Origin of the sequence: Luteibacter jiangsuensis (assembly GCF_011742555.1) — a bacterium.
GTDB lineage: Bacteria > Pseudomonadota > Gammaproteobacteria > Xanthomonadales > Rhodanobacteraceae > Luteibacter > Luteibacter jiangsuensis.
Map to the genome: position 1 here is coordinate 56,586 of NZ_JAAQQR010000001.1, position 115,343 is coordinate 171,928.

Annotated in this window: 90 protein-coding genes (2 of these 90 cut by a window edge); 32 read left to right on the top strand and 58 right to left on the bottom strand. The window is 66.2% G+C overall.

Annotated features, from left to right (window positions below; genetic code table 11):
• The 17 genes in view from HBF26_RS00270 to tssB are tightly spaced (at most 36 nt apart) and all read right to left on the bottom strand, a layout consistent with a single transcriptional unit that may run on beyond the window.
• Window positions 1-394 carry the 5' portion of a bifunctional serine/threonine-protein kinase/formylglycine-generating enzyme family protein gene (locus HBF26_RS00270; RefSeq protein ID WP_167121933.1) on the bottom strand. 2,528 nt of this gene lie to the left of the window's left edge, so only the first 394 of its 2,922 coding nucleotides appear in the window; it begins with the start codon at window positions 392-394; its stop codon lies off the left edge, out of view.
• 3 nt (window positions 395-397) lie between these two features.
• On the bottom strand, window positions 398-1,120 hold the full coding sequence (locus HBF26_RS00275) for a PP2C family protein-serine/threonine phosphatase (protein WP_167121935.1): 723 nt from the start codon (window positions 1,118-1,120) through the stop codon (window positions 398-400).
• Window positions 1,117-1,692: a type VI secretion system-associated protein TagF gene (gene tagF, locus HBF26_RS00280; protein ID WP_167121936.1), complete on the bottom strand. Its 576-nt coding sequence runs from the start codon at window positions 1,690-1,692 to the stop codon at window positions 1,117-1,119. The genes HBF26_RS00275 and tagF overlap by 4 nt, the downstream gene beginning before the upstream one ends.
• On the bottom strand, window positions 1,689-5,069 hold the full coding sequence (gene tssM, locus HBF26_RS00285) for a type VI secretion system membrane subunit TssM (protein WP_167121937.1): 3,381 nt from the start codon (window positions 5,067-5,069) through the stop codon (window positions 1,689-1,691). Before tssM ends, tagF begins: the two co-directional genes overlap by 4 nt.
• Entirely contained in the window at window positions 5,066-6,355 is a 1,290-nt protein-coding gene (gene icmH / locus HBF26_RS00290; RefSeq protein WP_167121938.1) for a type IVB secretion system protein IcmH/DotU, read from the bottom strand. The genes tssM and icmH overlap by 4 nt, the downstream gene beginning before the upstream one ends.
• Window positions 6,356-6,358: 3 nt before the next feature.
• Window positions 6,359-7,699, bottom strand: coding sequence for a type VI secretion system baseplate subunit TssK (gene tssK / locus HBF26_RS00295; RefSeq protein WP_167121939.1), 1,341 nt, complete (start codon window positions 7,697-7,699; stop codon window positions 6,359-6,361).
• Window positions 7,696-9,054: a type VI secretion system-associated FHA domain protein TagH gene (gene tagH / locus HBF26_RS00300; protein WP_167121940.1), complete on the bottom strand. Its 1,359-nt coding sequence runs from the start codon at window positions 9,052-9,054 to the stop codon at window positions 7,696-7,698. The genes tssK and tagH overlap by 4 nt, the downstream gene beginning before the upstream one ends.
• Window positions 9,054-9,590 (bottom strand): DUF6931 family protein, encoded by a 537-nt coding sequence (locus HBF26_RS00305; protein WP_167121941.1) that lies wholly within the window; start codon window positions 9,588-9,590, stop codon window positions 9,054-9,056. The genes tagH and HBF26_RS00305 overlap by 1 nt, the downstream gene beginning before the upstream one ends.
• Window positions 9,587-11,551, bottom strand: coding sequence for a type VI secretion system tip protein TssI/VgrG (tssI, locus tag HBF26_RS00310; RefSeq protein WP_167121942.1), 1,965 nt, complete (start codon window positions 11,549-11,551; stop codon window positions 9,587-9,589). The genes HBF26_RS00305 and tssI overlap by 4 nt, the downstream gene beginning before the upstream one ends.
• A complete protein-coding gene (locus tag HBF26_RS00315) occupies window positions 11,548-12,570 on the bottom strand; it encodes a hypothetical protein (protein ID WP_167121943.1) in 1,023 nt (340 codons plus the stop codon). The genes tssI and HBF26_RS00315 overlap by 4 nt, the downstream gene beginning before the upstream one ends.
• On the bottom strand, window positions 12,567-15,266 hold the full coding sequence (gene tssH, locus HBF26_RS00320; protein WP_167121945.1) for a type VI secretion system ATPase TssH: 2,700 nt from the start codon (window positions 15,264-15,266) through the stop codon (window positions 12,567-12,569). The genes HBF26_RS00315 and tssH overlap by 4 nt, the downstream gene beginning before the upstream one ends.
• Window positions 15,263-16,297 carry a type VI secretion system baseplate subunit TssG gene (gene tssG, locus HBF26_RS00325; RefSeq protein WP_167121947.1) on the bottom strand — a complete coding sequence of 345 codons (1,035 nt, stop codon included), beginning with the start codon at window positions 16,295-16,297 and terminating at the stop codon, window positions 15,263-15,265. Before tssG ends, tssH begins: the two co-directional genes overlap by 4 nt.
• A complete protein-coding gene (gene tssF / locus HBF26_RS00330; RefSeq protein ID WP_167121949.1) occupies window positions 16,261-18,126 on the bottom strand; it encodes a type VI secretion system baseplate subunit TssF in 1,866 nt (621 codons plus the stop codon). The genes tssG and tssF overlap by 37 nt, the downstream gene beginning before the upstream one ends.
• Window positions 18,127-18,132: 6 nt before the next feature.
• Window positions 18,133-18,633 carry a type VI secretion system baseplate subunit TssE gene (tssE, locus tag HBF26_RS00335; RefSeq protein ID WP_167121951.1) on the bottom strand — a complete coding sequence of 167 codons (501 nt, stop codon included), beginning with the start codon at window positions 18,631-18,633 and terminating at the stop codon, window positions 18,133-18,135.
• Between the two features lie 10 nt (window positions 18,634-18,643).
• The gene (locus tag HBF26_RS00340) at window positions 18,644-19,147 is read right to left on the bottom strand and encodes an Hcp family type VI secretion system effector (protein ID WP_167121953.1); all 504 of its coding nucleotides are present in this window, start codon (window positions 19,145-19,147) and stop codon (window positions 18,644-18,646) included.
• Window positions 19,148-19,183: 36 nt separating this feature from the next.
• On the bottom strand, window positions 19,184-20,677 hold the full coding sequence (tssC, locus tag HBF26_RS00345; protein ID WP_167121955.1) for a type VI secretion system contractile sheath large subunit: 1,494 nt from the start codon (window positions 20,675-20,677) through the stop codon (window positions 19,184-19,186).
• 3 nt (window positions 20,678-20,680) lie between these two features.
• Window positions 20,681-21,196 (bottom strand): type VI secretion system contractile sheath small subunit, encoded by a 516-nt coding sequence (tssB, locus tag HBF26_RS00350; RefSeq protein ID WP_167121957.1) that lies wholly within the window; start codon window positions 21,194-21,196, stop codon window positions 20,681-20,683.
• 401 nt (window positions 21,197-21,597) lie between these two features.
• On the opposite strand from tssB, the gene HBF26_RS00355 reads away from it, so the two are divergent.
• Window positions 21,598-24,429 (top strand): TonB-dependent receptor plug domain-containing protein, encoded by a 2,832-nt coding sequence (locus tag HBF26_RS00355; RefSeq protein ID WP_167121960.1) that lies wholly within the window; start codon window positions 21,598-21,600, stop codon window positions 24,427-24,429.
• A gap of 60 nt (window positions 24,430-24,489) precedes the next feature.
• Here the strand turns inward: HBF26_RS00355 and HBF26_RS00360 are convergent, their stop codons facing one another.
• The 10 genes from HBF26_RS00360 to HBF26_RS00405 all read right to left on the bottom strand — a co-directional run bounded on the left by HBF26_RS00360 (window position 24,490) and on the right by HBF26_RS00405 (window position 40,010).
• Window positions 24,490-29,064, bottom strand: coding sequence for an autotransporter domain-containing protein (locus HBF26_RS00360; RefSeq protein ID WP_167121962.1), 4,575 nt, complete (start codon window positions 29,062-29,064; stop codon window positions 24,490-24,492).
• Between the two features lie 77 nt (window positions 29,065-29,141).
• Window positions 29,142-32,126, bottom strand: coding sequence for a sensor histidine kinase (locus tag HBF26_RS00365; RefSeq protein WP_167121965.1), 2,985 nt, complete (start codon window positions 32,124-32,126; stop codon window positions 29,142-29,144).
• 92 nt (window positions 32,127-32,218) lie between these two features.
• A complete protein-coding gene (locus HBF26_RS00370) occupies window positions 32,219-33,640 on the bottom strand; it encodes an alginate export family protein (RefSeq protein ID WP_205287569.1) in 1,422 nt (473 codons plus the stop codon).
• Window positions 33,637-34,509, bottom strand: coding sequence for a VOC family protein (locus HBF26_RS00375; RefSeq protein ID WP_167121967.1), 873 nt, complete (start codon window positions 34,507-34,509; stop codon window positions 33,637-33,639). The genes HBF26_RS00370 and HBF26_RS00375 overlap by 4 nt, the downstream gene beginning before the upstream one ends.
• Before the next feature lie 17 nt (window positions 34,510-34,526).
• Window positions 34,527-36,146 carry an MFS transporter gene (locus HBF26_RS00380; protein WP_167121969.1) on the bottom strand — a complete coding sequence of 540 codons (1,620 nt, stop codon included), beginning with the start codon at window positions 36,144-36,146 and terminating at the stop codon, window positions 34,527-34,529.
• The gene (locus tag HBF26_RS00385; protein ID WP_205287570.1) at window positions 36,136-36,558 is read right to left on the bottom strand and encodes a DoxX family membrane protein; all 423 of its coding nucleotides are present in this window, start codon (window positions 36,556-36,558) and stop codon (window positions 36,136-36,138) included. The genes HBF26_RS00380 and HBF26_RS00385 overlap by 11 nt, the downstream gene beginning before the upstream one ends.
• The gene (locus HBF26_RS00390) at window positions 36,543-38,429 is read right to left on the bottom strand and encodes an amidohydrolase (protein ID WP_167121971.1); all 1,887 of its coding nucleotides are present in this window, start codon (window positions 38,427-38,429) and stop codon (window positions 36,543-36,545) included. The genes HBF26_RS00385 and HBF26_RS00390 overlap by 16 nt, the downstream gene beginning before the upstream one ends.
• Before the next feature lie 16 nt (window positions 38,430-38,445).
• Window positions 38,446-38,688 carry a DUF1427 family protein gene (locus HBF26_RS00395; RefSeq protein ID WP_167121973.1) on the bottom strand — a complete coding sequence of 81 codons (243 nt, stop codon included), beginning with the start codon at window positions 38,686-38,688 and terminating at the stop codon, window positions 38,446-38,448.
• Between the two features lie 4 nt (window positions 38,689-38,692).
• Complete coding sequence (locus tag HBF26_RS00400) at window positions 38,693-39,334, bottom strand: hydrolase (protein WP_167121975.1); 642 nt, start codon at window positions 39,332-39,334, stop codon at window positions 38,693-38,695.
• A gap of 142 nt (window positions 39,335-39,476) precedes the next feature.
• Complete coding sequence (locus tag HBF26_RS00405; protein ID WP_167121978.1) at window positions 39,477-40,010, bottom strand: helix-turn-helix domain-containing protein; 534 nt, start codon at window positions 40,008-40,010, stop codon at window positions 39,477-39,479.
• A 149-nt stretch (window positions 40,011-40,159) separates the two neighbouring features.
• On the opposite strand from HBF26_RS00405, the gene HBF26_RS00410 reads away from it, so the two are divergent.
• The gene (locus HBF26_RS00410; RefSeq protein ID WP_167121980.1) at window positions 40,160-40,783 is read left to right on the top strand and encodes a response regulator; all 624 of its coding nucleotides are present in this window, start codon (window positions 40,160-40,162) and stop codon (window positions 40,781-40,783) included.
• 39 nt (window positions 40,784-40,822) lie between these two features.
• Here the strand turns inward: HBF26_RS00410 and HBF26_RS00415 are convergent, their stop codons facing one another.
• Window positions 40,823-41,686 (bottom strand): alpha/beta fold hydrolase, encoded by an 864-nt coding sequence (locus HBF26_RS00415; protein ID WP_167121982.1) that lies wholly within the window; start codon window positions 41,684-41,686, stop codon window positions 40,823-40,825.
• A gap of 211 nt (window positions 41,687-41,897) precedes the next feature.
• On the opposite strand from HBF26_RS00415, the gene HBF26_RS00420 reads away from it, so the two are divergent.
• Window positions 41,898-42,605 carry an alpha/beta hydrolase gene (locus HBF26_RS00420; protein ID WP_167121984.1) on the top strand — a complete coding sequence of 236 codons (708 nt, stop codon included), beginning with the start codon at window positions 41,898-41,900 and terminating at the stop codon, window positions 42,603-42,605.
• A gap of 725 nt (window positions 42,606-43,330) precedes the next feature.
• Here HBF26_RS00420 and HBF26_RS00425 read toward each other — a convergent pair.
• Window positions 43,331-44,281, bottom strand: coding sequence for an MBL fold metallo-hydrolase (locus tag HBF26_RS00425; protein ID WP_167121986.1), 951 nt, complete (start codon window positions 44,279-44,281; stop codon window positions 43,331-43,333).
• A gap of 205 nt (window positions 44,282-44,486) precedes the next feature.
• On the opposite strand from HBF26_RS00425, the gene HBF26_RS00430 reads away from it, so the two are divergent.
• Window positions 44,487-45,011, top strand: coding sequence for a LuxR C-terminal-related transcriptional regulator (locus HBF26_RS00430; RefSeq protein WP_167121988.1), 525 nt, complete (start codon window positions 44,487-44,489; stop codon window positions 45,009-45,011).
• Between the two features lie 41 nt (window positions 45,012-45,052).
• On the opposite strand, the gene HBF26_RS00435 is transcribed toward HBF26_RS00430, so the two are convergent.
• From HBF26_RS00435 to HBF26_RS00460, 6 genes are all read right to left on the bottom strand, one after another.
• Window positions 45,053-45,670: a phosphatase PAP2 family protein gene (locus HBF26_RS00435; RefSeq protein WP_167121990.1), complete on the bottom strand. Its 618-nt coding sequence runs from the start codon at window positions 45,668-45,670 to the stop codon at window positions 45,053-45,055.
• Between the two features lie 146 nt (window positions 45,671-45,816).
• Entirely contained in the window at window positions 45,817-46,389 is a 573-nt protein-coding gene (locus tag HBF26_RS00440) for an OmpA family protein (protein WP_338039607.1), read from the bottom strand.
• Window positions 46,390-46,658: 269 nt separating this feature from the next.
• Window positions 46,659-47,936: an erythromycin esterase family protein gene (locus HBF26_RS00445; RefSeq protein WP_167121994.1), complete on the bottom strand. Its 1,278-nt coding sequence runs from the start codon at window positions 47,934-47,936 to the stop codon at window positions 46,659-46,661.
• 66 nt (window positions 47,937-48,002) lie between these two features.
• Window positions 48,003-48,449 (bottom strand): Hsp20/alpha crystallin family protein, encoded by a 447-nt coding sequence (locus HBF26_RS00450; RefSeq protein WP_167121997.1) that lies wholly within the window; start codon window positions 48,447-48,449, stop codon window positions 48,003-48,005.
• A 96-nt stretch (window positions 48,450-48,545) separates the two neighbouring features.
• On the bottom strand, window positions 48,546-49,964 hold the full coding sequence (locus tag HBF26_RS00455; RefSeq protein ID WP_240151146.1) for a phosphoribosyltransferase family protein: 1,419 nt from the start codon (window positions 49,962-49,964) through the stop codon (window positions 48,546-48,548).
• A gap of 6 nt (window positions 49,965-49,970) precedes the next feature.
• The gene (locus HBF26_RS00460) at window positions 49,971-50,501 is read right to left on the bottom strand and encodes a DUF308 domain-containing protein (protein ID WP_167121999.1); all 531 of its coding nucleotides are present in this window, start codon (window positions 50,499-50,501) and stop codon (window positions 49,971-49,973) included.
• Between the two features lie 128 nt (window positions 50,502-50,629).
• Here HBF26_RS00460 and HBF26_RS00465 point away from each other — a divergent pair, with 128 nt between their 5' ends.
• Window positions 50,630-51,223, top strand: a complete 594-nt coding sequence (locus HBF26_RS00465) for a TetR/AcrR family transcriptional regulator (protein ID WP_167122001.1) — start codon at window positions 50,630-50,632, stop codon at window positions 51,221-51,223.
• 137 nt (window positions 51,224-51,360) lie between these two features.
• Complete coding sequence (locus HBF26_RS00470) at window positions 51,361-51,846, top strand: SH3 domain-containing protein (protein ID WP_167122003.1); 486 nt, start codon at window positions 51,361-51,363, stop codon at window positions 51,844-51,846.
• Window positions 51,847-51,890: 44 nt separating this feature from the next.
• On the opposite strand, the gene HBF26_RS00475 is transcribed toward HBF26_RS00470, so the two are convergent.
• From HBF26_RS00475 to HBF26_RS00485, 3 genes are all read right to left on the bottom strand, one after another.
• On the bottom strand, window positions 51,891-52,688 hold the full coding sequence (locus tag HBF26_RS00475; RefSeq protein ID WP_167122005.1) for a MipA/OmpV family protein: 798 nt from the start codon (window positions 52,686-52,688) through the stop codon (window positions 51,891-51,893).
• Window positions 52,689-52,987: 299 nt separating this feature from the next.
• Complete coding sequence (locus HBF26_RS00480; RefSeq protein ID WP_167122007.1) at window positions 52,988-54,295, bottom strand: ATP-binding protein; 1,308 nt, start codon at window positions 54,293-54,295, stop codon at window positions 52,988-52,990.
• Window positions 54,288-55,010, bottom strand: coding sequence for a response regulator (locus HBF26_RS00485; RefSeq protein ID WP_275690544.1), 723 nt, complete (start codon window positions 55,008-55,010; stop codon window positions 54,288-54,290). The genes HBF26_RS00480 and HBF26_RS00485 overlap by 8 nt, the downstream gene beginning before the upstream one ends.
• A 193-nt stretch (window positions 55,011-55,203) precedes the next feature.
• Here HBF26_RS00485 and HBF26_RS00490 point away from each other — a divergent pair, with 193 nt between their 5' ends.
• Genes HBF26_RS00490 through HBF26_RS00505 form a run of 4 tightly spaced genes read left to right on the top strand, consistent with a single transcriptional unit; the run spans window position 55,204 to window position 63,918 of the window.
• Window positions 55,204-56,331, top strand: coding sequence for an efflux RND transporter periplasmic adaptor subunit (locus HBF26_RS00490; protein WP_167122011.1), 1,128 nt, complete (start codon window positions 55,204-55,206; stop codon window positions 56,329-56,331).
• Window positions 56,328-59,378, top strand: a complete 3,051-nt coding sequence (locus HBF26_RS00495) for an efflux RND transporter permease subunit (RefSeq protein ID WP_167122013.1) — start codon at window positions 56,328-56,330, stop codon at window positions 59,376-59,378. The genes HBF26_RS00490 and HBF26_RS00495 overlap by 4 nt, the downstream gene beginning before the upstream one ends.
• A gap of 2 nt (window positions 59,379-59,380) precedes the next feature.
• Entirely contained in the window at window positions 59,381-62,449 is a 3,069-nt protein-coding gene (locus tag HBF26_RS00500; RefSeq protein WP_167122015.1) for an efflux RND transporter permease subunit, read from the top strand.
• Window positions 62,446-63,918 (top strand): efflux transporter outer membrane subunit, encoded by a 1,473-nt coding sequence (locus HBF26_RS00505; protein ID WP_167122017.1) that lies wholly within the window; start codon window positions 62,446-62,448, stop codon window positions 63,916-63,918. The genes HBF26_RS00500 and HBF26_RS00505 overlap by 4 nt, the downstream gene beginning before the upstream one ends.
• Here the strand turns inward: HBF26_RS00505 and HBF26_RS00510 are convergent.
• On the bottom strand, window positions 63,869-65,539 hold the full coding sequence (locus tag HBF26_RS00510; RefSeq protein WP_167122019.1) for a cyclic peptide export ABC transporter: 1,671 nt from the start codon (window positions 65,537-65,539) through the stop codon (window positions 63,869-63,871). The genes HBF26_RS00505 and HBF26_RS00510 overlap by 50 nt on opposite strands.
• 219 nt (window positions 65,540-65,758) lie before the next feature.
• Between HBF26_RS00510 and HBF26_RS00515 the strand changes: the two genes are divergently transcribed.
• The 7 genes from HBF26_RS00515 to HBF26_RS00545 all read left to right on the top strand — a co-directional run bounded on the left by HBF26_RS00515 (window position 65,759) and on the right by HBF26_RS00545 (window position 74,043).
• Window positions 65,759-65,947, top strand: coding sequence for a DUF6229 family protein (locus HBF26_RS00515; protein WP_167027432.1), 189 nt, complete (start codon window positions 65,759-65,761; stop codon window positions 65,945-65,947).
• 89 nt (window positions 65,948-66,036) lie between these two features.
• Window positions 66,037-68,907: a type 2 lanthipeptide synthetase LanM family protein gene (locus HBF26_RS00520; RefSeq protein ID WP_167122021.1), complete on the top strand. Its 2,871-nt coding sequence runs from the start codon at window positions 66,037-66,039 to the stop codon at window positions 68,905-68,907.
• A gap of 165 nt (window positions 68,908-69,072) precedes the next feature.
• Window positions 69,073-70,548, top strand: coding sequence for a serine hydrolase domain-containing protein (locus tag HBF26_RS00525; RefSeq protein ID WP_167122023.1), 1,476 nt, complete (start codon window positions 69,073-69,075; stop codon window positions 70,546-70,548).
• An 85-nt stretch (window positions 70,549-70,633) separates the two neighbouring features.
• Window positions 70,634-71,527, top strand: coding sequence for a putative universal stress family protein (locus HBF26_RS00530; RefSeq protein ID WP_167122025.1), 894 nt, complete (start codon window positions 70,634-70,636; stop codon window positions 71,525-71,527).
• 17 nt (window positions 71,528-71,544) lie between these two features.
• Window positions 71,545-72,024, top strand: a complete 480-nt coding sequence (locus HBF26_RS00535) for a host attachment protein (RefSeq protein WP_167122027.1) — start codon at window positions 71,545-71,547, stop codon at window positions 72,022-72,024.
• Window positions 72,025-72,122: 98 nt separating this feature from the next.
• Complete coding sequence (locus HBF26_RS00540; protein WP_167122029.1) at window positions 72,123-72,785, top strand: BON domain-containing protein; 663 nt, start codon at window positions 72,123-72,125, stop codon at window positions 72,783-72,785.
• On the top strand, window positions 72,775-74,043 hold the full coding sequence (locus tag HBF26_RS00545; RefSeq protein WP_167122031.1) for an NRAMP family divalent metal cation transporter: 1,269 nt from the start codon (window positions 72,775-72,777) through the stop codon (window positions 74,041-74,043). The genes HBF26_RS00540 and HBF26_RS00545 overlap by 11 nt, the downstream gene beginning before the upstream one ends.
• 33 nt (window positions 74,044-74,076) lie before the next feature.
• Here HBF26_RS00545 and HBF26_RS00550 read toward each other — a convergent pair whose 3' ends face one another.
• Both HBF26_RS00550 and HBF26_RS00555 read right to left on the bottom strand, forming a co-directional pair.
• Window positions 74,077-74,544, bottom strand: a complete 468-nt coding sequence (locus HBF26_RS00550) for an SRPBCC family protein (protein ID WP_167122033.1) — start codon at window positions 74,542-74,544, stop codon at window positions 74,077-74,079.
• A 10-nt stretch (window positions 74,545-74,554) separates the two neighbouring features.
• Entirely contained in the window at window positions 74,555-74,953 is a 399-nt protein-coding gene (locus HBF26_RS00555) for an ArsR/SmtB family transcription factor (RefSeq protein ID WP_240151147.1), read from the bottom strand.
• Window positions 74,954-75,040: 87 nt separating this feature from the next.
• Between HBF26_RS00555 and HBF26_RS00560 the strand changes: the two genes are divergently transcribed.
• The gene (locus HBF26_RS00560; protein ID WP_167122035.1) at window positions 75,041-76,258 is read left to right on the top strand and encodes a PQQ-dependent sugar dehydrogenase; all 1,218 of its coding nucleotides are present in this window, start codon (window positions 75,041-75,043) and stop codon (window positions 76,256-76,258) included.
• A gap of 17 nt (window positions 76,259-76,275) precedes the next feature.
• Here HBF26_RS00560 and HBF26_RS00565 read toward each other — a convergent pair whose 3' ends face one another.
• The 4 genes from HBF26_RS00565 to HBF26_RS00580 form a co-directional block, all read right to left on the bottom strand.
• Window positions 76,276-77,871 (bottom strand): tryptophan halogenase family protein, encoded by a 1,596-nt coding sequence (locus HBF26_RS00565; RefSeq protein ID WP_167122037.1) that lies wholly within the window; start codon window positions 77,869-77,871, stop codon window positions 76,276-76,278.
• 169 nt (window positions 77,872-78,040) lie between these two features.
• Window positions 78,041-80,470, bottom strand: coding sequence for a TonB-dependent receptor (locus HBF26_RS00570; protein ID WP_167122040.1), 2,430 nt, complete (start codon window positions 80,468-80,470; stop codon window positions 78,041-78,043).
• A gap of 291 nt (window positions 80,471-80,761) precedes the next feature.
• The gene (locus HBF26_RS00575; RefSeq protein ID WP_167122041.1) at window positions 80,762-83,293 is read right to left on the bottom strand and encodes a glycoside hydrolase family 3 protein; all 2,532 of its coding nucleotides are present in this window, start codon (window positions 83,291-83,293) and stop codon (window positions 80,762-80,764) included.
• 160 nt (window positions 83,294-83,453) lie between these two features.
• Entirely contained in the window at window positions 83,454-84,467 is a 1,014-nt protein-coding gene (locus tag HBF26_RS00580) for a LacI family DNA-binding transcriptional regulator (RefSeq protein WP_167122044.1), read from the bottom strand.
• A 253-nt stretch (window positions 84,468-84,720) separates the two neighbouring features.
• Here HBF26_RS00580 and HBF26_RS00585 point away from each other — a divergent pair, with 253 nt between their 5' ends.
• Window positions 84,721-86,214 (top strand): MFS transporter, encoded by a 1,494-nt coding sequence (locus tag HBF26_RS00585; RefSeq protein ID WP_167122046.1) that lies wholly within the window; start codon window positions 84,721-84,723, stop codon window positions 86,212-86,214.
• Between the two features lie 65 nt (window positions 86,215-86,279).
• Window positions 86,280-89,162 (top strand): beta-galactosidase, encoded by a 2,883-nt coding sequence (locus HBF26_RS00590; protein WP_167122048.1) that lies wholly within the window; start codon window positions 86,280-86,282, stop codon window positions 89,160-89,162.
• Window positions 89,163-89,201: 39 nt separating this feature from the next.
• Here the strand turns inward: HBF26_RS00590 and HBF26_RS00595 are convergent, their stop codons facing one another.
• The 4 genes from HBF26_RS00595 to HBF26_RS00610 form a co-directional block, all read right to left on the bottom strand.
• The gene (locus tag HBF26_RS00595; protein ID WP_205287571.1) at window positions 89,202-89,735 is read right to left on the bottom strand and encodes a cytochrome P460 family protein; all 534 of its coding nucleotides are present in this window, start codon (window positions 89,733-89,735) and stop codon (window positions 89,202-89,204) included.
• A 21-nt stretch (window positions 89,736-89,756) separates the two neighbouring features.
• Window positions 89,757-90,713 carry an MBL fold metallo-hydrolase gene (locus HBF26_RS00600; RefSeq protein ID WP_205287572.1) on the bottom strand — a complete coding sequence of 319 codons (957 nt, stop codon included), beginning with the start codon at window positions 90,711-90,713 and terminating at the stop codon, window positions 89,757-89,759.
• Window positions 90,714-90,976: 263 nt separating this feature from the next.
• Window positions 90,977-92,269 (bottom strand): MgtC/SapB family protein, encoded by a 1,293-nt coding sequence (locus HBF26_RS00605; RefSeq protein WP_167122050.1) that lies wholly within the window; start codon window positions 92,267-92,269, stop codon window positions 90,977-90,979.
• Window positions 92,269-92,997: a DUF2238 domain-containing protein gene (locus HBF26_RS00610; protein WP_240151148.1), complete on the bottom strand. Its 729-nt coding sequence runs from the start codon at window positions 92,995-92,997 to the stop codon at window positions 92,269-92,271. Before HBF26_RS00610 ends, HBF26_RS00605 begins: the two co-directional genes overlap by 1 nt.
• 146 nt (window positions 92,998-93,143) lie before the next feature.
• Here HBF26_RS00610 and HBF26_RS00615 point away from each other — a divergent pair, with 146 nt between their 5' ends.
• The 4 genes from HBF26_RS00615 (at window position 93,144) to HBF26_RS00630 (ending at window position 97,409) form a co-directional block, all read left to right on the top strand.
• On the top strand, window positions 93,144-93,563 hold the full coding sequence (locus HBF26_RS00615; protein ID WP_167122052.1) for a universal stress protein: 420 nt from the start codon (window positions 93,144-93,146) through the stop codon (window positions 93,561-93,563).
• 41 nt (window positions 93,564-93,604) lie between these two features.
• The gene (locus HBF26_RS00620) at window positions 93,605-94,567 is read left to right on the top strand and encodes a bifunctional enoyl-CoA hydratase/phosphate acetyltransferase (RefSeq protein WP_167122054.1); all 963 of its coding nucleotides are present in this window, start codon (window positions 93,605-93,607) and stop codon (window positions 94,565-94,567) included.
• 107 nt (window positions 94,568-94,674) lie between these two features.
• Window positions 94,675-95,412: a response regulator gene (locus HBF26_RS00625; protein ID WP_167122056.1), complete on the top strand. Its 738-nt coding sequence runs from the start codon at window positions 94,675-94,677 to the stop codon at window positions 95,410-95,412.
• Window positions 95,409-97,409: a PAS domain S-box protein gene (locus HBF26_RS00630; RefSeq protein WP_167122058.1), complete on the top strand. Its 2,001-nt coding sequence runs from the start codon at window positions 95,409-95,411 to the stop codon at window positions 97,407-97,409. The genes HBF26_RS00625 and HBF26_RS00630 overlap by 4 nt, the downstream gene beginning before the upstream one ends.
• Here the strand turns inward: HBF26_RS00630 and HBF26_RS00635 are convergent, their stop codons facing one another.
• Entirely contained in the window at window positions 97,410-98,126 is a 717-nt protein-coding gene (locus HBF26_RS00635) for a helix-turn-helix domain-containing protein (protein ID WP_167122060.1), read from the bottom strand.
• Between the two features lie 197 nt (window positions 98,127-98,323).
• Here HBF26_RS00635 and HBF26_RS00640 point away from each other — a divergent pair, with 197 nt between their 5' ends.
• On the top strand, window positions 98,324-98,695 hold the full coding sequence (locus HBF26_RS00640; RefSeq protein ID WP_167122062.1) for a universal stress protein: 372 nt from the start codon (window positions 98,324-98,326) through the stop codon (window positions 98,693-98,695).
• Here HBF26_RS00640 and HBF26_RS00645 read toward each other — a convergent pair.
• From HBF26_RS00645 to HBF26_RS00655, 3 genes are all read right to left on the bottom strand, one after another.
• Entirely contained in the window at window positions 98,643-99,563 is a 921-nt protein-coding gene (locus HBF26_RS00645; protein WP_167122064.1) for a universal stress protein, read from the bottom strand. The genes HBF26_RS00640 and HBF26_RS00645 overlap by 53 nt on opposite strands.
• A gap of 16 nt (window positions 99,564-99,579) precedes the next feature.
• Entirely contained in the window at window positions 99,580-100,470 is an 891-nt protein-coding gene (locus tag HBF26_RS00650) for a universal stress protein (RefSeq protein ID WP_167122066.1), read from the bottom strand.
• A gap of 67 nt (window positions 100,471-100,537) precedes the next feature.
• Window positions 100,538-101,146: a universal stress protein gene (locus tag HBF26_RS00655; protein ID WP_167122068.1), complete on the bottom strand. Its 609-nt coding sequence runs from the start codon at window positions 101,144-101,146 to the stop codon at window positions 100,538-100,540.
• 181 nt (window positions 101,147-101,327) lie between these two features.
• Here HBF26_RS00655 and HBF26_RS00660 point away from each other — a divergent pair, with 181 nt between their 5' ends.
• Complete coding sequence (locus HBF26_RS00660; RefSeq protein ID WP_167122069.1) at window positions 101,328-102,218, top strand: universal stress protein; 891 nt, start codon at window positions 101,328-101,330, stop codon at window positions 102,216-102,218.
• Window positions 102,219-102,236: 18 nt separating this feature from the next.
• Here HBF26_RS00660 and HBF26_RS19825 read toward each other — a convergent pair whose 3' ends face one another.
• The 3 genes from HBF26_RS19825 to HBF26_RS00675 all read right to left on the bottom strand — a co-directional run bounded on the left by HBF26_RS19825 (window position 102,237) and on the right by HBF26_RS00675 (window position 105,229).
• Window positions 102,237-103,619: an MBL fold metallo-hydrolase RNA specificity domain-containing protein gene (locus HBF26_RS19825; RefSeq protein ID WP_167122071.1), complete on the bottom strand. Its 1,383-nt coding sequence runs from the start codon at window positions 103,617-103,619 to the stop codon at window positions 102,237-102,239.
• Between the two features lie 18 nt (window positions 103,620-103,637).
• Complete coding sequence (locus tag HBF26_RS00670; protein WP_167122073.1) at window positions 103,638-104,198, bottom strand: GNAT family N-acetyltransferase; 561 nt, start codon at window positions 104,196-104,198, stop codon at window positions 103,638-103,640.
• Between the two features lie 92 nt (window positions 104,199-104,290).
• Window positions 104,291-105,229 carry a universal stress protein gene (locus HBF26_RS00675; protein WP_167122075.1) on the bottom strand — a complete coding sequence of 313 codons (939 nt, stop codon included), beginning with the start codon at window positions 105,227-105,229 and terminating at the stop codon, window positions 104,291-104,293.
• 157 nt (window positions 105,230-105,386) lie between these two features.
• Here HBF26_RS00675 and HBF26_RS00680 point away from each other — a divergent pair, with 157 nt between their 5' ends.
• The gene (locus HBF26_RS00680; protein ID WP_167122077.1) at window positions 105,387-106,265 is read left to right on the top strand and encodes a universal stress protein; all 879 of its coding nucleotides are present in this window, start codon (window positions 105,387-105,389) and stop codon (window positions 106,263-106,265) included.
• A 100-nt stretch (window positions 106,266-106,365) separates the two neighbouring features.
• On the opposite strand, the gene HBF26_RS00685 is transcribed toward HBF26_RS00680, so the two are convergent.
• Together HBF26_RS00685 and HBF26_RS00690 are read right to left on the bottom strand one after the other, a co-directional pair.
• Window positions 106,366-106,788, bottom strand: coding sequence for a DUF488 domain-containing protein (locus tag HBF26_RS00685; protein ID WP_167123115.1), 423 nt, complete (start codon window positions 106,786-106,788; stop codon window positions 106,366-106,368).
• A gap of 36 nt (window positions 106,789-106,824) precedes the next feature.
• Window positions 106,825-107,109, bottom strand: a complete 285-nt coding sequence (locus tag HBF26_RS00690; RefSeq protein ID WP_167122079.1) for a BufA1 family periplasmic bufferin-type metallophore — start codon at window positions 107,107-107,109, stop codon at window positions 106,825-106,827.
• A 165-nt stretch (window positions 107,110-107,274) separates the two neighbouring features.
• Here HBF26_RS00690 and HBF26_RS00695 point away from each other — a divergent pair, with 165 nt between their 5' ends.
• The 5 genes from HBF26_RS00695 to HBF26_RS00715 all read left to right on the top strand — a co-directional run.
• Window positions 107,275-109,002 carry a M1 family metallopeptidase gene (locus tag HBF26_RS00695; protein ID WP_167122081.1) on the top strand — a complete coding sequence of 576 codons (1,728 nt, stop codon included), beginning with the start codon at window positions 107,275-107,277 and terminating at the stop codon, window positions 109,000-109,002.
• Between the two features lie 716 nt (window positions 109,003-109,718).
• Entirely contained in the window at window positions 109,719-111,911 is a 2,193-nt protein-coding gene (locus HBF26_RS00700) for a polysaccharide biosynthesis tyrosine autokinase (RefSeq protein WP_167122083.1), read from the top strand.
• A 35-nt stretch (window positions 111,912-111,946) separates the two neighbouring features.
• Window positions 111,947-113,179 carry a colanic acid biosynthesis pyruvyl transferase WcaK gene (wcaK, locus tag HBF26_RS00705; RefSeq protein WP_167122085.1) on the top strand — a complete coding sequence of 411 codons (1,233 nt, stop codon included), beginning with the start codon at window positions 111,947-111,949 and terminating at the stop codon, window positions 113,177-113,179.
• A gap of 1 nt (window position 113,180) precedes the next feature.
• Entirely contained in the window at window positions 113,181-114,413 is a 1,233-nt protein-coding gene (locus HBF26_RS00710) for a glycosyltransferase (protein ID WP_167122087.1), read from the top strand.
• A 12-nt stretch (window positions 114,414-114,425) separates the two neighbouring features.
• On the top strand, window positions 114,426-115,343 hold the 5' portion of the coding sequence (locus HBF26_RS00715) for a lipopolysaccharide biosynthesis protein (RefSeq protein WP_167122089.1). It continues 507 nt past the right edge of the window; only the first 918 of its 1,425 coding nucleotides appear in the window; the start codon lies at window positions 114,426-114,428; the stop codon falls past the right edge of the window.

Consider the following 115,343-nt stretch of genomic DNA (forward strand, 5'->3'; position numbering starts at 1 on the left):
GGCGCGCTTCGCGCTGCAATGCGATGAGCGAATCCGGATGCTTGCGGAACTGGTCGTTGAGCACCTTCACGGCCACGTAGGGATCGCGGTCGCGGGCTTCCACCTTGCGCTCGTCCCGGGCCAGGAACACCACGCCCATCCCGCCGCGGCCAAGCTCGCGCTCGAGGAAGAAGCGTCCCTTGAGCACGGTGCCGACCGTGGGGCTTTCGCCGGGCGCTAGCGTCGCGAGGCGTTCCCATGCTTCGCTCGTGCCGACGGAGCCGGACTGCGTACCCGTGCCCGTCCTGGTCGACGGCGCGTCGCTGACGGGCTTGACGATGGTGCGGTCGTCATCGTGGTCGCGGCGCGCGCCGCCCACGGGGGCCACGCGTGTGGCGTCGTTGTCTTCATGCATCGCTCAATCCTCGAATTCGTCGAGCCAGACGGCCACGGCGGAAATGTTGTCGCGCCCGCCTCGCGAGAGTGCGCAGTCGACCAGGCTGTCGACGAGCGACGAAGGCGTCTTGTGGCGTCGACACTCCGCTTCGATGTCGGTGTCCGCCAGCTCCTTGTTGATGCCGTCCGAACACAGCACGAAGCCCATGCCCGGCTGACGACGAGTGATCACCCAGTCCATGTGCAGTTCTTCGTCCGCGCCGACGGCGCGCGTCAGTGCGCCGGCCATCGTGCTGGCGCCCATGTGGCCGATCCGGGTCACGTCGTCGCCCGCGCCATGCACGTGGTCGCGCGTGAGCTGACGGAGCCGGTCGTCGTCGAAGCAGTAGCCGCGGCTGTCGCCGGCCCAGCCGCAGGCAACCATCTCGCGCGCATGCACAAGCACCACCACGGTGGAGGCGATGACGTCGACGCGCCGCTCCCGTGCCGCATCCCGCAAGAGGTGGTTCACGGTGGTCATCTCGTCTTCGACGGCCTCGATCTGACCGGCCAGATCGCCGCGGAAACGCAGCGTGCCCAATCGACGGGTCACCATCTGGCTGGCGAAGTCGCCGGCGGTGTGTCCGCCGAGGCCATCGGCGACCACCCAAAGGCCCGGACCGTCGGCGAGCAGGATCGCGTCTTCGTTCAAACGGCGCACGCGGCCGGTCTCCGTCCGCCCGGCGGAAAGATACGGGCGCGTCATGCCGGCGCTCCATCGGCGAAGAGCCAGCCTTCCGCGTCGGCCCCAGGCAAGGTCGGCGCGACGTATCCTTTATGGTCGTGCCGCCAGAAGCCGACCCGATCGCGGGGCGAGTGGCCGCGGCGCAACGGGTCGGCCGGTACGCCCGCCGGATCGGGCAAACCGGCGATACACGCATCGAAGGCAACCAGGGGCTTGCCCTTCGCCGCCTCGCACGCCGCCTCCACCGCATCGAACCAGAGCGGCGCGGGCACGCGCGGCCATCCGCCCGGCAAGACATCCGTCGCGGCGGCAACGATCAGGGGATACACGCGACCCACGCTGTCCCGCGACGGCGCGAGGACGCCTACCCATGCCGACTCGCCGCATACGCCCGCGGCAAGCGCGAAGCGCCACGGCGGCGTAGCGAGGAAATCGGCCTCGCGCTGGCCGGCACGCTTCGCCAGACCCTCGGCAAGCCACGCGCTCACGGAAGCGTCCCAGCGATCGGTAAATGCCGAAGGCAATCGGCGCGACACGAAATCGCCCAACGAAGGCAGCTTGCCGAAGAAACCCGCCACGGTCCGCCGACTCATGCCGGACACCGGAAGCGGCGGACGCTGCTGTCGCCGAACGGATTGCGCACGCTGGCCGCGTCGATATCGACAACCGCCCGCGTGTCGCCGAAATCGAAGGTGGCGCCGAAGCGCGTGTCGGTCCGTCGTTGCAGGGCGGCAGCATCAAGGGCATGGAAGAGCCCCCACGGGCCCGGATAGACGAGCACCGGCAAGGCGCGGCCGGTGGCGTCCCATGCACTGATGCGCGTCAGTCCCGGCTTCGGTCCCGGCCAGTGCATCGCCACCGGGGCCACCGCTTCACCCGCCTTGTACTCGAAAACCTGGCCGTCCACTTCCACGGTCAGGCGGGAAAGCGTCTGGGGGTTCGCGGAAACGGTGAAGCCGACGTCCGGCTGTGGTCCATCGCGAAAGTAGACCTGCCGAATGGTGTCCGCGGCCTGCGCATCGGCAAGCATCGGCACACGCTGGCGGCGTCCGGCGTCGCCGCGCAGCGTCCACGTGGCTGCGGACGTATCCACGCTGCTCTCCAGCGACTGGCGGAAAAAGCGGTCGAAGCGGCCGTTCGGTGCGAACAGCGTGGCGAAATCCTGCAGTGGCACGTCGTTCCCGCTCTCCGGCGAGAACGGATAGCGACCGCCGACGATCGCTGCGCAATCGTTGCCCGCCGCCTGCCGGAAGGCCTGCCCGAGCGCGTCGGTGGCACTGGTCTGTGCCAGCGACTGGCTGCTGCCGAGGAGCCCGCCAATCCAGGCATCCAGTGGCGGGGGCAGGCGCGATGCTTCCTGCCTGGCGGCGAGGATGGACGGATCGGTCGCGCTGCCGCTGGCCGGATTCACCGACAGCAGCGCCCTGCTGACCTGCTCCAGGTCGGCCGTGATCCGGTCGAGCGGCGTCCCGCCGGCCGGCCCTTCGGTCAATTGGTCGAGCAAGGCAAAATGCTCCGCGATCGGTGCGTCGAACGGCGGCGAGCCCGCCGGCACCAGATGCGTCGTGTTGTCCCGCACCAGCGCAAGCAGCGCCTTGAGCGGGGACCCCGGGCCCGCGAGGCGCGACGCCACGCCGCTGGCCTGCTGCACGTTCGCCACCGGCTCGATGGACAGGTCGTTGATGAGTTCGTCCCACGCACGGATGTAGTCGTTGACGTAAAGCTCCCGCACACGTGCGATCAGCGCCGGTCGTTGCGGCAGATCGGTCGAGCGCGCTCCCAGTACCCAGTCTTCGGCCACGAAACGGTCGACAGCCGTGCCGATGGTGCCGCCGCCGTTACCGCCGGTGATCCGCGCGAACGCCGCACGGGTATAGAGCGCCGGCAACGGACGCGACAGCGGCGCGCCGCTCTTGCGCCGGAACACGTCGCCAAGCAGGCCAAGCGTGCGGTCGAGGCGGACGGCGCCATCGCCCGTTCCGTTCGCCAGCTTCACGTTGCTGTAGACAAGCGTGGCCAGATCGGCGGCGCGGAGCGAAGCACGCGCGGCATCGACAAGCGACGCATCGAGGGGCAACGCGCGCAGATGATCGCCGCCGTCGAACAGGATGCGCAGATGGTCTTCCATGGCCACGTCGAGGGCATCGTCGGCAGGAAGCACGGTACGCAAACGCTCGCCGATCAGGAGCAGAAGTTCCTCAGGGTTCCGATGGGCGGGCTCGCCGAGCATCAGATACCCCTTCAGAGCGTCGTACAGATGCTGCGGGTCGCCGGCGGCGCTGCGCACGCCGTCGCGGAACTGCATGGCCACGCCGGGAACCGCGCTGGCGTTGATTTCACGGATATAGGCATCGCGGACCTGTTCGCCGAGCGCATCGGCCTGGAAGAGGCCGAAGCGCATCGACAACGGGCGCACGCGTCTCATTTCGGCCACGGCCTTGTCCGCGCGCGCAATGATGTCCAGCCTCGAAAGCGCCTGGCCGTAGTACGCGCGAAGGTCGTCCGGCTGCGGGGCCGTATCGGGAAAACCGCGCACGAGGGCATCGATGCGCGCGAGGAGGTCGGCGTTCCGGCCATAGCTTGTCGCCATGCCCACGGTGAGTGCCGCGCAGGTCGCCGCCACGGCACCGAGCGCTGCCACTTCATACAGGCGCCGGCGTCGCAGTGCGGATGGATCCGCGCCGACGAAGCCGGCCTCGGGGAGGATGGTTTCCTTCAGCAGCCTTTCGACGAAATACGTGCGTGCCGGGCGTCGCTCGGGCGGCGAGGTATCCGACCGCAGACCGAACGAACGGCTCACCACGGCCAGCACGCGATCGATGGGCGTCCCTTCCTGCGTGCCCGACGTCAGGTACACGCCGCGCAGCACGGGCGAGCGTCCGTAGGCATGACGGGAGAAGACCTGCCGGACGAACGGCGACACCACCTCGTTGACGGCACGCAGCTGTTGGGGAAAGGAAAGGATCTGCGCACGGCGGCGCAGATCGCGTTCGTGGTGGATGCGTCCCGCCATCCGGAGGTCGATGCGCTCGATGAGCCCTTCGAAGGCCGTGGAGACGACGCCCGGCGCCGTCCCTTCCACGCTTTCGCGGGCGCGGAACGTCGTACCCCACACCTGTGCGCGGCCCACCGCATCCATGTCGTCGAAGAAGGCCGCGAAGCCGGCCGCCAGATCCATCTTGGTGAGCACGACGTAGACCGGCACGGCCACTCCGAGCCGATCGCCGATCTCATCCAGCCGCTCGCGCAGTCGCCGTGCATGGTGCTCGCGCTCCGCGGTGTGCATGCCCAATAGCTCGGGCACACTCACGGCCAGGAGCACGCCGTTGACCGGCCGCCGCCGCCGGTATCGCCGCAAGAGATCGAGGAAGCCCGCCCACGCCTGGGCATCGGCGCGCGGGTCGGAATCCTGCGTGGTGAAGCGGCCTGCCGTGTCGAGGAATACGGCCTGGTCGGTGAACCACCAGTCGCACAGCCGCGTGCCACCCACCCCGCCGACGGTGCGCTTGCCCCCATCGCCGTGCATGAGCGGAAAGTCGAGGCCCGAGTTTTCGAGCAGCGTGCTCTTGCCCGATCCGGGCGAACCCAGGATGAGATACCACGGCAGATTCTCCAGCGTGCCGCCGTCGGCCCTGCGCTTGCGCAAGGCCGCGAGTGCGTCCGCGAAACGCTTCCTGAGCTGCTCGCGTTCGTGACGGATGCGCGCATCCCGTTCGCCGTCGTGGACATCGTCGCGGGCGAGGTCGTCGCCGAACTGCTGTCCGCGCCTCGTGGCGAGCATGCGACGGGCGAGGAAGACGCAGACGGTGGCCAGGACGACGATGACGATGAGTCCCGCACGGGACGCCCCCGTCGCCAGGGGCTGGCTCGTGCCGATCCCCAGGTAGGGGCCGCCGAACCACACGATCAGCGATGCGAGCACGACGGCCGCCCCCGCCGGAACCCAGGGTTTGCGAAGCATGGCTTTCATCCAGCCTCCGGAATGAAAAGGATGTCGACGCGACGGTTGCGCGCACGGTTGGCCGGAAGGGACGGAGGGGTCGCCACGGGTTGCGAATCGCCTGCGCCACTGGTCTCGATGCGGCGGGGATCGGCGAGCTGCCGGGCGAGGATCGCGCCGACGTTCTTCGCGCGGGCCGTCGACAGTTCGAAGTTGTCCTTGAACCGCGTCGAGCGAATCGGCTGGTCGTCGGTATGACCCACCACCACGATGCGTCCGCGCAGACCGTCGAGCACCTTGCCGATGCGCCCGATCAGCGCCTCATCGTTCGCGGCGACATCGGCACCGCCCGAGGGGAACATGCCGGTCGCTGCCAGATGCAGCATGGAACGGCCGTCCGGGTTGTCTTCGACGGTGACCAGGCCGTTCCGGGCGTCGTCCCCCAACAGGTCGCGCAGTCGCGCCGGTGCAGGCGCCGGGGTGCCCGGCGTGGAAGGCAGCGGCACGCCGTGCAGACCGATGTCTGCAAGCGCGGCATTGGCAGGTGCACCCAGTCCGTTCAGACGGCTGTGCAGGAACACCCACACGCCACCGACGACGACAAGTCCGGCCAGCAGGGCAAGGCCCAGGGGCCACCCTCGACGGGACACCAGCGGCCGGTCGAGTCCCTGCCATTGCGTGGACAGGGTTTCCGGTGGCGTGCCGCGGTAGGTCCTGATGCGCGCGTAGACGTCCTCGCGTAGGTCGGCAAGACGCGCGAGGCCACCGGGCTCGACGAGATAGCGGCCACCGAAGCCCAGCGCCAGGCACAGGTACATCAGTTCGACGAGGTCGATGTGCCGTAGCATGTCTCGCGAGAGATGCTCGAGGATCAGGAAGAACTTCTCGCCACCGTAGGCTTCGCCGTGAAAGGTCACGAGCAACGTCTGCCGTTGCCAGCCCGTCTGCTCGCCCCAGGGCGCATCGAGGATGGATTCGTCGAGCATCGTGCACAGCACGTAGCGCGCGGTCATGGCCGCCTGGCGGTCGACGCCGGCGGCTTCCGCGGCGGCATCGAATCGTTTCACGGCGTCCACGCTGCGCTCGCGCAGCAGGCCGATGTCGGGCATGTCCACCGTGGTCCGCAACTGCGACGCAAGCAGCAGGATCGGATTGGCCGCGCGTACCAGGCGGTTGCCGCCGGCTTCGGGGAGCGGCGCGTCGGCGTCCGGTACCTGTGCCGGCCGCGGCGACCGGGCCGGAGATGTGGGGTACGCCGGTGCGGCCCGGACGACGGTGGCATCGTCGTCGATCGGCCTGCGGGAATCATGGGTCATCGATCAGTTCCTCACGGCCCAGAGCTCGAGCGCCAGGCCGTCAAAGCCGCTGCCGAAATGCAAGGCCACGCCGCCGGATGTCCGCAGCGTCTTCCACATGGGCGAACGGGTGTCGAGTTCGAAGTACTGGTAACCGGCGTGGTAAGGGATCTGGCGCGGCGCCGACCCCATGGTGGTCACCGCGACGCCGGGGAGCTGCAGGTTCACGAGGTCGCGGATCTTCTCGACGGGCCCGATCTTCGACTGCGTGGGCAGCCGCCGGCGCATGTCGTCGGAGGCGATGTCGGCCTTGGCCGCCAGGACGAACGCCGCGCTGTCCAACAGCGTCTTGTCCGGCAGCGTCCCTACCCACACCCCGTACTTCCGCTGCTGCAACGGAATGGATACGGCCGTCTGTTCCAGCACGGCGCTGAGGCTCGTCCGGAGCGAGGCGATCACCGGCTCGAACGACTCGCGCAGCCGCTCGTGCCGGTACGCGGGAAAGGTCTCGGCGCGTTTGCCCGGCAAGGTGAACGTCGCCAGTTCCCCGGCCATGACGAGCAGGAGGCGATAGAGGTCCTCCGGGTGCAGCAACGGGGCGTCCGCATGGTGCGCGAGCAGGGGCTGGTAACGGTTGACCAGTTGCAGCATCAGGAAATCGGAGATTTCCGCGGTGCTCGTGCGATCCATGCCGGCGACTCGATGAGCCAGTGCCTCGCCGCGTTGGTGGAGCATGCCAAGCAGCTCGGTAATGAACAGGGCGAGGCGCCGCGCCGCGCCGCAGGCCACGGCGGACGGGATGAATGCCTCGTCGAGGACCACGCGCCGGTCCGCCCGGCACTCCGTGACGTGTGCCAGCGGCAACTCCACCAGCCCCTCGCGCGACTGCACGCCGGCGACGAGCCGCGTCGCGAGCCCGCCCACCTCGAGCACGACACTGCCTGGCGTGCTTCCCGACGCATCGCTCACTTCCACGTCGCGCACGCGCAATCGTGCAAGCTGACCGGGCGCCATGACGTCCGGCCATGCACTCTCCGGTTGCGTGGGCGAACGCAGCGGCAGCGTCAGATAGACGGTCTGCTCGCGCCAGTCCGGCTGGATCTCCAACGGCGGCGGGCAATCGTCGCGGTCGGGCATGGAGAATGGCGTGCCGTCGGGAAACACGCCCCGGGCACGGCGGATGCCGAGCTTGCCGATGTCGAGCAGTTCGCGATCGAGTTCGAGCTCCTCGAATCCCCACGCATGGGCGCGCAACGTCGCCGCACGCAGCTCGACGTAGCGTTCCATGTAGCGGTCTTGCTGCTGCATGTGCTGGGGACGCAGGAAGAGCCCTTCGCTCCAGACGACCTTGTTGGAGTTACTCACAGGCGTCGCTCCCCCGCCGTGTCGCTTCGTCGGCCCCGCGCGAGTTGATCCTCGTAGGCGCGCGCGAACTCGTCACCGAAAAGGCGACGGAATCGCTCCTCGGGATCCTTGGCAAGGCGCTCGAAGTGCGCGCGGTAGCGCTCCCACGGGCCGTTGCCGCCTTGAAACCCGAAACGCGGCCGCCGCTTCGCATCCCCCGCTTCCTCGAACCGGCCGGGCTCGAACTGGCGCATGAGATCCTCGAAGGCCTCGCGCACGCCGGCCAGGAGGGCGACCTGGTGCACGCGGATGTCGTCCATCGCATCGGCGATGGCCGCACTGCCCGAGAGGAATGCGTCGCTGCCCGGAGCGAGGATGCGTGCCATGGCTTCGCTGGGCGTCGGTGCGAACTTGAGCGGATTGTTCTCCGTGCGCCGGATGAGGGTCGCCGGCATGCGGAAACCGTTCTTCAGTTCGGCCCGCGCGCGCAGCACGTCCATGACGCCTTCCAGCAAGGCAAGGAACAGCGGCTCCATGCCGCTCGGCTGTACCTGCGCCGACGCGGGTCGTTCTTCGCGGCCAGCCTGAGCGATCGACGGTGGTGCAGAGACCGGAGCAACCGGCGTGGAGGCCGTGGCCGGCATCGCGGGCGTCGTGGCGCCGACCGGCTCGATCTCTGCCGCGGTCGATGCCGGCATGGCGAACTGGCTGCGCGTGAGGTCCCAGTTCTCCGGCAGCACGGGTGGCTTTCTCGCCGTGTCGATGGACACCCCGGAAGCCTGGAACTGCGCGTGGACGGCGTGGCCGTGCGAGAACAGCGGCGAGGCCTCGTCGTTGGGCACGACGGCCCCACCACCGGCCGGCGACAGCCACGCCATCGGATCGAGCGAGGCCGCCGACGCCGACACCTTCGACGGCGATGCGAAGTCCGGCAGATCGGAGCGCGGGCCTGCGACGAACGGCAAGGTCGCCGCCGCGGTCCTGCCCGTCGGCTCGCCATCGGCGGCCGCGGCGTCGCGCTGTGCGGTGGCGGTGGTGTCCATGCCCGGCGTGTCGATCGCCACGTCGATGTCGATCGTATCGATGCGCAGGCGGTCGCCATCGACAAGCAGCACGGGTTCCCCGGCGTGCAGCGCGACACCATTCCGCAGCATGCCATTGGTGCTGCGGTCCTCGAGGAAGTACTGCCCGTTGAGGAATCGCACCTGCGCATGGAGGCGGGAGATACCCTTGGCGGCGAGTACCCAGTCGCACTGCTCGCCGCGGCCGATGGAGAGATCGGCGCCCTGTATCAGGCGGCTGCGCTCGGATGCGTGCGCGTCGGGGAGGGCGTCGGCGACGGTCAGGCGCAGCGTGGGTCGGATGTCGGCATCCATCAGGATTCCTCCGTGGGCAAGAGAGTGAGGCCCGTTTCGGCGAACGCGCGGCAGCAGGACGCGAAGACGGGAGACGACGCGGCGGCCAGCAACACCGCGCCCGCGGCCATGCGCGGCATCAGCGGGAGCGGCACGGGCCCGATCGCCTTGCCGGCGGCGTCGGTGAGGTTGCCGGTGCTCCAACCGGCGCCGGCCGCGAGCATCGGTCCGATGCCGACAAATCGCTGCCGCGCGGCGAAAGCGAGTGCCGATGCGCGATCTGTTTCGCGCCGATGGCGCAACCACGATTCGGCCAGCGTGAGGCCTTCGCCATCGACGGCGGAAAGCTGGCCCTCACGCACGCACTGGCATGCCCACGGCACCACGTACCCGCGGGGCAGCCAGCCAGCAAGCAGGCGCAACGCGGTGCCGGGCTGGCCCCCGTCGAGCAGGGCGCGAATGGCCTCGCCCGGGGGCGAACCGGGATGCAGCGTGGTCAATGACGCCGGCAGGATGCCCATGGCCTGGGCCACGTCGGGAAGGCTTGGGCGCGTCATGCGAGCAGCGGGGGTTTGCCGGTGAGCACCGCCGGCCCGAGTGTCGCGGTGAGGGTCAGGGCCGCACCGGCGGTCACCGCCACCGCCGCCGCTGCATTCACGTCGACGGCAGCAGCAGCGGTGACCGATACCGCCGCGCCCGCCGTGAGCGAGATGGCGGCCCCCGACGTGATCGACGTGGCCGCACCGGCGGCGAGGTTGATGGTGCCGGTGGCCGTGCTCCGCAGCATGGACCCCGTGACCTGGATCTGACCCGCGCTGTTCATGGTGATGCGCGCCAGACCGGTGACGAATTCGATTTCCTCGCCCGCTTCGATGCGCAGCCTGCGACCCACGTGCAAGGTATCGTCGCGGCCGACGGTATGCATGCGGTCGCGTTTGATCTCACCCGAGTGGTCGCGCTCGGCCTCCACGCGGAGGTCGCGCTGCGCATGCAGGAAAAGTTCTTCCTCGCCTTTCTTGTCCTCGAAGCGCAACTCGTTGGCGTCGCCGGGGCCGCCCATGAGGCTGCGGCTTACCACACCGCTCTTCGTGCGCTCGTCGGGCAGCGGGTAAGGCGGCATATGCTCCTGGTTGTAGACGCTGCCGATGATGAGCGGGCGATCCGGGTCGCCCTCGAGGAAGCTGACCACCACCTCCTGGCCGACACGGGGAATCTGGATCGCACCCCAGCGTTTGCCGGCCCACTGCGAGGCCACACGGACAGGGCACGACTGGTCGGAGTGCGGACGCGACGGCGTGTTCCAGAAGAACTGCACCTGCACCCGGCCGTACTTGTCGACCGCGATGTCCTCGTCCGCCGGCCCATGCACGAGCGCGGTCTGCAACCCATGGATCACGGGTCGAGGGGTAACCTGGGGCGACCGGTAAGGCTGTCGCCCGCGAATCGCCTGGAACGCGCAGGCAAACGGCGGCTCGCCCTCGTCGGCCTCGTTGCCGCCTGCCTGGTAATCGGGTTCCACGAGGCGGATATGCGTCGCCGTGACGAGGTATTCGTCGTTCGCCGCGGACAGCGGAAAGTCCGCCAGCCGGAACAGGCTGCCCGTCGCCATGCCGACGGCATCGGTGGTACCCGAAGACACCGCCTTGGCGACGTTCTGCGCGTCGATGCGCACCTGCGCATAGCGCCGGCCGTCGTCCATCCGCTGGGAAAAACCGGGACCGCCATACGGGAAATCGAATCCTTCGAGACGGGCGCCGGTGTAGCCTTCGACGCTGTCGCTTGGAGGTTCGTCGTTCAACAACGAAGCCCGCGGGCGCAGGTAGTCGTAGTCGTCCAGCTTTACCCGCGTGGGCCGGATGCCCCGCGCTATCGTCCATTCCGCAATGGACGCCGTCATGCGCGAACCGCGCTCCGAAGGCGGCACATAAGGAAGGGACTCGAAGCCCGGCACGGCCGCATGCGCGCCGAGCGCATCGGCAAGCACCATCGTGTGCACGCCATCGGCGTGCGTGAAGTAGTAATAGATGCCTTCCTGTTCCATCAGGCGGCTGATGAAGGCGAAACCGCTTTCGCGGTACTGCACGCAGTATTCGCGCGGCGGATAGTTCGCCGAGAGCCGCACACTCACGTCGGTGAAACCGAATTCGGAGAGCATCTGCCGAACGATGTCGGGCACGGAGACGTTCTTGAAGATGCGGCAGTCGGTTGCCTGGGTCAGCAGCCAGGCACGCGGAACCACGCGCAGCACATACGTCGCGTAACGCACGGTGTCGATGTTGACGAACGCGCCCTGCTCCGCTTCCGCCACCATGCCGTTGAAGTAGCGCACGAACCCCTGCGGTGTCGTGACCGTGACGGTGGCGGGCGTGCCGAGCAGGCCGCGAAGGTCGACCTGCACGTTCCTGCTCAGGGCCTCGATGCGATAGTCGAACAGGGACCCCAGGGATTCCCTGGCGGCCATGTTCGCGAAGAGCAACGCTGCACCCTCTTGCGTCTGCAGTGTGATGGCATGACTCACGTCAAGACCTCAGTCGGAAAGGCAGGCAGGCAACAGGTGAGGCCGTCGATGCCGGCCTCCGTAAGGCCCATGTCCGCAAGCTTCTTGTACTCGGGCCCCATGTCCATGCCGGAGCCGTTGAGGTGGTGCACCGCCCAATCCTTGCCGTCCTCCGTCGGGGCCAGACTGAATTGGACGCGATCCTTGCGCTCGGCACCTTGCTTCGACGTGCCGACGCGCTGGTACTCATGCAGGGTGTACTCCTGCCGCGTGACGAAGGTCACGCCATCGATGAGCGGTTGCACCGGCGCACCGCGGCGCGTCGTACGGTACCGAGGCTTTGCGGCCAGGAGTCGCACGTACCAATCCGAGAGCCCGCGATAGGTATCGGTGAACTCCTGCTTGCGCGAGCGCACTTCCTCGAAGAAGCGCTGTTCGTCGCCCTGGTCGATGGTCGTGCTTCTCGGGATGGGCGCACGGCCCGGCGCGGCGGGCTGGAATCGGCGGTCGGCGACCTTCGCCGCGCGGCGTTCGCTGTTCTTGTTCTGCGACATATGGTCGGTCTGGAACTTGAGCGTGAAGCCGAACTCGGTGGTGTGAGAGGAGGCGAGGCTATGGAGAACGATGAACGGAAACGGATTCCGCCGGTTCGGCTGCAGGGCCGAGGCCGCCGCGGAGAGCGCGATGAAGCGTGCGCGCACCACACCGTCGTCGAATCCGCCGGCGAGGAGCTGCCGGTCCTTCCGCCACGACGAGGCCCGAACGGTATCGGCCGCCCGCGTCAGCAAGGCATTGGTGTCGGGAAAATTCGCCCTCTCGTCCCATGGGGCCACGGCCAGGCGCTCCACCGGTCCACCGGCCTGCTTCTGTAGTTCCATCAGCAGTCCGTGCACGGCCTCCCATGCGGCATCGCCCACCTCCGCCTTCGACGTGCGGATCCACCCGCCGAAGAGTTCGAGGTCCAGCACGAGGGAAGCCGGTTCGCCCGGCGTCATGACGACGCCGCGTGTCTGGTGCACGAGGTACTCGAGGAATCTCATGGCGTTACTCCGTCGGTAGCGACATCGAAGCGATAGCCGAAGCCGCCATCGGCCACGGACACTTCCACGCGCTCGATCGTTTGGCCCTCAAGCGTGCGGCGCAGGAATTCGCGACTGATGTCGGGCAGCATCGTCTGGGTGAGAATCGCGTCGATCATGCGGCCACCGGATTCGGACTCCGTGCAGCGCGCCACCACGCGATCGACCACGTCGTCGCCATAGACGAACGGCACGCGGTAACGTGACTCCACCCGGCGGGCGACGCGATTCAGCTGCAGGCGAACGATGCGCGACAGCATGCCGGCATCCAGCGGGTAGTACGGCACGACGACAAGCCGGCCGAGCAGTGCCGGCGGAAAGACGTCCAGCAGGGGCCGGCGCAAGGCGGCCGCCATGGTATCGACGTCGGGGCGCACGCCGCTGGCGCAAAGCGTCTCGATGTCTCGCGTCCCCGCGTTCGTGGTCAACAGGATGAGCGTGTTGCGGAAGTCGATCGCCCTGCCCTCGCCGTCTTCCATCACGCCCTTGTCGAACACCTGGAAGAAGATCTCGTGCACATCCGGATGGGCCTTCTCCACCTCGTCGAGCAGCACGACGGAGTACGGTTTGCGACGGACCGCTTCGGTAAGCACACCGCCTTCGCCGTAGCCGACGTAGCCTGGCGGTGCGCCTTTGAGGGTCGATACCGTATGTGCTTCCTGGAATTCGCTCATGTTGATGGTGATGACGTTCTGGTCGCCGCCATACAGCGCTTCGGCCAGCGCGAGCGCCGTCTCCGTCTTGCCCACCCCCGAGGTGCCGGCGAGCATGAACACGCCGATCGGTTTATCCGGGTTGTCCAACCCGGCACGCGAGGTCTGGATGCGTCGGGCGATGGCCTCCATGGCGTGGTCCTGGCCGATGACCCGCTGCCCCATGAGCGCGGCGAGATTCATCACGGTTTCCGTCTCGCTGCGGACCATCCGTCCCACGGGTATGCCGGTCCAGTCGGCCACCACGGCCGCCACGGCCTGCGCATCGACCCACGGATGGATCAACGGGTGTTCGCCCTGCAACTCGGCCAACCGTTCCTGCAATGCGGCCAGTTCCTCGCGAATGGCGCCGACGTCGACCGTTTCGGGCTCCGCTTCGTCGCCGGCCGGGGCGAGAGCGCCCGCATTCGCGTTGCGCAGTGTCGCGCGCAAGGTCAGGATCTCGGTGACGAGGCTCGATTCCTCACCCCACGCGTGCTCGACGCGCGCCAGTTCGTTCCGTGCATCGCCAAGGGCCGCTTCCCTCGATGCGCGGCGTTCCGTCGTGTCCAGCCCTACCGCGGTCTCCCGCTCGATGACGGACATTTCCAGCGTGAGATGCTCGATGCGGCGACGTACCTCGGCCACTTTCGCGGGAACGGCGTGCAGGCTCACGGCCACGCGGGCACACGCCGTGTCGAGGAGGCTCACCGCCTTGTCGGGCAATTGCCGCGCGGGGATGTAACGATGCGAGAGTTGCACCGACGCCTCCACCGCCTCGTCCAGCACCTGCACGCCGTGATGCGATTCCATGACCCCGGCGATGCTGCGCAGCATGAGGATGCCTCGTGCTTCGTCGGGCTCGCCGACCTGCACTCTCTGGAAGCGGCGCGTGAGTGCCGGATCCTTCTCGATATGCTTCTTGTATTCGGCCCACGTCGTGGCGCCGATGGTGCGCAAGCCCCCACGGGCCAGCGCCGGCTTCAGCAGGTTGGCGGCGTCCCCTGTTCCGGCCGCGCCACCCGCACCCACCAGCGTATGCGCCTCGTCGATGAAGAGGACGACAGGGACCGCCGAGGCCAGCACCTCGTCGATGACATGGCGAAGGCGATCCTCGAACTCGCCCTTCATGCTGGCACCGGCCTGCAGCAGGCCGATGTCGAGAACACGCAGTTCCACGTCGCGAAGAGCCGGCGGAACGTCGCCTTCCACGATGCGCAACGCCAGCCCCTCCACGACGGCCGTCTTGCCCACGCCCGCCTCGCCCACGAGCATCGGATTGTTCTGTCGTCGGCGCATCAGCACGTCGACGACCTGGCGGATTTCGTCGTCGCGACCGACCACGGGATCGATCGCCCCGTCGCGCGCCTGCGCCGTCAGGTCCACCGTGTAGAGCTGCAACGCCTGTCGCTCGCCGGGCACGCCCACCGACGGCGCACCGGCGTCGCCGCCTGCCGCACGGAACCCGTCGGTCGGCGTCTGCCGGTCTTCGGGCGAGCCGGCGATGATCCCGGGCAGATCCTCGATGAGGCGCTCCGCGTTGAATCGCTCGAACTCTTTCGACATGGAGGTGAGCACATGGCGAAGACGGCGCGTGCGGAGCATCGCAGCCAGCAGGTAACCGGTACGCACCTGCGACTCGCCGAAGGTGAGCGTCGCGTAAACCCAGGCACGCTCGACTGCTTCTTCGATGTCGGCCGACAGGTCGCTCACCGCCGTGGCCCCGCCAGGCAGGCGTTCGATCGCGTCGGTCACGTCCCGCGCCAGGCGCGAGGGGTCGAGCGAGGCATGCCTTACGAGCCGGTGGAGGTCGGAGTCCGCCAGAGCGAGGATCTGCTGGAGCCAGTGCACCAGCTCCACCTCGCGGTTGCCGCGCAGGCGGCAAGCGACCGTGGCACCCTCGATGGCCGTGTACGCGAGACGGTTGAGCTTGCCGAACAGGGCCGTGCGGCTGATATCACTCACGATGTTTTCCTTTTTCGAAGGGAGAGGTCGGCCGGGGGGAAGAACACGGCGTCGTCGGCATCGGGACCGTCGTAGTGCCCCATCCACGCGGACTGGCCGAGGCGGCTGCCCGAGCCGAGATGGGTGCGTGGCACCTCATCGGCGCGGAGCACGAGTTGCACGTCCCACTCCAGTTCGTCGCTCGTGAACGTGCGCAGCAGCGCGCAAAGCGCCGGCAGCGCGTCGCCCCCGGGAAGCAGGCTGCGAAACGCGGCGTACGACAGGGGGCCGATGCGGAGACGGATGCCATGCTGTGCGCTCCTGACCGCCGCGCCGAGTACGGTGCCGTGCCCCAGCGCGCCGTTGCCATGCCCCAGCCGCAGGCGACTCTCGAACGGCAACGGCAACCAGCCGGGAACGAATTCGACGACGTGCGCGGGCAGGTCGAGCCAGGCGCCCACCATGGCCGAGAGACCCTCGGCACTGCGGGTCTGCACCAGGCGACCGGCCATGAAGCGTCGGAAGGCATCCGGCAGCGCGTCGCCATGCTGCAAGGCGCTGGCGGCGATGCCGGCAAAAGCGCCCATGTAAGTGGCGAACGCATCGTCGTCCGGGCGATCCATCTGCACGGCCGGCTGCGATTCCGCCCACGCGCGGTAGAACAGCGACAGCATGCGGTGATGGAAAATGTCCGCGAACGCCGTGAGGGTCCTGTCCGCCGCATGGTGCTCGCGGTCGAGCGTGTATTCGGTCAGATGCAGCGGCAACGCCCCATGCGGCCCCCACAGTCCCATGTGCAGGCTCGAGACCCCATAGGTCGCGCCATGCCGACGCACGGCACGAACAGTCGAAGGGGCGAAGTCCAGCGAGGGGGCATGCGAGAGGCGCAGCGGCTCCTCGGCCGGCCGCGCCGCGGTGCCGATGCGTGGACTGGCGGGAAACGCGCACTCGCTCCGGCGCAGCGCGTCGTACCAATCCGAGGCGCCCGCATCGCGTTGCAGCGCTTCGAACCACGCTACAGGATCGGACGCGTGCCGGACTGTGCCGTCCACCGGGCCACCTCGTTTCGTTCCAGGGAATGGAGCACGGTCTCGGTGAACGAATTCACCGATACGTGCCGCGCAAAGAAGTGCCGCATGACGCTGGCGAACACATAGGCCCCCACGCCCTCGAAGGCCCGGTCCTCGCAGGTCAGCGAGATCTCCAGCCCGCGGCCGAACGTGGCAGGCCCGGGGATCGGCAGGCGCCGGACGACAGGTGTCGAACGCACGGAACGCACACCCTCGATCTGCCGGCGTGCCGCCGCATCGAACGTATCGCTGTAGAGCGACAGCATCTCGCGCAGCGCGGCAGCGCCCTCTCCCTGATCGAGCAGGGAGAGGTAGTTGAGTTGCAGGTGGCTCACCAGCTGCCACGCACCCTGGGTATCGCTCATGGCCTCGCGCGGACGCGTCGGCCCGGCAAGGCAGCGGACACTGTGCACCGGAGCATCGGTGTCGAGGTGGAAGTCCGTCGCGCCCTTGCCGGTGGGCATGTGCAACGGCAGGTCGCGGTTGCTCGCCCACAGTTCGAGTCCGAGCTGGCGCAGGGAACTGGCATAAGGCGCCTGGCGACCGTCCATGAGCGAGAGGAATACCTCGCCACCGACGTAGCTCGATCGCGCCCCTTCGCGCCGCTGACGGTACGACAGCACCCGCGGCTCGCGGCGCAGCGTAAAGAATGCCGCCGAGGGGTTGTGCCACGTTCGCGCGTTGCCGGCATAGAACGGCAGGAAGGTCTGCTCGGGCTCCTGGCCGTCACCGAATCCCTGCACGCCGAAGACGTCGTGAACCTCGAAGTCCATCGGCCGCGTGCGGTCGGCAACGATATGGTGCTCGGCCTGGCCGTCGCGCAAATGCAGGCGATCGGCGCGACGCCGGAACAGGTTGATGGCCGGCGTGCAGTGGAGCCGGAACAACGACGCATTGACCGAAACCTCGAGCGCGGGCACCGCGCGATCGAGCCATACCACGAGGTCGAAGGCGCGCGCGGACGACCCGGCCAGTGCCTGCGCGAGCCCGGCAAAGGTCACGAAGGAGAAGCGCTGCGGGCAGGCGAAATATTCCTGGAGCAGCCGGTACCCGCTGAAGGAACGCTCGGACGCGGGCAACAGGGCTTCGTCGTCGCTGAAGCCAGCCTCACGAATGGCGGACGCCGCCAGGTGCGTCGCCCGTCCGTCGACCACCACGCTCAGGCCGAGCCGGTTGCCCAGTACCTGCTCGAGAACCTGTCCCGGCAGACTGTCGGCACCGTGAACGAAGACCTCGAGCTGGTCGATCCGGCAACCATCCAGTTGGGCACCGCCGGTAAGCCGCACCCGAAGGCGCAATGCGGCGCGAGGACGGAGGGAAGCAGGCACGGGCAGCCCGGCGGCCGACATGGCGGCGGGGCTCGCGAAATAGCGGCCCTCGTCCATGGCCAGGGGCCGCAGCGTGACGTCGTGCGCCGTGCGGAACTCGCAGGCCGTGCGCTCGCCGAAGCCGGGCTGTGCGCGGAGCGCGCTACCGCGAGGGACGACGTGCCCGGTGGGCGGGAGCGACTCGGCATCGTCCACCGTCATCTCGACCACGGCCATGGCCGGTGTCGGCTTGAGGAATTGTGGATAGAGCATCTGCAGCAGATGCTGCGTGAACACCGGATGTTGCGCATCGAGCTTCATGTGCACGCGCGCGGCCATGAAGGCGAAGCCCTCCAACAGGCGTTCGACATAAGGATCGGCGCATTCCATCCCCTCCATGCCCAGGCGGCCGGCGATCTTCGGATAGGCGCCTGCAAACTCCGCCCCCATGTGCCGGACGTGCTGCAGTTCCTGGCTGTAGTAGCGGAGGAGTTTCGGGTCCATGGCTCGTCAGCCGAGGCTCTCGACGACACTGAAACGTGCCGTCTGCAAGTCCACCTCGGTTTTCAGGTAGAGATTGATCGGAATGGGCTGTGCCCACATGGTCGACTCGATGCGAAACGACATCGTCAGGCTGTCCATGCGCGACGTATCGACATCCACCTCGACCCGCAGCGAATCCGCATCCAGGCGCGGCTCGAAGCGGACAATGGCCGCGCGCAGACCCTGGCGGAACGCGTCGATATCCAGCCCGTGCACCACCACCCCGGCGATATCCGGGATGCCGTAGGCGACAACGGCATCCTCGACATGGCGCGGTACGCCACCTGTGAGCCACGCGGGACGGATGGTGTTGAACAGCCATCCGAGGTCGCGCGTGATGTACTCGCGGAGACGGCTTGCCGTGATGACCCGTTCGTCGCGCGACTCCTGCGCGACGTGCGGTGCATCGTCGCGCAGGCGATCCAGCAGGCTCGGCTGCAGGCGTTCCTGAGTGCTCAGGCCGGCCACGCGAAAGACCTCAGGTGCCCTTGACTTCCTGCATGTTGAACGTGAAGTCCTTCACGCCACCCGACGCCTTGCCCTTGTCGTCCTGCGGCTGGAACGCGTACTTGAACTTGCCGAAGTGCAGCGTGATGTTTTCCGTCAGGCGCTCGTCGCTGCCGGACCCACCCGTCGACACCGAGGTGATCATGACGCCCTCGCTGAGTTCGATGGTGAGGAAATCCGTCTGCTCGCCGGTCGCATTGGTGACGTAGAGCGTCGCCGTTTCCATGCGCGCACCGGTGCAGCAGGCATTGATCAGCGCGTTGGAGCACGAATCGACAAACTTGGTGACGTTGATGTCGTGCACATTGGCCTTGCCGCCGGAGGCGTAGCCGGCACCCGTGTGCAGGTTGCCCGTGTTGCTGGCGCCCCACGACCACGCAATGATCGGCACTTCATTCTTGTGCTTGGCGTGGTTGGAAGCACCCTCGATCTTGACCTGACCGGGGCCGAACTTCAGATGCATGTCGAATGCCATGGAACGATTCCTTCAGAAGGGGGGGGATGGGGCGGATCAGGCGGCCTTGCCCGAAGGCAGGCGGGCGACCAGACGCAGGGAAACGGTCAGGCCTTCCAGCTGGTAGTGCGGCTTGAGGTAGAACTTCGAGGTGTAGTACCCCGGGTTGCCTTCCACCTCTTCGACCACGACCTGCGCGGCGGCAAGAGGCTTGCGCGCCTTGCTTTCTTCACTGGAGTTCTGCGGATCGCCGTCGACGTAGTTGAGGATCCAATTGCTCAGCCAGCTCTCCATCTGCTCGCGCGAGGAGAACGACCCGACCTTGTCGCGCACGATGCACTTGAGGTAATGCGCGAAGCGCGAGCACGCGAACATGTACGGCAGCCGGGCGCTGAGCGCAGCGTTCGCGGTGGCGTCGGGGTCGTCGTATTCTTCCGGACTGGCGAGCGACTGGGCGCCGATGAATGCGGCGATATCCGAGTTCTTGCGGTGGACCAGCGGCATCAGGCCCATCTTGTCGAGTTCGGCCGAACGCCGGTCCGTGATCGCGATCTCTGTCGGACACTTCATGTCCACGCCGCCGTCGTCGGTCGGGAAGGCATGCACCGGCAGGTTCTCGACCGCTCCGCCCGATTCGACGCCGCGGATGCGCGTGCACCAGCCGTACTGCTTGAACGAGCGATTGATGTTCACGCCGAGGGCATAGGCGGCGCTCTGCCAGGTGTACTTGGCCGAATCCGCACCGGAGGTGTCTTCCTCGAAGTCGAACTCCTCCACCGGGTCGGTCTTGGCGCCGTAAGGTAGGCGCGCAAGCGTGCGCGGCATGGCCAGTGCGACGTACTTGGCATCCTCGGTGGCTCGCAGCGATCGCCACGCAGCGTACTCGGGCGTCGAATAGATCTTCGCCAGGTCCCTCGGATTGGCCAGTTCGTTCCAGTCGTCCATGCCCAGCAGCCCTGGCGCGGCGGCCGCCACGAACGGTGCGTGCGAGGCCGAGGCGATCTGCGCCATGCCGCGCAGCAGCTCCACGTCCTGGGGGCTGTGGTCGAAGTAGTAGTCGCCAATGAGGCAGCCGTAGGGCTCGCCGCCGAGCTGGCCGTATTCTTCCTCGTAGATCTTCTTGAAGATCGGGCTCTGGTCCCACGCGGCTCCCTTGTAACGCTTGAGCGTGCGGCCCAGCTCGCCCTTCGAGACATTCATCACGCGAATCTTCAGCTGCGCGTCGGTCTCGGTGTTGCTTACCAGGTGGTGCAAGCCACGCCATGCGCCCTCGACCTGCTGGAACGCGGGATGGTGCATCACCAGGTTGATCTGCTCGGAGAGCTTGCGGTCGATCTCGGCGATGTAGGCCGCGATCGTCTGGCTGAGGTCGTCGGAAACGATCTCGGCGCGTTCGAGCACCTGGCCCGCGAGCGTACGCACGGCGGATTCGACTTCCTCGCGCGCGCGGTCGCTGCGGGGACGAAACTCCTTGGTCAGCAGCGCCGCGAATTCTCCGGCTTCGCGGGTTTCCGTGGTGGCCTGAACGGCATCGGTCAAAGAAGTAGCCATCGGTCAGTCTTCCTTTGCGTCCGGAACGGAGGGATGCGGCGAAGCCACGATGGAAGCGAGCAGCGCCGGATCCTTGATCGCCTGGGCGATCAGCTTCTCGGCACCGGCCTTCCCGTCGAGGTAGGTGCTCAGGTTCGCCAGCTGCATGCGCGCCTCGAGCAACTTGGCGAGCGGCTCGATGCCGCGCGCGACCGCGGCGGGGGAAAAGTCGTCCATCTGGCGGAACGACAGGTCGATCGCGAGCTGGCCTTCGCCGGTGAGGGTGTTGGGGATCTGGAAGGAAACGGCCGGTGCGATGGCGGCCATGCGGGCATCGAAATTTTCTACGTCGAACTCCACGGCCTTGCGTTCGTCGACACCCGGAAGCTCGTCGCGATTCGTGCCGGAAAGGTCGGCCATCACACCCATGGTGAACGGGATGGAGACCTTCTTCTGCGCGCCGTACAACTCGACGTCGTACTCGATCTGGACGCGGGGCGCGCGGTTGCGCGCGATGAACTTCTGACTGCTGTTCGCCATCGGAATTTCCTACTATGTCGATAGACAGGGTCAATCTCATGAGTGATTTCATTTCACCCAATCAATCGAGCGGCTATTCTTCACGGTAGGGCGTCGGGGTAGAAATCCTTTTTTTAAATAGGACGCATCAGCAGGCGTGATGGAATAATCGCGAGTTCGTAAATGCATGCTGTCGTGAGCAATGTGTCGTAACTCATTGCGACTTGTCTCATTTTTTTCGTAACCCCCTTTTCGCCGCCGTGACAGTGGCGTTATGTTCGCGTTACGCCGTCGTGTCCTCAGGGGAATAGACGGCCGGGTTCCCTGCCCTCCCCACCATCCCCCCACTGGCCGGTCGCCTTCCCCGGTGCCGTCCACCCCGTAGTAGCGGTTCGCCGGGAGGCGAAGCGCGGAGGTCCAGCATGAATACGAGTTACTTCCGGGGCGCCCACCAGCGCACTGCCCTTGTCGTTGCGTTGAGCGCTTGCCTGCTCTCGGTCGCCGCCCAGGCGCAGGACGCGCCGCCCGACGCCGCCAAGTCACAGAATCTCGAGACCGTCATGGTCACCGGTTCGCGCATCCGCTCGGTCGACGTCGAGACGTCGCAGCCGATCTACACGATGGACCAGAAGGCCATCCAGGCCACCGGCCTGACCAACGTCAACGACGTGCTTGCACGCCTGCCCTCCACCGGCACCCCCGACATCAGCAACCAGAACCCGCTCGCCAACGGCGACGGCGTCGGCGGCAGCTACGTGAACATCCGCAACCTCGGCTCCAAGCGCACCCTGGTGCTGGTGAACGGCCGCCGCTGGAGCACCAACCTCTCCGGCCTCACCGACATCTCGACGATTCCGGTTTCGATCATCGAGCGCATCGACGTCCTCAAGGACGGTGCCTCGTCGATCTACGGCTCCGACGCCATCGGCGGCGTCGTCAACATCGTCACCAAGCAGAAGTTCGACGGCGCCGAAGCCAACGTCTACTACGGCACCAACGGCGCGCATGACGGCGACCAGAAGAATTACGAGTTCACCTGGGGCCACAGCACCAGGAACAACTCGATCATCCTGGCCGCCACGCAGCAGGAAACCGATCCGATCATGAGCAACACCCGTTCGCTTACGCGTTACCCGCAGGGTCCGCGTCATCCGAACGATCGCCTCGGCCTCACCAACGAAGGCAACATCTTCGCGCCGGACGGCACCAGCTACGTGCTTCGCCCGGGCGGCAACGCCGCCAACCTGGCCGACTACGACCAGCGCGATGCCAACGGCTACAACACGCAGGCCGATTCGACCTTCCGCGCGGGCACCAAGCTGCGCAACCTGTTCCTGACCGATCGTTACAGCCTGACGGACAACATCACCCTGCACGGCACGGCAAGCTACAGCGTGCGCGACTCGTCGACCGTGGTGGCCGGCTACCCGTTCAGCACCTCGTCCACCGGTCTGCAGCTGTCGGGCGAGAACGCCTATAACCCGTTCCCGGGGCAGGACGTCGACTTCGCCCGGCGCATTACCGAAGAGCCGCGCAACTCGTTCAACAAGGACCGCATGGCCCACATCGACGTGGGTGCCGAAGGCTACTTCACCTTCATCAATCACGATTGGAACTGGGACGCGACCTACACCTATTCGCAGTCGAAGGTGAAGCAGGTCTACAACGGCAATGTGTTCCTGCCGAACGCGCAGAAGGCCCTCGGCCCGACCGCGCTGGTCGACGGCCAGGTCGTGTGCGCCAATGCCGCCGACCGCGCGGCCGGCTGCCTGCCGTGGAACATCGCCGGCGGCCCGGCCGCCATGAGTCCGGCGCTCTGGCAGTACCTGGGCTACCTCGCCACCGACCGTGCCACGCAGAAGACCAACGACTTCAGCGCCAACGTGGGCGGCGGCCTGTTCGACCTGCCGGGCGGCACAGTCAGCATTGCGGGCGGCGTCGAGCATCGCAAGGAAGAAGGCAGCTTCACGCCGGATGCCGCCGATGTCCTCGGCCTGACGACCAATCCCGCCAGCCAGCCGACGAACGGCAGCTACATCGTGAACGAGGCCTACCTTGAACTCGACGTACCGCTGCTGCGCGATCTGCCCGGCGCGAAGGAACTCGGCTTGAACGCCGCCAGCCGCTACTCGCACTACAGCAACTTCGGCAGCACCACCAACAACAAGTACAGCTTCCGCTACCGCCCGATCGACGACCTGCTTATCCGCGGCACGTATGCGCAGGGTTTCCGCGCGCCCAGCATCCAGGATCTCTTCCAGGGCACCGCGCAGACCTTCGACAACTACCTCGATCCGTGTGACGCGGTGTACGGCTCGGCCGAGGCGAAGTCCACCTGTGCCGCCCTGGGCGTGCCGGCCAACTTCCGCCAGGTCAACCAGAACGGCCAGCCGATCACCAGCGCCAACGGCGATTCGGGCCAGGTGCCGTTCCTCCAGGGCGGCAGCACGCAGGTGAAGCCGGAGAAGTCGATCACCCGCACGGCGGGTCTGGTGTACAGCCCGCACTACGTGCAGGGGCTGGACTTCACGCTGGACTACTACAAGGTCCAGGTCACCAACGCGATCACCAATCTGACCGCGAACGGCGTCCTGAACTTCTGCTACATCCAGAACATCTCCTCGTTCTGCAACAACGTGACGCGCGACGCCACCGGCACCATCACCAGCCTGCTGGAAACGCCCGCCAACGTCGGCACGATCCAGACCCAGGGCTACGACTTCGGCGTCCATTACCGCCTGCCGGAAACCCCGATCGGTACTTTCTCGGTCGCGTCGGACAGCACCTACCTGAAGCAATACGACGAGACGGCGGGCCCCGGAGCGGCCGTGCGGCACCTGGTGGGTTATCAGGTCAACCAGGCCGTGGCCACCAACGCCTCCGCCGGCGAGTTCCGCGTGCGCTCCAACCTGGCGCTGAACTGGGAGTACAAGTCGTTCGGCGCGAGCTGGACGATGCGCTACTTCTCCGGCCTGAAGGACATCTGCGTTGACAGCTTCGAGTGCTCCAACCCGAACGAGATCAACAACGATACCGGCACGCTGGGTGTGGCAAGGAAGGGCTCCGTCACCTTCAACGATGCGCAATTCCGCTACAGCGCACCGTGGAAGGGCACCTTCACCGTGGGCATCAACAACGTGTTCAAGCGCAAGGGTCCGCTGTACTACGACTCGGCCACCGCGGGCGTACCGCCGTACAACTCGGCGTTCGACGTGGACCGCTTCTTCTACGTCAGCTACGACCAGAAGTTCTGATGCAGGCGGATGCCGCGGCCCTCACGGGCCGCGGCATCTAGATCACGGGCACCGACGGAATCAGAACACCTTGACGAACCTCGCCGACATCACCTTCGACTGGTCGTGCTGCCCTGTCTGATAATCGTAGGAAAAGTCCAGCGATGTGCGCGCGGAGAGATCGGCCTTCAGCCCCATGTTCAGCAGCCCCCGGTAGCGAGAAAGGCCGACACCGATCAACGGCTGCCATTGCTGCAGCCCTACGAAGCTGGCGTCGAAGACGTCGCCGTGCGATGACAGCGTTCGCTGGAATTGGGCTCCCAGCCTGAAATCGAGCGCGCGGCCGCCACCAAAAAGCCAGCGACGGCTCGCACGCAGACCCACGCCCGCCTGCCAGCGATCCAGGATCTGAGTGTTCGCCTGCAATCCGAAGCCTCCCGCTCCCTGCTCCGCGAAGCCTTCGCGACGAATGTTTGCGTACTCCAGGTTCACGAAGGGCGTGACGCGACTGCCGGCCCAGTTCATGTTCAGACCCATCTCACCAAAAGCGATGCCGTATTCGCCGCCGTAGCGGGTACCCACGGGCTGCGCGCTCATGCCAAGCAGCAATTGCCGGTTCACGTCCTGCTCGAATCGCCCCCAGCCCATTCGACCTCGCGCGTACCAGTTTCCGTTGAGTGCGCCCGCGTAGACCATACCCTCAGTATTCCGACTGCGGTTGCGATCGGCGCTTCCATCAAGTCGTTGCTGGCCCTGGCTCTGTCCGAACGCGAAACCAGCCACCCCTGTACTCCCAATGGGCCGGTCGTTGCCGATCATCCAGCCGTTGAGTTGGAAGCCGACACCGTCGAAACCGGCGCGCCCCATGTTACCGCCGCGGCTCAGGTCGTGCGTCCACATCCCGTAGGTCGCCGGGGCGTCAAGCAGGTCGTCGAAGTGATCGGCCAACGCACGGCTGGATGCATCGATCGCCTCGAATGTCATGGCCGCGCTGGCCGCATGCAACTGGCCCGACAGAGTCTGGAGTGAAGTCTGCGCCGCCTCGATCGTGGGCGCCTGCTGGAACTGCCCCGCAGCCGCCACGAAAGTCTCGGATACCTCCGACACGGTGCCACTGGCGATCTTGTTGTCCAGCGTATCGAAGGCACCCTGCACGCGCAGGGCACCACCTAACGTTGCCGCCGTGAACGTGCCTCCCTGCTTGGCGAACGCCGTGGTGATGTTGAGACCGGTGGTATCCAGCCAAACGCTGTTGGCGTCGTACTGAATGGTGGTCGTGGTGAACACCACGCCGGTGTCCTTGACCAATCGGTCGAACGTGCCAGTAACCCCATTGCTGGCCGTCAGAACCTCGGTATGCGTGTTGCTCACATAGCCGCTGTCCGCGCCCGTGACTTCGAGCGCGCCCCCCAGCGTAGCGGCCCCACCCACGACCAGCTTGCTTCCAAGACTCACCGCCAGCGTGCCCGTCGCAGTCTGGCTATAGTTGCCGCCGACAGCCGAATCGCCACCATGCACGGCAGTCCTGCCTGCATTGGCAAGGTTGCCGATGACGCCCGGCACACCATCCAGCGTGCCTTCGGCATGCACGGCAACGTTGCCGGAAAGGGCCTGCGATGCGCGCAGCGAACCGGCTTCGATCGTCGTGTCCACGACACCCTGCAAGGCCGTGTTGTCCAACACCCACGTACCGGAGCCGCTCTTGGCGAGTTTGCCTCCAAACGTCGTCGTGCCGGTCACGGCATTCGAATACAGTTGGGTCGTGCCTGCATCGCCATCGAGCGTCAGCGTGGATTGCGCATTGCTGCCGATCTTCAGCGCGCCCTGGATGGAGCCGCCCGCAACCAACGTGATGTCATTTACGCGGCCTGGATCCATCTGTACGTCACCGACGATATTGCCAGCATTCGAAAGGGTCAGGACACCAATGGAACCATAACTCCCGATGGCCGAATAAACCGGTACGTAAATGGCACACGCAGGCGTGACCGCACAGTCTCCTGCGGACGGGGACGTCGTTTCGATCGTCGATCCGACGCCGTTGTTGATAACACCGCCATAGCCAAGACGGATACCCGTCTGTGTTCCTGTAATTCTTGCGCCATTGCTGTTGTTGACCGTGACGATCGTGCTGCCGCGGCTGAACGCCGTGACGCCGGTGGTGCCGGTGACGATGCTCCCGCCATCGTTGTTCACCGTTCCGCCGTCTTCCAGGTCGACGCCTACCCGCTTGCCAAGGATGGAGCTGCCGCTCAGATTGTTGATCGTCGCATTGGTTCCTGAAGCGAATACGCCGCTGCTCAGGAGGAAGTTGAACGGCGGCGTAAGTCCTGAAGCGATCGTGCCTCCGTGCATATTGTTGACGACAACCATGTCGCCGTTGACGCCATCGTCGGTAAGGCCCGAGATCGTACCGCCGTCGTTGTTGACGACTCCGGCCGACTGCACCGCCATGGCACCGCGAATGATGCTGCCCGGACCATTAGTCAACGTGCTGTTTGCCCCGAGGGACACCGCTGCGCCAACGTATCCGGTCTGGGGCACGGTTTCGATGACACCGCCGTTGTGATTCGACACCGTCGCCGCACCACCGGATACGACCGTGAACGGGGTGTCGTAATGCACCAGGCCGGCGTTGTCGAGCGTGGCACCGTCTTCGAGCGTCATCCTACCGACGGTCGCGCCCTGGTCGACCCGGAGAGTGGCGTGTGCCAGGTTGCCGCCAACGCTGGTGGCATATACGAGCGACGCACCTCGTGCCAACCTGAGCGTCCCGTCGACGACCGTCGTGCCGAACGCCAACCCTGCATCACCGGTTGCGCCGTTCGTCCCGGTAAGTGTCAACGTGTTTCCGCCGAGCTTCACCAGTTTCCCGCTGCCGCTGACATTGCCGCCGAATGTCTGGTCGTCGGTCCGATTGAACGCCAGCGTTCCATAGTCCACCACGTTCCCGAACAGCGACCCCAAGATACCGCCGTCACCCACCTGGAGCGTGCTGCCGCCGTCGATAATCGTACCGCCGGTATTCTGCAAGCTGCCGGTGACGGTCAGTGTGTTGTGTCCGGACGTCTGCAACGCGCCGGTGCCTGTCATCAGGCCACTGAAGGTCACGTCGTCGGCGCGGTAGACAAGCAGTGTTCCATTGTTCGTTATGTTGCCGGCGACCCAACCCGCATTGCTGTTGTTGCCAAGTTGCAAGGTACCCCCTGCGATCAGGGTGCCGCCGGTGTAGGTGTTGTTGCCGGTGAGCATCAACGTGCCGGCCCCGATCTTCCGCAGCGAGCCGGAGCCACTGACGACGCCATCGAACCCGACGTTGCCGCTTCGGTTGAAGGCGAGTATTCCTTCATTGATTACGTCGCCGACGATAGATCCCCTCGTACCGCCGTTGCCGATCTGGAGCACCCCACCATTTATCGTGGTTCCACCCGTATAGGTATTGGCACCTCCGAGTATCAGCGTCCCCGCCCCGACCTTGACCAGGCCCGCGCTACCCGCCAGATCGCTGTCGATGGTGGCCGTGTAACCGGATTCGGACGAACTGCCGTCACCCACGCGGATCACAGAGTGCGCGGAATCGCTGGCTCCTCCAGCCAGACGAATGGTGTCGCCCTGCACGACATAGCCATCACTGGCGAACTGCATGCCCGACACCGTGATATCGCCCTTGCTACCGTCGACGGCGACCGTGCCTGGCGTTCCCTGAAATACCGCGAAAGACCCGCTGCCGAATGCGACGTTCACCGCACCGTTGGCATCGGTCCAGTTGCTCATGGCGCCCGCCCCGTCGGCTTGCCATGTGCCATTCCCGCCGTTCACCACGTGGTCGTTCTGGGGGCCGGCATTCCCGTCCCAGAAGCTGAAGCGCATACCCTGCGTATTGACGAGGTTGACTTGGTGCGCAACACCCGTCTGGACAAGCAAACCATTCGGCGTGTCGAGGCCGTGATCGACCAGGGTGCCACCGTAATTGAGGAGGCGGTAGACCCCAGGCATCGCCAACCCACCCGTGAGGGTGGAGACATCGAGCTTGCCGTCGAGCGTGACGTTGCTTCCGATGTCGATGAAGTCGTTGCGCGCGTTGCCGCTGCCGTCGGGCGCGGAAAAATCGTAAGCGAGCGTTGATCCTGACGAAAGAACGAGACTGCCGTTTATCCTGAGTGTGCCGACCGCGGCATGGCTTCCAGGCGCGAGCCTACCGCCGTCGGCGACAGTGACGTTTCCGCCTACGATACCCTTGCCACCGAGTGTCGCCCCGCCGGCGACGCTCGTCTCGCCCTTGGCGTTGGATTGGTCGCCATCCACGTAGAGGCTCCCCGCCTGCGCCTTGGTGCTTCCGGCGTAGCTGTTGTTGCCGGTAAGCGTCAGGGTTCCTGCACCGCCCTTGATCAGGTCGATCGACCCACTGAGATTGTCGGATACCACCCTGGCCACGCCGGCATCGACGTCGATCTGGCCGGCAGGAGTTACGGTGCCACCAGTGGAAGGCGGCGTTGGCTGCGTCGGTTTGACATTGCCATTGCCTCCCCCTCCGCCTCCTCCACCGCAGGCGGAAAGGCCTAAGGCCATTGCCACGCCCAGCGCCACGGCGCCCAGCCTGAATCCCGCGCGCGACAAGTCGCCGGCGCCTATACCTCCGCTTCGCGATGCTTCCATGTACCCCCCTTAAGTCGGGGCATCTTGCCGCAAGAATTTGCAGGACGCCATATGCGATGCAGCTAGCACCCTTCCGGCTAGCGGCTCAGTGGCATCATCAAGCCAACCGTGGTTCCACCAACCCCCGTCACGATCGACAGCGTGCCGCCGATCTCCTGGGCGCGCTCGCGCATGGTCACCATGCCCCAGTGTCCCGCGCGGCGGCCCTCGGCCGTGACGGGTTCGGGGATGCCCTGCCCGTTGTCCTTTACCTCCGCGACGAGCGTCGACTGGCCATAGCGGAGGGTCAACGCGATATGGCTGGCCCTGGCGTGCTTGAAGGCGTTGTGGATGGCTTCCCGCAAGATGTCCAATGCGGCGAGATGCGTGATGTCGTCGAGGGGCGTTTCCTCGCCTTCGACGACGACGTCGAAGCTGGCCCCCGTCGCGGAGCCGTGGTCGTCGCCGATCATCCGCAGCGCATCGGACAACGGCATGCGGTAGGACGCGACGCTTCGCAATGAAATCACCCGCGCCCTCGCCTCCAGTATCAAACCCGACAGTTGCCCTGCGACGTCCTTGAAGGCGGAGCGCAGTTCGTCCGGCGCGCGCCGGTCGCGCTCCCATGCGACCACCCGCAGCATGACGCCTGCCATGCCCTGGAGCATGGAGTCATGGAGTTCGCGGGCGATGCGGTCGCGCTCGCGGAGCTTTGCCTGCGTGGTCTCCTCGTCGCGACGCCGCACGATGGCCATGCGGTAGCGATGTCCCACGACCGCCGCGACAACCACGAGAAGCGCCATCAGCATTGCAAACCAGGCGGTTTCGTAGAACGCGGGCTGCGAAATCACCGTCGCGGAGAAGAGACTGGGCGACCAGTCGCCGCTCGGACCCCTCGCCTGGATCTCCAACCGAAGCCGCCCGGGCGGCAGGTCCGAATAGCTCACCTTCGCTTCGTCCGCGGCGTACCGCCACGCCGTATCGACGCCGGGCAACCGGTACCGCAGATCCACAAAGCCCGCGTCGGTGAGCGACACGCCCACGATGTCGGCATCCAGCGACCGCTGGCCGGGTTTCAGCTCCCCACCGCCCAGCAGGGACGCGCCGTTGCCGTCGCGCATGGCCAGCAGGGAAGGCGTCGCGGCGATATCGCGACCGAGGTCGTCCGGACGGAAGGTAACGAGACCCGAGACACCGGCGATCCAGAGCTTGCCATCGGCAGCCTGATGCAGCGTCGGCAAGGGACGCACTTGCTGCGCGCCACCCGGCATGCCGTCGGCGGTCGTGACGATGCGAAAAGGAAGACCTTCCCCTTTCCCGTCCTGCGTCCGTTCGATGTCCCGAACCCTGAGTCCTATCAGGCCCTTGGCGGTATTGAGCCAGACGTCGCCGTCGGCGGTGCGGACCATGCCGGTCACGCCCCGGAGCAGACCGTGGCGGCGCAATTCGACCGGCCTGAAGGTGCCGCGATGCACGACGCCAAACCCGACCTCGCCGCCGACCAGGAAGGGTTCCCCGGGACTCATGGCCGTGATCGCCCCAATCGATGGCACCTGGGTGATCGTCGGCGAGGATGTGGCTCCCGGCGCGAGCGCCGCCAGGGAGCCGTCGGAAAAACCGAACCAGGTCACGCCATCCGCATCGATGGTGCCGCTCGTGGGCGACAGGGCCGGAAAACCTTCCGGTGCTCCGACATGACGCCAATCGTTGCCATCGACCAGAAAGAGCCCCTTGTCCCGGAGACTCACCCAGAAGCGACCGGCGCCGGCAGGAAGCACCACCTGGGCAGGATCGGTGGACGCGGTGGGTCCTTCGTCGGGACGCGGCGAGAGCACCTGGAATGCCTTGCCCGATACGCGATAGAGAGCATCGTCGCCCGCGAGGACGGCCGTACCGTCGGGTAGCCGGGTCAGTGCGGAAACCGCCGTGTCGTCGGCCAGGATGTCGACATGGTTTCCATCGACGAGTCCGATCTTGTTGTAGCCGCCACGCGTGTAGGTGGTCACCAGCGTCGTCCCGTCCGCGGCCGGCAAGACACCGAACCAGCCAAGTCCCTTCTCGAACGGGGTGATGGGTTCGGTCACCGTCGGACGGAAACGGACGAGACCCTGCCGGGCACCCACCCACAGATCGCCGGTTGCATCGAGCATCAACGAGAGCGCGCTGATGTTGCCGGCAGGGATGACGGACGTCCGGGTCGGGCGGCGTCCCTCGCGTATGTCCGCCAGAGCAGATTCCCGGCTCGCCGAGCAAAGCCCGTCGCAACCCTGCTGCACCGTCCAGAAGGTTCCCCGCGTGTCGAACGTCGTGATGTGATTGACGTTCACCGCGGCCGGTTGCGTGGACATGCGGATGCCGGGCACCTCCATGTACTTGCGGTACGTCACCCACAGGTGTCCCTCGGGGTCCGCCACGAGCAGTCCGCCCTTGTTCGGTTCAGCGAGTTTCGCCACCTCGACAAAGCGCTGCGCCCCGCGCGGCAACCGGTAGATCGATTCGCCAGCGATCGCCAGCATGTCACCGCCGGCGCTGCTTCGCACGGTGTCGATCGGCGCGGACGGCAGGCCCCATGCCGACGCGTCGCAGCGAACCCAGCGTCCTTCCGTCAGCACATAGAGACCGTCGTCCGCGGTGACGAACGTGCGGCCATCGGCATGGACGAAGGTGCCGCCGATGCCGCTGGTGGGCAATCCCGCAGGAATGGTAACCGTTCGGCCGTCGGCCGCCAGATGAACCTCAACGGCGTCTCCATACAGCACCCAGAGGCCGCCCTTCGGGTCCGGCGTCAGGTCCCTGACCTGACGGGACACATGGAGCGACTCCGGAGCCACGTTGAATTCGCTGAAATGGTGTCCGTCGAAACGGAACAGACCATTGTTGGTTCCCAGCCAGATCATGCCGTCGGCAGTCTGCGCCATGTTCCCGACATCCTGGGGTGCGCCTTCCGAAGCACCCCAGACAGTCACCACGTACCCTGGCGCCTTTATGTCGTCCGCGAAGGCATCGCCCCAGACGAGCAGGCCCAGCACGACGCAGGCAAGCAACGCCCTCACGCCGCGCAGCCGCCGATGGACAGCCTTCATACATCAACCCCCGGAACCGAATGAATGCGAGCCTCAGGCCATACATGCCCGGGCCGTCTCGCCTATGTCAGGAGGTTATACAGGGGCGCACATCACCAGCCAAACAGCACCTGCACACTGCCGTAATTGCCGTCGTTCCCACCGGCATCCCTGATGGTGCGACCCGCCCGGAAGTGATTCCCCTCGATGGAGAACGTGATGCCGGGACGCCACTTCCAGTCGAGACGCACCTGCCCGTACATCCCCGTCCACTTCGAGCCGGTGCCCGCCGTGCCGGCGAGTGCACTGTCGGGCTGCACGTAGATCGCGTCTGCCGTGGTTCGCCGCCACTGCAGTCCCACGGCCCCGAGGAGCGTCAGGCTCGACGAGGGCTTGAGCGTGATGCTCGGTTTGAAATGAACGAGGTTCGTGTAACCGGTGTAACCCGCGAGCGAGAAGTAATAGCCGTTGGGAAAGAGCGGGTTGAAGGTGCCGAGGCGCCCGTCGCCCGCCCGCTTGTCGCCCGAAGCGGTGTCGAACTGCAAGCCGAGCCTTGGCGTCCATGCGGTGTCCATGAAGGTCCACCCCGCGCGCGTGCCCATCGCCCACGCGTGGATCGTGCTCTCCCCCACCCGCCCACGCTGTCGCATGGCCTCGAGATCCCAGTCGAGCGGACCTTGCTTGCCGGCAAAACGCACGTCGTCGACACGGCGACGCTCGTTGCCCCTGGCATCGAGGAAGCTTGCCCGGCCGGTGTCGTACCACGCGTGGTAGTACGACAGTTCATTCGTGCCGAAGACATGGCGCTCCACCCGAATCATGTGAAAACGATCGTCCGATCCCGAGGTGTCGTCGAACGCGTGGTCGTCCCGGTACTGCACGGGGTGGCTCAGGAAGGCAATGATGCGCCACGGCCCTCGCTCGAGATTGGCCCACAGCGCGTCGAACGACTGACGCACGTTCGGGCCGTCACGCAGCGACACGAAGCGCTGCAGGTCGAGCGCGAAGTCCTGCCGTCCCGCGCGCACCCGTACCGTGCCGCCGAATGCGTCGCCCTGCCAGGCCAGGAAGGCGAGACGCACGTCCGCCCGGTTGCGGTCCGTCGGCCCCCAGCTCGATTTCGCAAAGGGTCGGGCATCTTCGAGTTGCACGAAGGCGAGCCAGGGCGTACCCCAGCGCAGTCCCGCATGCACCTGCAGGCGCTGCAGCAGGTACGTATCGTCGTTCCGCCCGATGCCGAAGGCCGGCGCGTTGTTGGTCTCCACCCGTTCGCGCAGGAGGGCGCCCAGGGTGAGGTAGTGATCGCCACCGGGGCCCAGCGGCATGTACTTCAACGCATCGCCCGGCTTCCTCGGCACGGCCGGGTCGGCGAGCACCGACCAGTCCTCCTGCCAGCGGTTGGGCAGGATGACGGGACGATCGGGTGTCCTCACCATCCCCTCGTTGGTTGTGGCCTTCTCGTCGGGCACGTCCTGGGCCGATGCCGCCGTCGCGAGGAAAGCCGCCGCAACCAGCGGCAGGCAGGCGCGTTTCATTTGCCGCTGTGGATTTCAGCGACGTAGCCACCCGGGAACCGGACCATGGCAGCACGACGGCTGCCCTCGGCATGCGCGTCGACGACCACCTTGGCGCCGCTGTCCTGCGCGCGCTTGAGCGTGGCGTCGAGGTCGGTCACCTCGTAACCGGTGAGCTCGGTGCCGTAAGGCCAGTCCAGATGCCCATCGGTGACAAGTACCGTGGCCTTGCCGTACCCGGATTCGATGCGGATGCGGCGATACGTGCCGCCCTTGCGACCAAGCTCGCTCCCCGGCGCATGGCGGTCGTCATCCACCACCTTGCCGTGCGAGAAGTTCACGAAGGCTTTCACAAAGGCGTCGGCGGATTCGGCCGGCAGGTAGATGCGGTTTTCCGGTACGTGTTCGAACGCGGCGTAGTCGGGCTTTTTCGTATGCCAGTACAGCTGCATGTTCACGCCACCCGGCCAGGTGACGACGGCGTCGCGCCCGATCGGATCGTCGAAGGGCGCGACGAGCGTGGCAGCGCCCGCGGCGTTCGCCGCCTTGACGGCCGCGTCGAGGTCGGTCACGAGGTAACCGGTGCGCTCGAGGCCGAAGGGGTACGGAACCGGTGTGCGAAAGCCGAACACCGACACGGTGCCGACCGGGGTCTGCACGAGCTGCGACGACGTGCTCGACGGTGTCGGCGTCACGGTGACCACCACCTGCTTGGTGGACTGCCCGCCGAAGGTGGCCGTGAAACTCCGCACGAACGCGTCGACGTCGGCCGGTGCGACATACACGTGGGTCGTGTCGTATTGCGAACCGACCGCATAGTCCGGTGTCGCCGACATGGCGGTGGATGAAACGAGGAGCGCGAGCGAAGCGATCAGGGTGTACGGGCGCATGGGGATATGTCCGTTGCTCAGGAAGAAGGAAGGCCCTGCGCGAGCGCGCGGGCATTGACACCGATGAGGTGCGTGACCTTGGGCGGCTGGGCGCCCCGGTGGAAGGCGGAGGCTTCGCTCTGGATGTCCGCACCCGCATGACTGAAACGCTCATGCTGGCGGAGGTGTTCGGCCCACGACTCGACCATGAACCACTCCACGACATGCTCGGGATTGCCCGAGTCCTGGGTGACACCCCAGGCATACGCCCCGTCGCGCAGACGCTCCATCGAGAAGCGCTCCAGCACGGCGAGGAACGCGGGAAGCCTTTCGTGTGCCACGTCGTATTCGACAAGGATGAGGACGGGGCCGCGATCGTTGGCGATCGGCTCGGCCGTGAGCGGTTCGGCCCACTGGTGCGCCGAGGTAAGGTCCAGGTCGGCCGATGGCAGCGGCATGGCGCGCATGACGAACGCGGCCACAACCAGCCCTGCGGCACTGGCCAGCAGCGTCGCGCCCACGCCCACCGCTTCTGCCAGCGTGCCCCAACCGATGCTTCCCACCGCCATCGCACCATTGAACACGGTGAGGTATACGGCGAGCGCCCTGCCCCGCACCCAGTTGGGCAGGATGCCTTGGGCGACCCCGTTGAACGTGGTCAGCGACATGATCCACGCGCCACCGAGCACCAGAAGCGCGATAAACGCCACGATCTTGTCGGGGACAAGTGCCAGGACGACCATCACGAGGGCGGATAGCAGCGACGACCCGAGCAGCAACGCGTCGGCGCTGCATCGTGCGCGCATCTTCGGCAGCAACAACGCGCCGACGATGGCACCCGCCCCCACGGCGCCCATCAGCACACCGTAGAACCCCGCGCCACCATGCAAGGTGCCCCGAGCCACAAGGGGAAGGAGTGCCCATACCGCCGAAGCGAACGCGAAGAACACGGCCGCGCGGATGAGGACAACGTGCAACTCGCGGCTCGCCTTGGTGTATCGCAGACCCGCACGAAAGGCACCCAGGAAGTTCTCCGGAAGCGCCCTGTCGCCCGCGGACTTGCGCCGCCACCAGACGAGGGCCGCAATGACGAGGAAATAGCTGCAGACGTCCGTGCCATAGGTGACGGCCGCACCCATGCCGGCCAGGATCAGGCCGCCTGCCGCAGGTCCGATGGCGCGCGAGATGTTGACGCCCAGGGAGTTGAGCGAGACGGCGTCCTTGAGCTCGGCCCGCTCGACGAGTTCCGGCACGATGGACTGCCACGTGGGCCCGATGAGCGCCGCGCCGATGCCGCCGACGAAGGTCAGGGCAACGAGCGCCGCGATGCTCAGGTTTCCGGTGGAGGCGAGCATCATGAGCGTCGCGCTCACGCAGGCGAGAAGCACCTGCACGGCGATGAGGAAACGGCGGCGGTCGAGGATGTCGGACAACACGCCCGCAGGGATGGCGAGGAGGAAGATGGGCAACGAGCCGGCGGCCTGGATGAGCGAAACCGCGGCGGGGCCGCCGCCGAGTTCCGTCACCATCCAGGAGCTGGCGATGTCGCGCATGAAGGTGCCGGTGTTGCCCAGCACGGTCGCCACCCAGAGGATGGCGAAGGTCGCGTGTTTCAGCGGGCGCAGGCTGTCGGAGAGTCCCCCGGTTTCAGCGGCCATGGAGGCGTCCTCGCAGATCGAGCCAGCCCACATGGACGAACGCGCCGGCAAGGCCCAGGTGTTCGAAGAACCCGTTCATCATCATGTCGCGCCCGGGACCCGTCGCCTCGTTCCACCAGGCATTGGCGAGGAAGTTGGCGGTGAAGGTGAACAGTGCCAGCGCGAACGCACCGAGCCACCGCAGGTGGCCGGTGAGCACCGCAAGCGAACACAGTAACTCGAAGACAATGACGCCACAGGCGAAAAGACGCGGCGGTGAGAGACCGAAGTGCTGCATCTCGCCGATGGCCGCATCGAAATCGATGAGCTTGCAGATCGCGCCCTGGAGGTAGGCCGAACACAGCGCGAGGAGCGCGAACCACAGCACGAGGTCCATGCGCACGGAGGCCGGGCGCATCATACGGCCCAGCACGCGCAACCCAGCGCGCCCCAGAAACTCTTGAAGTCGTCGACCGGAAGCGATGTCGCATGCGAGCGTCCATGGTCGTGCCCGTGCACCGAGCACCCATGTGCGCAACCGCAGGTGCTGTATCCGCGGCGCTCGAGGCCATCCACACGTTGCTGCTGCGTTGCCCAGGCGGCATAACCGCCATAGGCATTGACGGGAGACCAGTCGGGCATCGCGGCGGGGATATCGCTTTCGTCGAGCGAAGCGAAAGGCCCGGCGGCGTAGACCACCTTGCCGCCGACCATGGTCAGCAACGACGTCGTCCCGACGATCTCGTCTTCGGCGCAGGCAAAGAAGTCCCGGTCGGGGATGATGAGGTCGGCCAGCTGGCCTTCCGCGATCCGCCCCTTCTTGCCTTCCTCGTTGGAGAACCAGGTGACGTTCTCGGTCCACATGCGCAGGGCCTCCTCGCGGTCGAGGCAGTTGTGCCGGGGATACAGGCGCAGGCCGCCGACGGTGCGACCCGTGGTGAGCCAGGCGAGCGACACCCACGGGTTGTACGATGCCACACGCGTCGCGTCGGTGCCCGCGGAGACGTTGACGCCCCGGTCCAGCATCTTCCTGACCGGAGGTGTCGCCTGTGCCGCGCCGATACCGTAGCGTTCGACGAAGTACTCGCCCTGGTAGGCCATGCGATGCTGCACGGCCACGCCGCCGCCGAGGGCCGCGATCCGCTCGATGGACGCGTCCGAGATCGTCTCGGCGTGGTCGAAGAACCAGTGAATACCGTCCAGGGGAATGTCCTGGGCCACTTTCTCGAATACATCGAGCGCGCGGCTGATGGTTTCGTCATAAGTCGCGTGCAGGCGCCAGGGCCAACGGTTCTGCGCGAGGATCCGCACCACGCCTTCGAGCTCGCCTTCCATCTCGGGCGCCATGTCCGGTCGCGGCTGGCGGAAGTCCTCGAAGTCGGCGGCCGAGAACACCAGCATCTCGCCGGCACCGTTGTGCCGGAAATAATCGTCGCCCTGCTGGTACGTGACCGACTTCGTCCAGGCGAGAAAATCGTCCTTCTCCTGCTTGGGCTTTTGCGTGAACAGGTTATAGGCGATGCGGATGGTCAGCCGATTCTCGTCCGCCAACTGTTGCACGACCGCATAGTCGTCGGGCCAGTTCTGCGATCCGCCACCGGCGTCGATGGCGCCCGTGATGCCGAGTCGGTTGAGCTCGCGCATGAAGTGACGCGTGGAGTTCACCTGGTATTCGAAAGGCAGCTTCGGACCCTTGGCCAGCGTGGCGTAGAGGATCGACGCATTGGGCTTGGCGAGCAGCAGGCCGGTGGGGTTGCCGCTCTTGTCGCGCAGGATCTCGCCACCGGGCGGATCGGGGGTGTCCTTGGTGTAGCCGCACACGCGCAGCGCCGCGGCATTGAGCAGCGCGCGGTCGTACAGGTGCAGGATGAACACCGGGGTATCCGGTGCCACAGCGTTGAGTTCGTCGATCGTGGGAAGGCGCTTCTCGACGAACTGGTGTTCGGTGAAGCCGCCGACGACGCGTACCCACTGCGGTGGGGGCGTGATTTCGACCTGCCGGCGGAGCATCCGCATGGCATCGGCAAGGCTCGGCACACCGTCCCAGCGCAGTTCCATGTTGAAGTTGAGTCCCCCACGAATCAGGTGGAGGTGGTTGTCGATGAGGCCGGGAAGCACCCGGCGCCCACCGACGTCGACCACACGTGTCCCCGGGCCGGCCAGTGCCAGCACCTCGTGGTCGTCTCCCACCTTCAGAAACCGACCATTGTGAATGGCCACGGCGCTTGCCGTCGGCCGACGACGGTCGAGGGTGGTGAACAGGCCTCGGTGCAGGACGAGATCCGGTACGGGGATGGGTGACATGGGGAAGCTCCGGGGATCAGACGTGGTCGTCGTTCGAACGTGGGGCATCGCTCTTGGGGACGGCGAAGCTCTTGCTGTGCCAGAGATTGGCCCAGACATCCGGATGCCCCTTCACGTAGGACACAGCCGCTTCACCTGCGAGCATGCCGAGCAGTCCAAGCAAGGCGATCATCGGCGGTGCCGGGGAACGCACACCGAAGCAGCCGTAAGCGATGCCGACCACCACGCCGAACGCGAGGGAGATGAGATAGGGCGACATGGTTTCAACCCGCCTCCGACGCATGTTCGCCAAGCGCCCACTTCGAGAAGCGCACCTGGATGCCGTACGGCGTGAGGGCACGCAGGATGTCCATCACGCCTTCGTACGTGCCCGATCGCGCCCAGTCCTGCTGCAACTCGAACATGAACTGGAGCGTCGTCATCGGCACCGCGCCGGCCTGGATCATGCGCTGGACGGCACGCTCATGGGCCTCGACGCTCGTATCGCCGCAGGCGTCAGTCACCACGGTGACTTCGTAGCCCTCGCGCAGCATGTCGAGCGTCGGGAAGTTCACACAGGCGCCGGTCCACAAGCCGGCGACGACGAAGCGCTTGCGACCGGTGTTCGCGACGGCCTTGCGGAAATCCGCGTTCAGCCAGGAGTTGATGGAGGTGCGATCGATGACGGGCTGGTCGGGGAAGACGTCGTCGGTCACTTCCGGCATGAAGGGACCGGAGAAGCTGTCTTTGGCAACCGTGGTGAGGATGGTCGGGACCTTGAAGAGCTTCGCGGCGCGCGCGAGGATCTGCACGTTGTCCATGATGGCCTTGCGATCATGGCTCTGCACACCCTGGAACATCGCGGGCTGGAAGTCGATGAGCGCAAGCGCACAATTGGCAGGCGTGATCAGTTCGTTGAATGGCATGGAAGGGGGCCTCGTGAATGGATCGCAGGCGGTTCCTGCGATTGCATTCACGATAGGCAGCGCGCCGGAGAACAAATAGAAGCTTTGGAATCCATCGTCCGCATGTTTGATAAAAACAAGCACGGACCGGCGAGCGATAACCTCATCCAGCGCGCGACTTGCGGTACAGGTGTGGCGTCGTCCCCATCAGCGCCTTGAAGGCACGGGTGAAGTGAGCCTGGTCGTTGAACCCGCAGTCCATCGCGATGCCGGCAAGGGTGTCGGTGGTGTCGACGAGCCGCCTGCAGGCATGCTCGATGCGCTTGCGGTGTCGCCACCGATGCGGGCTCTCGCCGAAGGTCACCTTGAACGCACGGCTGAAGTAGCCACGGGAAAGCTGGCAAGCCGCGGCGAGTTCGGTTATCGAAAGACCGAGATCGAGGCGCGCCAATGCCACCTGCTCTACCGTGCGCACCTGCCATTCCGCCAGTCCCGTCGGAGCACGGGGCGCGCGCTGTGTGGTGGCTTGCTGGTGGATCCGCAAGGCCTCCGCAATATATCGCGCACAGGCGGCGCGGTCGGCCCTGTCGACATCGGCGATCTGGCGCAGCGCCTGGCGCAGCAACTGCTGCACCACACTCACCGGCGAGATGCGGTCGGTGGACGGGACCGACGGCAACGAGGTATCGATTCGCATGGAGCCACCATCGTCACTGCTCGAAGACGAGGCGGATGCTATCGGCCACCGGCTCCGGGCAGACCCCCTGTATGGGGGGTGTTTTTCCTAAGACACGATGGCCCGCTCAGGCAACAATACGGCTCTCACTCGTTCGCATGGAAACACTCATGACACCGCCCGCCATCCGCATCATCGTCGTCGACGACCACCCGCTCTTTCGTGCGGGTGTCGTGGCCATGCTGGCGGGCGAGCCGGGCATCCTTATCGTGGGCCAGGCGGGAACCGGAGCGGAGGGCGTCGAGGTGTTCCGCGACATGCGTCCCGACGTCGCCGTCGTCGACCTGAAACTGCCAGACATGGACGGCGACGAAGTGGTAGGTGCCATGCGGAAGATCGACCCGATGGCCCGCGTGATCGTGCTCACCACTTATGGCGGGGACGCGGCGGCACGAAGGACGCTTGCCGCGGGCGCCCAGGGCTACCTGCTCAAGACATCGCTGGCCAACGACCTCGTCGGGGTCGTCAGGGCGGTTCACGCCGGCCAGCACCGCATCTCGGCGGAAGTGGCGAAACGCCTCCACGACCACCGTGGGGACGAGTCTCTGACCGAGCGCGAGCTGGCCGTGCTCCGTGGCGTAGCGGCGGGGATGGAAAACAAGCAGATCGCCCAGCACCTCGGCATCGCCAGCAACACCGTGAAGGAGCACCTGTCCCATGCGATGGCCAAGCTCCGGGCCACCAACCGTGCGCATGCGCTCTCCATCGCGATCGCTCGCGGCTATCTCGACTGAATCAAGGTGTCGCTGCGTAAGCGAGCTGCCGCGGGCGCGTCATGCCGCACCTCCGGTCCAGCCGTCGAGGAAGTCCAGCAGCAATCCGTTGACGATTTCCGGCTGCTCTTCCTGGGGCAGGTGGCCGCACTCGGCGATGGGCTCTGCGCGAAGGTGGGTCGCCATGCCCTTCCACACCGCGGCCATGTCGAAAGTGCCCCCGACCGCCTCGAAGTCCGCACCCCAGATGGCCATCGTCGGGCATGCAATCGACACGTGGGCGTCCTGCTCGTCCTGCAGCACGTCCTCGGGTGCGGCCCGATAGTCGGCCATCGCGCCGCGTACGGCACCCGGCTCCCGGTACGCCGACACATAGGCATCGAAGTCCGCACCGGCAATGGTGTGCGGGTCGTAGCACCAGTCGGTGAAGAAGTGCCGGAGCCATATGTCCTCCCGCCCTGCGATGAGTGCTTCGGGCAAGTCGAGCACCTGGTGGAACATGAAGAACCAGTACGCCTTCGCCACCTTCGCATTCATCGCATGGGCCACGATGCGGGTGGGCACGTTGTCCATGACGACCAGCCTGTCCAGACGGTGCGGGTGATCCTTGGCGAATCGTGTCGCGACCCGTGCACCGCGATCGTGGCCGACAAGGGCGATGCGATCGATACCGAGGTGATCCAGGAGCGCGATCAGGTCCCGCGCCATGTTCCGCTTGTCGTAGCCGGTGGCCGGCTTGTCGGTCTTTCCGTAGCCACGAAGGTCCGGCGCGATCACACGATATTTACCCGCCAGGACAGGAACCTGGTAACGCCAGGCGTAGTTCGTCTCGGGAAAACCATGCAGCAGGACAACCGGTGCGCCTTCGCCCGCGTCGAGATAATGCTGGCGGATGCCGTTGGCCCTGACGGTGTGGTGTTTCATCGCTCATCCACTGCGGCGGAAAGAGATCGCAGCGTATCGATGCGCGGTCCGCGCAAATAGCATGATTGGTCCGCACCTTGCTGCGTCGTGAGGCGCACGCTTAGAAGGATCGTCCACCCCGTCTTCCTGCAAGCCGCGGGCGTTCGACTGTCCTAGGTTGGCGCGAGGTTCGCCGTCGAACGCGACTTATCCCGCCATCAGAGGAATCGCCATGAGCAGCAACACCAAACCGCAGGCCACCATTGTTCTCATCCATGGTGCATGGGCGGACGGCTCGAGCTGGAACGCCGTCATTCCGGGGCTCCTTTCGCGGGGCCTGAAGGTCGTAGCCGTACAGAATCCCCTCACGTCGCTCGCCGAGGACGTGGCCGCAACGAAGCGCGTTCTTTCGTTCGTCGAAGGGCCCGTTGTTCTCGTCGGCCACAGCTGGGCCGGCTTCGTCGTCACCGAAGCGGGCGACGATCCGAAGGTGAAGTCGCTGGTGTATGTATCGGCCTTTTCCGGCAACGTGGGCCAGACCACGGGAGAACTGGTGGGCAAGTACCCTTCCCCGCCGGCGCTTGGCGGCATTCGCGAGGACGGCAACGGGTTTGTCTATCTCTCGGAGCAGACGTTCATCGACGACGTCGCGCAGGACCTGCCTTCCGATATGGCACGCCTCCTGGCGGCAACGCAGGGCCCGCTCGCCAAGAGCACCTTCGGCGATGCGTTGACGACCACGGCATGGCGCACGCGCCCGTCCTGGTTCATCGTCTCGACCAGCGACCGCGCGGTTTCCCCGGACTTGCAGCGCGACGCCGCCAAGCTCATGGGCTCGACGGTGACCGAAGTGCCTTCCAGCCACATGTCGCTGATCTCCCACGCCGACGAGGTCGTGAAGGCGATCGCGGAAGCTGCCGAGGCAGCCGTTCGCGGCTAAGCGCAGGCGCGAGACGACGGATTCTTCTCGCGTTTCCGGGGACTGTTGCTTCGTTGCCTGGTGATAGTGGTCGCTTCGTAGGGAGGGCTCGCCTTGCGGCCTCGCATCGGCGCCTGTGCCGGTGTCTAGGAGCCAGTACCCGTTCCCCTCGCCGCGAACGGGCACTGGCCGCCAACGGTGTGGGCTCTTGTTGGGAGAGCGAAGCGCGAAGTCGATGGTTTGCTTTCGTCTCTTGCCGACCGGGGCGCTGGGTGCCTGCGTTCGCAGGCACGACGGTAGGTGGGGCACTGCAAGACCGTCGCATCGCACCCTTGTGGGAACCACTTCGCTTTGTGTGGGAGCCGCTTCAGCGGCGATGGGTGCTAGCGACAAGCTTGCCCGCTGCCGCGGGATCGCCGGCGTAGCCGGCTCCCACACAAAGCACCGGGTACTCGTATGTCGTGGGCATCGGTGCCGGGTTTTCTTGCCGCCACATCATCGTGCCTGCGTAGGCAGGCACGCCCGGGTCCGCCGCGGCGTCAGCCATAAGACACCAGCCGCGCAGCGGCTCTCCTTTCGCAAGGAACGACGTAAGTCTTCGCGGCGAGGGCGACGGCTGCCGGCTTCCCGACCACGCACGAGCGCCAAGCGCGAGGCCGAACAGGCGAGCCCAGCCTACGAAGCAAACCCCACCAGGCACTCGCTACGAAGCACCACCAATCGGCACGAAGAACCTATATTGCCAATCACGGCCCAACGGGGACCCACGTATAACCGGAACCCGCCTTTCGCACCGTCCCGATGCCCGGGAACGGGATGTGCGCACCGGCGACGAGTTCGCCGGACTTGCTCGCGGCGCGCAGAGCCTTTTCGCGGGTGACGATCGCGTCGGCAGGTGTGCTGTCGAAGCGGATGGTGACCTTCGGATCGGGGAACTGCGCCACGGCGAGGTGAACGAGGTCGCCCCAGACCATCAGCACCTTGCCGTCGCTCTCGACACGATAGCCCGTGTGGCCCGCCGTGTGTCCCGGCTCGTCCACCGCCGTGATCCCGGGGCCGACGGTGTCGCCCGGATGGAGGACTTTGACGTGGCCCGCGGCCTCGTAGGGCTTGAGCGCGGTGGCCACGGCATCGAAGGTCGCCTGCACCGAGGCATCGACCTTGCCGCTGTTGTCGCGGTTTTCCCAGAATTTCTTTTCTCGCGCGTCGACACGCACGACGGCGTTCGGATACACCATCTTGCCGTGGTCGATGAGCCCGCCCACGTGGTCGGCATGCAGATGGGTGATGAGCACCTCGTCGATGGCATCGGCACGGTAACCCGCAGCCAGCAGGTGCGCATTGACCTCCCCGAGCGTCGCACCCAGGAACGCGCCGGAACCGGTGTCGATGAGGATGCGCTTCTCGCCGGTGTCGATGAGGAACGCGTTGACCGACGTGGGCACACCGTCGCCGAGATGGGCCTTCGCCAGCGCCTGCTGGACCTCGCCCTTGTGGGCTTCGACCATCAGCCCCGATGCGGGAAGCGTGAAGCTGCCGTCGGACAGCGCGACGACCGTGAGCTTGCCCAGCGGCAGCTTGAAGAAGCCGGGTGCTTCATCGGCGGCGTGGGCCGTCGACGTCGCTGCCAGTGCGAAAAACAGAGAGATGGTTGCAGTGAGCCGATAACGACCGGCGGCGTGATAGCCGTAAGACATGGGAGACACCCGTGGAAGGTTGGCCGCAGTGTGCGAAACGTCCACGCGCCGGGATTGCAGAAAGGTGACCTGGGCGGATGTATTGCGACGAAGACCCACCGGGTAGGCGCATCGTCGAGTGCTGACCCAATAGTGCAATCGTTCCGGTGGCGCGCTGGCTAGGCTTTACCGGTCGCCGGAGTTCCGGCCATTGCGTGGCGCGAGCATGGCAGCGGAGATCGTCATCAGGGATGCGCCCGACGAGGGGCGCTTCGTTGCGGAACTCGGCCGGGAGACCGCGAGCGCCTGGTACCGGAATGACGGAAAGACACTGAGCTTTTTCCGGGTCGATATCTCCGACAACCTCGTCGCCAACGGTGTGGGTAACCAGCTCATGCGCGTAGCCATGGCCCAGGCACGCCAGCAGGGCCTGCTCGTGGAGCCTGCCTGCGCCTTCGCGGTCGATTACATGCGGCAGAATCCGGAGACGCAGGACATGCTGAGCAGCGAAGGCTGGCGTCTGCTTGCCACGGAACCCGGCGGTCACCAGGAGACCGAGGCCCTCACCGAGCGCGAGATATCGATACTCCAGGGCGTGGCCGCGGGCCTCGAAAACAAGCAGATCGCTCTCCGCCTCGGCCTGTCGCCGGAGACGATCAAAGAGCATCTGTCCCACGCGATGAGCAAGCTGTGCGCCAACAACCGCTCGCACGCGGTGGTTATCGCGCTCGAGCGCGGTTACCTGAGGTAGAGCACGGCTACATCCGTCCGGGGTGCGGCGAGGCCGCCGCACTAGGGTTTGAAATGGTGGACATACCCCACGCTGAAACCACCCGGCAGCCAGCCCACTATCAGGGGCGAATCGCGCCGCGACGCCCATATCCCGATGCCGGTGCCGATGACGGCGCTGGCCAGCACGTCGCTCTGCCAGTGCCCACGGACCTTCACGCGCGCCACCGCGTCGTAGGCCGGCAACAGCGCCAGCGCGTAAACGGCGGGATGGTCGCCGCCATACCTCGCGATGAACGGCGTGACCGCCGCGGAGAGTGCTGCCACCTCGCCGCTGGGGAAGCTCTGTCCGTGCTTGAAGAACCGATTGGGATCGTTCGTCTGCGAAGGTCGCTCGCGGCCGAACGCGTATTTTAGCCCCTGCGTACCGATGCCACTGATCACCATGGCATCGACGGAGCGCCAGAACGTGTCACCCAGTTCGCTCCCGTCTCCGAGCGCGAGTGCGCCCGCCCCTATTCCGACGATGCTCCCGTAGAGGAGCGCGTTCTGGTTGCTTCGCTTCCAGATGCCGCTGTTGTCGTAGTGCAGGCGATGGTCGATGCCCAGGGGACCGCCACTTGCGAGCGACTGTCCCACCGGAGCAAGAGCGAGCAGGAGGATCAGAAGGGATATACGCATGACCGTATACCTCCGAGCAGGGGTTCACCGGAACGCGTGACTCCATTCCCGGCTTCCTTTCCGAAGCGAAGCGTCGACAAACGATGCCGCCACCGTGGCGAGGCGATGGGTCCCAAGCCCTTCGCCACGGTGGCGTCAGGGCGCGCTTATCCGCCGGAAGCCCCCGCCATCGCACCGGCATAGTCGATCACCAGTGTCACGCGGCGGTTTGGCTCGCCGCCCTCACCGGATTGACCGGGTAGCACCTGCCGATTCCGGGCTTCCCCGTAGCTCACGGCACGCACCTTGTCCGCGGCGAGGCCGCCGGTGGAAACGAGATAATCGCGTACCGCGTCGGCGCGTGCCTGGCCAAGGCGGCGATTGAATGCCGTGCTGCCCGCCGGGTCGGCGAAGCCTTCGACGGTGATGACGGCTTCCGGGAAATTGCCCGATACCACCTTCGCGAAGTCGTCCAGCAAGGGCTTGTCTTCCTCGCGGAGGGTAGAGTCGTTGAATGCGAAATGAGTCACGGCGTCCACGCGGATACGACCCTTCATGGCAGCGATCTTCGCATCGTAGTCGGCGAAGCGCTGGCGCATCTGCTCGGTGAGCCCGTCGATCTCCTGCTGCTGCTTCTGGTCGTTCGCACGGAGTTCGGCGACCGTGGAGTCGAAATCGGCCTTCTTGACGTATCCATGGCAACCGGTGAGGGCGACCGCCAGCAGACACGACGAAATCACTAAAACACGGCGATGACAACGCATGGCTAGTTCTCCTTTGATGGGTGGATGAACGAGGCTTCGTCGGATGCGTGGAACCTGGTGCATCGAGCCACGTGACCGGGAGTTCCCAACCTGCCTTATGGATGCGCCCGGCGAACGGAAGCCGGCTGCCTGTGTCCGCCAGAATCGCGTCGGCGGGACGTCGACGGGATCGATGATCCGCCGGCGTACGGCATGCCGCCTTGATCTGCGTCAACCCTGGGTCTCAGGGGCGTTGATCGACCCGGTCAATCCAGCGGCTCGACGGCGTGGGTCTCGTCGAGGTGGAACACGGCATCGAACTGGCGCGGCATGCGCGAATACAGGTAATGGCTCTGCATTTCCGTGTCGGGGAGATAGAGGACGCCGATCGCGCGCTCCAGGAGCGGCCCGTCCAGCTGCGCAACGGCATCGTGCGCGAACGGAAGGTAGAATGCCTCGAGCCCGCTACGGTAGAACACGTGCTCGTAGCTACCCTCCACGGCCTCGTTCACGCGCCTGCTTTCCGCCTCGCCGCCCCACTCCCGTGCAGCCCTGACCGTGCCCGTATAGGTCGTGAAACCCACGAGGAACACCGGTCCGGACGACGGCACCAGCCTCATCAACTGGCCCAGGTTGTGCTCGCCGCCCAGCGACATTTCGGTGGCGCGGGCGTCTCCCACGTGCGAGTTGTGGGCCCAGACCAGGACTCGCCCTTCCCTCCCCTGTGCGCGAAGGTGCGCCTGCAAGGCCATCAGCGTTTGGGCCATGTGCGCATCGCGCATGTTCCAGCTGAGCGCGCGCGAACCGAACATCGCGCGGTAATACGATTCCGCGTTCGCCACGACGACGGCGTTCCGCTCGGCGAAGAAATAGGCGTCTTCGGGATCGGGTACGTCGGCGGTCTTGTATTCGCCCTGCCGCTGTACCAGTTCCGCCAGGCGCTGCCTGACAGCTTCGCCGCAATCCGGGCGAAGTCCGTGCACGGCTTCATAGCCATAGCGTTGCGGGTCGCGCACATGATCGAGCGCGGCATACTGGCGCCGCGCGATCTCGGCCTGTTCCCTGTCGACGGTACCGAGGTAGTCGATCACCGCGTCCGCCGAGCGGTAAAGACTGTACATATCCAGCCCGTAGAAGCCGGAGCGCTCTGCCTTCGGCAGCGACGCATTGTGGACGGTGAGCCAATCGATGAAGTCCACCACCGCGGTGTTTCTCCACATCCAACGGGGAAATCGCTGGAAATCCGCCAGGCTCCCGAAGGCAGAGGCTTTGTCGTCGCCACCGCCACGGACATGGCGGTCCACGCGACAGCAATCGGGCCAATCACCTTCGACGGCGACGGCATCGAAGTGCCGCTCGGCGATCAGGCGGCGGCTTATTGCCGCTCGCATCCGATAGAACTCGTCCGTACCGTGTGTAGCCTCCCCCAGCATGACAATCCGGCATTGTCCGGCACGTTCGACGAGGTCGTCGTAGTCGGCGTCATCGCCTTCCAGCGCCGTGGCACCGGAACGGATGCTCGCGATCTGCGCGTGTTCGTTCATCGGATGGCCTCATGCGCCCGGAAGAAAGATGCGCCTCCCCCCGCTATGGAGAGGCGCACGAAGGCTCTAGCTGACCTTCAACTTCCGTGCGCTTCCGTTTTCCTTCTTGGGTAGCGTCAGCGTCAGGACGCCATTCTCGTAATGTGCCTCGGCCTTGTCCGACGACACGGCAGCGGGCAAGGTGAATGCGCGGTATGCCTGGCCGAAGGAACGTTCCGTCACGATCTCGCGCTCGCCTTCCTTCTGGCGGGTTTCACGCCGCACCTCGGCGGTGATGGCCACCTGGTTGTCGTTGATCGAGATGTCGATGTCCTTCTTGTCCACACCCGGAATATCCGCCTTCACCTTGTACGCACCGTCGCTTTCGGTCACGTCGATGCGCATGTCGGGCGCGATCTCCGCGTTGCCCCACGAGGCGCGCGGAAAGGCATTGCGGACGAGGTCGTCGAAGTCGGGAAAACGATCGATGCCCGACAGCGATTTGAGTGGATTCCAGCGAATCATGCTCGTCATGGTCGGTAACTCCTCTTCGGTTCTGGGGACGGCATCCGAACCGGCGTGGCGCGCCGGGGCTGCCCTCTCGAAACCTACGCGATCGCGCGCCCGTGCCTATTGACCGCGGTCAACATGCGGCAACCAGCGGGCGAACCAGTCCCCGGCCATTGCCGCGACCTGTTCCAGTGCGCCGTGCTCCTCGAACAAATGCGTGGCGTTTGGCACGAGTCGCAGCTCGCCGACACCCGTCACTGCCGCCAGAGCCTGGCGGTTGAGGGCTATCACCTGTGTGTCGGCACCACCCACGATGAACAGCGTTGGCGCACCCACCTTGGCCAGCGCCAGCGGTCCCGCCAGATCAGGTCTGCCGCCGCGGGAAACCAACGCCCGGATGTCGTCGCGCAGGGCCGCAACCGTGATCGCCGCGGCGGCCCCGGTGCTCGCGCCGAACAGGCCGACAGGCATGTTCGCCACGTGTGGCTCGTCGGCCAGGCGGTTCAGCACACCATCGAGCCGGCGGGCGAGCTTCGCGATGTTGAACCGCTCGGAGAACGTCGCATCTTCGTCGGGACTCAACAGGTCGAACAGCAATGTGGCGAACCCGCGATCTTCGAGCGCACGCGCCACATGCTTGTTCCGCGTACTGTGCCGGCTGCTGCCGCTGCCGTGGACGAATACCACGCAGCCCCTCGCGTCCGCCGGAACGTGCAGGTCGCCCTCCAGCATGACGCCATCGACCGCGAAACGCATGCCACAGACGAAGGGGGCGGTCCTGGGGTGACCCGCGGGTTTCAGCAGCTGGATGACTTCAGCGTCTTCGACCGCGGGAAAGGAAAGATAGTGCTCTCCCACCGACCGGAAGTGCCTGGGCACGGACAGGCAGACTACTTCGTCTGCCAATGACTTGATCGATGGAATCCGGTCTGCCGAAGCCACGGGAACGGCCGCAATCAACCGGGCGGGACCATGCCGCCGCGTGGCGGCCAGGGCGGCGCGCATCGTGGCCCCCGTGGCCAGGCCGTCGTCCACGACGATGACGACCCGGCCCTTCGGGTCGTGCGCAACACGATGCGGGCTATAGAGCCGGCGCCGCTCCTCGATGCGCGCGAATTGCCTCGATGCCTCGCGGCTCAGGTACGCGTCGCCAAGCCCCAGCTGGCCGGCTTCATCGCCGATCTCCAGGTGACCGCTCTCGTCGATCGCGCCGACGGCGAATTCCTCGTTCCCCGGCGCGCCGAGCTTCCGTACGAGCACGACGTCGAGGTCACCGTCGAGGTGGTCTGCGACGACCCTACCGACGACCACCCCGCCCCTCGGGATCCCGAGCACGAGCGGATGCGTGCCGCGCAGTCCCGCCAGGGCGGCGGCGAGTTGTTCACCCGCATCCTTCCGGTCGAGGAAGGCCTCGTATGTGGCAGGAAGCATAGGTCCCTCCGACATCGTGGCAAACGGTACTACCCGATGAAACCTCCACTCCTGCGCCCGTGTGTTGACGCCGGTCAACAGACGGGCGGCAACCGGGAAGATCGCCAACGCCGGTTACGCGCGTACCGTCCGAAAGGTGAGACGCAAGGCGGAGAGGAGGAAATACAGGCCGCCGAAGGCGGCATACGGAGCCAGCCCGACAATGCTCGGCTCGTGGTCGAACGACTTGATGACCATGAAGACGCCGGCAAGCGCGGACTGCGCGCCGCTGAGCATCATGAAAGCCTGACCACCCAGCTTGCGGCGGCCGATGCCTACCCAGAGCTGGAACAGGCCCGCCAGCAGGGCCCAGATACCGAAGACCAGCACACCGCCGGCGGTTCCGTGCGTGATGAGCGCCGCGACGAGTGCGACAGCCGTCGCCGTGCTTGTCGCGGCATTCAGGCGCTGGCCCGGGTTGGCGCGCAGCCCGCCGGAGCGCTGGGCGTCGATGAAGTTCGCGGCGGCGTCCCAGGCGGGATACAGCACCATCAACGTGGCGCTGAAAGCGAAAGGAACGTTGAGCTGAGCGAACAGCACCACCAGCGCGACCCAGGAGAAAGAGACCACGGCGCGGAGGTAGTAATAGTTACGAAGGAAGTTCATGGGGTTGTCCTCGTTAGGGAGGCCAACCCTACTAGTCGGTAGGCTTGGCGTCAACTACTTCGTTCTCAGCAGCACAGAACCTTGCTCAGTCCTTGAAACTAACCCGACCTACTGGTAGGCTGACACCCATGAGTACCCGTGAAAAGCTCCTCGATTCCGCCCGTTACCTCATCCAGACGCGCGGCTACAGCGGCTTCAGCTATGCCGATGTCGCCGCCCAGGTGGAGGTACGCAAGGCGTCCATCCATCACCATTTCCCTGCCAAGGCGGACCTTGCCAAGGCCGTGGTCGAACAGTCGCGTGGCATCATCGGCGAGCAGATACGCATGATGGAAAGCGAGGCCTTCGACCCCTTGCGGCAACTGCGGGGCTATACCGGCTACTGGGAAAAGTGCATCGCCGATGCGTCGGCGCCCTTCTGCGTCGCGGGCATGCTGGCCAGCGAACTCGATTGCCTGCCGGAAGATCTCGCCGAAAGCGTCCGTATGCACTTCCGCGACCTGTCGCGGTGGCTGGAGACGGTGCTTACGGCCGGTGCGCAGCGCGGCGTGTTCACGCTGAAGAGCGCCGCCAGCGTGGAGGCCGAATCGTTCATGTCGACGGTCTACGGCGCGATGATTCTCGCGCGCGCTTACGGCCAGCCCGACAAGTTCACCCAGGTGGTGGAAGGTGCCTTGCGGCGTCTGCTCCATTCGGATGCCGCGGCCGCTGCAACGCACTGACGCCTGGTTCCGGTCATGACCGGCCTTTCGCGGGCGCCGGGGCGAAATACGTCGTAACCATTTGCTTCCTTCCCGACAAACCCAGGCAAGACCTCCGGCGCACCGTGGGCATACCCCATGAACCGTGAGGATTGTCCATGAACCTGCTCCCCGCCATCGCCGCCGCCGCGTTCGCCGCCCTGCCCGTTGCGGCCTTCGCCACCACCATCACCACGACAAACGTGAACCTGCGCGCCGGGCCGAGTACGACCTACCCTCGGGTGACGACCATACCGACGCATGCCGAGATTCTCACGCACGGTTGCCTGCAGGACATGAGCTGGTGCGATGTGAGCTGGGGTAGCCAGCGCGGCTGGGTGTCGTCGAGATACGTGTTGGCCGTAACGGAACGCCGCACCGTCGTCGTCACGGAAGAGACGGCACCGAGCGTCGGCATCGCCGTGGTGAGCTTCAACCATGGCTACTGGGAGCGCTATTACCCGGCACGGCCGTGGTACGGGAGCTGGACGGTGTATGCGCGGCCGTTGCCTTCGCCGCCGCCCCCTGCGGTCGTGCACCGCGGCGTCACTGCGTGTGGACCGCGTGGCTGCGTGCACACCGGCGCGACTTACCGTCGCTGGTGACAAGGAACCGCGGGAGCGCCGCAAGCGCTCTCGCGGTGGCAGGATCAGAAATGCCAGCCGGCGTACAGGCTGACCGTCACTTGCGATTCCTTCTGCACCAAGGGGCTGTCCTTCACGTTGGCCATCAACGTACCGGCACTGATGCCGCCCCCCAGCACCCAATCGCCCTCGGTGGCATAACGCAGGCCGATGTTGAGCGAGTATTCCTGGAAGCCCGCAGGTGCGCGGTAGCCAGGCAGGGTCGTCTGCGGTGTCTTTGCCGTATCCACACCGAAGTAGGTGGTGTTGTGCTGGCGGTTGCCCCATACGACACGCGGGCCCGCCACGATCGCAAAGCGGTCGCTCAACGGAAACACCTGCTGTGCGGCGAGCGTGAGCGTCGTACCCTGCCCGTGCCCGGACAGGTCCGTGTCCGACCGCAGGCTCACGAGGCCACCCGGGCGGAAGCGGTAGCCGAGAAGGAAGCCGCCCAGCACGCTGCGATCGATATCCTGCAGGCCGCGCAGATAGTCATCGTCCGACGTCTTTCGTGGCGCGATGTTCTGGTACGACAGGCTGATGCCACCGACCCACCCACCGGTGTTCAATGGAGTGAAGCCGAACTGCAGCGAATTGCCGCCGTAACGATTGCCGAGATAGGCGTAAGGCGTGGGAAGGTCGACACGCAGCACCGGCACGGCGTTGGCCTGCCGCCTGTCGCTGCCGATGTATTCCGGCCGCGAGACGACACCGATGCCGATGTCGCCGTGAGCCGTGTCCTGGGCGAAGACGGCAGGGACGAAGGCTGCGCAACCGAGCAGCGCAACGGCGGCGTGTCGGGCACGAAGGAAGGAGGGGCGCATGGGGATCCTTTTGCTGAAAAAGGAGCGGCAGCGCGGCACCGTGCGCGGGGGACGGACGGTTGGGGGGAGCGGGCCGCGCTGCCGCAAAGCGAATCAGTTGCCGGGGTATCCGGGCAAGGGTGGCGCGATCAGCGCCCGGCGTTGGCCTTCATGACGGCCACGTCAGCGCAATGGCGGCGACAAACAGCGTTCGCATGGAAGTCTCCTTGTGGCGCCGGCGGAAGTGCCGACCCCATAGAGGCTATACAGCGTCAGCTGGCAGGTGATGTCGAAAACGAACCCAGTTGTTTCAGGAGGCTTCAACGCAAGACCACGGCGCGCAACGGCAAGGCCACGCTGGCACAGAGCCCACCGCCGCTGCGCGCCACGAGCGAGAGCGTGCCGCCATGCAGGCGCACGAGGCGGTCGACGATCGCCAGGCCCAGGCCGGTACCGGGCACACTGGCGCGGCCTGTATCGGCGCGCGTGAACGGCTGCCGCATCCGTGCCACCTGGTCGTACGGTATCCCCGGACCACGGTCCAGGACATCGACATGCACGTGGCCCTCGTCGTAACGCGTGCGCACTTCCAGGCCAGTGCGGGCATAACGCACGGCATTCTCCATCAGGTTGGCCAGCACGCGTTGCATGGAAACCGGCCGGAAACGCAGCGCGGGCAACGGCGCCAGGGAAAGCTGGAACGGCACATCGCGCGCCTCGAACTCGCCGGCGAGCTGCATCACCAGCGTGTTGAGGTCCGCATCCACCATCTGTTCGCCGCCACCCGAACCGGCGCGGCCATAATCGAGGAACTGGCTCACGATGGCGTCGATCCGTTCAATATGCGCCACTTCCGGCGCGTTGCGCTCGCGTGACTCCAGCGCAAGGCGAAGCTTTGTCAGGGGCGTGCGGATATCGTGGGATATGCCCGCCAGCATTTCCGCACGTACCGCTTCCATGCCGCGAAGATTGTCGGACATGGCATTGAAATGCGTCGCCACTTCGGCCAGCTCGGCAACGCTGTATTCGGGAAGCCGTACGTCCGCGCCCTCGCCCACCAGCCGCGCCGCGTCAACCACATCACGCAGGGGGCGGTTGATGCGACGCTGGATCAGCAGCGCTATGGCGGTGGCCAGCGCCATGATCGTGAGTGAGACGAGCAGTACGGACGTGATGAGGCTTTCCCGCGACATCGCGCTGGGCGGCAAGGTGAACCATGCACGGCGGTCGCCGATGTTCATGCGCACCCAGGGGTGCGGCTGCGGCGCGTCCGCCCAGCGGAAGGCCATGTCGGGAGAGAGGTTGTCGCGCATGCTGCCGGCAAACCTGGCGACCAGCGAGATGCTGTTTCCGACGGCCGTGTCGGGTGGCGGCGGGTTCTCCTGCAGGATGAGCCGGCCCGAGCCGGTGAGGTAGTTCAGGTAGGCGCGCTGCTCCGCCGGCGCCATATGCGCGAACGCGCTATCGATGGCGTTGAGTTCGATGGCGACGAGCCGGCCGACCTCCGCCGCGCGAGGCCCCTGCACGTAAAGGAAGGCGGCGACCCAGAGCAACTGCGCGAGGAGGGCGAAAGCGAGAAGCAGGCCGAGGTTGCGCCCGAACAGCGTGCGCGGCAACAGCTTAACCATGGCTGCCATCGGGCACGAACATGTACCCGATGCCCCACACGGTGCGGATGTACTTCGGCGCGGAAGGATCGTCCTCGATCTTGCGGCGCAGGCGCAGCACCTGCACATCGAGGCTTCGATCCAGCGATTCGTGTTCCCTGCCCTTTACCTTGTCCAGGAGGTGGTCGCGCGACATGGGCCGCCGCGGGTTGGCCGCGAACACGCGCATCAACTGGAACTCCAGGCTCGACAGCGCGATGACGTCGTCGCCCCGGCGCAACTCCACGCGCGACACATTGAGGACGAACGGGCCGAATGTCATCACGTCGTCCGTGCCCCATGTCTGCGTGCTGTGCAGCATCTTCTGCCGGCGCAACATCGCCTGCAGACGCGCGGTGAGTTCGCGCGGATCGAACGGCTTGGCGAGGTAATCGTCCGCGCCCATTTCCAGGCCCACGATGCGGTCCACCGCCTCCCCGCGCGCGGTGAGCATGAGGATGGGGATGGTGTGGCCGCCGAAGCGCAGCCGACGGCAGACGGAAAGACCATCCTCGCCGGGCATCATCAGATCGAGCACCAGTGCATCGTAGGGTTCGCGTTCCAGCGCCCGATCCAGCTGCCCGGCGTTGCCCACGGCGTGCACGTCGAAGCCGTGCCCGCTGAGGTAGCGGCGCAGCATGCCGCGCAACTCGTCGTCATCGTCGAGGATCAGGATTCGTGGTGCGCGCGCGTTCAAGGGCGGGACTCGGTAACCGGGCCACCATTCTGGGTGTGCCCCGCCGACGACCGCAAGGCGAAAAACCGGCCTGAAATAGCCTGTAACAATTTCCGTTACAGGCGACATCACTGCCCAACCGGGCCTTTCGACCATTTCGGCCTGCCTGCCCGCCGGCCTTGCGGGCCTGCCCTCTCTCCTCCGGAGTCGTTCGATGAAGACCCGACGCCGCTGGCGCTACGCCGGCCTGGTCATGCTTGTTGCTGCCGTGCTCGCCCTCGTGGCGTGGTACCGGCATCGTGCACCCGCTGCCGCTACCGAACACCCGCGCGTGGTCGCCACGCAACCGGTGCAGCGGCGCGAGGTGGATGTGTACGTGGACGCCATCGGGACCGTGACGCCGACGCATACCGTGACCGTGCGCGCGCAGGTGGAGGGCACGCTCACCGGGCTGAACTTCCGCGAAGGCCAGGCGGTGAAGGCCGGCGACGTGCTGGCCACCATCGATGACCGCGCCCTGCGCGCACAGGTGGCAGCCGCCGAAGGTGCATTGCAGCGTGACGAGGCCGCACTGCGCAACGCCCAGGCCGATCTTGCCCGTTACCGCGAACTGGTGAAGATCGGTTCGGTGACGCAGCAGCAGGTGGACACGCAAGCCGCCGCCGTGGAACAGGCCATGGGCACCGTGCGCAGCGACCGGGGCCAGCGCGACAACCTGGCGGTGCAACTCGGCTACACCCGGGTAGCCGCGCCCATCGGCGGGGTGGCAGGCCTGCGCGCGGTGGATGTCGGCAACCTCGTGGCGCCTTCGGATACCGGCGGCATCGTCACCCTGGCCACCGTTTCACCCATCAGCGTGAAGTTCGCGGTCACGGAAGACCAACTCGGCCAGGTGCTCGCCGCCATGCATCGCGGGGAGGTGCCGGTGGAACTGGCCGATCGCGCCGGCAAACCGCTGGGCCGCGGGGTGCTGGAGGCCGTGGACAACCGCGTGGATACGACGACGGGAACGGTCACCATGCGCGCGATATTCCCGAACGACCCGATGACGCTCTATCCGAACCAGTTCGTCAACGCACGCCTGCGCGTGAATACGCTTCGTGCTGCCAGCGTGGTGCCGGCCCGTGCGATCCAGCATGGCGTGAAGGGCGACTTCGTCTTTGTCGCCATCGGCGGGAAAGCCGTGCAGCGCGCGGTGATCGCGGGGCCCGTCGATGGGACGATGCAGGCGATCACGACTCCCGGCGGGGGCGCGGCCTTGCAGGCCGGCGAACGTGTGGTGATTTCCGGTGGCGATGCGCTCGTCGACGGCGCCGCGGTGAGCGAAGCCTCCAGACCATGAACCTGTCGCGCCCCTTCATCCAGCGGCCCGTTGCCACCGCGCTGCTGATGCTGGCCGTGCTGCTGGCCGGCATCCTCGGTTGGCGCGCGCTGCCGGTTTCCGCACTGCCCGAGGTGGATTACCCCACCATCCAGGTTTATACCAACCTGCCCGGTGCCAGCCCCGATGTCACCGCGTCGAGCGTCACCTCGCCGCTGGAGCGCCAGCTTGGGCAAATGGCCGGGCTGCAGCGCATGGATTCGAGCAGCGCACTGGGCGCCTCGGTCGTCACGCTCACCTTCGAGCTTTCCACATCGCTGGACGAGGCGGAGCAGGAAGTGCAGGCGGCGATCAATGCCGCCAACGCGTACCTGCCGAAGGACCTTCCCTACCCGCCGGTTTACAGCAAGGTGAATCCGGCCGATCCACCGGTGCTTACGCTGGCGATGACCTCGGCGCAATGGCCGCTCACGCGCGTGCAGGAGCTGGCCGAGACGCGTATCGCACAGGCCATCTCGCAGATGTCGGGCGTGGGCCGGGTGACCGTGAGCGGCGGCGAGCGGCCCTCCGTGCGCGTGGCGGTGAACATGCCGGCGCTGAACCAGAAGGGGCTAACCCTCGCCAGCGTCACCGACGCGATCCAGGCCGGCAGCGTCAACGGCGCGAAGGGTTTGATCGATGGCCCGGACCTCTCCTACGCGGTGGGCGCGAACGACCAGTTGACCGATGCGGCTGGGTTTGCCGGCGTTGTGCTTGCCGCAGGCGAGAGTGCGTTGCTCGGTCTGCGCGACATCGCCACGGTGGCCGAAGGCGCGGAAGATACGCGACAGGCCGCGTGGGCCGATCGCGAGCCGGCCATCCTCATCAGCATCCAGCGTCAGCCGGGCGCGAACGTGGTGGCGACGGTGGACCGGATCGCCGCCGAGCTGCCGCGACTCGGCGCCAGCCTGCCCGCCAACGTGAAGCTCGCGGTGCTCAACGACCGCACCGGCAGCATCCGTGCCTCCGTCCACGACGTGGAATGGGAGCTGCTGTTCGCACTGATGCTGGTGATCGCCACCGTATGGGTGTTCCTCGGCGACTGGCGCGCCACCCTCGTGCCGGCCATCGCCGTGCCCGTGTCGCTGGTGGGCACGGTGGCGGCGACCTACGCGCTGGGTTTCAGTCTCAACAACCTCACGCTGATGGCGCTCACCGTGGCCACGGGCTTCGTCGTGGACGATGCCATCGTGATGATCGAAAACGTGGCCCGGCACGTGGACGACGGCACCGAACCCCGCAAGGCCGCGACGGAAGGGGCCGGCGAAGTGGGCTTCACCATCGTATCCCTCTCGCTCGCGCTCATCGCGGTGCTGATCCCGCTGCTGTTCATGGGCGACGTCGTGGGCCGCCTGTTCCGCGAGTTCGCCGTTACCCTTTCCGCAGCCATCGTCGTTTCGGCGCTCATCACGCTGACGCTCACGCCGACGCTGTGCGCGCGCCTGCTGCGCCCCCAGGCACACGATCGACAGCGATGGCTCAAGCGCCTCGAAGGCGCCTACGTGAAGTTGCTGGACCGTGCCCTCGCCGGTCGCCGCTGGATGCTGGCCGCGGTGGCGCTGGCCACGCTCGCAACGGTCGCCACGGTGCTGGTGCTGCCCAAAGGCCTGTTTCCCGTGCAGGACACAGGTCTGCTGCAAGGCGCGGTGAAAGGGCCTGTGGATGCCTCGTTCGCCCGCATGCGCGAATTGCAGGCCACCGCGATCGACACTCTGCTGAAAGACCCCGCGGTGGCCGGCGTGTCGTCCTCGCTGGGAATCGACCAGACGAATCCGATGCCGGGCACCGCCCCCGTGCAGGTGCGGCTGCGCGCCCCGGGCGACGGCGGCGAACCGGCCGCCGAAGTGGTGGCCCGCCTGGTCCGGGCAGTGGCGGGCAGCAAGGATCCCGCCACCTTGTATCTGCATCCCGTGCAGGACCTGACGCTCGATACGCACGCCGGCTCATCCACGTACACCGTGGGCCTGGCGTCCGCCGATGGCACTGCGCTGGTGGATGCCGGCCGCCGCGTACTGGCCGGCATGCGCACGGACCCCGTGTTCACCGACGTGCACAGCGATGCGCTGGAACGTGGCCGCCGCATCATGCTCGGCATCGACCGCCGACGCGCAGCGCAGTTGGGCGTGACGGTGCAGGCGATCGACGACGCGTTGTATGCAGCTTTCGGCCAGCAACAGGTCACGACGATCTACACCGACCTCTCGCAGTACCACGTGGTGGTGGGCGCGGCGACGGGGGCGGCGACACCGGAGGCCGCCCTGCGCGCACTTTACGTGCCCGGCACGGACGGCAAGCCCGTACCGCTCGCCGCCGTCGCACGCATCGGTGGCGACGACGCGCCAGTGGTGCTGATGCGCGAACGCCAGTTCCCGTATGTGGACCTCTCGTTCGACCTGGCCGGTGGCGTGGCGCTCGATGAGGCAGTTTCGCACCTGGAGAAGCGGGTGGAGGAGGCGAAGCTGCCAGCGTCGGTGCGGCTGGACATGCAGGGCACGCTGGGCAGCTTCGCCGGTTCGCTCGACGGCCAGGCCGCCCTGCTGCTCGCGGCCGTCGTGGTGGTGTACCTCACGCTGGGTTGCCTGTACGAGAGTTTCATCCATCCGCTGACCATCCTCTCGACGCTGCCCTCGGCGGCACTGGGCGCGGTACTGGCGCTCGGCCTCGTCGGCCTGGATTTCGACATCATCGCCCTGATCGGCGTGGTGCTGCTGGTCGGCATCGTGATGAAGAACGCGATCATGATGATCGACTTCGCCATCGCACGCGAACGCGAGGGCAAGCCGCCGCTCGATGCGATTCGCGAGGCATGCGAACTGCGCTTCCGCCCCATCCTCATGACCACCCTGGCCTCGCTGCTGGGCGCCGTGCCGCTGGCCTTCGGCGGGGGCATGGGCTCGGAACTGCGCGAACCGCTGGGCGTGGCGATCATCGGCGGACTCATCGTGAGCCAGTTGCTGACGCTGTTCACCACGCCGGCCATCTACCTCAGCCTGCACCGTGCGGAACACGCGGTGGCGAGCCACATCTGACCATGGCGCTCAATCTTTCCGCGCCGTTCCTGACCCGCCGCGTTGCGAGCACCCTGCTGGCCGTCGCCCTGGCGCTGGCAGGCATCCTGGCGTTCCGCGCCCTGCCCGTGGCTGCCTTGCCTCAGGTGGAATTCCCGACCATCGCGGTGACTGCCACGCTGCCAGGTGCCGCTCCGGGCACCGTGGCGAGCGCAGTGGCGCTGCCGCTGGAACGACAGTTCACCGGCATCGCCGGCATCACCGAGATGACCTCCACGAGCTACGCCGGCTCGGTGCGCATCGTGTTGCAGTTCGATCTGGACCGCGACATCGACGGTGCCTCGCGCGATGTGCAGGCCGCGATCAATGCCGCGCGCAGCCGACTGCCCGCGGATCTCGCCGGCAATCCCACCTATCGCAAGGTGAACCCCGCGGAAGCCCCCGTCCTGGTGCTGGCCCTTACCTCGAAGACGGCCAGCACCGCGCAGATGTACGACGCCGCCTCCACCGTGTTGCAGCAGCGCCTGTTGCAGACCGAAGGCGTGGGCGACGTGATGGTGGGCGGCGGTTCGTTGCCCGCGGTGCGCGTCGAGATCGACCCCGACAAGCTCAACCACCACGGGCTGGCCCTGGAAGACGTGCGCCGGGTACTGGCCAGCGCGAACGCCAACGGGCCCAAGGGCCAGATCGACCATGCCGGGCGCAGCGCCGTGCTCGGAGCCAACGACGCCCTGGGTGATGCGGCCGCGTTCGCGCCACTCGTCGTCCGTACGCATGACGACGCGCAGGTGTCGCTTTCCGACCTGGGCACGGTGACCGACAACCTGGAAAACCTGCGCAACTGGGGTACGGTGGATGGAGAAACGGCCGTTGCCATCATCATCAGCAAGCGCCCCGACTCCAATGTCGTGGCCACTGTGGATCGCCTGCGTGCGATGCTGCCCGAGTTGCAGGCCTCGATCCCCGCCGATATCAGGCTGAGTCCCGTGCTTGATCGCACGCAGACCATCCGCGCCTCCCTGCACGATGTGGAGCTGACGCTGGTGATCTCCGTGCTGCTCGTCATCGCAGTCACCTGGGCGTTCTTCCGCGACTGGCGCACGACGCTCGTTCCGGCGATCGCCGTGCCGCTTTCGCTGCTGGGCACCTTTGCCGTGATGTGGGCACTCGGATACAGCCTGAACATCCTCTCGCTGATGGCGCTGACCATCTCCACCGGCTTTGTCGTGGACGATGCCATCGTGGTGGTGGAGAACATCGTGCGCCACCTGGGCATGGGCAAGTCGCGCGTGCAGGCGGCGCTGGACGGCGCGGGCGAGGTGGGCTTCACCGTGCTGAGCATCAGCGTCTCTCTGGTGGCGGTGTTCATCCCGCTGCTGCTTATGGGCGGTCTTGTCGGCCGCCTGTTCCGCGAGTTCGCCGTCACGCTCTCCGCTGCCATCGTCATATCGATGATCGTGTCGCTGGTACTGACACCGGTGATGAGCGGAATGCTGCTGCGGCGCTCAAACGATCCCCAGGCACAGGGCGCGGGCGAGAACGGCTGGTACGGCCGCAGCCTGAAGGTGGCGCTGCGGCACCCGCGCACGATGGTGGGCATGACGGTGCTCGCGATGTTCGCCACGCTGGGCCTCATGGTCGCCATTCCCAAGGGCTTCTTTCCCCAGCAGGATACGGGCCTGCTGATCGGCCAGGTGCTCGCCCCCCAGAACATCTCTTTCGCCGAGATGCAACGACGCTTCCAGGCAGTGGCGGAAGCCCTTCGCCGCGATCCGGACGTGGAGAACGTGTTCGGCTTCGTCGGCGGCAGCGGCGTGAATGCCAACAACACCGGCGCGGTGTACATCACGCTGAAGGCGCTGGGCAAACCACGCACCGCGAGCGCCGCGGCGGTCATGGACCGTGCGCGGGAGCGGTTCGCGAAGGATGCCGGGGTGACCGTGACCTTGCAGGCGATCCAGGATATCGCCGTCGGCGGACGGCAGACCGCTGCGCAATATCAATACACGCTGTCGGCCGCATCGCAGGCCGATCTCGATCGCGTGGTGCCCCGGGTGGAGACGGCGCTTCGCGCCATGCCGGAGCTGGCCGATGTGGCCAGCGACCGCCAGGACCGCAGCCTGGGCGCCACCTTGCAGATCGACCGCACGGCGGCCGCCCGGCTGCACGTCGACGTGGCCGCGATCGACCAGGCCTTGTATGACGCGTTCGGGCAACGCCAGGTCTCCACGATGTACAAGGCACTGAACCAATACCACGTGGTGATGGCGCTGGCCCCGCGGTACTGGCAATCGCCGGATGCGCTCAGGCGGATCTATGTACCGTCTTCACAGACGCCGGCGGCGCTCGTGCCCCTTTCGGCGGTGGCGGCCTACTCCACCACGCCGGCCGCCATAGCGCTCTCGCACCAGGGCCAGTCGCCTTCGGTGACGCTCTCGTTCAACCTCAAGCCGGATGCGTCGATCGGCGCGGTGCGCACGAAGATCACCCGCACGGTGGAGGCCATGCACCTGCCGCCGGGTGTGCATGCGGGCTTCGGTGGCAGCGCCGGCGCCTTCGCCGATACGATTCGCACGATGCCGGTGCTGCTGATCGCGGCGCTTGCCGCGGTGTACATCGTGCTCGGCATCCTCTACGAAAGCTTCCGCCACCCGCTCACCGTGCTTTCCACGTTACCCTCCGCCGGCGCGGGCGCGTTGCTCGCCCTCCTGCTGTGCGGCTACGAGTTCACGGTGATCGCGTTGATCGCGATCATCCTGCTGATCGGCATCGTGAAGAAGAACGCGATCATGATGATCGACTTCGCGCTGGTGGAGGAACGTGTGCGCGGCCTGGAGCCGGGCGACGCCATCTATCGCGCAAGCCTGGCGCGCCTGCGGCCCATCCTGATGACCACGCTCGCCGCCGTGCTGGGCGCGGTGCCGCTGGTGTTCGTCGGGGGCTATGGCGCCGAATTCCGCCACCCGCTGGGCGTCGCCATCATCGGCGGCCTGCTGCTGAGCCAGCTACTCACCCTGTACTCAACGCCCGCGATTTACCTGTGTATCGAGCGCTGGCATCGCCGGCGCGCCCCAACGGACGCCACACCATGATCCACGCTCCTGTACGTCTCGCAGGTCTTGTCATGCTCGCCTGCCTCGCCGCCTGCACCGTGGGCCCGGCGTATCGCCCCCCTGCGCTGGAGACTCCCGCCTCCTTCAAGGATGCGGGCGTCACATGGAACCGCGTGACCCCTGGCGCGGCCGTCGTCGACGATGGTCCGTGGTGGAAGGCCTACGGCGATCCCGCGCTGAATGCGCTGGTGGCGCGCTCGCTCGCCGCGAACCCCGCGATCGAACAGGCAGAAGCCAACTGGCGGCAGGCACTTGCCGCGGTGGGCGAGGCACGTGCCGCCGCATGGCCCGCGCTCGGCCTGGGCGTGAGCGGAAGCCGCAGCAGCAATGCGCTGCGTCAGGTGGACCCGGCAGGGTTGCCGGGTCTTGAAGGGCTGACCGACGGCGTGACGACGCGCGTGGCCGTGCAGGCCAACGCGAGCTGGGAGCCGGATGTGTGGGGCAGCGTGCGTCAACAGACGATCGCTGCCGGAGCCACGGCAGACGCCAGCGGCGCCACGGCAAGTGCGCAGCGCCTGAGTATCGCCGGCACCGTGATAAGCACCTACCTTTCCATACGCCAGCTCGATATCGATCTCGAACTGCTGGGCCGGCAGGTGGCCCTTTACCGCGCGCTGCGCGATACGAGCGAGGCGGCGCATGCGCTAGGAGGGGCATCGTTCGACGACGTACTGGCCGCGCGCAACCGCCTCGACCAGGCGACCACCGCGCTGACAACGGCGCGCATCTCCCGCGAGCAGGCAGAGCACGCCCTGGCGGTGCTCTGCGGCAGCGCGCCGGCGGCGTTTTCCCTCGAGCCGCAAGCCGGATATCGCTTCGTCACCCCGGCCGTTCCGGCCACCCTGCCCTCGGACGTGTTGCGGGCGCGCCCGGATATCGCTGCAGCGGAGCGGCAAGTGGCCGCGGCGAACGCGCAGGTGGGCGTCGCGCAGGCGGCGTGGTTCCCGACGATCCAGCTAACCGCCAGTGGCGGCTATCAGGGGTCGTCGCTCGCACACCTGTTCAGCGCGCCGCATGAGATCTGGTCGCTCGGTCCGCAACTTGCGGTTACGCTGTTCGACGGCGGCGCGCGACGTTCGCGCGTGGCCCAGGCCAAGGCCGGTTACGACAGTGCCGCGGCCGGCTATCGCCAGGCGGTACTGGCCGCCATGCAGGAAGTGGAGGACGACCTTTCCGCGCTCAATCACCTGGGCGAGCAGCGCCGGATACAGGGCGATGTGCTCGCACGCCAGGCCACCCTGCTCGCGAACCGCCGCGCGCAGCATGCGGCCGGCACGGCCAGCGCCAACGATGTACTCGCGGACGAGCTGAGCGAGGCCGTGGCACGGAAGAATGCCGCCGATGCGCAGGCCCAGGAAGCGATGGCCAGCGTAAAACTGTGGGTGGCTGCCGGTGGCGCTACCGCTGCAACGAAGATCGCGCGGGGTCGGCTGGATACCGATCGATGACCTCGGCCGGCCACTCGGACACGACCCGCCCTGCCTCGAGCTTCAGCACGCGGTCCGCCAGACCGAAATAACGGTCGTCGTGGGTGATCGCCACGACCGTCTTGCCCTGCGCCTTCAGGTCCGGCAGCAGGGTACGGTAGAAGTAATCGCGAAAGTGCACATCCTGATCGGCGGCCCACTCGTCGAAGAAGAAGATATCGCGGTCTTCCGCGTAGCATTGCAGAAGCGCCAGGCGCTTCCGCTGCCCGGTGGAGAGGGTGAGTTTCGACAGTTCCCCCTGCTCGACCCGTACCTGGGAACCCAGCCCAAGGGACGCGAGAAGGTTCCGGATGCGCTCGTCGGAAAGGGTGCGTCCAGCGGCATCGAGCACATGGGGAAAGAGGAAGAAGTCGCCGAACACGCCGGTGAAGCGCCGGCGATGCCGTTGTTTGTCCCGATCCAGCGGCACGCCGTCGATCAGGAGTTCGCCTGTGCGTGGGGTGAGCAGCGAGGCGAGCAGGAGCAACAGCGTGGACTTGCCGCTGCCATTGCCCCCTACGATGAACAGAAGTTCACCGCGCCGGATTTCCATGTCGATCGGCCCCAACGCGATGCGTCCGTCCTCGTCGCCAGGATAGGCATAGGTGACATCCCGAAGCGCCATGTTGCTCCATGTGTCCCGGCCTTCCGACTCGTGTCCAGGCGCGGAGGGTTCGACCTCGCCACCAAGGTCCAATCCCACCCGTTGGAGGTGCCGCAAGCTGGCGGTGCCCACACCTACCTGCCGAGCGGCGCTCACGATGAACGCCACGGGCCCGCTGAGGAAAAGCGCACCGATCACGAAGCGCATGATGGTCGCCTGCGGCAACGCCAGCGTCGCATAGCCGACATAGACGACGACGAACACCGATGCGTAGATCACTGCCGACGACCACGCTTCGTTGAAACCGAGGCCCGTATGCACCTGGATCATCAGGCGCCGCGAACGGCCTATGGCCGGCCGGATGAGCTGATCGGCGACGTGCCGTGCACGCGCCGAATTGAGTGCCAGTTCCTTCTTCCCCTCGCTCAGGTAGCGGAAGTATTCGAACACTTTTTCGTTGGCTTCGCGCAGAGCGTCGAAGCGGCGGCGAAGGAATCGCTCCAGCGCGAGCGAGGCTGCCACCGTGGCGCAGAGAAAGAGCGCGAGTATGCACAGGAGCGGCGACGACACGCTGGCCAGGTAGCCGGCATAGAGCGCGACGAGGAGCAGGTTGTACGCCAACAGGGGCGCGACGAGCACCAGTGGCGCGATGCTTGCCACGTCCTCGATGAGTGAGCCGAAGATCGCATGTTTCTCGTTGGCCAGCTTCTCGTACTCCAGGTCGATGAAGCGGCGCGACAGAACGAGGCGCAGCTGTGCGACCAGATCGCCGCCCAGGCGCGCAAGAATGAACTGCGACATGGCACCGGTTGCGAGCACGGCCAGCAACCAGCCTGCACCCACCCACAGGGCCGCTGTACGGATGGCAGGCAGGCCATTTGCCGCGAGTTCGTTGATATGCGACAGCAAGGCCATGGTGCAGGCCGCGCTTGCGGCGGAAAGAACCACGGCCCCCAGCACAAGGGCGCGGTGCTGAACGATGAAGCGCTTGAGGATCATCGAAGCACCCTTCCCTCCGAGGAAGCGACGTCCTCACATGGTGCCAGAAACGCATAGCCGTCATGCGGTATCGATTGCACGCTAATTCGGCAAGCGCGGCGAATACGCCTTCGGAACTCTTCAGAATGCTTCGGCAGCGTCGTCGTGGACGCGCCCGCCGCGACGCGCTTTCTTCAACGTCCGGGCGCACACCTGAAAAAAAACCTGAGGAGTACTCGTATGCAGACCGACAAGATCCTGGCGGGATGGCTGAGTGGCGCCGATAGCGTGGGTGGGTATGACAACCCGGCCGGCTCGCTCTACACCGAGGGCCATGCCCAGACGGTGATGGCGATGACCAGCACGGACATCGCACTGGTTTCGAATTGCAGTTCGTGTACGGCTTCCCGGCCGGGCGTCTGCTGCTGACAGGCAGTAGCCGCGATAGCCGTGGCCAACCACCACGGCTATCCCTTCGCCATCCCTCAAATCCGCAAGGGTACCGCTTCGGAACACCCATGGATGCATCCGCCTCGCAGAACGCCTTCGCTCCTGTCATCGCCTTCTTCGCGCGCGACGCGCGCCGGCAACTCGCCGAAGATATCGGCCGTCAGCCTGGATTCAACGACGCGGAGCGTCTGCTCATCGCAGCGGGCGCGGAGCGCGCCTTGCTGGATAACGCGGAGCGAAAGCTCAACCGTGTGCTCCTGCTCGAGTTGCATGCAGCCAAGCTCTCCGGCGATCTGCCCGAAGGTAGCGAGGCCATGCGCTTCGCCGCCTTCATCGCGCGAGCCATGACCCCTGAGTTCTCCGCGGCGCTCGATCGCCGATACCCCGTGTTGCACGGCCGCCTTACCCGTGTGCTGGACCACCAGCGCCGGGCGATCACCGCCATGCTTTCGCGGCTGGCAACCGATCGCGAAGCCCTGTCTCGCTTCGTCGGGGCAAAACTTGGCGAACTGCGCGCGCTCGACCTCGGCGAAGGCGACGTGCACGAGGGCGGTCAGTCCGTGGCGCGCCTCACGTTCCACGGCGGAACGGTGATGTACAAGCCAAGGTCGCTGCGCGTCGATGCGGCCCTGGACGATTTCCTGGCAACCGTGCTCCCCGGCGATGCGTCGCGGATACGCGTACCCGCCGTGCTGGACCGCGGCGACTATGGCTGGAGCCGCCACGTCGAGCATATCTACTGTGCCGACGACACCCAGCTGTCCATCTTCTATCGCAACATCGGGCATTGGCTGGCGGTGATGCGCCTCCTCGGCGGTACCGATATCCACTATGAAAACCTCATCGCCTCATCCGTCGTGCCCTATGTGGTCGATGTCGAGAGCCTCTTCGTCACCGAGGTTCCGCCCCCGCCGTCGCAGAAGGGCGAAGCGGTGGACCTTGCGCAGGCGCTCATTCGCTCCTCCGTGCTGCGCACGGGTCTCGTGCCCTTCCGCGCGCCCGTGCTCGGCCTCGACGGCGTCGACATTTCCGCCATCGGCGCGCTCCAGGGCGAGCAACCGAAGATTCGCGTGCCCGAGATTGTCGATCCCGGCACCACCGAAGCGCGTGTGGGTCTGGTGAGCGTCGACATCGGAACCGGCAAGAACCATCCGTGCAGTCACCCCGATATCTCCCGGTTCTGGGAAGACATCGTCACGGGCTTCCGCTCGATGACCGATACCCTCGTCGAGCGGCACCGAAACGGAGAACTCGTCCCCTTGCTCGACGCCTTCGTCGGATGCCGCATACGACGCATCCGGCGGCCCACCCAGGCCTATGTCGAAGTGATGCGCATGCTCTGGCATCCGGCATCGCTGCATGACGAAGCGGCAGCCATCGAGCGGGCTCGCGACCTGCTGGTACGCAACGCGGCAGTCTCGCCCATCGCCCCGGCCGATCCTTCCGTCATCGCCGGCGAGATCGACGACATGCGCTACGGCGACGTTCCCGTCTTCGCAAACGTGCTGGACGAGGCGCAACGCGACGACGTGTTTCGTGCCTGGCTGGACATGCGCATCGAACTGGAGGAACTGACCATTCGGGGCGCCCTCGTCACCGCCCACCTCAACGTCCGCCTCAACGACGACAAGCGCTCGCCTTACGATCTGTCCGCCCGGCGGGCGCATGCCGGTGACCTGGACCGCAGGCGCCGGTCGATGGCCCGGGAGACGCTCGAACAACTCCTGCGCCTCTCGGTGCGTGGCAACGACGGCACCATGACCTGGATCAGTCCGATCCTCGGTCGCGGCGGTTGGACCATGCGGACACTGCAAGCCAATCTCTACGTGGGCCTGGGCGGTATCGCACTGGCACTGGCCGCGTACGCGGAAGAAATGCGGCATGGCCGCGTGGACGAGGTGGCCGGGGTCACCGGGGCACTGCAGGGCGTGCTCCGCATCCTGCACGTCGCGGAAGACACCGACGAAGCCGAAGCCATCGGTGGCTTCATCGGATTGGGCTCGCAGGTGCAGACCTGGCTCACGCTGGAGCACCTGCGCCCCGGCGAAGGCTTCCTTGCCCGCGCCGTCGCGCAAGCGGCCCGCATGGCACAGTGGGACATCGAGAACGAACGCGTGCTCGATATCCTCGAAGGCGTCGGCGGCGCGATCGTTCCCCTCATCAACCTCGCCGACGCCACCGGCGACGCACGATGGCTGGCACTGGCCGCGCGCGCGGGAAGGCATCTCGAGGCCACCGCCATCGTGGACGATCGCGGCGCGCGCTGGCCCGCGTCCATCTTCAGCGAGCCGATCGGCGGCTTCGCGCACGGCGCGACGGGCAGCGGCTGGGCGCTCACACGCCTCGGGCTCAGCGGGGCGGGTGACGGTGGCGAGCGGCGCCGCTGGCTCGAGCTTGCCGAGCGGGCGTTCGATTTCGAGGAATCGCTGTACGACGCGAACGCGGGCAACTGGATGGATGTGCGCAAACCGGACAGCGGCGACTTCGCCAATACCTGGTGTCATGGCAGTGTCGGCATCGGCATGGCGGCATGCGATCTCTACGAGCGCACCGGGCACCCGCGTCATCTGGACACGCTGCGCCGCGCGGTACGCGCCGCGGCCGAGGGGGGCTGGGGACACAGCCATACCCTTTGCCATGGCGACCTCAGCACCTGGGAACTGCTGACCCGGGCGGCTCGCCTCTCCCCTGCCCTGGTGCCCGACACCGGCCTTCCCGCCGCGGTGATCGTGTTGTCCAGCATCGAGGAACACGGCATCGTCGGCGGCCTGGCTCGCGATGCGTTCACGCCGGGCCTGATGAGCGGCGTGTCCGGATCGATCCTGCAGTTGATCCGCATGCACCCCGCATCGCGGGTACCTTCGCCATTGCTGATGGAGTGTGGCGTGGAAGCGTCGCGGCGTGCGGCCGCCGAGGAACACGGCGTGCTCGCAAGCTGAAAGCGGCGCCTCGTTCGACATGGCGCGAGTCGGTCGCCGTCGGGTGCCCGGCGCCGGAGGATGCAACCTTTTTCCGCCCCCGTGCATCCCTCCCACCGACGAGCCGACGTCGGCCATCCGGCCGAGGTCGGCATTGCACGCTCCATCGCCCACAGGAAAGCCACGATGCCGTTTCGCAAGCTCATCCTCTTGCTGATTTGCCTTGCCCCGATACCCGCCGCTGTTGCCGTGGCGCAAAGCGCTCCCGAATCCGAGCAGGCGCGGATGGATCGCGTCTTCCAGCGGCTGGGAACCCAGTTCGTTGCGGACGGCCGCGCCGACGGCGTGTCGATCGCGGTTGTGAAGAACGGCCAGCCGCATTTCTACAACTTCGGTACGACCACGCGCGGCAAGGACAAACCGCCCACCGAAGACTCGGTCTATGAGATCGGCTCGGTCAGCAAGGTGTTCAATGCGCTGATCCTTGCTCACGCCGTGCTGGAGGGGAAGATCAACCTCCAGGACGACATCCGTAAGTATCTCCCCGGCGACTATCCCAACCTCGAATGGGAAGGCACGCCGGTGCGCGTCGTCGACCTGGTCACGACCACTTCGGCGCTGCCCGACAACCTGCCCAATCCCTTTCCCGTGGGCGTCGATCCGGACAAGGCACCCTTCATCGCGACGGACGCGATGAAACGCATCACACCGAACCAGGTGTACGAAGAACTCAAGAGCGCAAAACTCAGTCGCAAACCCGGCACCCAGACGCAACACTCCAACCTCGCGCCGGTGCTCATGGGCCGCATACTCGAAAAGGTCTACGGCGAGTCGTATCAAAGCCTGGTGGCGCGCTACATCGAGAAACCCTTCGGCATGCAGACAGGGTTCGGAAAGAGCCGGGAAAGCCTTGAGGTCGACGGTTACAACAAGCGCCATGTCGCCATGCCGCGCATGTACGAAGATGCATTCCTGATGGCGGGCGGGCTGCGCTACAGCACGCGCGACATGGCGAAATTCCTGACCGCGGAACTGGCGGCGACGGACCCGGCCATACGCCTGACCCAGAAACCGGCCTGGGGCGACCCCGCGGCGTCCGCGATGGGCCTCAACTGGGTGCTCAGCAGAACCGTCGAGAACAAGCCGCGCCTGCGCATGTCCGGCAGCACCTTCGGGTGCGCCAGCTACATCGAAATGTATCCCGCGCTCGGCTACGGGATCTTCCTGGTGGCCAACCGGCCGGGCGAAGCGCAGAACGAACTGCAGGACCTTGCGAACAAGGCCCTGGACGATATCTGGGGAAGGCCGCCGGCACTCGTGGCGCTCGAACGCGCGTTGCAGGACGACCGTTCGGGCAATGCCTCTCGCGTGATAGCGGACGTAAAGCGCAAGCACCCGGAGTTGCATCTCTCCGAGGAATACGTGAACACCTGGGCCTACGGCCTGATGCGCGAGGGTAAGAGTGCGCAAGCGATCGGCCTCTTCCGCTACAACACGGAGCAGTGGCCGGGCAGCTGGAACGCCTTCGACAGCCTGGCGGAAGGCTACGAGACGCTCGGCGACAAACCCAACGCCATCGCCAACTACCGCAAGTCGCTGGCACTCAATCCCTCCAATGCGCACGGCGCCGAGCACCTGAAGAAGCTCCAGGCCGGGCAATAGCGCAATCGCCTCGGGTTGATCCTCGTCAATGTCCTCCCCGGGCGCACCCGTTACAAGGGTGCCATCCCCCGGGGAGGAACACGCCATGTCCGTCACATCACGCTCCGCAACCACGCGCGTAGGCGAGGCATCCATCGGCTGGCACGACATCGGCAGCCTTGCCGCGCAGGTCAGCTGCGACAGTGCCGCGCTCGCTGCGGCGGCGACCATCGCCGCCACTGCGAAAGCCAAGGTGAGCGTCATCCAGCTGCTGCCGATGCCCGTGGACGCCGCCACCGCCTGGGCGCTCTCCATGGACCCAGCCATTTCCGAGCGTCACGAACAGATCCGTGACGAGGCGCGGCGGCAGGCCCAGGACATTCGCCATCGTCTGGCCTCGTATGGCGTTCCAGGTGATGTCACGACCCTCGAGGCCACCTTTCATGACCCCGCCAGTCTCGCTGCACTGGCTGCGCGCAGGACCGATCTCGTCGTGACCGCGCGCCCCTCGGGGTCGATCGCGGACGCCACCTATACCCACTCGCTCTTCGCAGGTCTCCTGCTCAACTCGGGAAGGCCGGTACTGGTCGTCCCGGAAGGCGCCAAGATGGCGCTCCCGATCCAGCATGCCGTAATCGCCTGGACCGATTCCCCGGAAGCGACCCGGGCGATGCACGACGCGTTGCCATTGCTGCTGAATGCCACCTCCGTCGACCTCGTGACCATCGATCCGCCCGCCTCGCCGCTCGAGAGCACGGCCGATGCAGGGCAAGCCGCCGCGCTCCTGCTTCGATCGCACGGCGTCAACGTCGCTGTCCACCGGATTCACAGCGAGGGACGCGTGCCGAGCCGCCTGCTCCTGGACTATTGCCGGAACGTGAAAGCCGGGCTACTCGTTGCGGGTGGTTACGGTCATCCCCGGTGGCGGGAATGGACGGTCGGAGGCACCACGCGCGAGCTCTTTTTCGAAACCACCCTCCCGACGTTCTTCTCCCACTGACACCCAGGGGGCTTTCCATGTCCACGATCTGGATACTCGCTTGCGATGCCGCAAGAGCGCGGCTGTTCGAAGCACCCGACAGGAAAGGTGCATGGACCGAGGTGGCCGCATACGCCAATCCCGAACTGAGGGGACCGCCGATGGCCCTCAACACCGGACGCACGGTACCGCGATCGCAGGAGAGCGTTGGCGGTGCGAGACACGTCATTGAGCCTCGCGAAACCAGAAAGGATCACAGTGCCCGGGCATTCGCGAAGCACATCGTCGGACAACTGGGCGACGCGCATACCCACCGTCGCTATACACGGATCTTTCTCGTCGCGCCGCCGCGTTTCCTCGGCATGCTTTGTGAGGAGATCGGCGACTTCGAGCTTGCCGGCGTCGCCGGCACACTCGGCAAGGATATTGTCGGCTTGCAAGCCGAAACGCTGGAGCGTCATGTGCGCGCCGGTTTTCCCGACGACTTCGCCGCCGAACCGAAGCGGCCTGCCGCCTGAAGACCGCGGGGCGCCATGACCCGCGGCCGCGATCCCGATCGATTGGAGCGCTTCCCTCCTTGCCAGAAGCAAAGTCCCCTCTCAGCGGAGAAACGACCATGAACGATATGCAACTTCGTCAGGAAATCATCGAGGAACTCGACTTCGAGCCGGGCATCGATTCCCGTGGCATCGCCGTGTCGGTTGCGGGGGGCGTGGTTACCCTCAGCGGCCACGTTCCCAGCTATTCGCAGAAGGTGGACGCGGAAAAGGCGGTCTGGCGTATCAAGGGGGTAAAAGCGCTTGCGCAGGAAATCGAGGTTCGGCTTGCCGAAGACGCGAAGGTCAACGACGACGAGATCGCTACACGCGCCGCCAGGATCCTCGCCTGGAGCAGCGCCGTTCCCACCGATTCGATCCGCGTGAAGGTGTCGCATGGATGGATCACCCTGACCGGAACCGTCGACTGGCACTACCAGCGCTTCGCTGCCGAGGCAGCGGTAAGGCGGTTGACGGGCATCCACGGTGTGATCAACAACGTGGACATAAAGCAGACGCTGAAGTCGGAAGACGTACGCGACAAGATCAAGGACGCGTTACGCCGCCACGTGGACGGTGAAGCCGCGAGGATCCGTATCGATGTCGTAAGCCCTGGCGAGGTCACCCTCGAGGGCGATGTAGGCGACTACGAAGAACGCCGGGCCATAGAGCGCGCCGCGTGGGCTATTCCGGGGGTCAGGAAGGTACACGACAACCTGCACATCGAATGGCGTGCCGACTAGCGCCGCCAGCGTCGGCGCTGCGCGAACGAGAGGCGTCTGGCGACGGCTCGGGGCCGGTCTGGTCACGGGTGCCGCGGACGACGACCCCAGTGGCGTGGCCACCTATTCGCAGGTGGGCACGCAGCTAGGCTACGGGATGCTCTGGACCACCGTGGCCACGGTGCCGTTGATGATCGGCATCCAGACGATCTGTGCCCACATAGCCCGGGTAACGGGCATGGGGCTGACCGCGAATCTGGTGCGAATCCTGCCACGTGGCGTGGTGGTTGGCCTCGTGGCGTTGCTCGTCGTCAACAACGTGGTGAACCTCGCCGCGGATATCGGCGCCATGGGCGATGCCCTGGCCATGCTCACCGGCGGGCACCCGCGCTATCTGGCCCTGCTCTGCGCCACCGTGTCGTTGCTGCTGGAAGTGTTCATTCCGTTCCGGCAATACGCGCCGATCCTCAAGCTGCTGACGATGAGTCTTCTCGCCTATGTCCTCACGGCATGCGTCGTGGGAATTCCCTGGCGGGACTTGCTCGCGCATTGGCGTCCGGCACAGTGGAACCATCAGACACTGGTCGCGCTCACGGCCGTGTTCGGCACAACCGTCAGCCCCTACCTCTTCTTCTGGCAGGCAGCGCAGGAAGTGGAGACCGAGCGGGCCGATCCGGACGCCCGGTCGCTGCTGTCCGCACCGGAAGACGCGCCGGAAGAATTCCGGCGCATACGTGTCGACACCGACCTGGGCATGATCTATTCGAACGCCGTCGCGTTCTTCATCATGCTGACCGCCGCCGTGGTGCTGCACGGTGCTGGCGTGACGTCGATCGAAACCTCGGCCGATGCGGCGCGCGCGCTGGATCCCCTCGGCGGCCACCTTGCGTCGACGCTGTTCACGCTGGGAATCGTCGGCACCGGCATGCTAGCTGTTCCCGTGCTGGCGGGTTCGGCCGCCTATGCGCTTTCCGAATGGCTTGGGCAGGAGGGCAGCCTGGAAAGCACCGTGCACCAGGCCCGCACGTTCTACGCGATCCTGGCGGTTGCCACGGCGCTGGGAACGCTGCTGACCTTCCTGCCCGTCGCGCCGTTCCGGCTGCTGTTCTGGTCTGCCGTCATCAATGGCGTTGTCGCGGTGCCCCTCATGGGGGCCATCATGCTCGCCGCCTCCAGCAGCGCGCTTATGGGTCCGTTCGTCCTCAAGGGCTCGCTGCACGTCGTCGGGTGGATCGCCACGGGGGTGATGGCGCTCGTCGCCCTGGGTCTGTTCCTGTGACCTCGGGACGACGGACCTGACGATATACCGTTGTCACGCCCTTCCGGCGAGCAACTCGTCCAGTTGCGCGAACTGCTCCGGCAGCCCTTCCGCCGAACCGGCGATGGCGTCGTCGCGGGCCGCTTCGGTGGGATAGAGCTCGTGCAGGGTGACCAGCGTCTTGCCGGCACGCTCTTCGAACGTCACGGTAGTCACGGCGCCGTCTTCGCTTTCTTCGTTCGTCCACACGATGCGCGTGTTCGCGGTGACTTCCTTGTACGTGCCGAAGAACGCCATCGGCTGGTCGAAAGCCGGGTGGCGAAACACGAGTCGATACGTGCCTCCGGTGCGAATATCCATGTCGCACGAAACCAGCGTCATGCCCGCGGACTTCGGCACCCACCATTGCCTGAACAGGTCGGGCGTGCTCCAGGCCTCGAACACGATGGGCACGGGGGCATCGAATGTCCGCGTGACAACGAGTTCGCGATCGCCTTTGCGTTCCACGGAGGTCGGTTTCATGGCAGCCTGATTACCTTCTCTTTCGTTGGGCATCTGTCTTCTCCTTGCGTTTCAGTTGCTCGACGATCTCGTCCAGTGCGTCGAAGCGTGCGCTCCAGAGTTGGCGGTGCCGCTCGATCCAGGCAGCCTCCTCTTCCAGCCGGCGCGGCCCCAGCTTGCAGGTGCGAACGCGCCCTACCTTTTCCGTCGTCACCAGTCCGGCCTGCTCCAGTACGCCGATGTGCTTCTTCATGCCTGTCAGGGTCATGCGGAACCGTTCGGCGAGATCGGACACCGAGGCTTCCGATTCGCCAAGCCGTTCCAGCACGCCCCGTCGGGTGACATCGGATAGCGCGGCGAAGGTGGCGTCCAGTGAGGCTTGATAGTGAACCATTTGGTTCACTGTAAGCCCGGCATCGGCGGTTTGCAAGTGGCCGCCGAACCTAAACGAACTGTCACGTCCGCAGGACGCGCGGCGACGCTAACATCCCCAAATCACTCGGAGGGAAGCGCGGACATGATGAAAGTGGCAAACGCGGTGTTATTCGCGGCTTTGACGGCAAACGTGGCCCACGCCCAGACCAACGCCGGCGAGCAGAAGCCCGACCCCGATCTGCCCTTCACCATCACCAGGGTGGCCAGTTTGGAGGTGCCATGGCGCATCGCCTTCCTGCCCGACGGCCGCATGCTGGTCACCGAGAAGGTCGGCCGCGTTGCCCTCGTGACGCCGGAAGGCGCCAAGACCGACCTCGGGGGCATACCGGCGAGTTATTACCAAGGTCAGAACGGCATGCTGGGCGTGTTCCTGTCGCCTCACTACGCCACCGACCACAACGTGTACCTCACCTATGTCGAGCCCGGCGATTACGGCGGAGCTGTGGCCCTGGGTCGCGGGCGCCTGGTGCTCGACGACAAGCCGGGGCTCGAGGGCTTCCAGGTGTTGTGGCGCCAGGTGCCCCCGGGCAAGGGTGGACAGCCCGGCGGTCAGATCGCCTTCTCACCGGACGGCAAGTATCTCTTCCTGACAGTGGGCGATCGCCAGCGCATGACGCCCGCGCAAGACCCCAGTCAACCGGTGGGCAAGATCCTCCGGCTGACGCTCGACGGCAAGCCCGCGCCCGGCAACCCCTGGGCCGGCAAGGTCGGCGCGAGCACGATTCCGCTGATCGATCCGCCGGCCGACACCGAGAAGGCCAAGACGGCGCCCGTCGTCAGCACCTATACGTTCAAGGGTCCCAACCGCACCCCGGCGGAAACCTGGAGCATCGGCCACCGCACGCCGTACGGCCTTGCGTTCGCGCCGGACGGCCGCCTGTGGGAACTGGAACATGGCCCGCGCGGCGGCGACGAACTGAACCTGATCGAGCGTGGCAAGAACTACGGCTGGCCGCTGGTCTCCTATGGCATCAACTACAACGGCGTACCGATTCCCAGCCCCGACACGCGCCCCGACCTCGTGAAGCCGGTGATCTATTGGAGCCCGGTGATCGGTCCTGGCAATCTCATGTTCTACAAGGGCAAGCGGTTCCCGGAGTGGAATGGCAGCGCGCTGCTGAGCGGTCTCGCCAGCCTGGACATCGTTCGCGTCGTGTTCGACCACAAGGGCGGAGCCACCGCGGTCCAGCGCTGGACCGTCGGCAAGCGCGTCCGCGATATCGAAGAGGCGCCGGACGGTTCGCTCTGGATGCTGGAAGACGGCTCGCCCGGCGGCCTTTACCACCTTCTGCCGAAGTGACCGTCGTCGACAGTGGTTCAGGCCGAGGCGTGGACAACGCCGGCGGCATGACCCTGGCCGCGCCGGACGTGCTCTTCACACAGCTGCTCGACAAGCGCCCGATGATCCGGCAGATCGTCGAGCGCGCGCAGGGCGGCCTGCTGGATCATGGCGAACTCGTGGCGCGCGGCGTCCACCTGCGGGTAAGCGCTGCGCATGGGTTCGAGATCGGTCTTGAACTCCATGCCGTACAACACGTATTGCCAGCTGGAGGTCATGAACATCTCCAGGTCGCTGACGAAATCCAGCCTGTGCGGCGGGCGGCGCTTCCACTTCGCGAGCTTGTCCTGCAGGGTCGCCGGAATGCTCGCGGGGTCGGTGTTGTCGATCCAGAAACGCGAATCGCGGCGCTGGCTCAGGCAATAGTGCATCTTGATGAAGTCGATGATGCGATCGTAACGGGCCACCATCATCTCGTTGAAGTGACGCGCGGCGCCTTCCATCTCGTCGGTGTCGATGGGTAGAAGGTGCGTGAGCATATAGGTCGCCAGTTCCACCAGGGCAATGCCTGTGGATTCCAGCGGTTCCACGAAGCCGCCTGCGAGGCCTACCGCCACGCAGTTCTTGCGCCAATGCTCCGGACGGTACCCCGTTTCGAACTTGATGTGCATGGCCTTCAGGGCATCGCCCGCGGGGCCCACGTAGCGCCGGAATACTTCCTCGGCGCGCTGGTCGTCGGTGTGCCGCGACGAATACACGTAACCCACGCCACGCCGCTTCTGCAGGCCGATGTCCCAGATCCACCCGGCCTCCTGGGCCGTGGAAATCGTGTACGAGGCGATCGGGGCGTCGGGGGTGTCATAGGGTACCTGCATCGCCACAGCGCGGTCGGCGAACAGCACATCCGCGCGGCTGCGGAACGGCGACTGCATGGCGTTGCCGATGAGGGCGCCGCGCAGGCCGGTGCAGTCCACGTAGAGATCGGCGGTGAGTGCGCCCTCCTCCTTCGTCACCACCCGTGCGATGGCGCCACGCTCGTCCAGTTCCGTCCGCTCCACGGTCGCCTCATGGCGCACCACACCGAGTGCCTGCTGGCCATGCTCCGCCAGCACGCGTGCGAAGCAGGCGGCGTCGAAGTGGAACGCATGGTTCATCGGGCCCTGGTAGTCCGCATCCCTTGCCCGTTTGGGCGCGCGCGAGTGATCGACCAGGGTGGTCTGCATCGACACGGCGTCGGCGAACGGCATGCCCGCGGGAGCGACGCCCAGCAGCCAGTACGGCAGCAGCTCCGGCCCACCAGGCCGCTGGCTGGGAACGTTGAACGGGTGGAAGAAATGATCCGGCCCGGGTGCGCCGGGCGGGCGTACCCAGTGGCGATAGTGGATGCCCTGTTTGTACGTTGCCGTGGCACCGACGAGGAAACGGCGCTCGTCGAGACCGATGGCCGACAGCGTGCCGCGAATGGAGGGGAACGTGGCCTCGCCGACACCCAGCAGACCGATGTCGGGCGATTCCACCAGGTGCACCTGCACGCTCCGCGGATCGACCGCGCTGACCGCCTTGGCGAGATAGCACGCCGCCAGCCATCCGGCGGTGCCGCCGCCCACGATCAATACTTTCTTCAGACGCGCCATGGAGTGTCCCCGCCGCTGCCGAACGATGATCAAAAAGAATTGCCGGGCCGCCCCACGCGAGCCCGGCAAGCGCCATTCACTGGGAGAGATGGCGACGCCCTTCCGGGGCGTCGCCAGAACGGCAAACCTCAGGCGGCCGACGCGTCATGGGGGCCGCCGTGCATCAGGGTCAGAACCAGACGCCGAGCTGGACGCCATACGTACGCGGCGCAAGGTACTGCGACACGTACTGCAGCGACCCGTCGGACATGAGGAAGCGGCCGGCGCTGGTGCGGATCTTCCCGTCGGAGACGTTCTGCACATACGCGTTCACCCACCACTTGTCGCCCGGCTCGCTGTAGCGCAGCGACACGTCGCCGCGGGTGTACGACTTCTGCCGGTCGCCCGAGCCCAGGTTGAAGTAGCTGAGCCACTGGGAGCTCTGGTACTGCGCGCTGATGCGTGGCGTGAGGCGGCCGCCGTTCGCGAGGTGGAACGTATGCTCGTAGATGCCGGTGAGCGACACGTTGGGCGCATGCGGCAGGTCGTTGCCGGTCACGTTCGCGCAGTTGGCGAGGTTGGACTCCGGCGGGCACGCGGGCAGGCCCTGGTAATCGTTCGAACCGGCATACACCAGCCGTCCCAGTTCCTTCTTCGGAATGGCGGAGAAGATCAGGTTGAAGCGATCGTCGGTGGCCTGATAGGCCAGTTCCGATTCGATGCCGAGGACCTTGGTGCTGCCGCCCACATTGGAGAAGCCCAGGCCATGATTGCCATCCGGGTACACGATGGGCGCCGAGAGCTGGAAGTTCTTGAAGTCTTCGTAATAGACGGCCGAGTTCCACGTCATGTGGCCATCGAGGAAGGTGAACTTGCTGCCGACTTCGTAGTTGGTCAGCGTCTCGGGCTTGTACAGCGTGCCCGCGTCCTGCGTGCCGCCCGACTTGTAGCCGGTGGACACGCTGGCGTAGAGCAAGCCGTTCTCGCTCACGTCGGTGTCCAGGCGCAGCAACCAGGTGGGCTTGCTCTTGCTGTAGCGGGCGGTGTTCCGCTGCGAGATGGAGAAGCCGTTCGACGGATTCGGATACACATCCGGGGAAATGGGTACCTGGGGAACGGTCGGGTCATACGCCCAGCCCCAGTTGATGCCGCCCTTGTTTTCCTTGGTGTCGTGCGACCAGCGCGCGCCGCCCGTCAAGCGCCAGTGATCGCTCAAGTGCCACGTGGCCTGACCGAACACCGCATACGACTCCACGGTTTCCTTCGGCTGGATGAAGGAACCCTGCCAGCTCACGGTACCGTAGCGCGTGCCGTTCATGATGGGGATGTCGAAGCGGATATCGTTGTCTTCGTAGCCGTAGTACGCACCGAGGATCCAGTCCACGGTCTGCGGGCCCACGGACTTGAGGTTGATTTCCTGGCTCCAGTTCTTGTAGTTGGAGTCGTTGGTGCGATCGTCCTGGTAGACGCCGTTGGTCGTGAAGCTGGTCGGTACGCTGACGCCCACATCCTGATCGAAGTCGCTCTTGCCGGAATACTTGTTGTAGCCGGCGATGTAGCTGAGCTGCACGCCGTCGTTGATCGTCCAGTCCATGCGGCTGCGCACGGTGTTCGACGTGCGGTGCAGGTAGGGCGCGGTGTCGATCAGCGCCGACCAGAAATCCTGGCCCTGGCGCGGAGTCTGCATCAGGCTGAGGCTGGGCGTGCCGCGATCGACGAAGTACTCGTACGACAGGTTCCACTTGAAGGCGTCGCTCGGCTGCCACAACGTGCTGATGCGCGCGGCGGACTGATCCTGTGCGTTGTACTTGTCGCCGTTCTGCACGTACCAGCTGGGATCGATCGGCCTGAAGTTGGCCGGGTTGCCGCCGGAGGCGAGGTAGGCCTGTTGTTGCTGGGCCACACTGGGCAATTGCCCCGATGGCTTCTGGTAATCGACGTAGCCGTCGTGCTGCTGGTGCACCGCGGCCACGCGCATGGCGAAGGTATCGCTGATGGGCAGGTTGAACGCCGCCCTTGCACCCGACTGGTTGTAGTTGCCGGCTTCCACCTGCGCGTTGCCGTAGAAGCCCGCGCCGATGTCCGGCTTGGCGGTCTGGAAGCTGATGGCGCCGGCGGTGGAATTGCGGCCCCAGAGCGTGCCCTGCGGGCCACGCAGGGTTTCCACGCCTTCCATGTCGAGCAGCAGGCCGGAAGCGGCCTCGGCTCGCGGCGCGTAGACGCCGTCGACGAAGGTGGCGACTTCCGGATCGGCGTATTCGGTCTTGGCGCTGTCATTGCCGATGCCGCGGAGCGTCAGCGTCACGACGCCATGATCGCCCTGCGAGGTGCCTTGCAGACCGGGAACCAGCTTCGTGAGGTCCTGCACCGTCATCACGCGTTCCCTGTCGAGCGTGTCGACCGTGATCGCGGTAACGGCCACCGGCGTCTTCTGCAGAGGCGTTTCGCGCTTGGTCGCGGTGACCGAGACGGCGTCCAGGTTCTGCACCTTCCGTTCGGCGGTCGCCGGGTTCTTCGACGCGGCATCCTGCCCCGTGGTTTCCTGGTCCGCGGCAAGCAGCGTGCCCGGAGCGATCACGAGCGATATGGCGACGTACAACAAGTTGCGATGCAGACTCATCTGGCTCTCCCCATCCATCGATTGAATATGTGTTGTCCGCCGCGTGCATCGGTCGTGACAAAGATTTCCCCTATTCCCCGAGCGGCACGTCATCGATCCTTGAATGACAGCGCTGTCATCGTTGGATCATAGAACTCCGGGGCGACGAATGCTTGCCGCATGGCAGCACGGCGGCATCGTCCATACACACCCTTCAAACACGGTTTTCCTTGACTACGCCGCGCCTGTCTCCCCGGGCATTTTGCTGCGGAGCAAACCGGCGCGACGCATGGTGCTTCACATCCGTGCGGTTTACGGCTGGCCCGTTTTCGGCGGACACGCCAGCTTGCGGTCAGCGACCGTGCCGAGCGACACGTCCGTAATGGCGATCGCTGCTCCCGCGCGGCTCGACCATTCGAACGGCCGGTCGACCTTGCTCATGTCCGCACCCGCAGCGCGGAAGCACTTCAACGGAATGCCGACACGCAGCCACTGGCCCTTTGGCAACGAGGAAAGCTGCTGCCCGATGGCCACCTGACCTTCGCAGCCTGCCCCGCACCCGATGCCGATGGTCGACGTATCGCCGGCCGATACCGCGTCCACTCTCAGGGTTGTCACGAGCATCACGTCGCCGTTGGTTTCGCGATCCACGTCCAAGGGCGCAGGAGCCACCAGCTCGACGCGTGCGGCTCCCGAATCCTTGCCGCTCCAGCTGAGGCTTCGCGCGTCTTCCTGTGCCTTGTAGTCGAGCGCACCCATCCGCAGGCTGCCGTCCGCCGTAGCGGCAGGCACCGCAGCGACATTCACGCTTTCACCGTTGGCGCCGATCAGGCGCACCGCGACATCGCGCGCGGGCTTGCCGCGGGTGAAGTAAACGCCGGATTGCTGGTTGCTGAGCACAAGCCCCGGATCTTCCGGCAATGCGGGTGTATCCGTGCGGTCCGCATACGTCAGGCCGAATCCGAACGGAAACTGCGGCTTCTCGCCCCGGGCAGCCGCCGCCACCGGAATCTGCGCCGCGCTGCGTGGCCACGCGTAAGCCAGTTTCCCGTGAAAATCATGCGACACCCGGCCTTCCGGAGTGCGCAGGAGCACATCGGCAATGCCTTCGCCCTCGCTTCCCGGCAACCACGCCACGACGAACGCGTCGGACGCATTGATCTCGCGATTGAGCCACAGCGGGCGACCGGTCAGGAATACCGCCACCACAGGAATGCCCTGCCCGCGCAGCTTGCGAAGCAGGTCCAGATCGTGATCGTTCCCCGGACGGTAGGCCAGGTTCGGCAGATCGCCCTGGAACTCCGCGTAAGGGTCTTCGCCGAACACGACGATGGCGACGTCGGGCTTCTGTTTGTAGTCGCCCTCCGGCGACAGCTCCGCGGTGCCTCCGGCTGCCTTTACCTGCGCCTGGATGCCACCCCAGATGGACGTGGCTCCCGGAAAATTCGCGTTGGTGAGGCCCGTGCCCTGCCAGCTCAGCGTCCATCCCCCGTTTTGCTTGGAGATATTGTCGGCTCCGTCGCCGGCAACGAGCAGATGCTTGTGCGGATCGATCGGCAGCACCCCGCGGTTGTTCTTCAGGAGTACCAGCGACTCGCGAACGGCGCGGCGCGCCAACGCGCGATGCGCGGGGCTGCCGACCACTTCGGCGGAACGCACCGCCAGCGCGTTGGACGACGGCAAACCGGCCGCGAACATGCCCAGGCGCATCTTCACCCGCAGGATGCGCGTCACCGCATCGTCGACCCGGCTCATCGGAATCACGCCGGCTTTCACTTCGGCGAGCGTGTTGGTGTACAGCCCCTTCCAGGAATCGGGTGCTTCCAGCATGTCCAGTCCCGCGTTGTAGGCCACGGGGCAATCTTCGTTCGTGCAGCCGGGCACCTGACCGTGCGCGTTCCAGTCGCCAAGAACGATGCCGTCGAAGCCCATGCGCTCCTTCAGCACACCGGTGACGAGAGAACGGTTGCCCGCCATCTTCACCCCGTTCCAGCTGGAGAACGAGACCATCACCACCTGCACCCCTGCCTCGATCGCGGGGACGTAGCCCGCGCCATGGATGTCGCGCAACGCGGCCTCGCCGATACGGGCATCGCCCTGGTCCTTGCCGTTTTCCGTGCCGCCGTCGCCGAGGAAGTGCTTGGCGGTCGCGATCACATGGCTGGCATCCAGGAATTCCGCGGTGCGCGGCTTGCCCTGCAATCCGCTCACCACCGCGGCGGCGTAGCGAGCCACCAAAGACGGATCCTGCGAGTAGCCCTCGTACGCGCGACCCCAACGCCCGTTCTGCGGCACGGTGAGCGTGGGCGCGAACGTCCAGCCGATGCCGCTGGCACGAAGTTCCTGCGCGGTCGCCACGCCGATGTCATGGATCAGCTGCGGATCGCGCGCGGCGCCCAGCGCGGAGTTCTGCGGGAACAGCGTGCCGCCGACCAGATTGTTGTGGCCATGCACGGCGTCGATACCGAACAACACCGGGATCGCCTTGCCGCCGCGTGAGGTGTCCATGGACGCGCGGTAGAACTCGTCCGCCAACGCCTGCCACTGCGAGGCCACCGGGAACGGATGCCCGGGCGGTTTCGAATTGCCTCCCGCGAGAACGGACCCGAGCCGGTACTGCCGCACGTCGTCGGGCGTGACGTATTGGATGTCGGCCTGGATCATCTGGCCAACCTTTTCCTCTACCGACATCGTCGCGAGCAATGCTCGCACCCGGGCTTCGAGCTGGGGGTCGGCCGGCAGCGGCGACTTCGCGGAGGGCCATGTTTCCGGATGCGCGACGGCAGCATCGGCTGCCTGGACGGAAGAGGTCATCGGCAAGGCACCGGCAAGGGTCAGGGCCATGGAAAGGCTTCGCAAGAACACGCTGGATCGCTGCGGCAACGGCACTGAACCCTCCTGGCTGCACGCCGGCGGCGCGCTTCACGGGGCGCATACTGGCAGGAATGACAGCGCTGTCAATTTGCTATGCAGCATGGCGGCGTGCTGCGCCGGACATGTACTTTCAGGGGACTGCCGCCGTAGAGCCGCGGATCTGCAGGGAGAAGGGCACCTGTACCAGGCGGCCGCTGCCGTGGTTGCGCAACTCGCCGAGCAGTTGCTCGGCGGCCATCCTGCCCATCTCGCGGCTCGGCTGTTGCACCGTGGTGAGGGCCGGCCAGAGCTGACGGGACAGCGGCGTGTCGTCGAAGCCGCAGACCGACAGGTCCTGGGGCACCTTCAATCCGTACTCGCCCGCCGCCCACATCACGCCGGTGGCCATATCGTCGTTGGCAGCGAACACCGCCGTCGGGCGGGTGGGCAAGGACAAAAGTTGCCGCGCCGCGGCCACGCCGGAGGCGAAGGTAAAGGCACCCTGCACTACCAACTCGGGCTCCTCGGGAATGCCTGCGGCGGCCATCGCCTCGCGATAACCGGCGAGGCGCCAGCGGCTGGCGCCGTGATTGGCGATGCCGATCACATGCGCGATGCGCCGGTGTCCCAGGGCGAGCAGGTGGTCCACGATGGCGCGGGCGGCCTGCTGCTCGTCCATCGTTACGCCAAGGGTCTTGCCCTTCCGCAGCGGCGACACACTGGCATACGGTACGTTGCGCTCGCGCAACCGCTTCAGCAGCGGTGCGTAATCGGTGAGGGGCGGAGTGAGCACTACGCCGTCCGGATGGTGATCGGAGATCAACGCGTCGAAGCGGCGGATGAAGTCGCCGTCCCGCATGCGGAGCGGACGCACCATCATGCTGTAGCGATGTGCGTCGCAGGCCTCGAGCACGCCGTCCTGGATTTCCGCCAGATAGGTAGACGACGGGTTGTCGTTGTTGTCGTAGAGCATCGCCACCAGGAATGAACGGTTCCCGGCGAGGCTGCGCGCGGAGGGATGCGGGCGGTAGTCCATGGCCTCCATGGCCGCGCGCACGCGCTGGCGCGTGGCCTCCGTTACGTTGGCCTCGTCATTCAGCACGCGCGAGACGGTCTTGGGCGACACGTTCGCTGCGCGCGCCACATCTTCGAGGCGTACCCGCATGGACTCTCCGTTTTTCGATCGCGCTATTGAATCGACTATGCCGCCGGAAGCGTACCGTTTACAAGCGTGATCGCGGCCGTGAATGCTGCGGTCGCAGCATGCGGGACGCGCGGGCCCATGACATAACTGTCGCCGGAGGAGGAAACCATGACCCGCAAGAATCGAGGCGCAGGCTCACTGCGCACATGCCGAGCACGCTGTTCACAGGCGTGCGCGAACGGCATGCCGTCGCCGGCATGAAGGCCCGGCGCCGATGAGGGAGCGATCCCCCCTTTCGTTCTGGCAGATATGGAACATGTGTTTCGGCTTCCTCGGCCTCCAGTTCGGCCTGGCCCTGCAGAACGCCAATGTCAGCCGCATCTTCCAGACCCTGGGTGCGGATGTGAACGACATTCCCGCCCTGTGGATCGCCGCGCCGCTGACCGGACTGATCGTGCAGCCGATCGTCGGCCACTATTCCGACCGCACGTGGAACCGGCTGGGCCGGCGCCGTCCGTATTTTCTGGCCGGCGCGGTGTTCGCCTCGCTGGCACTGCTGTGGATGCCGAACGCGCCGGCGCTGTGGATCGCCGCCGGCCTGCTGTGGATCCTGGACGCGTCGATCAACGTGTCGATGGAGCCGTTCCGCGCCCTGGTGGGCGATCAACTCCCCACGCGGCAGGGTCCTGCCGGCTTCGCCATGCAGAGCTTCTTCATCGGTGCGGGTGCCGTGGTCGCGTCCATCCTGCCCTGGGTGCTGGCGCACTTCGGCGTCGCCAACGTGGCGCCGGAGGGAGGCATTCCGGACACGGTGAAATACGCGTTCTACGCCGGCGGTGCCGTACTGCTGGGAGCGGTGCTCTGGACCATGCTCACCACACGGGAATACCCGCCCACACAGTTGCGATCGTTTACCGACAACGTACCCGAAGGCCCATCGGCGGACGTGTCGCGCGCCGGGCGGCCGGGGTCGCTGCTGCTGTTGGCGGGCATGGGCGTGATCTTCGCCATAAGGCACTTCGCGCTCGAAAAGGAGGTTTATCTTCTGGGCGGCGGTTTGATCGTGTTCGGCCTCCTGCTCACCTGGCTCAGTCGCACCCGCAGCAAGGGCATGCTGCGCGAGGTGATGGGCGATCTGTACGGCATGCCTGTATCCATGCGCCGTCTGGCGGGCGTGCAGCTGTTCTCCTGGTTCGCCCTGTTCGCAATGTGGATCTACACCACGGCCGGCGTGACGCAGACGATGTACGCCGCCGCCGATACCGGGTCGTCGGCCTATAACGAGGGGGCCAACTGGGTGGGCGTGCTGTTCGCCGCGTACAACGGATTCGGTGCCCTGGCCGCGGTGGTCATCCCGCTGATGGTGCGCCATTGGGGACTGAGGTCCAGCCACATGATCAACCTTTGCCTGGGCGGCGCCGGGTTGCTGTCGTTCCTTTATATCCGCGACCCGCGCTGGTTGCTCCTGTCGATGCTGGGTGTGGGATTCGCGTGGGCGTCGATCCTGTCGCTGCCCTACGCGATGCTTTCGGATCGTCTGCCCACGACGAAAATGGGCGTCTACATGGGCATCTTCAACTTCTTCATCGTGATTCCGCAGGTGCTCGCCGCCAGCATTCTCGGCCTGCTGCTGCGCGTGTGCTTCCATGGTCAGCCCATCGCGGCGCTCGGGCTGGGCGGAGCCAGTCTCTTCATCGCCGGCCTGTGCACGCTGTACGTTCCCGATCCCCGCACCCGGCTCCGGAGCAAATTCCACAAAGTTGCATAAAACCCCAAAGTCACCCATCCTTCGGCCGACGCCGCAAAGGCGATCCGTCATCGATCGGAGGTGGGATGATCTCGTTTCGTCGAGCTGGCTTCGTGCTGGCGTTCCTGGGCGCGTCCACCGCTGCAGCGGCTGCCGGCCATACGGTGGCCTACGACCGCTACTCGCTCGTCATCGACGGGAAACCCACGTATCTATGGTCGGGCTCGTTCCATTACTGGCGCCTGCCCTCCCCCGACCTCTGGCTCGACGTCCTGCAGAAGATGAAGGCCGCCGGCTTCAACGGCGTGGAGGTCTATTTCGACTGGGGTTATCACTCGCCGAAGCGCGGGGTCTACGACTTCTCGGGCATCCGCGACGTGGACCGGCTGCTCGACATGGCACGTGACGTCGGCATCTACGTCATCGCGTGCCCCGGCCCGTACATCAATGCGGAAACCGACGCGGGTGGGTTCCCCGGCTGGCTGGTGACGACCGCGGGAAAGCCGCGCTCCGACTCTCCCGAATACACCGCCGCCTACCGGGAATGGATGACGCAGATCAACCGGATCATCGCGCGGCACCAGGTGACCGACGGGCGTGGCACCGTGCTGCTCTACCAGGTGGAGAACGAACTCTACGACGAGTCCGACGACACGCGCCGTTACATGCAGGCCCTGGAAGACAAGGCCCGCGCCGACGGCATCACGGTGCCGCTCACGGGAAACCACAATGGCAATTTCGTGTCGGGTCTGGGCGCCACCGACATCCCGGGCCAGGACTCCTATCCGCTGGACTTCGACTGCTCGCACCCGGAGCGCTGGAATGCCATCTACGACTTCAGCGCCGAACGCCGCGAACTGACACAGGCGCCCCTGTTCTTCCCCGAGTACCAGGGCGGTGCCTTCGACGTCTGGGGCGGCCCCGGCTACGAAGCCTGTCGGAAGCTCACCGGGCCGGCGTTCGAGCGGGTGTTCTACGAGTCGATGATGGCGGCCGGGTCTACTATGCTGAACTTCTACATGACCTACGGCGGCATCAATTGGGGCTGGTTGTCGTCGCCGGGCGTCTACACGTCGTACGACTACGGCGCCGCGATCACGGCCAGTCGCCAGCTCACCGGCAAATACGATCAGCAGAAACTCATCGGCTACATGATCCATGCCGTGCCGCCGCTGGCCCGAACCGATGCGGTCGGGGCATCGGTGCCGGACAACCGCCGTCTTCGCGCCACCGCGCGCATCAACCCCGACGACGGCACGCGCTTCTACTTCCTGCGCCATGCGGAACCCCAGGACACGTCCAACGATGCCACCCACCTGAAGATCGCGCTGGGTGGCGCAAGCGAGACCACGGTGCCGCAGCAGCCCGGCACGGCCATTCATGTGGATGGGCGCGACGCCAAGATATTGCTCGCAAACTTCCGTTTCGGAAAACAGAATCTCGCGTATTCCACCTCGGAACTGATGACCCAGCTGAGCGAGGGAGCGAAGGACCTCGCCCTGTTCTATGGCCGCCATGGCGAAGACGGCGAGACTGTCCTGCGTTATCCGGCGCAGCCATCGGTTCGTGTCCTCGAAGGAACCGTGGCGACGCATTGGGACGCCGCCACGCATTCGCTGCGGCTCAACTATCGTCATGACGGCCTTGCGCGCGTGGTCATCGAACAGGGTGAGGCCTCGCTGCTCCTGCTGATCGGAGACAACGACGCGGCGATCCGCTTCTGGCAGCTGGACACCGCCAAGGGCCCCGTGCTGGTTCGCGGCCCCTATCTGGTACGCGACGCGATGCAGGTCGGCGACACCGTCGCGCTCACGGGCGACACCGAGCAGGCCGGCGAGCTGGAGGTTTTTGCCGCGTCCGATACGCGGGGCGTGACCTGGAACGGCGTGCCGGTCGATGCGGTGGCGACGCCTTCCGCCAGCCTTCTCGCGCATGTGGCTGGTCCCGCGCCCGTGACACTTCCCCGCCTCGACCGTTGGCGGGTGCATATGGGCGCACCGGAGATCGCGCCCACGTTCGACGACAGCCGGTGGCAAGCCACGGACCGTGCGAGCTCGCCCAACCCGCACTGGGACCACCGCCTGCCCATCCTCGACAGCGACGCCTATGGGTTTCACCACGGCAACGTCTGGTATCGCGGGCACTTTCGCGCCACGGGCAAGGAGACCGGCGTCCGCCTGGCCGCCAACATTGGCGTGCATCTGGGCAACCACGGCATTTTCACCGCCTGGCTAAACGGCCATTTCCTGGGCAACAACCCAAGCGGTGCGCAGGAGTTCGCCATCGATCCGGCGTGGCTGAAGAAAGGCGAAGACAACGTGCTGTCGGTACTGGTCGACAACCATGGCCATCTTCAGGAAGAACGCAATGGCGCGTTCCGTGAGCGGCGGGGCCTTCTCTCGGCAACGTTCGCCGGCGCGCCCACCGACATTCGCTGGAAGATCCAGGGCAACTCTGGTGGCGAGGACCTCCCCGATCCCGTACGTGGCCCGTTCAACGCCGGCGGACTGTTCGGCGAGCGCATGGGCTGGCAGCTTCCCGGCTTCGACGACGGACGATGGAAGGCCGCCACCTTGCCGCAGGTTACCGACGCGCCGGGCGTCGACTGGTACCGCACCACGTTCCGCCTCGACCTGCCCGAGGGGCAGGACGTGCCCATCGCCCTGCGCATCCACGATGCCGCTCCCCACCACTATCGGGCGGTTGTGTTCGTCAACGGCTGGCAGATCGGCCGCTACATCAGCGACGTCGGACCGCAGACCGACTTCGAGCTACCGTCGGGCCTGCTGAATCGCCAAGGCGACAACACGATTGCCATCGCCGCATGGAGCACCGCGCAGGACGGTGGCCTGGGCGAGGTGTCGCTGGTGAGGCAAGGCAATTACCGCACGCCGCTGAGGCAACGAACGGTGGAGGCACCCGACTACGACGCGCTGATGCGATCGCGGAAGGCCGCTTCTCGCCCGTGACGGCCCCGCCGGTCCGGGCCCACGATGGCCCGGACGCCGTTACGGGGAGTATGTCGTGAATACGAAATCGTCTGCCGCGGGCAGTTTCGTGTGGCAAGCGAAACACGTCTGCATCAGTGGCCTGCCCGGATTTGCCTTTCCGTTCTCGAACTGTCCATACCCCCAACCGCCCGACGCCGCATAACGCTTCGAGTCCTTGACCGAGATCTGCACGTTCGTCGGGTCACCGGCCACGAAGGACTGTTGCCGGCCGAAGATGGCGTCGTTTCGTGCGGACGCCTCATATTTCCAGGCAATGCGAGCGATGATCGAGCCGTCCGGAAACGGCAGGGTATGGTCCCGAAAGGCCTTCATGGCGACGTCGTTGCCAAGGATGACTCGTAAGTCGTTGAGGCTGCCGGCCTCGTGCGCCACGCTCACCACTTGCCAGTTCCTGTAGTCCGCAGGCAGTACCACGCCATAGATCGGCGATGCGTTCCCGTCCGGGGGCGACGAGGCAGTTTCTCCCGCACGTATACCGAACACCGCGAACATGCCGAGAAACAGGAGAACCAGCGACACTTTCCAGACCATGGGCGACTCCTGCACCTTCGCTCACTTCAAGCCGTCGTAGACGATGCGCGCGAAGAAGTCCGGACCGATCACGAAGTGGCCGTAGACGTCGTCGTACTTGGCGGTGGGCTTCGCCGCCACCACTTCGTCCCGCGTCTTTCCCTGTTTCTTCAGCGCGGCCACGTTGTCCCGGATGTCGGCGAGCATGTCGCGGAACTCCTTAAGCTGTTTCTTCGTGCCGACCGGACCGTGTCCCGGCACGATGACCACGTCGTCTTTGAGCCGGGCAAGGATCGCGTCGTCGGCAGCGATCATGCCGTCGATGCCGCCGCCGTGTTCGTTGTCGATGAACGGATAAACGCCGTTCCAGAAAAGGTCGCCCAGCGATGCGACGTTGGCCTCCTTGAAAATGACGTAGAGGTCGGTGTCGGTATGCGACGGCCGCGCCAGTCTCACCTCGATGGTCTGGCCCGCGAAGTGGTAATTCTTGTCCTTCTTCACGATGTCGGTGGGAACGCCGCCGGCCGGCAAGGGCTGGAACGTGTAGTCCCAGAAGTCGACGCGCGTGACGGTGGACACGCGCTTCGCCGTCCCCGCCGTGCCGATGATCGTTGCACCCAGGTCGTGAAGCCACGGATTGCCGTCGGTGTGGTCCCAGTGGTAGTGGGTGTTGACGACATACTTCACCGGACCGCTCCCGAGGGCCCGTAAGGCTGCTTCGACGCGGGGACGCGAGACGGCGATGCCCGCGTCGACGAGGAACTGTCCTTCCTTGCCATTGAGTACGGTGATGTTTCCGCCGGAGCCCGACAACATCGTCAACGAACCGCGCAACGGTGTGCTCTCGATGGGCGCGGTGGCGGCCGCCTCGTTGATCTTGACGACCGGGCTGACCGGCTTCGCCTCCTGACCGAAGGCAATCGACGAAACCAGCAAACCACCAGTCAGCAGAAGGGACCACCTGCCGGAAAGGGAACGCGTGCAGTTGAGGAATGTCATACCGGTTCCTGATGAATGCCCCTCGGGTCGGGACACGCAGCGTGACGACGCGAGACGATTCGCGTCTTGGTCAGGGCGCTTATTTTTGGTGCTTCACGTATTTCGGCTGCGTGGCGTGATTGTGGGAGCCGCTTCAGCCGCGATGGGTGCTCGCGGCAAGCTTGCCCGCTGCCGCGGGATCGCCGGCGTAGCCGGCTCCCACACAAAAGCACCGAGACCCGAGACGTGCGCGATGCACCTGACCGACAAGAGGTGCCGATCGCTCAGGGCGACGTCCACCATAGTGCGAGTGCGAACACCGCGAGGATGACGACGGTGGCTGGGGCAACCTTCAACGCATAGCGCTTTCCACCTTTCGCATAGGCAAGTCCGCATTTGAAGACGGCGGCTGACGCGTACGCGATGAGCACGCACGCGGACGCGAGTCCCAGTCCGATCTGCCCGTTCGCCGTCGACTGCGCCGCCGACGCGGCGGCCGCGTGCACGTCGGCGATGCCGGAAAACACCATCAGCCACGGAAGGCTGCCGCTTCCCAACCATTCGCGGAGCATCGACGTCAGCAGGAGCACGCCCGCGAGGATGGCGACGAAGCGAAGCACGCTGCTCGGTCTGAACGGGCGGGATCCGGCGAGCCTGCCGGGGGTTGCCGTGGTGCCCGCGCCCCAGGCGGCCGCCACGGCGCAGACGGCCGTGACCAGACCGGCCGCCACCAGGGGGATCGCCAATCGTTCGAGCAAGGCAGGAGCGAGAGAGCCAACCACCACCGACAACTGCACGAGGCTGCCTACGTTTGCGAGGATCGCGGCACTGGCCGCCGTCGCCGCCAGCGCCGGTTCCTCCCTGGCCCGTTCGCCCATCGCGAGCACCGTTGCCGTGCTGGATGCGAATCCGCCGGCCAGACCCGCGACGGCCAGGCCAACCCTGGCGCCGAAGATGCGCAGCACCAGATACCCGACCGAGGCGATGGACATCACGGCCACCACCAGCCACCAGAGCCGGCGCGGGTTGATGCTTTGCCACGGGTCCACCGTGACGTCGGGCAGCAGCGGCAGCACCACGAACGCGGCCACGGCGAGGATGAGCAGGTCGTGCAGTTCCCGCTCCGAGAGCCATTGGCGCGCGAAGCGATGCAGGCGCGCCCGGCTGGCGAGGAGCGTGGCCACCACGACGCCGACGCCGCCCGCCAGGGCGGCGGACGACGCGGCCAGCACGCCGAGCAGAAAGGTCACGAGCATCGCCACTTCCGTGGTGAGGCCCGGCGGCGTTCGGCTGCCTGCGGCGCCCTCCTTTCCGTCCGCGGCACTTCTCACGTAACTCGCCGTCGCGACGAAGGCCAGGAACAGTCCGCCGACACAGATGGCCGCGGTACCGGCGAATGCGGCGATCACGCCGCCCAGCCCGAGCATGCTGAAGGTTCGCACGCCCGCAGGCAGCGCGCGCGGGTGATGGTCCTTCGCGCGCTCCCGCTCGAGCCCGATCAGCAGACCCACGCCCAGCCCCACGCCGAGCGCGACCACCTGCGGCGTAAAGGAGAGGATGCCGATATCGGTGGACATCACCGCTGTGACCACGTGTCCGCGACGGCAGCCCTGAGGCCGCGCCAGCGCGCTGCGGCGAGCAGGCATGTCATTGCCACGCTCCCCAAGGTGGCGAGCAACATGTCTTTCTGGGCGTCCCATTCGTCTCCTTGCGTGCCGAGGTACGTCAGCCCCAGATCGCCTCCGAAGACGAGTGCGGCCCCCCACTCCACCAGTTCGTACACCATGGAGTGCGCCATCACGAAGGTCACCGGGACAATCCACCGCCACAGGCCTTGCAGCGCGGCCCGACTTGCGAAGAGTTCGAAAACCGCAGGCATCACGAAGAATCCGTAAGCGAAGTGCACCACGCGATCGTAGTGATTGCGGGACTCACCCGCACCGGTCCACGCCAGGTCCGGCATCCACTCCAGCCACTGCGGATACGGGACCCTCGAATAGGTGTAATGCGCGCCGACCTCATGGAGGCAGAAGAAGACGAACAGCATCAGGTAACTCAGCGTCGAAAAGCGCAACCGGCGATAGCCGGCGACGAACAGCGGCAAGGCAATCGCCACGAGCGCATTCTCCAGCAGCCAGTCGCCCCGGTCGTTCGGAGACCACCCTGACCAGACAAGAATCGGCACGGTGGCGGCCAGCAGGATGGGCGGAAGCGCCAGCCGCTGCCGAATCCGCGCAAGCGCCGCCGGCACGGCACCCGTGTCCTGGAGGCTTTCCCCTGGTCTGTTCGGCGATGGTGCGGACAATGCGGCATTCCGGTGGCAATCAGGCGCATAAGACTGCCACGTTGGGTGCGCCACGTTGACGCGGATCAAGATGCGGGTCGGAGCGGCATCCAAAAATGGGGGCACGGCGGCCCTCGCGGCCCGCCGGCCACCACGGAGACCGCTCCATGAAGATCCTCATAGCCATCGACGGTAGCGCGGCCTCGATTCGCGCACTGCGCTTCGTCCTGCGCCACCAGGTCGCTACCGAGGGGGCCGAACTGACTCTGATCCACGTCGACGCGCCGCTCAATGGCCACATCGCCACTTACCTGGACGAGGTCTCGATCGCGGCATTCCACGCACAGAACCGCCAGACGGCCATGCGGCGGGCGCGAACGGTTCTCCGCGAGGCCGGCGTGGATTACGAGGAAGCCTTCGGCATCGGCGATGCCGCCGATGAGATTGCCGCGCTGGCCCGCCGCGGCAAGTTCGACATGATCGCGATGGGTTCGCATGGGCGCAATGCGGTCATGACGGCATTCCTTGGATCAGTTGTCCGCAAGGTGCTCGAACGCACCAAAGTACCCGTGGTGGTCGTGCGCTGACGCACCCGACGCCCCCATCGAACGCCGACTTCGGAATCGCCATGTCCCCAACGACCAACGAAACGGTTGCCGAAGGCGGCCTGCGTCATCCTCGCTTCCGCTTCCTCCTGGCACGCTGTCGCGATCGGCCGCGGATACCGATGGGCGTGATCCATCCGTGCAGCGCCGTTTCGCTCGAAGGAGCGCTCGATGCTGCGGCGCGGGGGCTGATCGAGCCCTGGCTGTTCGGCCCCGAGGCACAGATTCGGCAACTGGCCGATACCCTGGGCCGCGGTCTCGAAGGCGTTACCCTCCGCGACGCGAGCGACGCCCATGCGGCCGCGCGGGCCGCGGCACTGGCAGGCCGCCGTGGCGACGTCGCCGCGCTGATGAAAGGCGACATCCACACGGCGGACCTGATGCACGTGCTGCTCGACCGGGACGCCGGCGTGCGCGGCAGCGGACGCATGTCGCATGCGTTCGCGATCGACACGCCGGCCTACTCGCACCCCGTGGTCATCAGCGACGCGGTGATCCATGTGCACCCCGGTCTCGAGGAAAAGCGCGACATCTGCCAGAACGCGATCGGGCTGGCGCAGACCATCGGCATCGAGCACAGGCGCGTCGCCGTGCTGGCTGCCGTGGAGACAGTGCACGAGGCCATGCCGGCGACGCTGCACGCAGCGGCCCTGGCCAAAATGGCCGAACGCGGCCAGATCGTCGGGGCCGACCTCGAAGGCCCCCTTGCCCTGGACAACGCCATCAGCCACGCCGCGGCGGACATGAAGCACATCGAGGCGCGGGTCGCCGGAAGGGCCAACATCCTCATCGCCCCCGACCTCGAGTCCGGCAACCTGCTGGCCAAGGCCATGGTGCTCCTGGCCGATGGCATCGCCGCAGGCATCGTGCTGGGCGCGTCGATTCCGGTCGCCCTCACGAGCCGCGCCGACAGCCCGGCATCGCGCGTGGCATCGGCCGCCATGGCCGTGCTCGAAGCCACGCGTACGGAACACCCCTTGGGCTGACGTCCGGGAACCATCCACGAGCGCATACTTGCCGTGCAGGGCCCCGTCCTCTTTAATGGGCGGCATTCGACCGGCGGGGCCCGGCGTACTCTCAAGGGACAGGGTCCATGGCGGCCGACAAATCGGGCGACACGTTACTGATCGTCGACGACGAAATCGACGTGACGACGCTGCTGTCGCGCTATTTCTCCGCCCAGGGTTTCCAGGTGCTCACCGCCGGCGATGGCAACGAGATGCGCCGCACGATCGCCGACCAGCCGGTCGACCTCGTCCTGCTCGATCTCGGCCTGCCCGGGGAAGACGGGTTCGCCCTCACGCGCTACCTGCGCGAGCAATGGCGTGGCCCCGTGGTGATCGTTACCGGGCGTGGCGAGTCGGTCGACCGCATTGTCGGCCTCGAACTGGGCGCGGACGACTACGTGACCAAGCCCTTCGACCTGCGTGAGCTGCTGGCCCGCGTTCGCAGCGTGCTGCGGCGTACACGCGGCTCTTCGGAGTCCACTCCTCCGTCGCCACCCGCGACACCCGGCGGATTCGCCTTCGACCGTTTCGTTCTGGACCTGCGCACGCATACGCTCGCCGACCGCGAGGGCTGCCGCGTCGAACTGACTACGGGCGAATTCGCCCTGCTGAAGACGCTCGTGGAGCACCCCAACCAGGTGATGACCCGCGACCAGTTGATGAACCATGTGCATGGGCGCGAGGCGGGTCCGTTCGACCGCGCCATCGACGTGCAGGTGGGCCGCCTTCGCCGCAAGATCGAATCCGATCCGGCGCAGCCGCAGTTGATCAAGTCGGTGCGGGGTACCGGCTATCTCTTCACTCCCACGGTTCAACGCACATGACTTTATGGCCGAACCGTTCTGCGGACGCCGCCCTCTTCAGGGCCCTGTTCGAAACGGCCCCGGACGCCATGGTGGTCGTGGACAAGTCGGGCACCATCGTGCTGGCCAACCCGCGGGCCGAATCCCTCTTCGGCTACGCGCCGGGCACGCTGGCCGGGCAGCTCATCGAGATACTGCTCCCTGACCAGGTGCGCGCACTGCACGTGGCACACCGCACGCATTACATGGACAGCCCGCGCGTCCGGCCCATGGGCGCCGGCTATGAACTCACGGGCGTGCGGGCGGACGGCTCGCCGTTTCCCGTGGAAATCGGCCTGAGTCCGATCGCCGGCGGCCCGGAGGCCCTGTTCGCCGCATCCATCCGCGACATCTCGGAAACGCAGCGCGCCCGTCAGGCACTTGCCCGCAGCGCCTACGATGCCGCGTTGGCGGACATCAGCCGACGCATCCTCGTCGCGCCCAGCCACGAGGCGGCCCTCGCCGAGATACCCGTATTGATCGCGTCGGCGCTGAGCGCGCCGGCGGTCGCGATCCTGCTGACCGACCCGCACGGGGACAAGCCTCGCGTCAGCGGCTCCTCGGGGCTCGATCCGGCATTCACGGAAAAGCTGTCGCACGCGCCCTGGTTCCCGATGCTGGATGCGCTGCAGCGCGGGAGGATGGAGGCGGGCGAGGTGGTCGAATTCCCCGCTATCGACGGCGCGCCGTCGCCACGCGCCGTACTGGCCACGTTGCCGGACCGGCGGGCGCCCGCCGGCTATCTGGTCGCATGGCTTCCCCCCGGCAACGGAAACGGCAGCGATCGCGACAGGCACCACTTCGTGGGCGCCGTGGCCAACGTGCTTTCGGGAGCCATCCAGCGTGGACGCGCCGACGAGCAACTGGCCCATGCCCAGCGCCTGGACGCCCTGGGTCAGCTTACCGGCGGCATCGCGCACGACTTCAATAACCTGCTCACGATCATCTCCGGAAACCTGCAGTTGCTGGAGATGGACGGCGCCAAGGACCCCGAAACCGCGGAAGTCGTGGCAAGCGCGTCGCGCGCCGTGGAACGAGGGTCGGCACTTACCCGGAAGCTGCTCGGCTTCTCGCGGCGCCAGCGCCTCACCCCGCGCGCTGTGCGGCCGGAATTGCTCCTGGCCGACTTGAGCGACATGCTCGGCCGCACGCTGGGCGAGCAGATTCGCGTGATGGCGAGTTGCACGGACGCCCTGCCCGCCGTGTTCGCCGATCCGGGCGAACTGGAGGCCGCGTTGATCAATCTCGCCTTGAACGCGCGAGACGCCATGCCGAACGGCGGCAAGTTGATCATCTCGGCCCGGGCGCTGGAGGTCCAGACAGGCGAGGACCTCGCGCCGGGCTCCTACGTAGTGTTTTCGGTGGCGGACACCGGCGTCGGCATGCCGCCGGAAGTCAGTGCCCGTGCCTTCGAACCCTTCTTCACCACGAAGGGTCCCGGCAAGGGGAGCGGACTCGGCCTCAGCATGGTCTATGGGTTCGTGAAGCAATCGGGGGGGCGGCTCACGCTGGAAAGCGAAGTCGGCGCGGGCACGCGAATCGAGATGGTGCTCCCCGTGGCCGGCGCGGAGGTCGTCGGGCCGACGGAAACGTCAGCCGTTGCCTCGAGCGGCGCGAGCATCCTCGTGGTCGAGGACGAACCCGAAGTGCGCCGAATCGCAGCGTCCTTCCTTCGCTCGGCGGGCTACGTACCCCTGGAGGCCGCCGATACCGCGTCGGCTCGCGCCATTTTCGACGCCCACGAGGACATCGAGATGCTGTTCACGGACGTCGTGCTCGGCGCCGGCGAATCCGGTATCGAGCTGGCCCACGAACTCAAGGCGCGGCGCCCGGCGCTCAAGGTACTGCTCACCTCGGGCTACGAATTCGATTCACGAGGCGACGACCCCGCCGAAGAACCGGCCTTCCCTCTCCTGCGCAAGCCGTATCGACGCGAAGAACTGATCGCCGTCTGGCAGCGCGTTCTATCGCAGCCCTGATCAGGCGGCGACGGCCATCTCGCGCAGGCCTTCCGCATCGAGCACGCGCACTTCCCGGCGCTGAACGCTGATGAAGTGGCGATCGGCCAGGTGCGAGAGGGCGCGGCTTACCGTCTCGTGCTTGATCGCCAGGAAGCTGGCGATGTCCAGACGGCTCATGCGCAGGATGAAGTGCTTCGCGCTGTAGCCCATGCGTGCCTGTCTCGCCGCCATATCGATGAGGAACGCAGCGACTCGCGGCTCGGCGGCAAGCGTGGAGAGCAGCAGCATCCAGCTGCGGTCGCAGCGAATCTCCGCGGCAAGCGCAGCATGGATCTGCTCCTGCAAGCCGGTGACATGCGCAGCGGCCTTCATCACGGCCGGATACGGCAACTCCCAGCTTTCGCTGTCTTCGAGGGCAACGGCATCGCACGCGTAGGAGCCGAGACCGATCGAATCCACCCCGATCAGCTCGCCGCGCATCTTGAACGCCGTGACCCTCTCCCGACCGTCGTCGGTCAGGCCGGATGTCTTGAACGATCCCGAATGGATGAGGTGCAGCGCACGAAACGGCTGGCCCGCGTGGAACAGGTGCTGCCCGGCCTTGTGCTTCCGCCGGGTGACCGCGAGGTGCTGCTGCAGCGCCTCCAGATCGAGGCAGGCATCCGACGATGGTGCCGTAGGCCAGACCGTCCATGGAAGGGAGCGGGTGGATGAAGGGTCGATGCTCGTGCTCACGGTGGGTCTCCCTGGTTCGATCTCTATGCCGTGTAGCCACGTTAAACGCCGTCCGTCACGGAACGTGTTCTGTACCGCAACGGTTCGTAACACTTTGTAACGGTTGCGCCGGATTTGTCCTCTTTTGACGGGCGTCAATGTCGGGGCGGCTCCATTGCGTTCCGATGGGGCTGCTTCCATTCCAAGGTGCCGCCAACTTGTTTCCCCACCTGCTCGTCGCGATCGATGGCCGTGCCGGCACGCCGCGCGACGTTGCCCTTGGTTTCCGTATTGCCTCGCGCATCGGCGCCCGGGTCACCGTGCTGTTCATCGTCACGCCGGCGAACGGTGGCACCCAGCCGTCGTGGGGGCCCCGTTCGCAGGATGCCATCGACGCCGGCGAACGCCTGTTCCGCCACGTACGCCAGATGGCCGCGACGGCGGGCGTGCCATGCGTATGCCGCTATGCCTTCGGAAACGACGCCGAGATGATCGTGCGCGAGGCGTCCACCGCGCACCGTTGCGACCTGGTGCTGTTCAATGCGCCAGCAGCAGGGGTACCCGAGACCGGTGCAACAGTGCTCGGGTAACGCCGCCGAAGACATATTCCGCAGCGCGGCTGTGGCCGTAGCAGCCCATCACGATCAGGTCGGCCGAGGTGGTTCGGGTTTCGTCGAGCAGCACGTCTTCCGGAGGCCTGCCCTGGCCATCGAGTACGTCGAATGTGGCCATGATGTCGTGGCTGGCGAGATGGCCGGCCAGTGCGGAGGCGCCGGTCGTACTCTCGTAGACGGCGCGCGCGTGCCCTGCCCCCGCGACGGTGACGATGCGCAAGGCGCATCCCGACGGTAGCCAGCGCAGGGCTTCATGCAGTGCCCGTGCCGACTCCGGCGTGTCGCTCCAGGCAACCAGGACGCGGCGCGGCCGACGGGCCAATGTCGCCCCACGGGGCAGGACGAGCGTGGGCCGGCCGCTTCGGACCAGAAGATGGCTGAACCACCGCGTGGCCACCGGCCGCATGGGCGCGGCTTCGAGAGGAACGCCGGTCACCACACAGCCGGCACCGCGCGCGAGGCGCAGGACCCTGTCGACGAGTTGACCTTCGGGACAATCGGCCCGTTCGCAGGTCGCCTTCGCATGCAGCCGCGCCAGCGATCGGCGAAGCGATTCGAGGTGCGCCTCGGCATCGCCGCGCCGCGCAAGGTGGTCCAGGGCCAACGCCCGCACGGGCGATTCGCCCCAGGGGCACGGCACGTGCTCAGGGAGCGGAACCGGCAACAGGGCGCGCCATTCGTCCCCGTGCGGCGCGAAATGCGCGGTGGCCTCGAGCACCGCCGCGTCGTGCGGCTCCTGCCCCAGGATGGAGACGATGCCGTTGAACGTGTCGGTCGACGCGTCAGCGGATCGCTTCGTCGTGCGATACCGCGACGGTGCGACGTCCGGCGTGGATCTTTGCATGGGAACGGGCTCCGGATCAGTGGGCGAAAAGCACTGGCACGCGTGCCTGGAAGAACAGGTCGCGGGTCGTGCCACCGATGACCCATTCGCGAACCTTGCCGTGTCCGTATCCGCCGGCGACGATCAGCTCCGCTGAAACATGCTGGGCGTGCGCAAGGATCGATTCGCCGATCGACCGGCCGCGCGACTTGCAGGTATCCAGGTGCGCCGCAATGCCATGGCGGCGCAGATAGCCGAGCGCGCCGCTGCCGCGGTCCTCCCGCGCTTCCAGCGCGTTGGCGACCGGATCGACCAGCAGCACGTTCACACGCTCGCACCCCTCGAGAAGAGGAAGTGCCTCCCTCAGGGCCCGTGCGGCTTCGGGCGTGTCCGACCACGCCACGAGCGCGCGTCGCGGCGGGTACGGCTGCAGATCGTTCGGTGGAACCACCACGATGGGGCGTCCCGATTCGTGCAGCAGCGCCGAGAAGTAGGTGTGGGCAATCGCCACGTCAGCCTGTCCATCCTCGGGTCGCGCCAGAACCACGAGGTCGCTCGAACGCGCGGCACCGGCGGCCAGGCTGGCGGGTTCCACGCACAGGGCTTCCAGCGTGCGAACGTCGCCCGGCACGCCCAGCCCCGCCAGCGTCTTGCGGGTGGAATCCGCCGCAGCGCGCGCCGATTCGCGCAAGTCATCGTAGATCTGGGGGAAGCTCGGATCGGGGATCATGGCCCATGCGTCGATCATCGGTGCGGGCATCACCATGAGCTGCAGCACCTGCAGCCTTGCATCGAACTGGCGGGCCACCGCGCCGGCGAATTCGATGGCGAGGGCATCGCTCCGCGTCTGCACCAGTGCCACGGCGATCTCGCGCCAGGGTGAGCTCACCGCATGGGGAACGGTCGTTTGGCTGGCAGGGAGGGACATGTCGGCGCTCCGGTGTAATAGGTAAGTCTCGTTGTACGACGTCGCCGACAATGCACGTTGACGCACGTCAACTGGGTACGGCGGACTCGCCGGGTGCGGCGCTCCGGCACGTGAGCAGCGGCACGCTCGTTCGCGCGGCGACGCGACGCGCAAGGCGGCCACCCCGCGCGCCCATCACGACGAGGTCGCAGCCGGTGTCCGCCACTGCCTGCAGAATGGCCCGGTCCGGATGCGGGTCGTAGGCCAGTCGCGTTTCGCAACGGACTCCCGCGTTCATGGCAAGCGAGCGCTGTCGTTCCAGGTTGCGTTCGGCGAGTGCGGCGCAGTCCGGGTCCACGGCGACCTCGGCGGCCGCGAACAGGCGCGCCAACACGCGCCCTCCCCGCCACGGCGTCGCCGCGTGCAGGAAGACGACGGACGCGACCAGGGCCTTGGCGAGCGAAACCCCGAGCGCTGCCGCGTCGTCGGCAAGGGCCGATCCATCCGTCGCTATGAGTATCCGCGTAAATGGCGGCTTGCACTCGGTGACCATGTCGCCGCGCGGCAAGGTTTTTGCGCACGTTCGGCAGAGCAGGCGCAGTGTGTCGCCCGAAGGCAGCAGTTCGTCGGGAACCTCGCCTTCGGCGATGGGCTGGCGCAGGAGCGATCGGTACGGCGTCGACGGCACTTTGTCCATGGCGGCCTCCCGTTCATGTGTCGCGCGGACTGCCGACACCTTCGCGCGGCGCGCACCCGTCCGTCTTGATCGCGGTCAAGTCCGGCAGCGTCGTCGGGCAGGAGTGCCGTAGTTGACCGGTATCAAGTCGGCCTGGCGCCCAAGTCGTAAAAGGGTGTATCGACCCTCGTCTGGAGCGGACATGAACACGACCAAATCCTCGCAAGACACCGCATCCTGCTCACCGGCCAGCTGTCTGCCGCCCGTGGGCGATGTGCTTGCGATCGTCTCCGGCCCCCGCGAAGGCGCCGCCTACGTTGCCAGCCGCCTGGCTGCGCGCGACGGCGGATCGGTGACGGGCTGCGAAGCGTCGCCCGCGTTCCTGGGCGGCCGCGCCTTCCGCACGGACGCCACCGTTGCAGCGCTGCTGCAGCCCGCGCCGTCTGCCCAGCGCAAGGATGACCTGCGCCTGGGTGGCGATGGCGACGAGTTCATACGCATGGCCGAGACTGCCGGGGCACACGGTCCGCAGTGGGCGGTGCTGGGGAATGATCCCAACCATACGCTTGCGATGTTGAGCGCCTGGCACGACCTGATCGTCGTCCAGCGGCCGGCCGACCCTCACGCCGACCCGCTCGAAGGATTGGGCTCCCTGTTGACCGGCACGGGCCTGCCTTGCCTCGTACTGCCAGACGTCTGTGCGCCGTCCGGCGTTTTCGATCGCGTGCTGCTGGCCTGGGACGGCAGCCGGCCGGCCATCCGTGCGATTCGCGCGGCATTGCCGCTCGTGGCGGCGGCCCAGCACGTGCTCCTGCTCGACGGGTGCGCAGCGCATGGGGCTGCCGGGGACAACGCGCCAACCTTCGATCCCATGGCGTTCCTGGCGCAGCACGGCATCGAGGCGACCCATCAGCGCATGCATGCTTCCCCGGCCGAAGCGGGCGCCGCTATCCTCAAACACGCACGCCAGTACAAGGCCGATCTGCTCGTCATGGGCGCCTATGGACACACGCCGCTGAGGGAAAGGCTGTTCGGCGGCGCCACGCGGCACGTGCTTGCCCATGGCAACCTGCCCGCCTTCCTCTACCACTGAAGCAAGCCGGCGGACTTCCTAAGCGAGCCGGCAGGGAGCGTCCAGCGCCGGACATGCCACGGAGATACCGCGTGCACGCAGCAGCTGTTCCATGACCTGCATGCCACCGTCCGGCTCCCCGTGCACCAGCAGCACCTTACGCCGCGGCGAATTCCCCAGCCACGCCAGCAGTTCCGGCTGCCCCGCATGCGCCGAGAAACCGTTGATCGTCCAGATGTGCGCGCGTACGGCGACGTCGTGGCGACCGATACGAACGCGCTTCTGTCCGTCGATGATCCGCCTCGCCAGCGTCCCCTCGGCGGCGTAACCCACGAACACGACGCCCGCCCGGTCCCGGTCCAGGTTGTGCAGGAGGTGATGCACCACGCGGCCGCCCGTACACATACCCGAGCCGGCAAGAATGATCGCACCGCCTTCGATCGTGTTGATCGCCATCGAGTCGTCCACACCGCGGGTGAAGCGCACGTGCGGCATGTCGAAGGGATCTTCCCGGGCCAGCAACGCGCGAAAGGCGTCGCTCAGGCCTTCCGGATGGCGCCGGAACACCTCCGTGGCGGAGATCGCCATGGGCGAATCCAGGAACACCGGCGTATTCGCGGGAATCGCTCCGCTTCGCATGCCCCGGTGCAGGCAGTAGAGGATTTCCTGTGCGCGTTCCAGGGCGAACGTGGGAACGATCACATTGCCATGCCGTCGCAGTGTGGTGGCCACGGCCTCGAAGAACTCGTTTTCCGTCGCCGCGAAATCGCGGTGCGGCCGGTCTCCATAGGTTGTTTCCATGACCACGACGTCGGCTTCCGGAGCGGGCGCGAGCTCGCGCAACATGCCGCTGCCGTGATGGCCGAGGTCGCCGGAGAAGACCATCCGCCGCCGGTTCGTCCCGTCGTCCAGTTCCAGCAGGATGCTGGCCGAGCCGAGGATGTGCCCCGCATCGAGGAAGGTGGCGCGGATTCCCGGTGCCACCTCGCGTGTTTCCCCATATCCGACGGCCCCGTCGAATGCCTCCATCGCGAGGAACGCGTCCGCGATGGTCGTGAATGGCGCGGCGTTCACGTCGCCGCGCGCGGCAGCCCGGCGCGCTTCCTGTTCCTGGAGCGATGCGGCGTCCAACAACACGATGCGGGCGAGATCCCTTGTGGCGGCGGTGGACAGGACAGGCCCGGTGAAGCCATCGCGGACCAGCTTCGGCAACCTGCCACAATGGTCCAGGTGCGCGTGCGTCAGCAGCACGGCATCGACCGAGCGCGGATCGAACGCGAACCCACGGACGTTCGCGTCGTCGGCATCACGACCGCCCTGGAACATGCCGCAATCGATCAGGACCTGGCTGCTGCCGCATTGCACGAGGTGACAGGAACCGGTGACGCCGCGCGCAGCGCCATGGCAGGTGTAGACGATCACGGTGCCTCCGTGCGCGGGTCAGAGCAGCAGGGTGTGGATGACGAGCGACGGATCGTCGGCGTCCTGTTTACGCGAGAAACCCAGAAACTCCGCCAGCTCCCGCATATCGTCGTTCTCGCCCAGGTCCCTCGAGTAGAGCGCCTTGAACCCTTCATGGCGCGCCACCTCGATAAGATGGCGCATGAGCAGCACCGCCAGGCCGCGGTGCCGCCAGTCGTCCGCCACCGTGACCGCGCATTCGCACCGCTCCATGCCCGGGTCGGCGGCATAGCGGCTGATGCCCACTTCACGTAATTCACCGTTGTCATGGGCGAGTGCGACGAAGGCCATCGCCCGGCGGCCGTCCACGTTCATGAGCTGGTCCAGCAGCCCTGGGGACGCTTCGCGGATCTCTCCCAGGAACCGGTTTCGGCGCGACGTGGAGGACAGCCGCCGGATGAAGGCCGCTTCCCTTGCGCGATCCTCCGGGCGCAGGGGACGGACGAGCACATGGGTGCCGTCCGCCAGCGTTTCGATCCAATGGTCGCCTTCGATGGCGGGGAAATCGGGTTTCGCCGATCCGGGGGTCGTTGCTGACATGGCGGATTCTCCGAATGAGTTCGTGGGACAGGTATAAACCGCGCGTATCCCCGTCGAGTTGACCGACATCAAGCCAGACACATCCCGTGGCCCTAGTGCGCGAAAAGAACGGGAATGGACGATTCATGGAAGAGCTCGCGCGTGGTGCCGCCGATGGCCCATTCGCGCATCCGTCCGTGTCCGTATCCCCCGGCAACGATGAGTTGCGCCTGCTTGCGGTACGCCTGCTCCAGCAGCGCGCGGCTGACGGGCGAACGGCCCGACGAACAGAGCGTGACTTCGGCGCGTACGCCGTGGTGGCGCAGGTGAGTCGCAAGCCCTTCGACCGACTCTTCCACTGCGTCTTTAGAATCCTTAGGCGCGTTCACGACCACGATGTCGACCGCTTCGGCCGTTTCGAGGAGTGGCAGGGCGTCGTGCGCGGCGCGGCTCGCTTCCGGAGTATCGGCCCAGCCGACGACTGCCCTTCTCGGCGGCATGCGAGCCGATGTGCCCTCGGGCACCACCAGCACGGGACGCCCCGATTCCAGCAGCACGCCGGCGAAATAGGCGTGCGCTATTGCCGCGTCGGATGAGGTCGTTGCGGGACGGCCGATGACCGCCAGGTCCGACCTGCGCACCGCCGCAGCGGCCATCGAGGGAGGCGCGGAGCATAATGCTTCAAGGGTGAGCACATCGCCCTGTACGCACATGGCCGACATTCGGTGCTGCATTTCCCGCGCCTGCCGCGCGGCGTCGGCACGAATCTTCGCGAACCGCTCGATCAACGCGGGATCGGGAACCAAGGCCCAGGCATCCGGTGCCTCCACCGGCATCGCGACCATCTGCAGGATATGCAGGTGCCCCCCGGCTCGCCGCGCGAGGCCGCCCGCGCACGTGATCGCCAGGGTGTCACCCGGCAAGTGCGCGACCACGACGGCAATGTCGCGGAACATGGTCACCGGGTCGGCTTCGTGCTTTCGCGCCGGTTCGCCGAGCGCGCGCCAGTCGAGCGCGTCGGCCGGATCCTGCGGAAACATGTTCTCGTTCATTGCCGTCACCTTCCATTCGTGCTGGAGGTGTTGTTGTACGACCGGCGTCTTCTGGGGCGATTGACACAGGTCAATCGCGCCTCGTCTTGATCCCGGTCAATTCGGCTCCCGGGGAACGGCCCATCCTCGGTTCAGCAGACGAGCCGCGGAGAGCACGATGTTCAAGCACATCCTTCTTCCCACAGACGGCACGCCGGCCTCGCTGAGGGCCACGCGCATCGCGGTCGAGCTTGCACGGCGGTGCGGGGCTCAGCTCACTGCACTGCATGTGGTGAAGCAACTGCCCGCTCATAACCCTCCAGGGGGCGTGGCCACGGTCGCGGACATTGACAGCACCGTGGAGGCGCAGCAGAACGCAGCGGCCTGCCTCGCGCACGTCGAGACCATGGCACTGGCCCGAGGGATGCCTTGCCACGCCACCCAGGTCGCCCACGCATCGCCAGGTCGAGCGATCGTCGAGTTCGCAAAGCAGCATGCGTGCGACCTGATCGTCATGGGAACGCACGGCAGGCACGGGCTGGAACGGTTCGTGCTCGGCAGCAAGACGGAAGAGGTGCTCCTCGCCGCCCGCGTGCCTGTGCTGGTCTGCCAGGATGAGCCGTCCCTCACGTTCGAGCGCATCCTCATCCTTGTCGACGGTACCGACGCGTCGGAGCGCGCTGTCCAGCTATGCATGAACACCGCAGCCACCCTGGGCAGTCATGTCTACGCGCTCAGTGTCATCTCCCCGCTTCCGACAGTGAACCTTCTTGCCGACTACATCGAAGGCGGCGGTTGCTTCAAGCGCGTGACGTCCAGCGCCCAGGCCCTTCTCGACCAGGCGAAACACGCAGGGGACATGGTGGGGGTCAAAGTTTCCACCGAGTACACGTTCGACCATCGCCCCGATACCGTCGCGATCGCCCGAGCCACCGCCCACGGGTGCGACATGATCGTGGTGCCGGGCAAGGGCTCCGGACATCGCCGCAGCTTCCTGCACGACGTGGCGCGGAGCATTCTCAGGAACGGCGAGGTGCCGGTGCTGGTGTGCCCCTGAGGCTTGACCTGCTAGTTGAGCTTGTAGTCGAAGGTCAGGAACATCTCGCGGCCGTTGCGTTTAGTCGCGGAAGGAGGGACCGACAAGAAGCGGCAGCGTGTCACGAAGGGGCTGGATAGGTCACCACGCCGTCCGTGATCACGGCACCGTCAGTGAGCCGGGCTTCTTCCACGTGCCCGAGGTCGAACAGATGCAGGACCTGGCGGCCGGCGGCCAGTGCGTAGTCGGTGATGATGCGACGGTGGCACCGCCACCAGAGCACTTCGGAGCACATCATGGTGCAGCGCTGCCCCGCGCTCAGGCTGAGCAGGTGCGCAAGCGACGACTGGAACCGCTCCGACATGGCGTGGTCGGCATAGTTGTGGAAGCTGGACACTCGCCAGAACGCGTTGACGTCCGGAGGAATGTCCTTCGACTTGCGCCGGCGGCCGCCGAGGTCGGGAAGGTATTCGTAGCGCATGCCGGCTTCCGCCAACGCATCAGGCAATTCCTCGATGTTGAACTGCGGGTTCGTGCTTCGCAGGAGCTTAGGTGGATACGCAGAGGCCGACGACCGGACCTAACCGGTCTGAGTGAGCGTGCCGTGCCCCTTGGGGGTCTTGATCGATGTACACGTGCCGCCCGGGACGTTCATCCATGCGTTCTTCTGATAGTCGGCTTTCGCCGTGCCCGCACAGATCGTGCCGGGCCCGGCCGAGCAATCGTTCTGGCCGGCCTTCGCGACACCCCAGCATTTCTCCACCGAGGCCTTCACCTCGGGCTGCTGCGGTTGATCCTCGGCGTGGGCGACGCCGGCCGCGGTGGCCAGTACGAGCGCGAGGGCGGCGATGTGACGGTTATTCATGGATCCCCTGCTGTTTGGCGCCGGCCGGATGCCGGCATGTGCCAGTTCGCTGCGAAGACCGCCCCGGTTACACGCGCTGGCCGCCCTGACTACCGGCACATGTGCGCATGTCCCCGGGGTTCCTATGGTCAGGCGTTTGCTCCTCGACCCAGGACCGTCCCGATCATGCGACCTACCCTTCCGCTGGGCATCTGCCTCGCGCTGAGCGCCGCTGCGTGCTCCCCTTCCGCTCCGCCGGCCCCGCCGCCGCTCACGGATTTCACCATCAACTCCGGCGCACCTCTCACGCCCGAGCAGCAGGCCGTCAGCTTCGAGCACGCGGACCTGCATTTCCGCGTGGACCCGCAAGCCCGGCGCCTCGAAGGCGACGCCACCCTCACCTTCCAGCTGAAGGCACCGTTGAAACGAGTGGTTCTCGACCTCGATCGGAACCTTCCGATCGATGCCGTGGAGGTGGACGGCCAGCGGCTTGCGGCGGCGGCGTATCGCAACGCCGACGGGCACCTCCAAGTGGATCTTCCGCGCCCGCTGGCCGCGGGCGCCACGACGTCGGTACGGGTGATCTACCACGGTCGCCCGCATACTGCGGTCAAGCCGCCGTGGGACGGCGGCATGGTGTGGTCGACGACGCCGGATGGGCAACCGTGGATCGCCACGGCGGTGGAAGGCGAAGGATGCGACCTCTTCTGGCCCTGCATCGACCACCCGACAGGCCGCCCGAAGCTGGTGGACGAGCACGTGACCGTGCCCGCGCCGCTGGTGGCGGTGGGTAACGGCGTCGCCATGGGCATGGACGAGAAGGACGGCATGCGCACATACCATTGGCGCGCGCACGACGTGAGCACCTATGGCATTTCCCTCAATATCGGGCCATACCGCGAGCTATCGGGCACGTACAAGAGCCGCTTCGGCGACACCTACCCCATGCATTACTGGTATGTGGACGACGACGCCAAGGCGCGCGCGCTGTTCGCGGAATTCCCCCGCATGCTCGACTTCCTGGAAGGAACCATCGGGCCCTACCCGTTCCGCTCGGAAAAGATGGGCGTTGTGGAAACCCCGTACAAGGGCATGGAGCACCAGACGGTGAACGCGTACGGCAACGCGTACGCCAAGACGCCGTACGGTTACGACGACCTCCTGCAGCACGAGCTGTCGCACGAGTGGTTCGGCAACCAGGTGACCAATGCCGACTGGGACGACATGTGGATCCACGAAGCCTTCGCCACATACATGCAGCCGCTCTACGCCGGCGCCATCGGCGGCGAGCAGGCCTACTTCTCCACACTCATGCGCCTGCGCACCATCGTCGCGAACCACCACCCGATCGTGTCGGGATCCCCGCGGCGCGAGGAAGACGTATACAACGACGAGCGCGGCGGCCCGGGCCAGGACATCTATAACAAGGGTGCGCTGATGCTGCACACCCTGCGTAACCTGATCGGCGACGACGCCTTCTACCGCTCGGTACGCCTCATGGTCTACGGCACCGAGACCCCGGCGCCGGGTAACTTCGCGCCCAGGTACGGCACGACGAAGGAGTTCATCGACATCGTCGACAAGGTCACGGGCAAGGACATGCACTGGTTCTTCAACGTGTACCTCTACCAGGCCGCGCTGCCGGACCTTCAGGTCAAGCAGGAAGGCCGCACGCTGCACCTTGCCTGGTCGGTGCCCGGCAACGGCCCGTTTCCCCTGCCTGTCGAGGTGAAGGTCGGCGACCGCGTCGTGACCCTGCCCATGACCGACGGCCGCGGCGATGTCGAGCTTCCGGCGGAAACCACCTTGTATGTCGTCGACCCGGCGTCGAAGCTCCTCCGCCAGGACGCGGCCATGGACGCCTACCGCAATTATGTCGAGCAGCAGCGCAAGGCCAGGAAGAAAGGTTCGTAGCGGTGCCTGCGGCGAGGTTGCCCGCTGCCGCGGGATCGCCGGCATAGCCGGCTCCCACAGAGAGCAAATTGGCTCCCACGCAGAGCGGCCCGGCTTTTTGTGGGAGCCGCTTCAGCGGCGATGGGTGCTCGCGTCAAGCTTGTCCGCTGCCGCGGGATCGCCGGCATGGCCGGCTCCCACAAGAGCATTGATCGAGGATCGGGGGACTTAAGCGCGGATCGTCGCCATTGATCTCAACGACCGGCGATACGAAGCCCACACCGCTGAAGCCCACACCGCTGGTTAGCATTAGCATCGTCATGACACGCGTGTCTTAATGCAGACACAATGGCGACGTTTAGTTGACGCGCGTCGCAAAAATGGCGTCCGTCCCTTTGAGCCATCCGGACTGCCATCTATTCTGGGTTCGTGAGCTGGCCCTCGATTCCCCCTGCACCTTGGGGGCCGGCATGGCGAAGGACATCGTGATCGACCACGAACGGCGTCGGCATGGGCGGAAAGTCATCGCCCTCCGAAATGCGTCCGCCTCATGACCCTGTCTTCGCACCATTATGGTGCGATTCAAAGCGCTCGGCCCGCGGGGGCCGGCGCGTTGGCGCCTGCCTGCAATGTTCATGCGAATCAGCAACTTATACAAATCATCTTCCCGACCCATTCAGACTATTGGCGATATAAACGTTTAGACGTCCATTCAGATTCGGGAACGCCCAAGCCGCATGACGACCAAGATTGATCCGGTTCATGACGAAGACACCATCGATCTGAACGCGTTGTTCGGCACGTTGCTCGACCACAAGTGGATCATCGCCGCGATCACCGGCACGTTCTTCGTGGCCGGCGTGCTCTACACGATGCTCGCCACGCCGATCTACCAGGCCACCGCCGTCGTACAGGTCGAACAGAAGACTCCGAGCCTGCCGGGCCTGAGCGACCTCACCCAATCCCTGGGAACCACCGCCTCGCAAGCCACCACGGAAATCGCGCTCATCACCTCGCGCCTGGTCGTGGGTACGGCGGTGAACGATCTGCGCCTCGACGTGCAGGTCCAGCCGCGTCGGCTGCCCCTCTTGGGCGACTACCTGTCGCGGGGCCACAAACCGGGCGACCTCGGGCGCCCGCGCTTCGGACTCAGCCGCTTTGGCTGGGGCGGCGAGGTCGTGGACATTTTCAGGCTCGACCTGCCCGACTCGCTGATGGGCAAGAAGCTCGAACTCAGGGCGGAAGACGGTGGCAGGTACGCTCTGTACGACGACGACGGCAAGCGCATCCTTTCCGGAGCGGTGGGCCAGCTGGTGCGCGGCGGCGGCGCGACGATGCAGCTGAAGCAGCTCACGGCCAACCCGGGCACCCGGTTCGATGTGCTGGTGCAGCCGACGCTTACCACCATAAGCAAGCTCCAGGGCGACATCGTCGCGCTCGAGCAGGGCAACGATTCCGGCATCATCGGGCTCAGCTACAACAATGCCGATCCGGACCTCGCGCGGCGGGTGCTTGCGCACATCACCTCGGCCTATGTCAGGCAGAACGTGGAGCGCAACTCCGCGGAGGCGGCCAGCCAGTTGCAGTTCGTGAAAGACCAGTTGCCCAAGGTGCGCCAGGAACTGGACCGCGCGCAGGCGGCCATGAACGACTTCCAGACGAAGGCGCATTCGATCGACCTGAGCATGCAGACCAAGGGCCTGCTCGACCAGATCGTGGCCGTCGAGAACAACATCCAGCAGCTGCATCTCCAGGAAGCGGACATCGACCGGCGCTTCACGCACGACCACCCCGCCTACAAGGCCCTGCAACAGCAGATGGGCCAGCTGCAGGCACAGAAGGACAAGATGCAGAAGGAAGTCGGCGACCTGCCCGACACCCAGCAGCAGTTGCTCAAACTGAACCGCGATGTCCAGGTGAGCAGCAACACCTACACGAGCCTGTTGAACCAGGCCCAGCAGCTCGACATCGCACGCGCCGGCACCGTCGGAAACGTGCGCATCGTGGATACGTCGGCGGTGGACAAGACTCAGCCGGTACAGCCGCGCAAGGCGCTCGTGGTGGTCGTGGCGACCTTCCTCGGCGGCTTCCTCGCACTGGCATTCGTGTTCCTCCGGCAGGTGCTCAACCGTGGGATCGAAGACCCGGCGGCTATCGAAGACCTCGGCCTACCGGTATACGCGTCGGTGCCGCTGGGCACCGGACCCGGGATCAAGGCGGCGACGCGGGCCCGGCAGGGAAAGCCATCGCGTGGCCCGTTGCTCGCCATCGCCTCACCGAACGACCTCGCGGTGGAAGCGATCCGCAGCCTGCGCACGAGCCTGCATTTCGCACGGCTGGAAGCAAAGAACAATGTGCTCATGATCACAGGCTCCAGCCCCTTTGCCGGCAAGACCTTCGTCTCGGCGAACCTCGCCGCCGTGATCGCGCAGGCGGGGCAGCGCGTGCTGCTGGTGGACGGCGACATGCGCCGGGGCACCTTGCACCAGGTGCTCGGCATCAAGCCCGCGCTGGGCCTGTCCGATCTCCTGGTCGGCGGGGCCGAACTCGCCGAAGTGATACAGCCGGGCCCGCTTCCGAACGTCTCGTTCGTCGCGCGTGGCCGGGTGCCGCCGAATCCGTCCGAGCTGTTGATGCACGAGAACTTCACTCGGTTCATCGCCAGCGTGGTGCCCTCGTACGACCTGGTGGTCATCGATACGCCGCCCATCCTCGCCGTAACCGACGCCGCGGTGATCGGCCACCACGCCGGCACGAGCCTGCTGGTGGCGCGCTTTGGCCTGAACAAGGCACGCGAGCTCGCCCTGGCGAAACAGCGCTTCGAACAGAACGGCGTGGAGCTGAAAGGCGCGATCTTCAACGCCGTCGAGCGCCGTGCCTCCGGTTATTCCACCTACGCCTACTACAAGTACAAGGCCGATCCGGCCTGACCCATGAGCACCCGGCCACGCATGAAGCGAAGACCATGACCCGCATCCTTATCGTCGGCAATCACACCTGCGGGAATCGCGGGGACTGCGCCATCCTGCGCGGCCTGCTGGAATGCCTGGAAGATGCCCTGCCGGGTTGCCGCATCGACGCGACCAGCCGCTTCCCCGTCAGCTCGGAATACCTGCTGGGCCGCCCGTTGCTTCCGGATGTGTTGAACGGATATTACCTGGAGGCCGCGAAGAAGCCGTTCGGTACCCTGCGCGCGAAACTGCTGCGCCGATGGGTGCCCTGGCTGCTGCATGCGCACTTGCGAAAGAAGTGGTGGACCCGCTTGATCCCGCTGCCGGCAACCCACCGGGAGTTCATCGCGTCCCTCACGGGCTACGACGTGGTGATCCAGGTGGGAGGTTCGTTCTTCGTCGATCTCTATGGCGCCACCCAGTACGACCTGGCGAGCTGCGCGCTGCTGGCAGGTCGGCCCGTGTACATGCTGGGTCACAGCGTCGGTCCGTTCCAGCACGCTTTCTTCCGCCGGGTCTCCCGCGACGTGATGGCGCGGGTCGAGGCACTGGCCCTGCGCGAAGAGGTCAGCGCGCGTTACATGCAGGACGCCGCCATTCCACAGGAGAAGCTGCGCTGGACGTCGGACACCGCATGGCTGGTGCATCCGGGCACGCCCGTGGCAGTGGATACGGCAAGGCCCGCGGTCGCGGTGACCTTTCGCGAGCTCGCGCCCTTCGACAAGCGCCTTGGCGTCAGTCAGGAGCAATACGAGACGGCGTTCGCGGAACTCCTCGACGCGGTCATCGAGGCCGGCTTCCACGTGCGCGCGTTTTCCACATGCACGGCCATCGACGGCTATCCGAAGGATGACCGGATGATCGCCCTCAAGGTGCGTGCCCGCCTTCGCCACCCCGAAGCCTGCGAGGTCGAGATGGACGAACTGAACGACGTGCAGCTCGGAAGGCAACTGGGCGCATGTGTGCTCACCATCGGCACCCGTCTGCACAGCGCGATCGTCTCGATGAATTTCGGTACTCCGTCCGTGGCGCTGAATTACGAGCACAAGTCGGAGGGGATCATGAAACGCCTCGGCATCGACGAACTGGCGGTGCCCGTGCACTCCCTGCTGGACGGCACGCTGCGCGACAAGGTGCTGTCCCTGCTCGCCGATACCGGACTGCGGGCGCGCGTCGCCGCCGCCGTGGCCCGCGAGAAGGCGTTTGCGCGCGAATCGCTGCTCGCCACGCTCGGCATGGGGTCCTGAGATGACCGTGCTGTTCGTTCTCGCCGAGTTCCCGAAGTATTCGGAGACCTTCGTCATTGACCAGATCGTCGGCCTGCTCGAACGGGGCTTCGACGTTCGGATCCTTGCCGTCAACCGCGGCGCCGAGCCGACGCCGGGAGACGTCGTCAGCACGCACGGCCTGATCGAGCGCACCACCTTCGTCTTTCCCCGCAAGGCCGGCGCCCGCGCCGGATGGCAGGTGGCCATGCAACGCGCCCGCGACGTGTTGCCCGGCCTGCCGCGGGCTCGCGTTCGCCGCGCACTTTCGGTTCGGCGTTACGGTCATGTCGCGAAGAGCCTCGCGCTGGCCGGCGCGGCGCGCCGGCTGCGCGAGCCAATCAAAGCCGGCGCCATCGTCGCCCACTTCGGCCCCACCGGGGTGCTTGCGGCACACCTGCGCTCGCTGGGCCTGCTCGACGGCCCGCTGTACACCGTATTCCATGGTTACGACCTCTCGCAGCACAAGGTGCTCGAGCGCCACTCGAGCGACTACCAGGGGTTGTTCGCCGCGGGCGAAGAGATGCTGCCCATCAGCGCCTTGTGGAGCCGCAAGCTGATGGCGCTGGGCTGCTCACCCGAAAAGATCCACGTGCACCGCATGGGCGTGGATCTGGACAGCTTCCGCTTCACTCCGCCGCAGAGCCGTGTCCCTGCGCCGACCCGCCCGCTCCGCGTGCTCAGCGTGGCACGCCTGGTGGAGAAGAAAGGCATCGCGTATCTCTGCGACGCCGTGGCCCAGCTTGCCTGGCGAAGGGTGCCGGTCGAGCTCGAAATCATCGGTGACGGGCCCCTGCAGGCCGACCTCGAGCGCTTCGTCGCGTCGAAGTCGCTGGAGGGCTGCATCCACATCCAGGGGCGGCGCGACAAGGCGTACGTGCAGGCCGCCCTCGCGCGTGCCGACGTGTTCGCGCTGCCCAGCGTCACCGCGCAGGACGGGGATCAGGAAGGTATTCCGGTGTCGCTGATGGAAGCGATGGCCAGCGGCGTTCCCTGCCTCTCCACCGTGCACAGCGGCATTCCGGAACTGATCGAAGACGGCCGCTCAGGCTGGCTGGTGCCGGAGCGCGACGTGGATGCGCTGGCCGACCGGCTCGCCGGCATCCAGCGCGGCGACTACGACCTTCCCGCCATCGCGCGCCGTGCGCGTCACACGGTCGAAACGCATTTCAACCAGAGCCGGCTGCACGACCAGCTCGCCGCTCGCCTGGTCTAGGAGACAAGCGCCATGCCTTCCGCCAGACGCGACGCCCTCTGGACTGCCGGTTCCACCATCGTCAGCGCCGCGAGCCAGCTGCTCCAGATCGCCGTGCTCGCCCACCACGTGGATGCGCATCTGCTCGGTGCGCTCGCGATCGTGAACGTGGTGAACGCGATCGCCACGCTGCTGCAGGACATGGGCCTCAGCAGCTATCTCGTGCACCGCCAGGACATTACCCGCCGCGAACGGACCTCGCTTTTCATGATCAGTGCGGGCTTGGGAGCCTCTTCCGCGCTGGTGCTCTTCGCGATCTCCTACCCCATCGCCGCCTTCTACGGTTCGTCGCAGTTGGGCGAACTGCTGCGGCTTTCCACCGTGAACTTCGTGCTTCTCGGGTTGGCGGCGCAGTACCAGGCCAGCCTGATCAAGTCGTTCCGCCTTCCCCGGCTGGCCCGCATCGAGGTCTTCGGTCGCCTCAGCGGGCTCGTCACCCTGCTGGTACTGGTGCTGGTCTTCGGCGCGTCGATCGAAGCGGCCGTCTACGCGATGATCGTGAACAGCCTGGTGCGGCTGGTGTGTTTCGTGCTCGTGGCCGAGCGCGGCTGGCACCCCGGTGGCGGCTTCGATCGCGCCATCGTGCGTCAGGCTTTGCGTTATGGCGCCTTCCAGCTGGGCTCGCAGGTGATCAACCAGCTGCGCAGCCAGGCCGATCAGATCATCCTCGGCAAGTTCCTCGGCCTCGCGGCGTTGGGCGTCTATTCGCTGGCGAAGGAGCTGGTGCTCCAGCCGACCAAGCTGATCATGCCGGTGGTCCAGCGCCTGGCCCTGCCGCGTCTAGCCACGCGGCAGGGCGATCCGCTGGCCTTGCGCGACCTTTACCTCGCCGGCCTGCGCCTGGTGTCCGTGGCCGCCGCCGGCGTATTCATCATGCTGGCGGTGTTCGCG

Excerpts from the sequence above, each read along its gene's own strand:
- HBF26_RS00275 (WP_167121935.1), bottom strand. The coding sequence starts at position 1,120 with ATGACGCGCCCGTATCTTTCCGCCGGGCGGACGGAGACCGGCCGCGTG.
- tagF (WP_167121936.1), bottom strand. The coding sequence starts at position 1,692 with ATGAGTCGGCGGACCGTGGCGGGTTTCTTCGGCAAGCTGCCTTCGTTG.
- tssM (WP_167121937.1), bottom strand. The coding sequence starts at position 5,069 with ATGAAAGCCATGCTTCGCAAACCCTGGGTTCCGGCGGGGGCGGCCGTC.
- icmH (WP_167121938.1), bottom strand. The coding sequence starts at position 6,355 with ATGACCCATGATTCCCGCAGGCCGATCGACGACGATGCCACCGTCGTC.
- tagH (WP_167121940.1), bottom strand. The coding sequence starts at position 9,054 with ATGGATGCCGACATCCGACCCACGCTGCGCCTGACCGTCGCCGACGCC.
- HBF26_RS00305 (WP_167121941.1), bottom strand. The coding sequence starts at position 9,590 with ATGACGCGCCCAAGCCTTCCCGACGTGGCCCAGGCCATGGGCATCCTG.
- HBF26_RS00315 (WP_167121943.1), bottom strand. The coding sequence starts at position 12,570 with ATGAGATTCCTCGAGTACCTCGTGCACCAGACACGCGGCGTCGTCATG.
- tssF (WP_167121949.1), bottom strand. The coding sequence starts at position 18,126 with ATGGACCCGAAACTCCTCCGCTACTACAGCCAGGAACTGCAGCACGTC.
- HBF26_RS00340 (WP_167121953.1), bottom strand. The coding sequence starts at position 19,147 with ATGGCATTCGACATGCATCTGAAGTTCGGCCCCGGTCAGGTCAAGATC.
- tssC (WP_167121955.1), bottom strand. The coding sequence starts at position 20,677 with ATGGCTACTTCTTTGACCGATGCCGTTCAGGCCACCACGGAAACCCGC.
- tssB (WP_167121957.1), bottom strand. The coding sequence starts at position 21,196 with ATGGCGAACAGCAGTCAGAAGTTCATCGCGCGCAACCGCGCGCCCCGC.
- HBF26_RS00355 (WP_167121960.1), top strand. The coding sequence starts at position 21,598 with ATGAATACGAGTTACTTCCGGGGCGCCCACCAGCGCACTGCCCTTGTC.
- HBF26_RS00360 (WP_167121962.1), bottom strand. The coding sequence starts at position 29,064 with ATGGAAGCATCGCGAAGCGGAGGTATAGGCGCCGGCGACTTGTCGCGC.
- HBF26_RS00365 (WP_167121965.1), bottom strand. The coding sequence starts at position 32,126 with ATGAAGGCTGTCCATCGGCGGCTGCGCGGCGTGAGGGCGTTGCTTGCC.
- HBF26_RS00370 (WP_205287569.1), bottom strand. The coding sequence starts at position 33,640 with ATGAAACGCGCCTGCCTGCCGCTGGTTGCGGCGGCTTTCCTCGCGACG.
- HBF26_RS00375 (WP_167121967.1), bottom strand. The coding sequence starts at position 34,509 with ATGCGCCCGTACACCCTGATCGCTTCGCTCGCGCTCCTCGTTTCATCC.
- HBF26_RS00380 (WP_167121969.1), bottom strand. The coding sequence starts at position 36,146 with ATGGCCGCTGAAACCGGGGGACTCTCCGACAGCCTGCGCCCGCTGAAA.
- HBF26_RS00390 (WP_167121971.1), bottom strand. The coding sequence starts at position 38,429 with ATGTCACCCATCCCCGTACCGGATCTCGTCCTGCACCGAGGCCTGTTC.
- HBF26_RS00395 (WP_167121973.1), bottom strand. The coding sequence starts at position 38,688 with ATGTCGCCCTATCTCATCTCCCTCGCGTTCGGCGTGGTGGTCGGCATC.
- HBF26_RS00400 (WP_167121975.1), bottom strand. The coding sequence starts at position 39,334 with ATGCCATTCAACGAACTGATCACGCCTGCCAATTGTGCGCTTGCGCTC.
- HBF26_RS00405 (WP_167121978.1), bottom strand. The coding sequence starts at position 40,010 with ATGCGAATCGATACCTCGTTGCCGTCGGTCCCGTCCACCGACCGCATC.
- HBF26_RS00410 (WP_167121980.1), top strand. The coding sequence starts at position 40,160 with ATGACACCGCCCGCCATCCGCATCATCGTCGTCGACGACCACCCGCTC.
- HBF26_RS00415 (WP_167121982.1), bottom strand. The coding sequence starts at position 41,686 with ATGAAACACCACACCGTCAGGGCCAACGGCATCCGCCAGCATTATCTC.
- HBF26_RS00420 (WP_167121984.1), top strand. The coding sequence starts at position 41,898 with ATGAGCAGCAACACCAAACCGCAGGCCACCATTGTTCTCATCCATGGT.
- HBF26_RS00425 (WP_167121986.1), bottom strand. The coding sequence starts at position 44,281 with ATGTCTTACGGCTATCACGCCGCCGGTCGTTATCGGCTCACTGCAACC.
- HBF26_RS00430 (WP_167121988.1), top strand. The coding sequence starts at position 44,487 with ATGGCAGCGGAGATCGTCATCAGGGATGCGCCCGACGAGGGGCGCTTC.
- HBF26_RS00435 (WP_167121990.1), bottom strand. The coding sequence starts at position 45,670 with ATGCGTATATCCCTTCTGATCCTCCTGCTCGCTCTTGCTCCGGTGGGA.
- HBF26_RS00445 (WP_167121994.1), bottom strand. The coding sequence starts at position 47,936 with ATGAACGAACACGCGCAGATCGCGAGCATCCGTTCCGGTGCCACGGCG.
- HBF26_RS00450 (WP_167121997.1), bottom strand. The coding sequence starts at position 48,449 with ATGACGAGCATGATTCGCTGGAATCCACTCAAATCGCTGTCGGGCATC.
- HBF26_RS00460 (WP_167121999.1), bottom strand. The coding sequence starts at position 50,501 with ATGAACTTCCTTCGTAACTATTACTACCTCCGCGCCGTGGTCTCTTTC.
- HBF26_RS00465 (WP_167122001.1), top strand. The coding sequence starts at position 50,630 with ATGAGTACCCGTGAAAAGCTCCTCGATTCCGCCCGTTACCTCATCCAG.
- HBF26_RS00470 (WP_167122003.1), top strand. The coding sequence starts at position 51,361 with ATGAACCTGCTCCCCGCCATCGCCGCCGCCGCGTTCGCCGCCCTGCCC.
- HBF26_RS00475 (WP_167122005.1), bottom strand. The coding sequence starts at position 52,688 with ATGCGCCCCTCCTTCCTTCGTGCCCGACACGCCGCCGTTGCGCTGCTC.
- HBF26_RS00480 (WP_167122007.1), bottom strand. The coding sequence starts at position 54,295 with ATGGTTAAGCTGTTGCCGCGCACGCTGTTCGGGCGCAACCTCGGCCTG.
- HBF26_RS00490 (WP_167122011.1), top strand. The coding sequence starts at position 55,204 with ATGAAGACCCGACGCCGCTGGCGCTACGCCGGCCTGGTCATGCTTGTT.
- HBF26_RS00495 (WP_167122013.1), top strand. The coding sequence starts at position 56,328 with ATGAACCTGTCGCGCCCCTTCATCCAGCGGCCCGTTGCCACCGCGCTG.
- HBF26_RS00500 (WP_167122015.1), top strand. The coding sequence starts at position 59,381 with ATGGCGCTCAATCTTTCCGCGCCGTTCCTGACCCGCCGCGTTGCGAGC.
- HBF26_RS00505 (WP_167122017.1), top strand. The coding sequence starts at position 62,446 with ATGATCCACGCTCCTGTACGTCTCGCAGGTCTTGTCATGCTCGCCTGC.
- HBF26_RS00510 (WP_167122019.1), bottom strand. The coding sequence starts at position 65,539 with ATGATCCTCAAGCGCTTCATCGTTCAGCACCGCGCCCTTGTGCTGGGG.
- HBF26_RS00515 (WP_167027432.1), top strand. The coding sequence starts at position 65,759 with ATGCAGACCGACAAGATCCTGGCGGGATGGCTGAGTGGCGCCGATAGC.
- HBF26_RS00520 (WP_167122021.1), top strand. The coding sequence starts at position 66,037 with ATGGATGCATCCGCCTCGCAGAACGCCTTCGCTCCTGTCATCGCCTTC.
- HBF26_RS00525 (WP_167122023.1), top strand. The coding sequence starts at position 69,073 with ATGCCGTTTCGCAAGCTCATCCTCTTGCTGATTTGCCTTGCCCCGATA.
- HBF26_RS00530 (WP_167122025.1), top strand. The coding sequence starts at position 70,634 with ATGTCCGTCACATCACGCTCCGCAACCACGCGCGTAGGCGAGGCATCC.
- HBF26_RS00535 (WP_167122027.1), top strand. The coding sequence starts at position 71,545 with ATGTCCACGATCTGGATACTCGCTTGCGATGCCGCAAGAGCGCGGCTG.
- HBF26_RS00540 (WP_167122029.1), top strand. The coding sequence starts at position 72,123 with ATGAACGATATGCAACTTCGTCAGGAAATCATCGAGGAACTCGACTTC.
- HBF26_RS00550 (WP_167122033.1), bottom strand. The coding sequence starts at position 74,544 with ATGAAACCGACCTCCGTGGAACGCAAAGGCGATCGCGAACTCGTTGTC.
- HBF26_RS00560 (WP_167122035.1), top strand. The coding sequence starts at position 75,041 with ATGATGAAAGTGGCAAACGCGGTGTTATTCGCGGCTTTGACGGCAAAC.
- HBF26_RS00565 (WP_167122037.1), bottom strand. The coding sequence starts at position 77,871 with ATGGCGCGTCTGAAGAAAGTATTGATCGTGGGCGGCGGCACCGCCGGA.
- HBF26_RS00570 (WP_167122040.1), bottom strand. The coding sequence starts at position 80,470 with ATGAGTCTGCATCGCAACTTGTTGTACGTCGCCATATCGCTCGTGATC.
- HBF26_RS00575 (WP_167122041.1), bottom strand. The coding sequence starts at position 83,293 with ATGGCCCTGACCCTTGCCGGTGCCTTGCCGATGACCTCTTCCGTCCAG.
- HBF26_RS00580 (WP_167122044.1), bottom strand. The coding sequence starts at position 84,467 with ATGCGGGTACGCCTCGAAGATGTGGCGCGCGCAGCGAACGTGTCGCCC.
- HBF26_RS00585 (WP_167122046.1), top strand. The coding sequence starts at position 84,721 with ATGAGGGAGCGATCCCCCCTTTCGTTCTGGCAGATATGGAACATGTGT.
- HBF26_RS00590 (WP_167122048.1), top strand. The coding sequence starts at position 86,280 with ATGATCTCGTTTCGTCGAGCTGGCTTCGTGCTGGCGTTCCTGGGCGCG.
- HBF26_RS00595 (WP_205287571.1), bottom strand. The coding sequence starts at position 89,735 with ATGGTCTGGAAAGTGTCGCTGGTTCTCCTGTTTCTCGGCATGTTCGCG.
- HBF26_RS00600 (WP_205287572.1), bottom strand. The coding sequence starts at position 90,713 with ATGACATTCCTCAACTGCACGCGTTCCCTTTCCGGCAGGTGGTCCCTT.
- HBF26_RS00605 (WP_167122050.1), bottom strand. The coding sequence starts at position 92,269 with ATGTCCACCGATATCGGCATCCTCTCCTTTACGCCGCAGGTGGTCGCG.
- HBF26_RS00615 (WP_167122052.1), top strand. The coding sequence starts at position 93,144 with ATGAAGATCCTCATAGCCATCGACGGTAGCGCGGCCTCGATTCGCGCA.
- HBF26_RS00620 (WP_167122054.1), top strand. The coding sequence starts at position 93,605 with ATGTCCCCAACGACCAACGAAACGGTTGCCGAAGGCGGCCTGCGTCAT.
- HBF26_RS00625 (WP_167122056.1), top strand. The coding sequence starts at position 94,675 with ATGGCGGCCGACAAATCGGGCGACACGTTACTGATCGTCGACGACGAA.
- HBF26_RS00630 (WP_167122058.1), top strand. The coding sequence starts at position 95,409 with ATGACTTTATGGCCGAACCGTTCTGCGGACGCCGCCCTCTTCAGGGCC.
- HBF26_RS00645 (WP_167122064.1), bottom strand. The coding sequence starts at position 99,563 with ATGCAAAGATCCACGCCGGACGTCGCACCGTCGCGGTATCGCACGACG.
- HBF26_RS00650 (WP_167122066.1), bottom strand. The coding sequence starts at position 100,470 with ATGTCCCTCCCTGCCAGCCAAACGACCGTTCCCCATGCGGTGAGCTCA.
- HBF26_RS00655 (WP_167122068.1), bottom strand. The coding sequence starts at position 101,146 with ATGGACAAAGTGCCGTCGACGCCGTACCGATCGCTCCTGCGCCAGCCC.
- HBF26_RS00660 (WP_167122069.1), top strand. The coding sequence starts at position 101,328 with ATGAACACGACCAAATCCTCGCAAGACACCGCATCCTGCTCACCGGCC.
- HBF26_RS00670 (WP_167122073.1), bottom strand. The coding sequence starts at position 104,198 with ATGTCAGCAACGACCCCCGGATCGGCGAAACCCGATTTCCCCGCCATC.
- HBF26_RS00675 (WP_167122075.1), bottom strand. The coding sequence starts at position 105,229 with ATGAACGAGAACATGTTTCCGCAGGATCCGGCCGACGCGCTCGACTGG.
- HBF26_RS00680 (WP_167122077.1), top strand. The coding sequence starts at position 105,387 with ATGTTCAAGCACATCCTTCTTCCCACAGACGGCACGCCGGCCTCGCTG.
- HBF26_RS00690 (WP_167122079.1), bottom strand. The coding sequence starts at position 107,109 with ATGAATAACCGTCACATCGCCGCCCTCGCGCTCGTACTGGCCACCGCG.
- HBF26_RS00695 (WP_167122081.1), top strand. The coding sequence starts at position 107,275 with ATGCGACCTACCCTTCCGCTGGGCATCTGCCTCGCGCTGAGCGCCGCT.
- HBF26_RS00700 (WP_167122083.1), top strand. The coding sequence starts at position 109,719 with ATGACGACCAAGATTGATCCGGTTCATGACGAAGACACCATCGATCTG.
- wcaK (WP_167122085.1), top strand. The coding sequence starts at position 111,947 with ATGACCCGCATCCTTATCGTCGGCAATCACACCTGCGGGAATCGCGGG.
- HBF26_RS00710 (WP_167122087.1), top strand. The coding sequence starts at position 113,181 with ATGACCGTGCTGTTCGTTCTCGCCGAGTTCCCGAAGTATTCGGAGACC.